Genomic DNA, 113572 nt, shown 5'->3' on the forward strand with positions numbered 1-113572 from the left:
GCCGTCGGCGGTGCGCGACCATGGCGTCTGACCGCTGCCCTTGGTGCCAAAATCGAGCAGGCGGCCATCGACGCGATCATAGAGCTGGGCAAAGAGAAAGCCGCGCCCATCGCCGAGATCCGGATTGTAGTGGCGAAACTGATGGCCGTGATAGCGCAGCGCCATCGGCTGCTCGAAACTGCCGGGCAGCGGTTCGAAGCGGCCGAAATGGACAATCCATTCTTCATCGGTCAGATCGGCGCAGCCAACCCGCGCGGCCCAGCGCTGATTGCGATGACGGATGATGTGTTTGGGGAAATCGGCAGCAACGACGAGGTCGTAAAAATCCGGCCCCAGCGCCGCATGCGCTTTCGCGGGACGAAAATCAGGCGAAAGCGGCATGGCGGCTCAACTCTTGTTTTTATACGTCAGGCAGGCTGGAAATTCATGGCAACGCCATTGATGCAATAGCGCAGATAGGTCGGCGGCGGCCCATCGTCGAAGACATGGCCGAGATGACTGCCGCAGCGGCTGCAATGCACTTCCGTGCGCACCATGCCGTAGCTGCGATCGACCGTCGTTTCCACGGCACCTTCGATGGGATCATTGAAGCTCGGCCAGCCGGTGCCGCTTTCGAATTTCAGTTTTGAGACAAACAACGGCTGATCGCAGCCAACGCAGGTGAACGTGCCGGAGCGCTTCTCATAGTTCAGCGCGCAGCTTCCCGGCGCTTCCGTGCCGTGTTCGCGCATGATGTGATATTGCTCGGGCGTCAGAATCTCGCGCCATTCGGCATCGGTATGCGTGACCGGATATTGCTTGGCGTCCATGGGATGCTCCCAGGTTCCTTGAAAGGCTGTAGCCGCAATATAGGCATAAGCCCGCAGTTTTTCTATATTGCTTATCCCGCTGATCGGGCGCGGGCTTTATAAGGGGCCATGCCTTCGCGGGCCAATTCGTCGGCACGCTCGTTCATTTCGTCGCCGGCATGACCCTTCACCCAATGCCATTCGACATTGTGCCGTTCGGCGGCCGCATCGAGGCGCTGCCAGAGATCGACATTCTTCACCGGCTTCTTATCGGCGGTGCGCCAGCCGTTGCGCTTCCAGTTCTTGATCCAGCCCATGACGCCGCCACGCACATATTGCGAGTCGGTGTAGAGATCGATGTTGCAGGGCCGCGTTAGCGCCTCGAGCGCCATGATCGCCGCCGTCAGCTCCATGCGATTGTTGGTCGTCTCCGGCTCACCCCCCGATAATTCCTTGCGGCGCTCGCCCCATTGCAGAATAACGCCCCAGCCGCCTGGCCCCGGATTGCCGGAACAGGCACCATCGGTGAAAATCGTCACGCGTCCCGTCACTTCAGCAACCCATAGTCACGCACCGATTGCACCTGCTGATGGAAGCGCAGCTTCTTCACATATTCGAGCGGGTCTTTCGGGCGCACCAATGCGCCATCGGGCACATTGAGCCAATCGACCAAACGGGTCAGCAGGAAGCGCAGCGCCGCACCGCGCGCCAGCAGAGGCAGCGCCTGTTTCTCCGCCGCCGACAGAGGGCGCACCTTCTGATAGCCGTCAATCATCGCCATGCCCTTGGTGATGTTGAAGGACAGGTCCGGCTCGAAACACCAGGCGTTGAGACAGATCGCCAGATCGTAGGCCAACGCATCATTGCAGGCGAAATAGAAATCAATCACGCCCGACAAGTGCGGCCCGAGAAAGAAAGCATTGTCGGGAAACAGATCGGCATGGATGACACCGGAGGGCAGCGCTCGCGGCCAGGCCTGTTCGAGATGCGCCAATTCGTCTGCGATCATCACCGCAAGGCCCGGCAAGACACCATCGGCGCGCGCTTCGGCGGCTTGGAACAGCGGCGCCCAGCCGGCGACGGAGAGCGCATTCGGCCGCTTGATCTCGAAATCGCTGCCCGCGCCATGCAATTGCGCCAACACTTCGCCGATCTGCGCGCAATGCTGCACGCCCGGCCGGCGCACCGACATGCCATCGAGGAAAGTGACGATGACCGCCGGCCGGCCGGCGAGACGGCCCAGCGCAGCGCCGCGCCGATTGTGAACCGGCAGCGGACAATTGACGTCGCGTCGCGCCAGATGCTCCATCAGGCCGAGAAAGAACGGCAAATCGGCTTCGACGACACGGCGTTCATAGAGGGTGAGAATGAAAAAGCCCGCTTCGCAATGAAGCAGGTAGTTCGAATTCTCGACGCCCTCGGCAATGCCCTTGCACGACAGCAGGCCGCCAAGCTCGTAGCCCTCGAGGAAGACCGCGAGGTCCTCGTCGGATATTTCAGTATAGACGGCCATTCCTGGAGTTCCGGCAGCGGGTCGCGCCGTTTTGCCGTGCGCGTGTGCCCGTGTTAGCCACGTGGGCCTGCCAGGTCAAACAGATGTCCCAAAGATAGTTGGAATGCTGGGTTTATCGGCCGCTTTCGCTGGAATTGCTTCCTGGACCTTCTCTTGGGCCGTCTCTTGGGCCTGGGCTTTTTTCACCATTGGCGCCTCGGCCGCCCAGACGGCGCGCAATGCCATGCAGCGCGACCTTACCGCCACCCTCGGCACGGCCGGCGCCACTTACGTCCGCTTTCTCTTCAGCCTGCCGTTCATCCTCGCCCTCTTCCTGTTCGAGACCGTCATTCTCGGCATGAAGCCGCCGGCGATGTCGACGCCGAGCCTCGCCTGGCTCTTGGGTGGCGCACTGGCACAGATGCTGGCGACAGGCCTGATGCTCGCCGGCATGACCATGCGCTCCTTCGTCGTGGTCACGGCCTATACGAAGACCGAACCGATCATTCTGGCGATTTTCGGCGCCGTGTTTCTTGGCGATCATCTCTCGCCCGCGGCTATCGCCGCCGTATTGATCGCCACGGCCGGCGTCATGCTCATGTCTTGGCCAAAGCGCGCGGCTGGCGCGAAGGCCGATCCAAAGGAATGGCAATCGGCGGCGCTGGGCCTCACCGGCGGAGCGTTCTTCGCCTTGTCGGCGACCTGCTATCGCGGCGGCCTGATCGGACTTGAAGGATCGAGCGTCGTCATCATCGCCACCACGGCGCTGCTGGCGGCGCAGCTCATGCAATGCGCCTTGATCGTCGTCTATCTGGCGCTGTTCGACCGCGCGCTTTTGAAAGCGATTGCCGTCAACTGGCGCAAGTCGCTCTTCGCCGGCGCCATGGGCGCGCTCGCCTCGCAATTGTGGCTGATGGCGTTCACTCTCACCTCGGCGGCGGCCGTGCGCACCCTGGCTCTGGTGGAGGTGCTGATGGCGCAAGTCGTCACCCGCCGCCTGTTTCGACAGGGCACGTCAGGGCGCGAATATATTGGCATGGCGCTGATCGTGAGCGGTATCGTTCTGCTGCTGCACGGCTGAGCGGGGATCATCTGACGCGACTTGCAAACGCGTCTGCGGCAAAGACTGGGGATATTCCGCGCGCAGGAATTTGATCAGCTCCTCGCGCACTTCGCAGCGCAGATCGAAGGTCCGCGCCGAAGTCGAAGCGCTGACGAGAATACGCACTTCCATGGTCGCCTGTTTGAAATCGGTGATCTGCACATTGACCACCTTGCCGTCCCAGAGCGGCGAGTTGCGAGCGATCGCTTCGACCTTGCGGCGCAGTTCATCGATCGGCACCATATAGTCGAGATAGATCATCACGTTGCCGATGAGCGCGGCGCCTTCACGCGTCCAGTTCTGAAACGGCTTTTCGATGAAATAACTCAGTGGCAGCACCAGCCGTCGCCAATCCCAGATGCGCACCACCACATAGGTGGAGGTGATTTCCTCGACATTGCCCCACTCGCCTTCGACCAGCAGCGCATCATCGATACGAATAGGCTGGGTGATGGCCAGCTGGATGCCGGCGAAGAGATTCTTCAACACCGGCTGCAAGGCCAGACCGATGACGACGCCGGCCACGCCGGCCGAGGCCAACAGACTGAGGCCATATTGCCATACGCGCTCGAAGGTCATCAGACAGGCGGCGATGGCGATGACGATAATCAGCAGATTGACGACCCGGCGCAGAATGTTCGACTGCGTGACATGCTTGCGCGCCAGCAGATTGTCTTCCGCATCGAGCTTGAAACGACGCAGATAGACCACCGTCCAGATATGCACGGCGATCTGCGCCATCCAGGCGATCAGGATGATTAGCGCGATGGTAAGGCAACGCTCCAGAACCTGCGCCAGTCCCGGCGAGAGCGGCAAGACGGCCTGCCCGATCGCCAAAGCCACCATGATGGCGAACAGACGCGAGGGACCGTAGGTGCGCGAGACCAGCGAGCGCCAGAACAGATCGCGATCGGCGACCATGCGGGTCAGGCGCTGAAAGACGAAACGATGGACGACGATGGCCAGGACGGCGAACAGCGCCAGCCCGACCAGATCAACCAGCCAGACAGGAAAGATGGCTATCACGAGTTCGGCTTGCGCCAGCAATTCAGCAAGAGACATCGGTCCAAGGCTTCACGCGTTGTCTCCCCCAGGGGACAACCGCTTACCTCGACCCAAGTTCCATCCGCTTCATCTAATTGGCGATTTGGACTTAGACGCGTTGACGCAGCTCGCGCGGCGGCGGGAAATGGACACCTTCCTGGGCCGTCACCACGGTTTCCACGGCAACGTCGAAGTGGGCGCGGAAGCCATCGAGGATTTCCTCGACCAGCACTTCCGGCGCCGAGGCGCCCGCCGAAATGCCGACCCGCTTCACCCCTTGCAGCATCGTCCAATCGATATCGGCGGCGCGCTCGACCAGAAGCGCGATCGGGCAGCCGGATCGTTCGGCGACCTCGCGCAGGCGCAGCGAATTGGACGAATTCGGCGCGCCGACGACGATCATGGCATCGACCTGCGCGGCAACAGCCTTCACCGCATCCTGCCGGTTGGTGGTGGCGTAGCAGATGTCTTCCTTATGCGGGCCGACGATGTCGGGGAAACGGCGCGTCAGCGCCTCGACGATCTCGCGGGTATCGTCCACCGACAGAGTGGTCTGCGTCGCCCAGGCCAGATTTTTCTCATCGAGCGGCGTCAGTTTCTCGACATCATCAACCGTCTCGACGAGTACGACAGCACCCGCGGGCAATTGGCCCATGGTGCCTTCGACCTCGGGGTGGCCGGCATGGCCGATCAGCACGACCGTGCGGCCGCGCCGGGCATGAATCTCAGCCTCGCGATGCACTTTCGTCACCAGCGGACAGGTGGCATCGATGGTGAGGAAATTGCGTTGCCTGGCGGCGGCAGGCACGGCCTTCGGCACGCCGTGAGCGGAGAAGATGACAGGCGCCTCGGTGTCGGGGATTTCATCGAGATGATCGACGAAGATCGCGCCCTTGGCGCGCAGGCTGTCGACGACATAGCGGTTATGGACGATCTCGTGACGGACGTAGACCGGCGCGCCGTAGATCTCCAGCGCGCGCTCGACCGTGTCGATGGCGCGCACGACGCCGGCGCAGAAGCCGCGCGGCGCGCAGAGCAGGATCTGAAGTTTCGGCCGTTCGCTCATCAAACCTATCCAGAACACCTTTGCCGCGCCGTAGCCCCGGACAGCGGTGCCTATACCAAGACTAGCCGTTGCGGAACATATCCGTGATTTTTTCCATCAAACCATCGCGCACCTGGCGATAGGCCTCGAGCCGTTGCTCGCGCGATCCGTGAACGGCCGTCGGATCGATCGTCGGCCAGTATAACGCATCGATGGCCATGGTGCGAATATAGTCCAGCGCCGTGTGATGAGCCTCCGGCGACAGGCTGATAATCATGTCGAAATTGTCGTCTTCGAGATCGTCGAAGGTGCGCGGCACATGGCGGGTCATATCAATGCCGATTTCCGCCATGGCCGCCACCGCAAAAGGGTCCAGCTCGCCATGGCGTACCCCGACGGAGGCGAAAAATACCTCACGCGGGAACAGGCTGCGACCGATCGCCTCGGCCATCGGCGAGCGCACCGAATTGAACGTGCAGGCAAACAGCAGCGATTGCGGGCGTTTGCGCACGGCAAAGGGCGGGGCGGCGGGATCGCTCATCCGGCGGATCCCTTGGCTTTTCGGGCCATGGGATCAGCCCTTCCAGTGCAACGCGGTCAGCAGCGTGAACAGGCGTCGCGCCGTGTCGAAATCGCATTCCACCTTGCCGTCGAGCCGTTCGGCAAACAGATGCGCGCCATCGTTGTGCAGGCCGCGCCGGCCCATGTCGATGGCCTCGATCTGCGCCGGCGTGGCCGTGCGGATCGCCGCATAATAGCTTTCGCAGATGGCGAAATAGTCGCGCAGGATGCGGCGGAACGGCGTCAGCGAAATGATATGGGTGACGATGTTCTGGCCATCGTGGCTGCGCACGTCGAGCGCCAGCTTCTTGTCGTGAATAGCGATATGCAGTGCATAGGGGCCGTCATCACGGCCCGGCAGAGCGAAATTGCTGTCCTCGATCAGATCATAGATCGCGATCATGCGCTCGTGCTCCTGATCGGCATTGCCTCGGCCGATGGAGGCCTCGTCAAGCGTTACAGTAAGCAGGCGGCGCGCATTCTCAGCGGTCATAGATCATCCAAGGTTGAGGCGGATGGCGACCGAGCGCGCATGCGCATCGAGCCCCTCCGCCTTGCCCAGAGCAATGGCCGGCGGCCCCAGCACGCGCAGGCTTTCAGCACTGCACCTGAGGAGCGAAGTCCGCTTCATGAAATCAAGCACGCCAAGCCCGGACGAGAAGCGCGCCGAACGCGCCGTCGGCAGAACGTGATTGGAGCCGCCGACATAATCGCCGATGGCCTCGGGCGTGTGCCCGCCGATGAAGATGGCGCCGGCGTTGCGCACCTTGGCGGCCAGGGCATCGGCATCCACCGCCATGATCTCGAGATGTTCGGGTGCCAGACGGTCAGCGATGCGAATCGCATTCACCAGCTTGTCGCATAGGATGACGGCGCCGAAATCGCGCCAGCTCGCGCCGGCGATGTCGCGACGCGGCAATGTCGTCAGTTGCCGCTCGACGGCTGCTATCACCGCATCGGCGAGGCCAGCGTCGTCGGTGATGAGAAGCGATTGCGCCGCCACGTCATGTTCGGCCTGGGCCAAAAGATCGGCGGCGATCCAATCGGGATTGGCGGTGCGATCGGCGAGCACGAGCACTTCGGAGGGGCCGGCGATCATATCGATGCCGACCTTGCCGAAAACGCGGCGCTTGGCCGCCGCGACGAAGGCATTGCCGGGACCGACGATCTTGGCGACGGGCGCGATGGTCTGCGTGCCATAGGCCAGCGCCGCCACGGCCTGGGCACCTCCGACACGATAGATCTCATCGACACCGGCGATATCGGCGGCGGCCAGCACCAGCGGATTGACGACACCGTCGGGCGTCGGCACCACCATGACGATGCGCGGCACGCCGGCCACTTTCGCCGGCACCGCGTTCATCAGCACGGAAGACGGATAGCTCGCCGTGCCGCCGGGCACGTAAAGGCCAACCGCTTCCACCGCGCTCCAGCGCCAGCCGAGCTCGACACCTTCCTCATCGTTGAAGTGCACATCGGATGGTCGCTGCCGCTGATGAAAGGAGAGGATGCGGCGATGGGCGAAATGCAGCGCGTCCACCGCCGCCTTGTCGCTGGCGGCGACCGCCGCGTCGATCTCCTGACGCGATATGCGCAGACCAAGCGCCCCGAGATCGACACGATCGAATTTCCGCGACAAATCCACCAAAGCGGCATCACCGCGCGCGATGACGTCTTCAATGATGGTCCGCGCCGCATTGTCGACGTCCTCGGACACTTCACGCTTCATGGCGAGCAGCGCCGTGAATTCGCGCTCGAATTCAGCATCGCGCATATCCAGCCGCACAGGCATACGATTACTCCTCGTGGCACGCAGTTCCAGCGCGCTCAGTCGTCAAATTTATTTATCGGTTTCGCCGAGCGGATGCCCGGGCACGGCCCGCGCCGACCAGCGCTCGCCCAGATCGCGCAATTGCGCATCGATACATTCGACATGCAAGCGCACCGCCGCTCCGCCGGAGAAGACCAGCTCGACCACCCCACCCGGCGCCTCTTCTTGCGAGAAGGTGATGCCGAGCAGATTGAGCGTGGTCTCGCGGTTCTTCGGATCGAAGCCGGACAAAGCCGCCTTCTGCACACTGTCGAAATGCAGGCCGGCGCGCGTGCGCTCGGCCTTGCCGGAGCAGGCGGCGGCCAGCCAATCGAACCGGCAGCCGACCATGGCGAAGCGACGCTGCGCCGGCAGATAAGCCATATCGGCGACGCGGAAAATAGCGTCCTGCATGGCAGCCGACAGCACTTCCACGTCCTCGCCGTCGACAGCGAACAGGCGGAGCGGTTCGGCAGATGTTTTCGTCGGCGCGTTCATCGGTTCATATCCACGTCATGGATCGGCACGGCTTGCACCGCGCCTATCGGGCCAGGCTGCTAGCCCGGATCGCTCAGGCGTTCGATCATCGCACCGCAGCCACTCAGCTTGTGCTCAAGCCGCTCGAAGCCACGATCGAGATGATAGACGCGATGGACGGTTGTTTCACCTTCGGCCGCCAAGGCGCCGATGACAAGGGACACCGAGGCGCGCAGGTCGGTCGCCATCACCGGGGCACCCTTGAGCTTGGGCACGCCCTCGACAATCGCCGTGTCGCCATCGAGCCGGATCTTGGCGCCGAGACGGGCCAATTCCTGCACGTGCATGAAGCGGTTCTCGAAAATCGTCTCCGTCACCCGCGCCGTGCCGGACGAACGGGTCATCAGGGCCATGAATTGGGCCTGCAAATCGGTCGGGAAGCCGGGGAAGGGATCGGTGGTCACATCGACGGGCGCGATACCGGCGCCATTGCGCTGGATGCGGATGCCGTGATTGTTCGAGGTGACGGTGGCGCCGGCTTGCGCCAGGTGGTCGAGCGCCGATTGCAGGAGATCGGGGCGAACGTTTTCCAGAAACACATCGCCGCCGGCCATGGCCACCGCCATGGCGAAGGTGCCCGCCTCGATGCGATCAGGCAGAACCGCGTGCTGCGCGCCACCGAGCGAACCGACGCCGGAGACTTCCAGCTCGGACGTGCCGATGCCCTTGATGCGCGCGCCCATTTTGACCAGGCAATTAGCGAGATCGGTCACCTCAGGCTCGCAAGCCGCGTTGCGGATCAGCGAGTCGCCATGGGCGAGCACCGCGCCCATCAACGCCGTGTGCGTGCCACCGACCGTGACCTTGGGGAAGTTGATCTCGCCGCCGCGCAGGCCCTTCGGCGCCTTGGCGACCACATAGCCGCTGTCGATGTCGATCTGCGCGCCGAGCTTTTCCATGGCCAGCAGCAGGAAATCGACCGGGCGCGTGCCGATGGCGCAACCGCCCGGCAGCGACACCCGCGCCTCACCCATGCGGGCAACCAGCGGTGCCAGCACCCAGAAGCTGGCACGCATGCGCGAGACCAGATCATAAGGCGCCGTCGTGTCGACGATGTCGCCGGCGGTGAAACGAATGGTCTGGCCGGCATGGGCGCTGTCGCCATTGCGCTTGCCGTCGATCATGTGATCGACGCCGTGATTGCCGAGGATGCGGATCAGCATGCGCACGTCAGCCAGACGCGGCACGTTCTCCAGCACCAAGGTTTCCTTGGTCAACAAAGAGGCGATCATGAGCGGCAGTGCCGCGTTCTTTGCCCCCGAAATTGGAATTGTCCCGTTAAGTTTTTGTCCGCCGACGATACGAATCCGGTCCATCTGCACTCTCAATAAGTGGCGTCATCTATGGCATCGCCAGGGACGCCTGTTGCGCCCTTTCTAACATGATTCCGGCCGGATCGAGGCCCCAATCACCAAGGGAGGTTACTGCTCTTCCGGGGCGCCCCCAGCCTTGCGGCCACGGGACTGGTCCTTGCGGCGCTTGAGATTGTCGCGCAGCGCTTGGGCGCGGCGGCGCTGGCGGGCCTCGGCGGCCACGGCCTTGCTGTTGGGCTCGGGCGTTTTGGCGGCGGAATCGGCCGTTTCGCCCTCGGATTTGGTGTCGGAAACCATGGGAAATGACATATAAACCCGTCGATCGGCGGGCAAGAGTGTCGTCAAGAGTGCCGTTTGGAAGGAATAACCCATGTCGCGGCGCCGGGCCGATGTCCTTCTGGTCGAAAAGGGCCATTTCGAGAGCCGGGCCCGGGCGCGCGCCGCCATCGAGGCCGGGCTCGTCTTCGCCAACGGCAAACAGGTGCGCCGGCCGGCCGAGGATGTCGCCGAGGATGCCGAAATCCAGGCCAGCGCCCCGCATCCCTGGGTGTCGCGCGGCGGACTGAAGCTGGTGGCCGCCCTCGATGCCTTCGGTTTCGACCCGAAAGGCCGCGTTTGCCTGGATATCGGCGCCTCGACCGGCGGTTTCACCGAGGTTTTGCTGGATCGCGGCGCCATCCGCGTCCATGCGGTCGATGTCGGCCATGGCCAGCTCCACGCCCGCCTGCAGAACGATCCCCGGGTCGTCTCCCGCGAGGGTACCGACGCCCGGCAGCTGACGGCGGCGGATTTTCCGGACGGGGCGCCCGAGCTGATCGTCAGCGACGTCAGCTTTATCTCCCTCAGCCTGGTCCTGCCACCGGTGCTGGCCCTGGCGGCGCCCCAGGCGCGGCTTGCCGCTCTCATCAAGCCGCAATTCGAAGCCGGGCCGGCCAAAGTGAACAAAGGGGTGGTGCGCGACCGCCAAGTCCATGAGGCCGTCTGCGCCAAAATCCGGGCGCTGGTGGAAGACCTCGGCTGGCGCTGCCTCGGTCTCGTGCCCTCCCCCATCGAAGGTGGCGACGGCAATCGCGAATTCCTGATCGGTGCGGCGCGCGGCTAGAGCTTTTTCACTCGGGACCCGTTAGACAGCACCATGTTCCGCACCAGCACCCTCACCATCGAACGGCTCGGCCAGCGCGGCGAAGGCATCGCCGTGAACGATAACGCGCAGGTCTTCGTGCCCTTCACCGTTCCCGGCGACGTGGTCGAAGCGGAACTTGAGGGCAGCCAGGGCCGGCTCGTGCGCGTGATCGAACCGTCGCCCGAGCGCATTGAAGCCTTCTGCACCTATTTTACCGCCTGCGGCGGCTGCGCCGTGCAGACGCTGGCGCCTGCGCCTTATGCGCAATGGAAAGCCGATCTCGTCAGCGCGGCGCTGATGCATCAGCGCGTCGACGCAATGGTCGCCCCACTCGTCGATGCCCATGGCGACGGACGGCGACGCGTTACCTTTCACGCCCGCATCAAACGCGATGCGCTGGAGCGCGCGACCATCGAAGTCGGCTTCATGCGCGCGCGGGCCCATGACATCGTCGATATCGATGCCTGTCCGATCCTGACGCCGGCGCTTGCCAGTGCGCCACGGGTGGCGCGGCGCATCGCGCAATTGTTGGCGCAAACCGGCAAGCCGCTCGACATTCTGCTGACCACGAGCCTCGAAGGGCTCGATGTCGACATTCGCGGCGTCGGCAAGCTCGCGCCGGCGCTGCGGCAGCAAATGGTCGAACTGGCACAGACGATCGATCTCGCGCGGCTTTCCAACCATGGCGAAGTGATCGTCGAGAACCGGCCGCCACGTTTGCAAATGGGTCGCGCCCTGGTGACGCCGCCGCCTGGCGCCTTTCTGCAAGCCACCGAGGCCGGCGAAACCGCACTGAGCGATCTCGTCAGGCAGGCCGTCGGCAAGAGCGAGCATGTCGCCGATCTCTTCGCCGGTGTCGGCACATTCAGTCTGCGTCTGGCCGAGAAGGCACGCGTGCTGGCCGTGGAAAGCGATGCGGCCATGGTCAATGCTTTGACGCGCGCCGCGCATACGGCAACCGGCCTCAAGGCGGTGACGGCGCAAACGCGCGATCTCTTCCGCCGGCCGCTGCCGCCTGCGGAATTGAAGGATTTCGACGCGGTCGTGTTCGACCCGCCGCGCGCCGGCGCTGAGGCACAGGCCAAAGCACTGGCGCAATCGGACGTGCCCGTCGTCGTCGCCGTCTCCTGCAATGCCCAGACGTTCGCGCGCGATGCCAGTCTCCTCATCGCCGGCGGCTACGACATCGGCGCGGTGACGCCGGTCGATCAGTTCCGGCACTCGGCGCATGTCGAAGTCGTCGCCGCTTTCAGCAAGCGGGCCGCACGCGGCACCAAGCGCAAACGCAGTCTGCTGGGTTAGACGCGCGAGCGGTGCGACAAGCCGAAGCCGTGGTGTCATCCCGGACACGCGCAGCGTGATCCGGAAACCAGGGGCAACAGGCACGATGTAGCCGATCGAGCGGCTACACGAAAAAAGCAGCAATGACACTGTGGCCCCTGGTTCCCGGGTCGCCTGCGGCGCCCGGGATGACACGGAGGCTTCGGCGACACGACAAAAAGGCGGCCACAGCTCAGGCGCGCAAACGCCGCCAGACGACCAGACCGAAGACAATGACCAAGGTTGCTGCCAAGCCGAACCAGGTGAAGGCATAGGACAGATGATCGTTGCGGATGTTGACGGTGGTGGCGCCGCCACGCAGCACCGCGCCTTTGGGATCAGGATCGGCATCGAGCGAAAACGGCGCCGCATCGGCCACATCCAGGGCCTTGGCGATCGAGGGCGGATCGCGCGTATACCAAGTGCGGCGGGACGGCTCGTCTGATGGCGTGAACATGTTGCGATCTTCCGGCCAGCGCAGCACGCCCGAAAAAGTGACGCTGCCGGTCACCTGATCGGCCGCCCGTTGCGCGGGATCGCGCAGACGCTCGGGCACGAAACCGCGATTGACGAAGAGCGTGCCGCCACCGTCCAGACGCAACGGCGTCATCACGTAAAAGCCCGCTTCGCCCAAACCCGCGCCAGCGGTGCGAAACACGAAGGCTTCCTTGGCGTGATCGAACACGCCGCTCACCGTGACATGGCGATATTCGTCGGCGGCTTGCGATAGCGACGGCCAGGACGAGGCTGGCGGCAAGGGTTGTGCCGGCGCCTTGAGCCGCTCGTCGATCTGGGCGAGCAGCCCTTCCTTCCACGTCAGCCGGTGCAATTGCCACACGCCCAGCGACACGAGGACGGCGAAAACCGCCGTGGCGAACAACGCCGGCAAAAGCAGCGGACGGGCGCGCGCGGCCCAGCCGGCACTCATTGGTCGAAGCGCCCCTGCTCGGCCTTGTTGCGATATTGCAGAGCGATGAGCAGGCCTTTCAGCGGCCGCAGCATGCCGAGGCAGACGATGATCGTCAGCGGCAGGAAGATCACCATGTGAACCCAGAACGGCGGCTCGTAATTGAGTTCCGTCCACAGCGCCGCACCCAACACCAGGAAGCCGGCGAACAAGGTGACGAAGACGGCAGGGCCATCGCCGGAGTCGGCGAATTTATAATCGAGCCCGCAGACATCGCATTTCGGTGCCAGATTGATGAAGCCGTTGAACAAGCGCCCTTGCCCGCAGCGCGGGCACCGGCCGGCCAGGCCCGTCGCATAGGGCGATTGCGGCGCATGGTAGTTGTTGTTGAAATCCATCTCGACCCCGAAACAAAAAAGGGCGGCTTGTCGCCGCCCTTTATAGCAGGTCTGACGCGGCCGTCAGTGCGTCGCGATCGGAGCGCCGTGATTGCCCCAGACGTAGATGCAGCAGAACAGGAACAGCCACACCACGTCGACGAAGTGCCAGTACCAAGCGGCGAATTCGAAGCCGAGATGCTGCGTCGGCGTAAAGTGGCCGGCATAGGTGCGCACCAGACAGACGATCAAGAAGATCGTGCCGACCAGCACGTGGAAGCCGTGGAAGCCGGTCGCCATGAAGAAGGTGGCGCCGTAGATCGAATCCTTGAAGCCGAACGGCGCGTGGGCATATTCATAAGCCTGCACGCAGGTGAAGATGGCGCCGAGGATGATCGTCAGCCACAGGCCCTTCTTCAGACCGTCGCGATCGCCGTGCAGCAGCGCATGATGCGCCCAAGTGACGGTGGTGCCCGAGGTCAGCAGGATCAGCGTATTCAAGAGCGGCAGGTGCCACGGATCGAACACTTCGACGCCCTTCGGCGGCCAGATACCGCCGAGGAATTCGGCGCGCGCCACCTGATGCACTTCGTTGGGGAAGAGGCTGGCGTCGAAGAAGGCCCAGAACCACGCCACGAAGAACATCACCTCGGAGGCGATGAACATGATCATGCCGTAGCGATGGTGAATCTGCACGACGCGGGTGTGATAGCCCCCCTGCGCTTCGCGCGTCACGTCAGCCCACCAAGCGGCCATGACATAGAGAATGCCGATGAAACCGGCACCGGCGATGTAGGGCCCGAGCTTCAGGCCGAACATCATCATGCCCTTCATCCACATGATCGCGCCGACCGCGGCCAGGAAGGCCGAGATCGAGCCCATGAGAGGCCATGGGCTCGGGTCGACGAGGTGATAATCGTGGTTCGGTTTGGCGTGGCCGTCAGCCATGAGCGTCCTCGTTTGGTCCTAGAAGATCTTGCTAAAGATTGGCCTTATCCGCTTCCTTCGCCGCAGCAACGGGCGATTTCTGGCGGACGGGCATGAATGTGTATGACAGCGTGAGACTTTGCACCTGTCGCATCGTCTCTTCGTTTTCGAGTGCCGGATCGAGATAGAACACGACGGGCATGTCCATGGTCTCGCCGGGGCCGAGCGTCTGTTCGGTGAAGCAGAAGCAGGAAATCTTGTTGAAGAAGCCGCCGACCTGATCGGGCGCGACATTGTAGGTCGCGATGCCGGTCACCGGCTTATCGGACTTATTGACCACTTTGTAGAAAACGGTGGCGGTCTCGCCCGTGCGCAGCCGCATCTGGCCGATCTCGGGCTCGAAGGTCCAGGGAATGCCGCCGCCGACATTGGCGTCGAAGCGCACGGTCAAGGTGCGTTCGCCGACGCCGGTCGCCGGGCCTTTCGCGATGATCGGCGTGCCGCCGAAGCCGGTGGTGCGGCAGAACATTTCATAAAGCGGCACGGCGGCGAAGGACATGCCGAGCATGAACAGTGAGGTGCCAGCGACAGCGATCGCGATCCGGCGATGCGCCCGCGCCTGCGGCGTCTTGGTGGTCACTTGGTCGTCCGGAAGTTCGCTCATCGCTTTTCCTATAACGGCCGATCAAACATGCCCGCGCCAAGCTTGGCCCAGGTAATGACATAGAAGAGCAAGGCAAAGAAGCCGATGGTCAGGCCCAGCGCCAGGTTGCGCGCACGGCGGCGCTTCTGCTGCTCCGGGGTGAGCCGGATGCCGGTGGACTTGTCGTTCTCTGTCGGATGATCAGCCATGGCGGTCACTCAGAAGCCCCACCGCACGAGCACATTCTCGACGACGACGACAGCGAAGAGAATGAACAGATAGAGGATCGAGAAGCCGAAGAGCTGCTTGGCGGCCCGATCGGCCACGGCGCCGGTGCGCACCAGCCAGACCCGAATGGCCAAAGCCAGCATGGCGAGGCCGCAGACAGCGGAGACGACACCATAAACCGGCGAAGTAAAGCCGAGAACCCAAGGCGAAACGCCAAGCGGCACCAGCAGGATCGTATAGATCAGGATTTCGAGACGAGTGCGATCCGGCCCTTTGACATTGGGCATCATCGGCACGCCGGCGGCGGCATAGTCTTGCGACTTGACCAGCGCCAGCGCCCAGAAATGCGGCGGCGTCCACATGAAGATGATGGCGAAAAGCACGACGCTCGACAGGCCGATGCTACCGGTGGCGGCGGCATAAGCGACCACCGGCGGGAAGGCGCCAGCGGCACCGCCGATGACGATGTTCTGCGGCGTCGAGCGCTTCAGCCACATCGAATAAACGACGGCATAGAAGAAGATGGTGAAAGCCAGCAGGCCGGCGGCAAGCCAATTGGTGGCGATGCCAAGCAGCATGACCGAAAACACCGAGAGGAACAGACCGAAGGCCAGAGCCTCGCCCGGCTGCACGCGGCCTGACGGAATCGGCCGCGTCTTCGTGCGGCTCATCACCGCGTCGATGTCCGCGTCGTACCACATGTTCAACGCGCCGGAGGCGCCAGCGCCGATGGCGATGGCAAGAAGCGCGGTGAAGCCGAGCACCGGATTGATCTTGACCGGTGCGATCAACAGGCCGGCGAGCGCGGTGAAGATGACCAGCGACATAACGCGCGGCTTAAGCAGCTCGAAATAGTCGCCCGGACCCGCCAGCGAAACGAGCGCAGGATCAAAGCCTTTCTGGTCGCTGACGAGACTCATTCGGTCTACCTGCACCCAACCTGTTTACTTCAATGCGGCCGTGGGGCCGGCTCAGTGATCTGAGCCGGTGATACGCGGCAGCGTCTCATACTGATGGAACGGCGGCGGCGACGGCAGCGTCCATTCCAGCGTGGTGGCGCCTTCGCCCCACGGATTGGCACCAGCTGGAACCTTACGCGCGAAGGCGCTCCAGATGATGTAGAGGAACAGCAGCACGCTGAGGCCCGAGATGTAAGAGCCGTAGGACGAGATTTCGTTCCACAGCAAGAACGCATCCGGGTAATCGACGTAACGACGCGGCATGCCGGCGAGGCCGAGGAAGTGCTGCGGGAAGAACGTCAGGTTGACGCCGATGAACATCATCCAGAAGTGAATCTTGCCGAGCGTCTCGTTGTACATGTAGCCCGACATTTTCGGGAACCAGTAGTAGAACGCGGCGAAGATGGAGAACACGGCACCGAGCGACAGCACGTAGTGGAAGTGCGCGACGACGTAATAGGTTTCGTGCAACTGGCGGTCGATACCGGCATTGGCCAACACAACGCCGGTGACGCCACCGACCGTGAACAGGAAGATGAAGCCGATCGCCCAGATCATCGGCAGGCGGAAGGTGATGGAACCGCCCCACATGGTGGCGATCCATGAGAAGATCTTCACGCCCGTCGGAACCGCGATGACCATGGTCGCAAACACGAAGTAGCGCTGCGTGTTGAGCGACAGGCCGACGGTGTACATGTGGTGCGCCCACACGACGAAGCCGACGAAACCGATGGCGACCATCGCATAGGCCATGCCGAGGTAGCCGAAGATCGGCTTCTTCGAGAAGGTCGAGACGATGTGGCTGACGATGCCGAAGCCCGGCAGAATCAGGATGTACACTTCCGGGTGACCGAAGAACCAGAACAGATGCTGGAACAGGATCGGGTCACCGCCGCCTTCCGGATTGAAGAAGGTGGTGCCGAAGTTACGATCGGTCAGCAGCATGGTGATGCCGCCAGCCAGAACCGGCAGGGACAGAACCAGCAGGAAGGCGGTGATCAGCACCGACCAGGCGAACAGCGGCATGCGATGCAGGGTCATGCCCGGCGCGCGCATGTTGAAGATCGTGGTGATGAAGTTGATCGCGCCCAGGATCGAGGAAGCGCCGGCGATGTGCAGCGACAGGATGACGAAATCCATCGCCGGACCGGGGTGACCGGCGTTCGCCGACAACGGCGGATACATGACCCAGCCACCGCCGAAACCATGCATGCCGGGCGGACCGTCAACGAACATCGAGATCAGGAGCAGCGAGAACGACGCCGGCAGCAGCCAGAACGAGATGTTGTTCATCCGCGGGAAGGCCATGTCGGGCGCGCCGATCATCAGCGGCACGAACCAGTTGCCGAAACCGCCGATCAAGGCCGGCATGACCATGAAGAAGATCATGATGACGCCGTGGCCGGTGATGAACACGTTGTAAAGATGCTTGGCGTGATCGAGCGAACCGTCGCCGCTCAGCGCCTTCGAAATCCACGGGAAGATGTGGACGCCGGTGCCGGCGAGTTCGGCGCGCATGGCGATCGAGAGCGCTGTGCCGATGAGGCCCGCGAAGATCGCGAAGATAATGTAGAGCGTGCCGATGTCTTTGTGATTGGTCGAGTACAACCAGCGGCGCCAGCCAGTCGGCAGCGGATGCGCGTCGCCATGATGATCGTCGTGGGTGGCTGCGTGAGATGCCATGTTCGTATTCCTTGAAAACCTTCGACTACATCAAGACGGTTGCGTTCAGTTGTTGCTCTCGGTCGCCGCGAGGCGGACCGGAGTTTCAACCGCCGCGAATTTCTTCTGACCTTCAAGGAGCCAGGCCTTGTAGGCTTCTTCGCTGACGACACGGAAGACGATCGGCATGTAGGCGTGGTCCTTGCCGCAGAGCTTGGAACACTGGCCGTAGTAGATGCCTTCCTTCTCGGCCTTGAACCAAGTCTCGTTCAAACGACCGGGCACGGCGTCGATACGCACGCCGAAGGCGGGAACGACGAAGGAATGGATGATGCCGACCACATCGGCGGTGACCTGCATGCGGACGACCTTGTTGACCGGAACGACCGCTTCGTTGTCGACGTCCAGGAGACGCAGCTTGCCGGGGGCGAGCGTGTCCTGATCGAGCAGGCGCGACTGGAACTCGAAACCGCCGCCTTCATCCTTCGGGTAGGAATAGGTCCAGGCCCAAGAGGCATTGCCGGTGACCTTCACGGTCAGGTCGGCATCGGGAATGATGAGCTGGTGATTGAGCAGGCGGAAGGAGGGAATGGCGATGCCGAGCAGGATGAGCACGGGCACGACCGTCCAAGCCACTTCCAGGAGCGCGTGGTGCGTCGTCTTCGAAGGCACCGGATTGGCGCGGGCGTTGAACTTGAGCACGATGTAGATCAGCAGCGCCAGAACGAACAGGCAGATCACGGTGATGATCGGCAGCAGGATGGCGTTGTGGAAGAAGTCGATCTCGTGACCGATCACGGTCACCGATTCCGGCAGGCTGATCTGGCCGGGGCGCGGCGCGCCGACCATGCCTTGCGCCAGCGCCGGCCAAGCGGCGGTCGCTGCCCCGATTGCCGCCAAAGATCCTGCAACTGACCGGAGCATACCCGCGCGGAAAATCTTAGTTGTCATGAAAGTCGCCGCTCCCGTCAAAACGAATGACGATTTACAGCCTGTTAGTCGAGCCGGCAAACCGCCAGCGGCCCATCAGGCAAACCCCTGGAGCCAAACGATTGCCACGGCTCCTTTGGATCGGTTCCAACCACAATCCGCCAGCGAGCGCAACACGGCGTTCCGTCGCGATCCGTGCGGCATAAGGGCGCGTAAATTTGCCGCTGTTTCGCATCGATTTCGCGACCGGCCGCGCAAGCGCCGAGATTGCCTTCCACAGCCGCCTTCCGTAATTGCCTTGGACGACACGGCCTTCGATAATTGCCGGCAACGTGATTCGGCCGCTTTTCTGTGTTCAGCCGGTCCCAGAAAGCCTGCGCCTGGAGACTTCATGACTATCGCAACGCCTACTCGCTTGGTTCGGATCGCGCTCGGCGCGCTTGCCTTGATGTTCATCGGTACTCAGGCCATGGCGCAGCCGGTGGTGCGCGGCAAGCATGGCGACTGGGAGATGCGCTGCGAGACACCGACCGGCGCCAGCCGCGAACAATGCGCGTTGATTCAATCGGTTGCGGCTGAAGACAAGCCCAATATGAACCTCGTCGTCATCGTCTTGAAGACGGCGGACGGCAAGTCCCGGCTGCTGCGCGTGATCGCGCCGCTCGGCGTGCTGCTGCCGGCGGGCCTGGGTCTCAACATCGACCAGGCCGACAAGGGCCGCGCCGGCTTCGTGCGCTGCATCCCCTCGGGCTGCATCGCCGAGGTGGTGATGGACGACAAGTTGTTGGAAGAATTGCGCAATGGCAAAACAGCGACGTTCATCGTCTTCGAGACGCCCGAACAAGGGACCGGCATCCCGTTAACCCTAACAGGGTTTAAAGACGGCTACGAAAAGCTGCCGTAAGGCTGCGTTGAAAATCTCGTATCCTATTGAATGATAGAACATTTTTTCGACGAGGCAGGTTTTCGGCGCAAGCTTCGCCGCCCCGCCGGAACCTCGGTCACCGGGTAGCCAGTGGCCCGATATTAAGATAATTCTCCCCGCAATCGCGTCCGGCTGGTGTGAAATCCGGCCTTATCGGTCAAGAGTCACGGAGTAGAGACATGCGTCAGGCAACCACGGCGGCCCGGACTTTTCGGTTTTCGCTGGCCCTGGCAGCCATGGGCGTGCTCTCCGGCTGCGCCGGCGGCGGCAGCGGCGACCCGGCCGACTCGATCGGTAACGTTCTCGCCCGCGGCGCCTTCGGCGGCGTCAAGGAACAGCCGGTCGATCCGCGCCCGCCAAGCGAGGCCGATGTGGTTTGCCCGACCGTCGACGTGCGCGAGGGCGGCGCCGCCTATCGCGTCTATGCCGGTGGCCAATCGAACGAATCGCTACGCTATCAATATTCGCTAGGCGACGTCGTACGCGACTGCCGCGTGATCAACGGACAGATCCTCATCAAGGTCGGCGTCGAGGGCAAAGTGCTACTCGGCCCCGCCGGCCAGCCGTCGAATTTCTCCGTGCCGGTTTATGTCGGCGTGCGCGCCGAAAACGGCGAAAAGATCGTCACCAGCAAGCTTTATAATGCTTCGGTCTCGATCCCGTCGGGCCAGAGCCAAGGTGCGTTCACGGTGGTCACCGACGAACTGGCCGTGCCCTATCTGCGTGACGGCGCCAACGAGGATTATCTGATTTTCGTCGGCTTCGAGAACCCCGGCCGCGGCGCGCCGCGCCCGCGCACTGCCCGCCGCCATCGCTAAGGCGCCATAAGCAAAGTTGCGTTTCTCCCGAAACGCAATTTGCTCTAATCGTGGGCCATCGCCCGCGACATTTGTGAATTTGCAAAAATTTCTGCCCACCGCGAATTGACAGGCGGTCGCGGTCGGCTACCCTGGCCGCCGTCAGATCAAGACCCTCCGCGGAAGAGACCGGATCGGCGCAAGCCGCTTCGGCGCCGAAGGCGCAACCGCCCCGGAAACGCTCAGGCCAAAGGACCGCGAGGGGGATGACACTCTGGAAAGCGACTCGCCTTACAAAGCGGGTCCACCGACGGGCGTAACCGGCTGTCGCATTTGCGACGCGGGAAATCTCTCAGGTCACCGGACAGAGGGGGCGCAGGATCAAGGTCAAGGCGACCGGGTCGTGCGTCGTACTCCTGTTTGAGGTGTTTCCGGGCATGTCCACTGACGTCAGGCACACGCCGCTTCACGGTCTCCATCAGGCGCTCGGCGCCCGCATGGCGGCGTTCGCCGGCTATGACATGCCGATTCAATATCCCACCGGCATTCTCACCGAACATAATTGGACGCGCAGCAGCGCTGGCCTGTTCGACGTGTCGCACATGGGCCAGGCTTTTCTCGCCGGGCCCGATCACGCCACGACGGCGGCGGCGCTCGAAACATTGTGTCCCGCCGACGTGCAGGGCCTGACACCCGGCCGGCAGCGCTACTCGCAATTCCTCAATGCGGACGGCGGCATCCTCGACGATTTCATGGTGGCGCGTCCGCTCGGCGCCGATGGCACGCTCGCGCTCGTCGTCAATGCCGGGCGCAAGGACGACGACTACGCTCATCTCGAATCGGCGCTGCCGAAATCCGTGCGGCTGGTGAAGCGCGACGATCGTGCCTTGCTGGCGCTGCAAGGCCCGCTCGCGGCGGACGTGGTGACAAGCCTCGGCGGCGCCATCGCCGACATGGCCTTCATGAGCGTGCAGCCGATCACGCTCGGTGGCATTGCCTGCGAGGCCTCGCGCTCCGGTTATACGGGCGAGGATGGTTTTGAAATTTCCGTGCCGGCGGAGCGCGCCGCCGATCTGTGGACGCTGCTCAGCACCGATGCGCGCGTGAAACCGATCGGCCTTGGCGCGCGCGATTCGCTGCGGCTTGAAGCCGGTCTTTGCCTTTATGGCCACGACATCGATGAGACCACGTCGCCGATCGAGGCAGCGCTGACCTGGTCGATCGCCAAGCGGCGGCGCGAACAAGGCGGCTTTCCTGGCGCCGCGCGCATTCAACGCGAGATCGCAGAAGGGCCGCGCCGCAAGCGCGTTGGCCTCACGCTCGAGGGCCGCCAGCCGGTGCGCGAAGGCGCCGAGATCAATACGCAAGGCAGCGCCACCGGGATCGTCACCTCGGGCACATTCTCACCAAGCCTCAATCGCCCCATCGCCATGGGCTATGTCGGCGCCGGCCAGGCCGCCAACGGCACGGCGCTCGACATCGTCGTGCGCGGCAAGGCGCTGCCGGCGCAGACCGCCGCCATGCCTTTCGTTCCCCATCGCTACAAACGCTGATCCGAAACACCGCCTTCTGAGGAGCCAATCGTGAGCACCACCTATTACACGCAAGACCACGAATATATTCGCGTCGACGGCAATGTCGGCACCGTCGGCATCACCGACCATGCGCAGCAGCAATTGGGCGACATCGTCTTCGTCGAACTGCCGGCCTCCGGCAAGATCGTCGCCAAGGGCGAGCAGGCGGCCGTCGTCGAAAGCGTCAAGGCGGCGAGCGAAGTCTATGCGCCGGTCAGCGGCGAAGTGATCGAAACCAACGGCGAGCTGGAAAGCGAGCCCGCGAAGGTCAACGAAGATGCCGCCGGCAAAGGCTGGTTCCTCAAACTGCGCATCAAGGACGCGGGTGAACTGTCCGGCCTGATGGACGAAGCGGCCTATGCCGCCTTTGTCAAAACCCTCGATTGATCAGGGGATTTTCTTCCATGCGCTTTCTGCCGCTGACCCCAGATAACCGCGCCGAAATGCTGCTGCGTATCGGCGCAACCGGCATCGACGATCTCTACGGCGACGTGCCGCGCGACAAACTGCTCGCCAAGGCGCCCAATTTGCCGCGTCACGCTTCCGAAATCGAAGTCGAGCGGACTTTGGGACGGATGGCCGAGCGCAACATCGACGCACGGTCCGCACCGTTCTTCGTCGGCTGCGGCGCCTACAAGCATCACATTCCCGCCAGCGTCGATCATCTGATCCAACGCTCGGAATTCTTGACCAGCTACACGCCCTATCAGCCGGAGATCGCCCAGGGCACCCTGCAAATGCTGTTCGAATTCCAGACGCAGGTGGCCTCTCTCACCGCCATGGAGGTCGCTAATGCCTCCATGTATGACGGCTCGACCGGCACCGCCGAAGCGGTGCTGATGGCGCACCGGCTGACCAAGCGCAAACGCACCGTGCTCTCCGGCGGCCTGCACCCGCACTATGGCGAAGTGGTGCGGACGATTTCGCGCATGGCCTCCGACGACGTGGTGAGCCTGCCGGCCGATCCGACGGCGAGCGAAAACATTCTCGACCAGATCGACAGCAGCACCTCTTGCGTCGTCGTGCAATCGCCGGATGTGTTCGGCAACCTGCGGGATCTCCGACCGATCGCGGCGAAATGCCAGGCGCAAGGTGCGCTGCTGATCGCCGTCTTCACGGAAGTGGTGTCGTTGGGCCTCGTCGAAGCGCCTGGAGCCATGGGTGCCGACATCGTCGTGGGTGAAGGGCAATCGATCGGCAATGGCCTCAATTTCGGCGGCCCTTATGTCGGCTTGTTCGCCACGCGGCAGAAATATGTGCGGCAGATGCCGGGCCGTCTTGCCGGCGAGACGCGCGATGCGGAAGGGCGGCGCGGTTTCGTGCTGACGCTCTCAACCCGCGAACAGCATATCCGCCGTGAGAAAGCAACCTCCAACATCTGCACCAATTCGGGCCTGTGCGCGCTCGCCTTCTCCATCCACATGAGCCTGCTCGGACAGGCCGGCTTGCAGAAGCTCGCGCGCGTCAACCATGCCAATGCGGTGAAACTGGCCGATCTCCTGGCGCGCGTTCCCAATGTCAGCGTGCTCAACGAGACCTTCTTCAACGAATTCACCATCCGCATCAAAGGCAGCGCCGCGCGTGTCATCGAGGACCTGGCGGAGCGCGGCGTTTTGGGCGGCGTACCGTTCTCGCGGCTCGCGCCGGGCGCCGGCCATGACGATCTGATCGTCGTCGCTTCCACCGAAATGAACACCCAAGCCGACCGAACAGCCTATGCGGCCGCGCTGAAAGGATTGATGTGATGCTGAACACGCAGGGACGCCCCACTCACGCTGGCGATATCGGTGTGACCGGCCGCAACACGTTCACGCGCAACCGCGCCTTGCAGATGGAAGAGGCGCTGATCTTCGAGACTGGCCATCTCGAAACCACCGGCCTCGACATCGAGGAGCCCGACGCGTTCACGCCGCGTCTCGGCGCGCATGCGCGCAAGAGCGACATTGGTTTGCCCGGCCTCAGCGAGCCGGAAACCTTGCGCCACTACGTGCGCCTGTCGCAGAAAAACTATGCCATCGATGCCGGCCTCTATCCGCTCGGCTCATGCACGATGAAGCATAATCCGCGCATCAATGAGAAACTGGCGCGACTGCCGGGCCTTGGCGACATTCATCCGCTGCAGCCGCAATCGACGGTGCAAGGCGCGCTCGAACTGATCGAGACCCTGGCCCATTGGCTGATGACCTTGACCGGCATGCCGGCGGTCGCCATGTCGCCGAAAGCCGGCGCGCATGGCGAGGCCTGCGGCATGATGGCGATCAAAGCCGCCATTGAAGCGCGCGGCGAAGGCGCGACACGCAAGATCGTGCTGGTGCCCGACAGTGCCCATGGCACCAATCCGGCGACCGCTGCATTGATCGGCTATCAGGTGCGGGCCATTCCCGCACGCGCCGACGGCACGGTGAGCGCGCAAGCGGTGCGCGATGCGCTGGGTCCCGACGTCGCCGCCATCATGTTGACCAATCCCAACACGTGCGGCCTGTTCGAGAAGGAAATCGTCGAGATCGCCGCGGCCGTGCATGAAGCCGGCGCCTACTTCTATTGCGACGGCGCCAATTTCAACGCCATCGTCGGCAAGGTGCGGCCCGGCGATCTCGGCGTCGATGCCATGCACATCAATCTGCACAAGACCTTCTCCACGCCGCATGGCGGCGGCGGCCCAGGTGCCGGCCCGGTGGTGCTGTCGGCCGCGCTGGCGCCGTTCGCGCCGGTGCCGTTCATCCGCAAGGAAGGCGATGCGTTGCGGCTGGTCGAGGATGCCGAGGGCACGCAGAGCTTTGGCCGCATGACCGCCTTCCATGGCCAGATGGGCATGTTCGTGCGCGCGTTGTCCTATGCCCTGTCGCATGGGTCCGACGGTTTGCGGCAGGCCTCGGAAGATGCGGTGCTGAACGCCAATTACATTCGCGCCTGCCTCGCCGACCTGATGTCGCAGCCGTTTGGCGATCGCTTCTGCATGCATGAAGCCTTGTTCGACGACCGCTGGCTGAAGGATACGGGCATTACCACGCTCGATTTCGCCAAGGCGATGATCGACGAGGGCTACCATCCGATGACGATGTATTTCCCGCTCGTCGTGCACGGTGCCATGCTGATCGAACCGACCGAATCGGAATCGAAGGCTTCGCTCGATCTGTTCATCATGACCATGCGCGATCTCGCCCAGAGCGCGCGCAATGGCGAAGCCGAACGCTTCTCCGGCGCGCCTTATCTGGCACCCCGCCGCCGCCTCGACGAAACATTGGCGGCACGCCAGCCGATCCTGCGCTGGCAACCGCCGGCGGCGGTGGCGGAAGCGGCGGAGTAAGCGAAACCATTTCAAATCTCAGCGCGTTGATGGCTCAGGGCAGATCATATCTGCCCTGAGAAGGCTTGCCTTACTCTGACCTTCATGACGGGACAAACAGGGTGGCAAGCCGATTCAGCGCTGGATGTCATGCTGAATTTAAAAGGGAAACAGCGTCGCCCGCGCAAGGCGACCGATCATCGGAATAACCGGCATGTCGCGCTCCCGCAAAATTCTGTCCATTCTCGGCGCTCTGGTGGTTGTTGGCGGCGTTGTCGGCACAGCCGTTTACTATTTCACCCGCGGCGTCGCCGACACGGCCACCGAATTCTTTACGGCCATCGCGGCATCGGGACCGGAGGCCGCTTACCGCAAGACATCGTCGGCGTTTCAGCAGGCGATGAGCGAGCGCGATTTCATCGCCTTCGTCGAACGGGCCGGGCTCAATCGCTTCAAGAGCGCGTCCTGGCCCAGCCGCGAAATCCAGAGCGGCAAGGGCACGCTCAACGGCACGATCGTTCTCAACGAAGACGTATCCCTGCCGGCGAAAGTCGAGCTGACCAAGAATGCCGAAGGCACATGGCAGGTGTTCAACTTCACCCTGCAACTGCCCGGCGCCCACGCCGACAGCCCGCAGCCACAGAAGATCACCTCCACGACACAGCCCGGCGATGAAGTCGGCGCGCGCTTGGGCGATCGATCCTGGACGGCGCTCGGCAGTTCCATCATTGCTTTGAAACTCGGCTCCGCCATTCTCGTCAACACCGCGCCGATCGTCGATCCGCAGAGCCATGATGTCGATCTGACGACCTTGCGCCTCCAGTTCGATGCCGATGCCTCGGGCACGCAGGCGCTCGGCCGCAGTTGCCAGCAGAACGCGCCCTGTCTCGAGCTGAACACCGGCGACAGCCATTACAAGATCGACGACAACGCCACTTTGGCCATCACCAAGCGGGACGACAGGCGGATCGAAGGCGTGTTCTCTGCCCGTATGGTGTCGCTGGAAGGCAAGATCGCCGTCGAGAACGGCCATTTCAGCGTGACAGTGAAACAGTAAGTTTAGTCCATCGCCGCCCAGCCGAATTTCAGCAGCGGCAGGGTCGCCTTGCCGAACTCGGCCGCTGCCGCCACCAGTTTCGGCCCATCGAGAATGAGCTTGTCGGTGATCGGCTTGCGGATGATGAAATTGCGGGCGCGCAACGCTGGCCAAAGTTTTTCGTCGGCATCCTGAAAGTCGCGCGGGTTGCGCTTCAAGGCTTCGTTGGTCGAGAGCACGAGGCCCGCCTCCTTCAGCTTGCTCTCGATGGTGAGCCAGGCGGCGCGTTTGGCGACGATGGCCTTGCGCATAGCGAGAAGCTGCGGCGGCTCGGGATGATAGAAACCGGCGGCGAGGAAACAGCCTTCCGGCGAAATATGCGTGTAGAGCAGGCCGGGCGAGCCCTTGCCGCCCGTGCGCGTCACCACGCAGCCGGCATTGGTCTTGTAGGGCTGTTTGTTCTTTGAAAAACGGACATCGCGGTTGAGGCGAAAGGTGGCCTTCTTCGGATCGCCCTTGAGCGGCAGTTTCTGCGTGGCGCAGGCCACGGAGAGCGCCGCGACATAAGCCTCCAGTGGCTCCTTCACCGCGCTGACATAAAGCGCGCGATTCTCCTCGAACCATTCGCGCGTCTGATGGAAACCGAGCGCCTTGAGGAATTTCAGTGTTTCGGGCACGAAGCCGGGAAAGGCCGGCGTGGCAGCTTTAGGCATGGATTATTTGTCTTCCGGTTCGAAACGCAGCGCCACACCGTTCATGCAATAGCGATCTCCCGTCGGGCGTGGGCCATCGGGAAAGACATGGCCGAGATGACCGCCGCAGCGCGCGCAATGCACTTCGACGCGCGTCATGAAATGGCTGTTGTCGGTCGAGGTTTCGACCGCGCCGGCAAGCGGCTGATAGAAACTCGGCCAGCCGGTGCCAGATTCGAATTTCGTTTCCGAACTGAAGAGATCGCCACCACACCCGGCGCAATGGAAAACGCCCTTGCGCTTTTCCGCGTTCAACGGGCTGGTGCCGGCGCGCTCGGTGCCGTGCTGGCGCAGCACCTGAAAGGCCTGCGGCGACAGTTCGGCGCGCCATTCGGCGTCGCTCTTGGCGACGGGAAAGGTCTTCTCTTCCGCAGGCGTGGATTTGCTGAACAGACCCATGACCTCGCTCCTTCAACGGTTCGTCAAAACAAAGAACCTTGATCCTTCTTCACCGGCGGCGCCCGGCTGGGCTTCGCTGGCCTCGGCGGCGCCTCGCCCTCGGCTTGCGCGCTCACATGACCATCCGCCAATTCGATGTCGAGCACGGCGCCCGGCCCCACCGTCGCAACGGAGCGCACCGGCGTGCCCGAGGCATCGCGCACCAGAGCAAAGCCACGTGCCAGAACGTTGCGGTAGCTGAAGGACGACAGCAGTTGCGACAGGGACCGCAATTGCTCCTGCCGGCGCGGCACGACGGTGCGGGCGCATTGCGCCAGCCGCCGGTCGAAATCCTCGATGCGGCGGCGCTGCGCCTCGATACGCTCGACCGCATTGTGCAGGCGATAGCGCATGGCAGCGCGCAGGCGATCACTCTTGACGCGCAAATCACTGGCGCGACGTTCGGTGAACAGGCCGGGCCGCGCCAAAGCGACATGACGATGGACGAGCGCATCGAACTGCGCCCGACGGCGCGCCAATTCCGCCTGAGGCGAATGTTTGGCCAATAGGCCAGCGAGCCGCCCAAGGCGCAGATGGCGCGCGTTGAGCGCCTGATGCAGGCGCGTCGGCAGGATTTCGGCCGCACGGTCGAGGCGCTGGCGCGGCAGCGCCAGGAGATCCTCGGCATTGGGCAGAGCCCGCGCCAGGCTGCGCAAATCGCTGCGGCGACGCTCGAAATAGCGCGCGCGGGCGCCGAACATACGCCCTTCGAGCGAGGCGATCTGCGCCATGAGGTCGCTGCGCACGGGCACGCACATTTCCGCCGCCGCGGTCGGCGTTGGCGCGCGCCGGTCGGCGACGTGGTCGATCAAGGTCCAGTCGGTCTCGTGGCCAACGGCTGAGACGAGCGGGATCATGCTGCCGGCAGCGGCACGCACGACGATCTCTTCGTTGAAGCCCCACAAATCTTCGAGCGAGCCGCCACCGCGCGCGACGATGATGACATCGGGACGCGGCAGCGCGCCCCCTTCCGGCAGCGCGTTGAAGCCCTCGATGGCGGCGGCGACTTCGGCGGCGCTGGTCTCGCCCTGCACGCGCACCGGCCAGACCAGAACGCGCGTCGGAAAGCGATCGGCGAGACGATGCAGGATGTCGCGGATGACCGCGCCGGTCGGCGAGGTGACGACGCCGATGACCTGCGGCAGGAAGGGCAGCAATTGCTTGCGCGCTTCGTCGAACAGGCCTTCGGCGGCGAGGCGCTTGCGCCGCTCCTCGAGCTGCGCCAGCAGCGCGCCGACACCGGCCGGTTCTATCGATTCGACGACGATCTGATAGGCGGATTTGCCGGGCCAGGTGGTGATCTTGCCGGTGGCGATCACTTCCATGCCCTCTTCCGGCTTTACCCGAAGACGGCCGTAGGTGCCCTTCCAGATGACGGCATCGATGCGCGCGCCCTCATCCTTCAGCGAAAAATAGCAATGGCCGGAGGAATGCGGTCCGCGCCAGCCCGACACCTCGCCGCGCACTTTCACATAGCCGAATCGGTCCTCGATGGTGCGCTTGAGCGCGCCGGAAAGCTCCGAAACCGTGAGTTCGGCGGCGTTGCTGGGGGCGGGTGTCTTTGCTTGCGATTCTGCGCGTGCGGCCATGGCCCTGAATATGGGAGATTCGCCTTGCCAGCAAAAGGCAGGAGACGCCTATTGAACAGCCTTCTCCAGGCCGTCCAAGATCATTCGCCAACCGGCCTGGGTCCGGTCCTGATAATCCGGCAAAACGCCCTCATGGGTCAGAATCAGTACGCAACCTGTGCCTTGCGGCTTGATTTCGACCGTCACCCGGGTGAATTCGGGCGAGAATTGCGGCACGCCGAAGCTGAAAACGAGCCGGCTGGGACGCTCGATCTCGAGATATTCGCCGGTGTGCTCGACATCCGTGCCATCGCGCCGGTCGACGAAGAGGAAGCGGCCGCCGACCCGCGCGTCGATTTCCGCCTTCACCATCTGGCCGGTGGGCGTGGCGAAGAGGAACTTCGCCGCCTTCGCCGGATCGAGCCAGGCATCGAACACCCGTTCGGGCGAAGCGGAGAAGGTGTGATGCACCTGAATCGTGTTTCGTTCACCGTGCATGGGGTTGTTCCTCGGTTTTGACGGCATCCTCTGCCTGGTCCTCGGCTTGCAGCAACGCGTCGAGCGCTTGCAGGCGGGCCGCCCAGACGGGCTTTTGATCGGCGATCCAGCGGCCAAGGGCTTCGAGGGGGCGCGGATCGAGCGAGAGAATGTGCTCGCGCCCGACGCGGCGGCGGTGAATCAGCCGGGCGTTTTCCAGCACGCGGATGTGTTTCGACACCGCATTGAGCGACATCGCATAGGGTTTGGCGATTTCGGTGACCCTCAGATCGCCGCCGCCCAGCCGCTGAACGATGGCACGCCGGGTGGGATCGGCTAGGGCCGCGAGGGTGGCGTCAAAAGCGGTTTCGGTCTGGATCATGGCTCATATTCAACCTAATGGTTGAATATTGCGGCGACTTGTTTTCGCTGTCAAGTTCATAACCTGCCAATCAATCTTGCCAGCGCGGGGCGCGTGTGTCACAAGGCGCGCGCTTTCGCGTTTGCGGCCCTGCGCCGCCGCCAGCAGGCTGCCGTAGCTCAGTGGTAGAGCACTCCCTTGGTAAGGGAGAGGTCGAGAGTTCGATCCTCTCTGGCAGCACCATTTGTCCTGTGATTTCAAAGCGGCCGATGGTGCGATCAGGCGCTTGATCGCGCGAAGTGCTGCCGCACCATGTCGCGCGCTCGTGCCCAAAGGGACGGCGATCCGCCTTCGATGGCCGGGCCATAGCGTTCGTAGACCTGCTGCTCGGAGACATTGCTCTCCGTCCAGGTGCCGCCGCCGGTCAATGTGTTGAGCATCAGGGGCTGCAGCCGGTCCAGGGATTTGGCGAATTTGGCTTCGGGCGTCGCCGCGGCCTCAAACTCCTGCCAGAGACCGAGCAGATGGATGGCCTGCCCCTCGGGCAGGAGACCGAACAGGCGTCTGGCCGCCGCGGCTTCCGCCAGCTCAAGCGCTGCTTTGTCATGGCCGCCATGAATCGGCGCGTCGCCGACATCGATTTCGACGATGTCGTGGATGAGCAGCATGGCGATGATCTTGCTCTTATCCAGATCATCGGGCGCGAGGATCAGAGCGAACATCGCCAGATGCCAGGAATGCTCGGCCGAATTCTCGCGGCGGCTGCGATCGGCAATGAGAGATTGGCGCACGACCGATTTGAGCGCGTCGATCTCGGTGAGAAACGCCAGTTGCTGGGTCAGGTCATCTTGCATGGTTGTGCGTGTACCACCGTTTAGGAACGCATCAATCTCGTCGCGATCTGCCAGGTGTTTCCCCAGCGATCCTGCACCATGGCGCGGCGATCGCCGTAAGGCGTATCCGACAACGGCTCGATCGTCTCGGCGCCCGCCGCGATCGCCCGACGATAGGTCTCATCGGCATCGGGAACGTAAAGATAGAGGAAGGCCGAGAGCTGTGCGCGAATGCCGCCACCGTCGCTGATCATGAGGCGTGAATCACCGATCGTGATCTCAGCGGGCCGGCCTGTGGGAACATCGTCCCGCGCATCAAACGCCTGCTTGAGAAAATCGACCAAGCCTTGAACATCGGGCGTGAAGAGCCGGGGCGTGATAGTGGCCCAGCCGTCGGGCTTGTAGCTCATACGGTCGCTCCCGAAATCGACGCATCCCATGGATGATCATACATCGGTTGGCGGTCAGAATATGTCCGCACGGTTTAGCCATTATCCTGGGAGAGGCCGACCTCGCGCACGAGCGCCTTAAATTCCGGCTCGCCGTGCAATCCCAGCAGCGCCGGTTCCAGGCGAAGACCGAGGATGTCGGGTTCGTTGCGCTGGAACGAGACCTGCAAATAGGCCAGCGCGCCTGTTCGATCGCCGGTCATGGCGGCGGCGAGCGCCAGTTTGAAAGCCGCGACCTTGCCCTGCGCATAACCATCCTTATGCAGCGCATGATAGGTGGCGAGCATGGCTGGCCCGCCGCCTTGATCGAGCGCTGCCTGCGCGGCCTCGGCGATGGCGAGACGGAAGGGATTGTTTTCGATCTGCGCGGCGGCGCGATATTCGCGCAGGAAATCCTGATAGTGGCCGGCGGCCAGATAGAGGGTCGCGAGATATTCGGGCGGCGACAGCAAGCGCGGCTCGCTCTCGCGCAGCGGCCGCAGGATCGCCACGGCCTCCTCCGTTTTGCCGGCGTGAAACAGAATCAGCGCCTTGTTGGCGCGGATCAGCGCCGACTGCGGCCGCAATTGTTGCGCCAGATCGATCTCGCGCAACGCGGTGGCGAAGTCGCGATCCTGCATCGCGCACAAAGCATACCAGTGATGCGCATCGGCATTGTTGGGATCGAGCGCGACGGCTTTGGCGAACAGTTGAAAGGCGCGCTTGAAATCACGCGACCAATAGAACGTATTGAAGGCCAATGCCGCATGGCCAGCACTGCTGGTGGGATCGAGCTCGATCGCCCGTTCGGCCGCCGCCTTGGCGCGCGGATAACCGGCGCCGGGCGCGATCAAAGTATATTGGCTGACGACGTTATAGACATCGGCAAGGCCGGCATGGGCCTCGACGGAGAGAGGATTCTTGGCGATCGCCTGCTGGTAGAGATCAATGGCCCGACGCATGGCGTCCCCGGTCCGCTTTTCGATATTGAACCTGGCTTCGAGAACCAGCGGATCGGCGGGTGCGACGGTCGGACCGCGTCTTTGCGCCGATGCGAACCATATCGACGCGGCGGACAGCACACCGACCAGCACAGCGGCTAAAAGCCAAAGCCGACGCGAGGAGCCTGTCGCGGAGCGCGGCGCTGCAAGGGCGACCGGTGGGACGGGAGCGTCGTCCTGGATCGATGTGACGGCTCGCGGCGCAACATCCAAAGCCGCTTCGCGCGTCAGCCAGGCATCGAGCTCGCTCACATAGGCGAAGACGGCGCTGCGGCCGTCTCCGGGCGTGCGATGGACGGGCAGGCCGCGCCCCTGGGCCCAGCGTTTGACCGTGCGCTCATCCTTGCTGAAATGACGCGCGATCTGTTTCCAGCCGGTGATCAGCCCCTGCGCGCCGCGTGAATGATTCGCCTCTAACACCGCGCTGATTCCCTTTCACCCGATCGACCGGCCGTGTCGGCCCGCGAAATCCGCGTCTTTGGCCCCGCTTTGTCCCGTCATGCCCCTTCATATCCTCTGATCGAACGGCAGGCGCGGCGATAATTTGGACCAATCACATGTCGCAGGAAAGAAGCGGACCCGCTTTTTCGCGACGCGGTTTGGGTGTCGATCATCACGGACAGGAAGAGACATGAACGGCATGGCGGCGATACACGCCCCGCGACGGACGATGCGGTTGATGAGGGCGGCGGCGCGCCGCCGATGCCGGCATCTGATGTCCTGACCCACGCCCATGGCGATCAAGCCCGACAAACCACTGGCCCTGACCCGGCGCGAACACGATTGCCTGGCGCTCGTCGCGCAGGGGCTTTCCGACAACGGCATCGCCGCACGGCTGGCCATCAAGCCGGTCACGGTTCATGCCCATATCGAAAGCGCCAAGCGCAAGCTTGGCGCGCGGACCCGCGCCCATGCGGTGGCGCTGGCCTTCCTGGCGCAGGTGCCCTTCGCGCAGGAGCCCCCGTGAGACCCGGGCGCGGCTGGGCGTCCGCACAAAAGGAAGGGACCTCCCCGAGCCATCGGAGAGGTCCTGTTGGCGGAGAGCGATTTACTCGGCGGCGTGTGCCGGCGTGATCTCGTCGGCCAGATGGTAGCTGGACAGCATCTGCTCCAGCAGCCCATCGGCAGTGGTCCAATCGTAGGATCGCAGACAGTGGTTTTTCACCACGAAGCTCGCCCCCGCATAGAACATTTCATATTGCGTGTGGCGCGAGGCGAATTCCGATCCAACCGCATCCCAGGCGAGCTTGTAGAATTTGACCTTTTCATCGGCGGTCGCCGCGGGAGATTGTTGCGTTTTGCCGATGAGCGCCGCCAGAGCCGGATTTTCATAATCGCGCACCGACGACGGCAGCATGATCATGGCGCCGCCGGCCAGTTCACGCAGGGTGGTGACGAATTTCCCGTAAAGCTGCTGCGCCATGGTTTGGGCCGCGTAAAGCGTGTGGCGATCGGGAACGAAGTAAGGGCCGTGGAAGCGGCCCTTGGCTTCCATGGCGGCGATGAAGGCATCGATCATCGTCGCTTCCGCGGTGAGCTGCCCGAGGATTTCCTTGACCTGCGGGAAACCGGCGATGCCGTTCATTTCGGTGATGCGATGGGCGATGCCGAGCAGGAATTTCAGCTTCACCGACAGACGGATCTGCGCCTGGTAGTTTTGATAGACATGGGCCGGCGTCGCCTGGAACTGATTGGACGTCATGGCGGTATCGCCGGCGATGAAGACGCGGTCCCACGGCACTTTCACATCGTCGAAATAGAGCACCGCGTCGTTCTCGTCGAAGCGGCTGGCTAGCGGATTGTCGAACACCGAGGGCGCCGCCGCTTCGTAGGATTTACGCGACAGAATCTTCAAGCCTTTGGTGTTCATCGGAATGGCGAAGGACAATGCATAGGCTTCATCGCCCTTCTGCAGCGGCTGAATGCAACTGACGAACACTTCGTTGGCCATGATGCCGCCCGTCGCCAGCATTTTGGCACCGCGCACGGTGATCCCTTCGGCGTCCTGATCGACCAGGCCGGCGCTTAGAAACGGATCCTGCTGCTGCGATGCGCTCTTGGAGCGATCGGCCTGCGGATTGATGATCACATAGGTCAGATAGAGATCGTTGTCGCGCGCATAGCGATAGTAATCGGCGAGTGCCTTGGCGCGTTTCGGATCATAGGCTTCGAAGAGGCCGAGGCCCATATACATGCCGGAAATGCAGGAGGCGACGTGATCGGGTGCGCGGCCAAGGAAACCCGCATGCAGCTTGGTCCAGGCTTCGAGGCTCGCCCGGCGCGTCTTCAATTCCTCGTAGCTCGTCGGTAATTGCCAGATGCGGTTGGCAACCGTGCCGGTCTCGGTCTCGAACGTCATCAGATCGCGATTTTCCGGCGCGCTCTGAAAATCGAACATGCGCCCGACGGACGCGACGGAACGGCGATAGGCTGGATGGCTGGTGACGTCCTTGACGAGGCCGCCATCGATGAAAACCTGCCGACCATCCTGCAAGCTGGCGATATGCTGTTTTCCGGTCTTGATCATGGGACAATTCCTTCAGGTCGGAGCGAATTCACAGTGTCGCGGATTCGTTTGCGGCAAGAGCGCGATAGGCACCCTGGAAAAAGATAAGAGGATCGCCGGCGTGGGCCGCGCTGAAGCGCAAGACGCGGGCGAGAAAGATTTCATGATCGCCGCCATCATGCACAGCATGAGGCACGCATTCGAGATGCGCGATCGCATCCTTGAGCAGCGGCGCGCCGGCCGCCGTGATGTGATGCTCGACATCTTCCCACTTGTCGCCGAGGGCGCGCGAGAATTTGGCGGATATCGCCTGCTGATGACGGCCGAGCACATTGATGCCGAATGCTTTCGCCCGGCGCATCGCAGGCAGCGAATGCGCCGATTTCGCCACCGAGAACAAAACCAGCGGCGGATCGAGGGAGACGGAATTGAACGAGCTCATGGTCATGCCCACGAGTGCGTCCCTGGGCTCTTCACGCGAAGCGGACGCTTCTTCGCTCGACAACGTTACCGGCGCCGTTGCGGTGACGACGGCGACACCGGTGGCGAACTGCCCCAATATCTTGCGGAAAGCACGAGACTCGAAATCGGCGATCAGTTCTGCGCTCATGCATCCCTCGCTTCTATCGCCGCGTGGCCCGAAGCCTTGGCATATAGCTTTATAACAAAGCTAATATAGAAAGCAATTTCCGGCAAGCGCTATTTGGCGGGCGATCCAAAAGACGGCGTTAAACCCGCGAACAGGCCTAGAGCCATTCCTTGATGGCCGCTTCGTCAGCCAGGAAAGCACCCGGCGGCGTATCAACCTCTGCAAACTGCACGCGCCGATACCGTTCCTTGTGTTCGAACGGAACCGTCGCATCGATACCGAGCTTGGCGCGAATGCCGTTCCGGCTGATGCGCACATATTCATGGCCCCGCGCATCCGGAACGATGATCAAATCCTGGGAGGCCTCCATGCGCGTCGCCAATGCATATTCGACATCCTGCGGATCGCGGATGTTAATGTCGTCATCGACGACGATCACCATGTCGAGATCCTTGAGCGCGCCGAAGGCGGCGAGAATCGCATTGCGTTGGAAGCCATCGTGTTGCGACGACTGCTTGTTGACCTGCACGACCGCATGGAAGCGATGCAGCCCGCCAGCCGTCATCTCCGCATCGACGACGATCGGAACGGCAGCGCGCAGAACCTTCAACAGACTGGCCTCGAGCACGTATTTGCGCAGCATGATGGTTTCACGGCCATAGCCGTTGATGGCGTGATAGATCGGCTTGTCGCGATGGGTGACGGCGCTGAGCTTCAGGACCGGCGCCTTGGCCGCCGGCGCGGCAAAACCGACGAACTCACCGAACGGGCCTTCCAGCTCGCCATCTTCAGCGAGAATTTCGCCTTCCAGCACATATTCCGCTTCAGCGGGCACGATCAGATCCTGCGTCAAGGCCTTGGCGACCGTCAGCGGACGCCCGGAAAGGCCGCCCGCGACAGCCAATTCATCGGCGCTTTCGGGCATTTGCGATCCCATCGTGGCGGCGGTGAAATGCAGCGCGAGATCGGCGCCGATGCAAACGGCCACCGGCAGAGATTGGCCACGCGCCTGCGCCCGTTCATAGGCAAGCCGAAGATGGCGGCCGAAATCGAGCTTGATGCCCAACCGATCGGGACCAAGCAATTGCAGGCGATGATAGGAGGCGTTGTAAACGCCGGTCTCGGGATCGCGCACGATGACAATGCCGGCGGTGATGTAACGCCCGGCATCCTTCGGCGCATGCATCAAGGCCGGCAAGATTTTTTCGACATCGATATCGGCCGTGATCTGCACCGTCTGCACCGGTGCGTTCGTGACGAGCCGTGGTGCTTGCGGATCGGCGAGCGCGCGGCCGATCATCTCGCGAATGCCGTTGAAATCGGTGTCGAACGCCGCTTCGCAATTTTCCTTCGAGCCGAGCAGATTGCCGATGATCGGCGTGTCGTAGCCTTTGACGCGCGAGAAGAGCAGCGCTTCCTGGCCGTCGAGCTTCTTCATGAAGGCGGCGAGTTGCAGATGCGTATCCGCCACCCCCTGATAGCTATGGATGCGCCCGCGCGCCGCCATACGGCCGAGCGCAGCGCGAAAGCTGGTGTCCAACGCATTCAAAATCGGCATTGTTTCCTCGAACCGTTTGACATCAACCGGCGGCCTGTTGCGACCGCCGAAGCTTTATCTAAAAAAGATAGCTATGTATGAAAGCTAGTCAAGCGGAATTCAAATCGCTGTCGGCGAGCATTCGACTGGCGTGCCGGAAGAAGGCGTCGGCGTGCACCTGCCTTGCATCAGATTGCCTTGCATCAAAGAGGATCGTTTCGCGGCCTGTCCGCCAGGGACGGAGCGTTATCCGGCTTTCGCCGGCGCCTTGAGCTGATCCTCGACATATTCTGCCAGGGACAGGGCCGCATCGGCATCGGCCACCAGCCCGGCCATCAACCGATGCAGGGTCAGGAACTCATCTTTTTTCAGAGATTTGAAAAGCGCATCGTTGACCGGCCGCTGAAAGGCGGCGAGCGCGGCGAGACGGCGTTCGCCTTCGGCGCTCGGCCGCAGCACGACACGCCGCCGGTCGACGGGGTGCGGGGCTTTCTCCGCCAAGCCGAGCTTGACCAGCTTGTTGACCTCGATCGTCACGAAGGCGCCGCTGAAATACAACCAATTGGCGATCTGCGCGATGCCGGCATTCTCCGAAGCCAAACGCGAAATCGCTATCAACACCATGTATTGGGTGGGCGACAGGCCAATGTGAGCGCCAAAACGCGTGCGCGCGACCTGCAAGCGGCTGGAGAACGCAAAGATCGAATGGAGGAGATCGCGAAACCGCGTGTCCGTTCCATCTTCCAGCAATTCCGGCCGTTCGACGGTCAACCGCGATCCCGCCGTCCTCATGTCACTCGACACTGTCGCGTCTCCACTCTTGCTTTCGACTGCGCAATTCTTGCGCCGTCGACGCCCAAAATAGCTTGATAAGAAAGTTATATACGAGGGATTCGCAAAAAACAGATCGCGGATCAAGAAACGCACCAAAATCGGCCGCGGATCGCTCGATATTAGATCACACGAGCTTAATTTATCATCTTGACTAGCTTTATATCAAAGCTAATTTAATTAGCAAAGAACGAGCGCAAGGCTTTGCTGCGCAAGAAGAGGGGCAACACCATGAAACGCGTCTTCACCGCCATCTGTCTCTTCGCATCCGCCTTTGCCCTGTCTGAACCGGCTTCCGCCCAACCAATTTGGCCGAACAAACCGATCAAGCTCATCGTCCCTTATGCCGCCGGCGGCTACACCGACATCGTCGGCCGCATCACCGCGCGCTATCTCGAAAAAGAATTCGGCTATCCCGCCATCATTGAAAACCGCGCCGGCGCAGGCGGGATCGTCGGAACCGACGTGGTGTCCAAGTCGGATCCGGATGGTTACACGCTCTGCGTTTGCAGCATCGGCGCCATTTCCGTCGCGCCCGTCGTGCAGGCCGTTCAATACGATCCCCTCAAGGATCTCACGCCGATCGCCATGGTGAGCACCATTACCCAGATGGTGATCGTCAAGAATGCGCTGCCGGTGCATTCCATGAAGGATCTTGTCGCCTATGCGAAGGCCAATCCGGACAAGCTGAGCTACGCCTCCAGCGGCGCCGGCGGACTGATGTATTTTTCCGCCGAACTGTTCCAGATGCGCACCGGCACGAAGCTGGTGCATGTGCCGTTCCGTGGTGGCGCGCCCGCGACCATGGCCGTCGTGAGTGGCGACGTCGATCTGACCTTCACCAATTTGACCGATGCGCTGCCGCAGGTTCAGGGCAATACGGTGCGCAGTTTGGCGGTGACGTCGCTGGAGCGCAGCCCCTTCGCCCCCGATGTGCCGACGATCGCCGAAACGGTGCAGCCGGGCTTCAATGTCGCGACCTGGAACGCCATCATGGGACCGCGCAACATGCCGGATGCGATCACGCAGCGCATTGCCGCCGTGCTGGACAAGATGGGCACCGACAGCGAAGTGAAAAGCGGCATGGAAAAGGTCGGCGCCACACTTATTTACGTCGGGCCGAACGACTTCCGCAAAGCCATCATTCAGGAAATCGAACAGTGGCGCGCTCTTTTGAAAGAAGACACGCCGAAATAGCGCCGCGTCGCGGTTCACATCCTCGTTCAATCAAGATTGCGTTTCGACAGAGACGCAATCTTTGCATCACGACCAGGAGGCATTCGCGTTCGACCATCCAGCTCTGCCTTAACCTTGCCAAAATGTCGCCTATTGCAGCGCAAGATTTAACTTGTGCATCGCAAAAAGCCGTGTCAGCCTACATGACACTCCGGTGACGGAGCGACATTGCAACTTGCAGATGGAGGTTGATCGTGAAAGCCGGTCAGATAGTCCAGCTCAAGGCTGCCGTACGGGCAGCGCAGCACATGGCCATTCCGCCAGATGCGGAAGGCACAGTGCTCTGCTGCTACCGCCTTCTGCAACGCTACCCACGCCATCCCGACCGCGTCGACGTCGAGTTCAAAGGCTATGGCGTGTTGTGGGGCGAAGCCTCGGATCTCTTCGAGATCAAAACCCAGGACGCGGCTGGCGAAAACATCTGCAAGAACGCCTGATCGATATCCATAGCGCGTCTGCTTTTGATGATTCCATCAAAAGCAGACGCGTCAAAACAGGAGACTTAAGCAAATCACGTTTCTATCGAAACGTGATTTGCTTTAACCGAGGGCCGCGAAGGCCGGCGCATAGTCGATCCGCCCTTCACGCACGGGTAGCCCTGCGCCGAATGCCCGCGCCATCAGATGCGGCCCGGCATAGGGCGAAAGGAAGCCGCGCGCCAGCGCCGCCTCGAAACCGAAACGGCCATAGTAAGCCGGATCACCGAGAACGAAGACGGCCTGCCACGGCCCCGCCGCCGCGCGCTGCAGGCCGGCCTCCACCAAGGCGCTGCCGATGCCCTGCCCCTGCGCCCGCGGCAGCACCGCCAGAGGCGCCAATCCCAAGGCTTCGAACGGCGCCGACATCGGCGAGAACAAGACATGACCGACGATGCTCTCAGCTTCGATCGCCAGCAGCGAAATCACGCTGTCGCCATCGGCGCGCAGTTGATCGACCAAGCGCGCCTCCTGCGATTGCCGGAAAGCAATCGTGTGCAACGCGCGAATGGCATCGGCATCGCCTGCCTGCTCATCTCGAATCTGCATCATCTTTCTCGCTTATGCTTGCGCCTGAGCTTCTCGTTCCTGTTCGTTCTTCAACTCACTCGCGCAAAGAGGCCATTAACGACGGCAATAATTGTGGTCGACAATTGTCGTCGTTGTGTTGCTAAGCGAGCTTTCGAGATGTCCTTATTCTACCGAGCGAATTTCGCAAAGAGCCAGTTCGCCATGTGCGACAGGCATAAATTGCTATGGTCCTGGTAAATACACATTAACGAGACACGTCTTATGGACTGAACAACAGTCTGTCCTCCGGACGCCGCAATGCCATCCCACGTTCAAGATCTCGTTTCTGCCTCTCAGGACCATCGTCCCTTTCGTGCAGTCAGAATCCTTGCGGTGCTGGCTGGGCTTGGGCTGCTGGCATTCTTCTCCCATGTCCTGATCGATTCACGCCATGACACGTTGCGCTTTGCCGCGCAGGCCGATGCGACGCTGACGCGCGCCATCGCGCAAGACATCGGCATAGCTTTCGAAGGCTACGATCTGTCGCTGAAGGGCGCGCGCCTCGCGCTCACCGAGCCCGATTTCTCCAGCGCCGGCGACGTCATTCGCCAGCTCGCGCTGTTCGACCACTCGACCAACGCCCGCTATTTGAACCGCGTGGCAATCGTCAACGCCGACGGCAGGATCGTCGCCGATTCCTTTCGCAGCAATCCGCTGCCCGCCGACAATCTCGCGGGCGAAGAGTTCTTCACCGTTCAGCGCGATGCCACGGACGATTCCCTGTTCGTCAGCAAACCGTTGCAGTTGCGCCTCGACAGTGGCGAATGGTCCCTGGTGCTCAGCCGCCGTATCAGCCGTCCCGATGGCACCTTCGGCGGCATCGTCATGTGCAGCATCAACCTGAACTATTTTCAGGCGATGTTCCTCAATCTCGATATCGGCGAGCAAAGCCGCTTTTCCATTTTAGGCACCGACGGCACGATCTTCACGCGGCAGCCGTTCCGCCTGACCGACATCGGCAAACAGATCGGCCCCAACGAACTCTTCAAACATTATCCGGCCAAACTCTCCGGCAGTTTCGAGAGCGTCTCGGCGCGCGATGAGACCGAACGCATTCTGACCTATGCGCGGATCGCCAATCTGCCGCTGATCGTCGTGGTCAGTTCGTCCAAGGCGCTTATTTTGGCCGGCTGGCATCAGAAGGCCATTGTCATGACCACGGTTCTCGTCCTGCTGCTCGTCGCTTTGGCAGCGGCGGGTTTGCTGCTGTCGCGGGAGTTTCGCCTGCGCCGCCGGGTCGAGATGAAAATGGCGGCGCTGGCCACGCGCATGGCCCATATGGCGACGCGCGACAGCCTGACCGCCCTGGCCAACCGCCGCTCCTTCGACGACACCGCCGCCAAGGAATGGAAGCGCGCCGTGCGCAATCAATCGTCCTTCTCTTTGCTGCTGATCGATGTCGACCACTTCAAGAGCTACAATGACGAACATGGCCATCTGCGCGGCGACGATGCGTTGATCTCGGTCGCCGCCTGCATCCGCAAGAATCTGAAACGGCCGGCCGACTTCGCCGCGCGCTATGGCGGCGAGGAATTCGTCGTGCTGCTGCCGGAGACCGATCAAGCCGGCGCGCATGTCCTGGCCGAAACGATCCGCTGTTCGATCGAGATCGCGCATCTCGCCAGCGGCGCACCGAGAGCCGTGACCGCCAGTATCGGCGTGACGACGATCGTGCCGACATCGCGCCTGCTCTTCGCCGATGCCTTCGCGGCGGCGGACAGCGCGCTTTATTGCGCCAAACGGCTCGGCCGCAATCGCATCGAATATCGCGATTGCCAGGAGCCCGCCGCGGTCAAGCAGGCCTCGGCCGCTTAACACAAATTGTAGAACGCCGCACCGTCATCGCGAGGCGCGAGGCGACGAAGCAATGCAAGGTCGGGAATCGAATCCCTTTCCCAGATTGCTTCGCTACGCCCACGACAACGATTATCCGTCACCACAGCCTATATATTCTCAGCCGCGATGACGGCTCGGCGGCCGGGGCAGGCCGAGATTTTCGCGCAGGGTCGCGCCCTCATATTCCTTGCGGAACAGACCACGCTTCTGCAATTCGGGGATCACCATGTTGCAGAAGTCGTCGTGCTGGCCGGAAATGTAAGGCGGCATGACGCAGAAGCCGTCACAGGCGTTGGCGGCGAACCATTCTTCCATATAGTCGGCGACTTTCTTGACGCTGCCATGGATGGAGTTCTTGCCGCGCGCGCCGGCGCAGCGTTCGCCAAGCTGGCGAATGGTGAGGTTCTCAGCGCGTGCCATGGCCATGATGCTCTCGAAATGGCCGCGGCTGGCATTGGTCAGCGGCAGATCGGGCAGCGGCTCGTCGAGCGGGTAAGGCGTGAGATCGGCGCCGCCCAGCATGGTCGAGAGAATCTCGCGGCCCACGATGGGATGGATGAGCGATTGCAGCGTGTTGAAATCCTCCGCCGCCTTGTCGTCGCTCTCGGCAACGACGACGCTGATTCCCGGCAGAACCTTCAGATGGTCGGGATCGCGATTGTAGGCCTTCATGCGGCCCTTGACGTCGTCGTAATAGGCCTTGGCGGCCGGGATGTTGAGATGCGGCGAAAAGATCGCCTCGGCATATTGGGCAGCAAGCTCGCGGCCTTCGTCGGAGGCACCGGCCTGCACCATCACCGGATAGCCCTGCGGCGGACGCGGCACGTTGAGCGGACCGCGCACTTTGAAATGCTCGCCCTTGTGATTGAGGTGATGCATGCGATCGGGTTCGAAGAACAGACCGCTTTTGGTGTCGCGGATGAAGGCGTCGTCATCCCAGCTATCCCACAGCCCCTGCACCACTTCGGCGAATTCGCGCGCCCGCGAATAGCGTTCCGAATGTTCCTTGACGCCATCGCGACCGAAATTGGCGGCCTCGGCCGGCTGGCCAGACGTCACCAGGTTCCAGCCGGAGCGGCCGTGGCTGATATGATCGAGGGACGCGAACTTGCGGGCGAGGTTATAGGGCTCGTTATAGGTGGTGGAGGCGGTGGCGGTGAGACCGATGTTTTTCGTCACCATGGCCAGCGCCGACAGCAAAGTGATCGGTTCGAAATGGGCGACGAATTGCACCGAGCGCGAAATGGCTTCGATGTCGGCATCGCGCGTCGCGTTGCCGTCGGCGAGGAAGATCATGTCGAACTTGGCCCGCTCGGCCGTGCGAGCGATCTCGACATAATGTTCGATGTTCTGATGCGCATCGCGCTGTGCGCGGGGATGACGCCATGACGCCACATGATGCCCGGTGGGATTGAAATAGGCAGCGAGCTTCATCTGCTTGGTCATCGGTTTCCCTCAATGTTCTTTCGCGACGCGTTCGGCGCCGGGTGCCAGGTAGCACCTGCCAGGACACGGATAGAAATCGCGATGCGCCTCTTTGGCAATAGGCCTTGTCACGGCGCGCTGACGCCTTGCCGAAATTGCAACGTTTTGCGTCGCAATAAGCGGAACTTGCCTGTTCTATGTCAGCCATACGATGCTCACCGGCCGGTATCTTGCCGGTGACTATGCAAGTCGTTTCGTTTCGCGCGCCACAATATGTGGCACTAAGTGATTACAAAATGCCTGCCTTGCAAGGCTAGCGCTGACTTAACGATTTTCGCCTCATCCGTTTCATTTGCCTTCGGCGATGGTGGTGGCGCGATCGGCGATGGCCTTCGGCGTGGCGATGATCTTGTTGACATAGGCGCTCATCTCCTCGCCCCACATGGGCAGGATTTCGGCGCCGCGTTTTTCGGAATCCTCGCGATAGGCCTTGTCTTCGAGCATGGCGGCGAAGGCCTTGCGGATGATGTCGTAGGCCTGCTGATTCATGTCGGGCGGTCCGGCAAAGCCGCGCCCCACCGTCGAGATCGACGTCATGAAAGTGAGGATGTCGCGCACCTCCTGATCCTGCGCCAGTTCGACGACGGCCGGTACATCGGGAAACAGCGGATGCCGGAAGTCGGCATATTGCACGACCACGCGGACCTTCTTCTGATCGAGCCAGTCCTTCAACTGTTCCTTGAACAGAATGGCCGGCGAAACCGTGGCCTGCGTTTCTCCCCGCTCCATCGACAGACGCGTTTCGTTGGTGCCAGGATAGCCGCTGATGATTTTCCACTTCATGCCGAGCAGCGCATTCATGGCGCGCGCCACATCATTGTGGACGCCGCCCACGCCGACCGCCGCCGTCAGAACTTCCGTGGTTTTGAGATCGGCGATGGTTTTGACCGGCGCGCTGTGCCAGACCATATGCACGGGCACGTTCGGTGCGACGCGCACGATATATTTGAACTTGCTGGCGTCATAGCGCACGCCACTCAGATGACGCGCCTGATTGGTCGCCACTTCCTGCGCCAGAACGCCGATGGCCGTGCCATCCTTCGGCGCCACGCTGGCAAGATAGTTGAGCGAGGAAATGCCGGCGCCGCCCGGCATGAGGCTGATCACCACAGCGGGATTACCAGGAATGAAGCGGCCCAGATGCTGGCTCGCCAGCACGCCATACAAGCCATAGCCGGTATCGACCGTGCTCGATGGCAGAATGATGCGAATCTGCTTGCCGGCGAAATAGTCCTGCGCCACGGCGGGGCCATTCAAAATGGCCAGGCTCGCGGTGGCCATGATGCCATAAATACTTTTGTTGCAGCCAAAACGCATGTTTCCCCTCCCAGGATACGTGCAGCCAGCGCTCAAGCGGGCATGTGATCGGCGCGAAAAGCCGAGAAAGCGCGCGGCTCGGCCGCGGCCCGGTCATCCACTTCGATGTCGAGAACGACCTCTCCCTCGGAGGTCACTTCCAGAATACGAGCCGCACCGCGCATGCCGACGTGGGTGGCGGCTGGCTTGCCGTCCTTGTCGAAGCACAATCCGCCGAAGGTGATCAGCGTATTGCCGGTCTTGGGCAGACGCCGCGCGCCGCCCTGATAGCAGCCGAACAAAGCCGGCGCGCGCTCTTCACCATATTGCCAGATCTGCCGCACGGTGCGGTTTTTCTCATTGATCTCGAATTCGACGGCGCGGCTGAAATTTTGCGTTGGATCGAGCGGCATTTCGAAGGCACCGGCGCGAAAATTGCCGTTGTCGAAACACAGAATGCGGCCCGGCCCGGTGATCGAGCAGTCATGCTGGTGAAACTGCCAGCGCACGGAGGCGTCCGGCTGCAAAAGATATTGCCGCCAGGGATCGCGCCACTCGCTGGGATTGCCGAGGATCCAGCGCAAGCGCCCGTCCTGCCGGCCGAATTTGACGATGCAATCCTGATGGCGCAGCGACACGACGATGCTGTCGTCCTGCGGATCATAGGCAACCGCATTGGCATGGGACCAATCGTTGGTCGCGGGAAAGCCCAGATGATGCCAGTAGTTGTCGAAACTGCCGTGGGTGATGCGATCGGGATCGATCAGATCGAAGATATGATAGGCGCGCACCAGACGCCCTTCGCGCGTCACCTCTTTCACCACGTCGCCGACGACGGAGGCTTTTTGGCGAGGCGCCGCGCGATCGGCGCTGTCGGACGGCCAATTGTCGAAAGAACGGACCTCGGCATCGAGAAGGAGGAAGTTGCCGTTCGGCATCACATTGACGGTGTGATGGGTGTGGTTCACCGGCAGTTCGGTGCTGCGCAACGGCGGCGGCTTGTCGATCCATTTATCACGTGAGTGCCAAGCGGCGTGGATCGAGCCGTCGGGATTCACCTCATAGATGATGCCCTGCATCGACTGGGAGAACAGGATTTTGCCGCTGGGCAGGCAGCGCACATCCTGGGACGTGCCATCGAAGCGCCGCTCCAGCACGATGTCGCCGTCGGGGCCAACGCCGATCAGCCACCCCACCGTGGTGCGCGGGCCAGCGCCGCCGCCGGGCCGGGTGGTGAAATAGACGGTGCCCGGCTCGCGCCGCTGGGCATCGGACGTGCGAACCGTGATCGGCAAGGTGCCGGTTCGCGTCCACATGGTCTCCAGCATCATGTCCTCCCCGCCCTCCTCAAGCGTTCCTCTTGGTGCTTTGAGACGACGATTGATTTTTGGCGCTATCGGATCAACGGAAAAGCGGTATCGTGCCACTAGATGGCACGCTTGGCCGGGCCGAGCCGGGGAGGAAATGGGGAATGGAGGCGCTTCCGCAGACCCGGGCGGTGCATCGGGCGCTCGACGTGCTGGAATTTCTGGCCACCAACGGCCCTTGCGAACTGCACCGTCTGCACAAGGGCACGGGCCTGTCGAAAAGCACCCTGCGCCGGTTACTGGCCACCCTGATGGAGCGGCGTTTCATCCGCCTGGGGCTGAGCGACGGCCTTTACCGGTCTAACATCGCCGCTTCCAACAGCTCCCATGCCGAGATGATCGTGCGCATCGGCGCCCTGGTGGAAGCCGCCCGGCCGCACATGCTGGCGCTGACGCGAGACACCGAATGGCCGGTCGACCTGCATATCTATGCCAGCGGCCGCATGCGCATCCTGGAATCAACTTACGGGCAAAGCCCGTTTCCTTCCTCGAACATGCTGAAACCCGATACGGAACTCAGCGTTTTCGCGGCAGCTTCCGGGCTCGCCTATCTGGCAGCGCTCAGCGAAGCGCAACTGACCGCTTTGATCGACACGCTCAAAGGCGAGAAATCGGTATCGCTGGAACGGTTCGGCCTGACCTTGCCGGTGTTGATCAGCGATCTCGTCAACATCCGCAGCGCCGGCTTTGCAACACGGCGCCAGTCGCGCACCAGTGCCGGTGACCGCAACGCCATCGCGGTCGCGCTCTATGATGGCCGCCAGCCGATCGGCGCGCTGGCGATCAGTTGGAAGCGCCCCTTGATGAATGCCTCGACCTTTGCCGCACGGCATCACGACCGCCTGAAACAGGCGGCCAACGCCATATCGGCTTCCCTGCAGGGCGGCGAAATCGATCGGCCGGGCACCGAGGACTATGCCTGGGACTATTCATAGCCTTTTCGGCAATGGCGGAGCGGGCAAAAACTGCTCTAGGTCAAAGAAGCGGGGGTTCCCTTCTGGTTCAAGCGGGCACGAAAGGCCGCAGTCTTGATTTCCGGGAGGACTTCGGCCGATCTTTCACAACCGGTCATGGATATGTAAAAGAATGCATACACAAGTCGCGATCATCGGCGCCGGACCCGCCGGGCTCTTCCTGTCGCATCTGCTGAAGGAAAAAGGCATCGAGAGCGTCATCCTCGAAGGCCGCAGCCGCGACTATGTGGAAGGGCGCGTGCGCGCCGGCGTGCTGGAAGCCGGCACCATCGACACGATGGAGCGGCTTGGCCTCGCCGAGCGCATGCACCGCGAGGGCATGGTCGACAACGGCCTCGACATTCGCTTCAACGGCCGCACCATTCATTTCGATCTGCCGGCCATGACCGGCCGCAGCGTCATGATCTACGGCCAGCAGGAAGTGGTGAAGGATCTGATCGCGGCGCGCGTCAATGCCAATGACCCGCTGATCTTCGAAGCGCCGGTCAACCGCATCGAGGGCATCGAAGGCGACAAGGTGACGGTGCATTACGAGCACGCCGGCACGGCCAAGACGCTGACCTGCGACTATGTCGCCGGCTGCGACGGCTTTCACGGCGTCGGCCGTGCGAGCATGCCGAAGGACGTGTTGAAGACCTTTCAGCACGTCTATGATTTCGCCTGGTTCGGCATTCTGGCGCGGGCGCGTCCGCTGCATGAGATGACCTATTCCAACCACGATCGCGGCTTCGCGCTGTGCAGCCGCCGCTCGCTTTCAGTGTCGCGCCTCTACCTCCAAGTGCCGGCCGACGAGAAGATCGAGAACTGGTCGGACGATCGCTTCTGGAGCGAGTTGCATACGCGCATGTACGACACCGGCAACGAGATCGTCGAAGGCGAAGTCTTCCAGCGCGACCTGGCGCAATTGCGCGCCTTCGTCGCCGAGCCGATGCGCCACGGCCGCTTGTTCATCGCCGGCGATGCCGCCCATATCGTGCCGCCGACCGGCGCCAAAGGCCTGAACGCGGCCGTCGCCGACGTGCGCGTTCTCGCCAAAGCCCTGGGCGAATTCTATCGCAACGGCTCGACTGCCGGGATCGATACCTATTCGCGCGAATGCGTCGAACGGGTGTGGCGCGTCGTGCGCTATTCGACCCATATGTCGGCGCTGCTGCATCGTTTCGATCACACACCCATGGATCGCAACCTGCAATTGGCCGACCTCGAAACGCTCTCGAGGTCGCGGGCGGCTCAGACCGCTATCGCCGAGCAATATGTCGCTCTAAACTCTGTGAAAGACTGAGCAAGAAGCAACGGCAGCGGAGGAAGGCGTGACGGATACACCGCTCTTTCACGACACGATGGCGGAAATGACCGCGACGGCGATTGCGGCCGCCGCGGAACGTGGCGCCATCGCTCTGCTGCCGATCGGCGTCATCGAATGCCATGGGCCACATCTGCCTGTCGGCACCGACGCCTTCATCGCTTTGGAACTTGCCCGCTTGACACGGCGCTACGCCGCCGGGATGGGGCGCGAATGCATCATCGCCCCGCCCTACTATTGGGGCATCAACGGCATTCTCGTCGACTTCCCCGGCAGTTTCCGCATTCGCCCCGAGACGGCGGCGGCGCTCCTGCGCGACGTCATCGAATCCCTGAACGCCAATGGCTTTCGCGAGGTGCTGCTGATCAGCCACCATGGCGATCGCATCCATAACGAAATGATCCGCGACGTGCTGAACGATCAGCATGCGCGTGGCAACGCGGGCGCGCGCTGGCTCTACACACCGTTTCGCTGGCGCATGTTCGAGCGGCTGGGCCTTACCGGCAAGGAGCCGATCTGGGTGCCATGGGAGCCGATCCCAGCGCTGGAAGATTTCAAGCTGACCGGGCTGCTTGGTGTTCATGCCGACGAATACGAGACCGCCGCCATCGTGCGCTATTTTCCCGAGACGGTGGATTATGCGGCGCTGAAGACCGTCGAGCCGACGCGCCTCACCCTGGCCGATCTGCAGGAGTGGCGCACCGGCGGCGAAGCGGCGCGGCGCTTGACGCCGGGCGGCTATTTCGGCGCGCCCAATCCGGTCGATCCGGACCTGTGGCGGCACTATGACGAGACGGCGAAGGTGATGGCGGCGGCGATCGCCGACTGATCGTACAAACTGGCGCCTTTTTCGCTTTACGCCTATTCTCGCGCGATAGCATGCGAGCGAGTCCGACATGAGCGACATCAAGGCGGTCATCCGTCATCTGCCGAAATGCGAATTGCACATTCACATCGAAGGCAGCCTCGAACCTGAATTGATGTTCGCGCTGGCGCGGCGCAACGGCATTACCCTGCCTTATGACTCGGTGGACGCATTGCGGCGCGCCTATCAGTTCAGCCAATTGCAGGATTTTCTCGACATCTATTACCAGGGCATGTCGGTGCTCATCACCGAGCAGGATTTCTTCGATCTCGCCTGGGCCTATCTGCAACGGGCGCAAGCCGACAACGTCAAACACGTGGAAATGTTCTTCGACCCGCAAGGGCACACCAGCCGCGGCGTCGCCTTCGAGACCGTGGTGGCGGGCCTCTATCGCGCCTGCCGTCAGGCGAAGGAGAGTTTCGGCATCGATGCGACGATGATCATGTGCTTCCTGCGCCATCTCGACGAAGCCGATGCGGAGCGCACGCTCGATCAGGCTTTGGCGCATCGCGACAAGATCGTCGGCGTCGGCCTTGATTCCTCCGAGCGCGGTCATCCGCCGAGCAAATTCAAGAATGTCTTCCGACGGGCCGGCGAAGCAGGCTTTCATCTCTTCGCCCATGCGGGCGAGGAAGGGCCGGCCGATTATGTCTGGGAGGCGATCGACGTGCTCGGTGTCGAACGGGTCGATCATGGCGTGCGGTCGCTGGAAGATCCTGTTCTGGTCAGGCGATTGGCGCGCGACCGCATCCCGCTGACGGTCTGCCCGCTTTCCAATCTCAAGCTCGGTGTGGTCTCGAAGCTCGCGGACCATCCGCTGCAGCGGATGCTCGACAGCGATCTCGTCGTCACGGTCAATTCCGACGATCCGGCCTATTTCGGCGGCTATGTGGGAGAGAATTACACCGCTATCCAATCGGCGCTCAATCTATCGGAGGCCGAAGTGAGAGCGGTGGCGCGCAATGGTTTTAACGCCGCCCTGATGGACGATGACGAGCGCGCAAAGGCGCTCGCCGTTTTCGATACGCCACCGAAGAAGGCGTGAAAAAGCGCCCGTTAGTGGGCGCTGTTCTTCACCTTCAATTCGTCGAGCGCGCCGACATCGGCCGCATCGTTGTCGGTGAAGCGATCGCCGAAATCGAACATGTCGTCGTGCTGGAAGCCGTCGATGCTCTGCACTTCCCACCAGTTGTGGTCGAGATCTTCCAGATAGAATGAATAGACGCCGTGTTGCAGGTTCGGCTTCATCACCTGTTTGATCTTATAGGCTTCCTGGTATTTCAGCGCGTTCTGATAGGCCTCGTCGACCTTTTCGCGGCTCTCGACGTCGATGCCCCAGTGATTGAGCACATTCAGCGGATGCACATTGTCACCGACTTCGACGCAGACGATGTGGAATTTCAGGCCACAGCGGATGACCATGGCCGGCAAAGCGTGGCGCACGCATTCCAGGCCGAGAAATTCCTCATAGAACTTGCGGCTGTCCTTCATGTTCCGGCATTCGAGCGTGCCGTGCGACATGACATAGGGTTTGATGATCGACTTGCGCTCCTGCGCCGGCTCGACAATGCCGTCAACGATCATCTCGCGCGTGATGCTCATGGTGTTCTCCCTCCTCGTTGATCACCTTGGCCTTCCCACCTCGACCTTGTTCCCTGCTCTTTGTCGTATAGCACGTAAAAGCAGTTGCAGGCATTCTCGGCCATTGGCAGAGTAGCATTCTACACCAGGGAGGGCAATTATGCGCTACGCCACCGTCAAGACGAGTCACGGCCTTCGCCCCGCCGTTCTCATCGATGACGAAATTCTCGATATCGATGCGGCACAGACATTGCTCGCGCCCGATGTTGCGGCGCCACAAAGCCTGTTGGAAATCTTCCAGCTCGGCAGCGAAGGCCACAGTCTGGTCCGCAATCTGCTGCAATCCGTCGGGCCGAAGGCGGCGCAATTGCGCTCGGCCGGCGTGCTGAAACCCTATGCCAGCGCCAAACTCGCCGCGCCGCTGCCCAATCCCGGCATGGTGCTGTCGATTGGCGCCAATTATCACGAACATCTCAAAGAGATGAACACGCCGGCGCCGGAAACGCCGATGTGTTTCTACAAGAGCGTCGCTAGCATCATCGGATCGGGCGACAAGATCATTCCGCCCAAGAGCAATCCCGACATGCTCGATTGGGAAGGCGAATTCAGTGTGGTGATCGGCACCACCTGCCATGACGTCAGCGAGGACGAGGCGCTGAAATATGTCGGCGGCTATACGATCGTCAACGATGTGTCGGCGCGCGACTGGGTGACGCCGGCGCTTAAAGCCCAGGGCATGATCAATACGATCGTCGCCTGGGAGCACAATATTCTCGGCAAGCTGTTTCCGACCTTCTGCCCGATGGGCCCGGTCATCGTCACGGCAGATGAAATTGCCGATCCGCACAATCTCAATCTGGTGACACGGCTGAACGGCCAGGTCGTCCAGTCGACCAATACGTCGGACCTCGTTTTCAACGTGGCGCAGATCATCTCCTATTACTCGCGCTTCCTGATCCTGCGGCCGGGCGATGTCATCACCACCGGCTCGCCAAGCGGTGTCGGCTTTGGCCGCAATCCGCAGCTGTTCATGAAACCGGGCGATGTGATCGAAGTCGAAGTCCAGAACATCGGCGTGCTGCGCAACACCATTGCCTGACCAGCCTTGCGCCTGACTAGCCTTGCGCGGAAGGAGGGGCGGCCATGCGCCACCCCACTTCCCGCTTGGCCGCTCTTGCCCCGCCGCCCGATATGGTTTTTGTGGGCCGCGCGCCCGAATCTGGCCGCGCTCGGGGGTAATGACATGGATTTCGGCTCTTTGCCCTCGATCTGGCTGCTGCTTCTGGCTTTCCCAGCCGTCACTGCCGCCTATACGATCTTCGCCATGGCCGGCTTCGGCGCCGTCTTCATCTCGGCCCCGGCCCTGGCGCAGGTGATGCCCGTGGCGACCATCGTGCCGGTACTGGCTCTGGTCGATTGCGCTGCCGCCGTCATCAACGGCTTGAAGCTCGGCCGCAAGGTCGCCTTCGACGAAATGAAATGGCTGATCCCGCTGATGGTCTGCGGCAGCCTCGTCGGCATCAAGGCGCTGCTCGTCATCCCCGCCAAACCGATGATGTATGCGCTCGGGGTCTTCGTCATCGGCTATGCGCTTTATTCGCTTTTCATTCCGCCACGACAAGGCGAGATCAGCCGCAAGTGGATCGTGCCCTTCGGCTTTTTCGGCGGCATTTTCAGCGGCATGTTCGGCAGCGGCGGCTTCGTCTATGCGATGTATCTGACCCGTCGCCTGTTCGACCGCGATGCGATCCGCGCCACCCAGGCGGCGCTGATCAGCTTCAGCTCCTTCACCCGCGTCGTCATCTTCGCCATCGCCGGCATCTATGCCGATCTGCATACGCTGACATTGGCCATCGCCTGTCTGCCGGCGATGTTTTTAGGCACCTGGCTTGGCCACCGCATCACCGTGTCGATGTCGCGCGAACAGTTCCTGCGGGCGATCTATTGCCTGCTGCTCATCTCCGGCAGCGCGCTGTTGATGCGTGCGTGGTTCACCGTCGGCTGACCTCGCAAAAGCGCCGCCTCCTCGATTGACATTAGTTACACTCTATAGTGTACTTTTGTTCAGCCCTGGGAGGGAGCGCAATGACCATTCAGCGTGATCTTTTTGTCGAGATGAGCGACGGCGTAAAGCTCGCCGTCCGCCTGCATTTGCCCGCCGGAGACGGGCCGTTTCCAACGCTGTTCGGCGTTTCGCCCTATCGTTTCGACAATGACGATTTGCCCGATACCAAGCGCTTCCTGTGGCGCGAGACCGGACCGATCCATTGGTATCTCGAACAGGGCTATGCCTATGTGCGGCTCGACGTGCGCGGATCCGGCCGCTCCGGCGGCGACTATGGTTTCTTCAACGCGCGCGAGCGGCGCGATCTCTATGAGGTGATCGAATGGATCGCCGCCCAGCCGTGGAGCAGCGGCAAGGTCGGCGGCATTGGTGAATCCTACTACGGCACGTCGCAATGGTTCATGGCGGCGGAGAAGCCGCCGCATCTCACCTGTATCGCGCCCTATGACGGGCACATCGACCTCTATAACGGCTGGGCCTATACGGGCGGCATCCCGAGCGAATTCATGTCGCTGTGGTGGAACAACACTGTGCGGCCGATCAATCGCAATCCGGCACAGGGCGAGAGCCGCCACATTCCCTTCGACCTGTCCTATCAGATCGGCCTGCACCAGACCTATGACGACTTCTGGAAGGAGCGCGAGCTTTATTCCAAACTCCCCGACGTCACCATTCCGGTCTATTCCATCGGCGTATGGGCCAAGATGGATCTGCATCTGGGCGGCAATATCGCCGGCTGGGATCTGGTGAAGGGGCCGAAATGGCTGATGATCACCGGCGCGCCCAATGCCTTCGAGGCTTGCGCCGAGTTTGAGACGCCGGCCTTTCACGAGCGCGTGCTGCTGCCCTTCTACGATCGCTATCTGAAGGGGATCGAGAACGGTTTCGAAAACAAGCCGGCGGTTGAAACCTTCGTGCGTGGCCAGGGCACGTTGCGCGCCTCGACCGCCTGGCCGCCGAGCGATGTCAGCGAACGCGTGTTCTATCTCGGCGACCAGCGCAGCGGCACCGTCGAATCCCTGAACGACGGCAGTCTCGATCCGACCCCGCCGGCGCAGAACGGCGAGACCGGTTACGATTATCCACGCGCCAATTGGGCCATCGGCGTCGCCACCCTCGACGCTAAGGGACCCGATCCGCTGCGCGAAATTCTCACCTTCACGTCGCCGCCGCTGGAGCGCGACATCGAGATCGCTGGCCCCTGCGAAATGGTGGTGCATCTGTCGTCGACCGCCAAGGACGCTGATCTGATCGTTCGCCTGAGCGATGCGCCGGATGGTGGCCGCGCCAATGTCATCACCAAGGGCTGGCTGCGCGCCTCGCATCGGCAGCTTGTGGCGGAACGAAGCCGGCCGCGCGCGCCGGCGCTCGACCACAGCCAGGAAGTGCCGATCCCGGCCGATGAAATCATCGAATGCCGCGTGCCGCTGATGCATGCGGGCTATCTGGTAAAGGCTGGATCGCGGCTGCGGCTCGAGATCGCCAATGGCGACTCCCTGCTCACCGACCCGATCTTTTCGCATGCCTATACGCCCGACCGGGTCGGCCGCGACACGATCCATCATTCGCCCCAGCATCCGACGCGGTTGCTGCTGTCGGTTCTCGAATAGACATTCAGGATTGAAGAAATAAAGGCCGGCACCATGTGCCGGCCTTTATTTTTACGTCATTGCGAGGAGCGTGGCGACGAAGCAATCCAGGGCGAGCGGTATAATCTCAACAAATGCCTGAGGCGCAGCCCATTACATCCACGGCTATACCTGCGGCCCCTGGTTTGCTTCGCTGCGCTCGCAATGACGGGGTTGCGAGCGCAGCGACTTAGCTTCAGTGCTTGCCGCGCTGATAGCGATACGGTCCCATCATCGAGAACAGAACGATGCAGATGAGGCAGATTCCGGCGATGACATTCATCATCAGCGAATAGCTGCCGGTCGCCTGACGGCTCGCGCCGGCGATATAGATCGCCGAAGCGCTGGAGAATTGGAACACGGCGAAGATGGCGCCGTAGATTTTGCCGAGCGATTTGCGGCCGTGGTAGCGCGGAATGATGTAGCTCAACACATCGAATTCCGCGCCGACGATCAGACCGGCCAGCACCGTGCCGATGATCGCCATGGTGAGGCTCGGTCCCTGCGCATAGAGCAGAGCCGTGATCAGGCCGCCGGTGAGGAAGATCGCCATGACGATCGACGCCTTGACGTGATCGAGCAGCCAACCGGTGCCGAGCCGCGCGGCGATCAAAGCGATGCCGAAGGCCGAGGGAATGGCGGTGGCGGTGGCCGGCGATATGCCGGCATCGATGAAGATGCGGACCTGATGGACGATCATCGTGCCGCTGAAGATGCCGAGCAGGAAGAAAGCCCCGAGCGCGACCAGGAACGGCCGCGTCTGGGCGGCTTCCCAGAAGTCCTGTCCCTCGCCGATCGCCACCGCACCGTCACGGGCCGGTTCCGCCAGAAAGAAATAGACCACCGGCCAGACCAGCAGAGCGAGAATGCCGAGCCCGACGAAGGCCTCGCGCCAGCCATAGGCGCTGATCAGCGCGCCGACGATCAAAGGCGTCAGGGCCGCGCCGACGCCGATGCCGGCATTGGCGACACCAAGTGCCAGGCCGAGGTTCTTGTCGAACCAGCCGGCGGTGGCCCGCAGATAGGCGATCGGCCAGCAGCCGAGCCCGCAGATCGAAATCACCACCCAGGCGGCATAAAACACGGTGAGATTGTTGGGCAGGAAATACATCGCGGCGAGCGAGGCCGCGAATATCGGAATGCTGATCAGCAGCAGCGGACGGCTGCCGTATTTATCGACCAGCGCACCCTGGATCGGCGACAGGATCATGATCATGATCGAAATGATCGACGCGCCGATGGCGATATCGGGAATGCGCCAACCGAACTCTTGCTGGAGCGGCGCCATGAAAGCGGCGAAGGCCAGCACCGTCAGCGAGCTGGCGCCGAAGGACAGGCCGAATGTCGATGCTAACGTTGTGGACCAACCGGCGTTGCCGCTGCCGGTTTTGACGGCATGCGCCGTCATTGACTGCTGAATCTGAGTCATCTCTCCCTCCCTCAGCCAATGCCCCTCCGCATCGGCTCCCTCAAAAGAATACTAGTCAGTGTAGTTTTACTGTCAACGGTACCGCGATGCGAACCGATTCAGCTCTGCCGCGTTGAGGTTAAGCGCGCGTTCGATGCGTCAACGCAGCGACGCGACAGGCACGACGATGAGGGAGGCTTCAGCGTGACAGACGACATGTCAGGACGACTGCGACGTGACATCTCTTGCGGTCTTATCTTGCGGCCTTAACGAAAAATTTTCCCTGCCGCTCATCTGTGCAGAAGTCAGTGCGTAAGAGATGTGCAGCGATTGACTTTTACAACCTGGAGCTTCAGTGCAGAGACCCTGTTCGCGTAGGACAAGTCTCTCGGTCCAAGGTTCTCCAACGGCAGAATCTTTTGGTCCCCTCGATAGAGTTTGCTGGGTTAGCTTAACTGGTAAAGCCACCGGTCGTTTCTGGTGAGATGATAGGTTCAAGTCCCTTCACCCAGCTCCACTCTTCTTGACTTAGTGCGTTACGACTTCCGGTTTTTTCTTATTTTTCCTACCTTTAGCATGACCGGCCGTTGACGCTTCTCTTTCGTTAACGTTAATGTAGTGTTAACAAAGGCGTTCCGTCTGTGGGGTCGTAGTCGCGCTATGTCGTATGAAACACCGCTATCAGCACCTGAATCCGCGCCTGATGTTGCCGATCGGGGCGTAACCCATCCGCAGCCGCCGCGTCCTGCAGCGCCTGTTCGCAACAACCGTTTCTTTCCGCGCAAGATCACGGCCGAGCTCGTGCTGAAAGCGTTCAACACGCGTGCCTTCAAGCGCGAGAAGCCGGACAATCCGGATCTCATGCTCAACATCATCGACGATGCGTTGAAGGCCAATGCGCCGGTGCCCTTCGTCTTCTATTGGGGCAAGGGCCCGCGCCCGTTCTTTGGCGCGCCGGAACTGCAATGCCTCGATTATATCGACGCGATGATGGAGCGCATCCGCCAGCTCTATCCAACCGGCGTCGACGTCACCTTGATCTTCACCGACACCCATGCGGCGCTCAACGGCCACAAGCGCGAAGCCATCTATTCCTATTACGCGGAACTGACGGCTCATGCGGCGACGAAGGGTTTCAAGACCGAACTGCTCAGCGCCCTGATCGACAAGATCGACCTGCCGCTGCAAGCCGACGCGGCGCAAGCCCAGGTGCCGAGCTACCTGATGGCCACCTTGCGCGGCTGCGCCGCCAAATGGTTCCGCGGCGAAGGCACGGTCGAAGAGGGCGCCACCCGCTATTACCGGGCCAATATGATCGAGCGGAAAGTGGTCGAGCTGATCTACCCGCGCGCCATTTTCGTCAGCTTCAACGGCAGTGAAATGCGCGACATTTTCCCCGAGCACCTGCCCGTCTTCTATATGTTCTCGATCCACCACGGCATCAGCGACAAGCCCTGGTTTCTTCCTTCCGAGCCCATCCCCGCGACAGGACAAGGCGGCATCGTGATGGGCTGAGGCCACAGGTGAAAGGGCAGGTTATGGCCGACTATAGGGTGATGTCGGCTGGAGATACCGCACTGGTTGTCGATTTCGGCAACCGCATCGAACAACGCATCAGTGAACGGGTTGTCGCTCTCGGCCAGAGTTTGAGCGAACAGAAGATTCTCGGCATTTCCGAAATCGTACCGACGATCCGCTCGCTCATCATCTACTATGAACCGCTGGTTGCTTCTTCGGGCACATTGCAAGCTTTGATCGACGACACGATGGCGAGCCTGCCGATCGTCGAAAGTTCGGGCCGGCAGTGGCAAGTGCCGGTCTGCTACGATCCCGAACTGGCGCCTGACCTGACCTATGTCGCGGAAGCCTGCAGCATGCCGCCGGCCGAAGTGGTGGAGCTGCACAGCAGCATCAAATATCACGTCTATATGCTCGGCTTTCTGCCTGGTCTCGCCTATCTCGGCGACCTGCCCGACACCCTGGCGCTGCCGCGCCGCGAGAGCCCCCGCCTCAAAGTGGCCGCCGGTTCCGTCGGCATCGGCGGCAAGATGACCTGCATCTATCCGATGGAAACGCCTTGTGGCTGGCATCTCATCGGCCAATCGCCCGCCGCACTGTGGGCGCAAAACGGACATGCCGACGCGGTGCTCTCCGCCGGCGACAAAGTGCAATTGCAACCGGTCTCGCTGCGCGAATTCGAGCACTTGCGCGCCAACGGCAGCACGCCCATTCCCCTTTTGTCATGACGGCGACGCTGGCCATACTGGAGCCTGGCCTTCAGACCACCATCCAGGATCTGGGCCGGCCAGGGTTTCAACATCTCGGTGTCGCCGTCGGCGGCGCGCTCGACCCCTTGAGTTTCCGCGCCGCCAATATCCTCGTCGGCAATGCGCCCGATGTCGGCGCGCTCGAGGTGGCCTATATCGGCCCGAAAATTCGCGTCGAAGCCGACAGCGTACGCTTCGCCTGCGTCGGTGCCCATGTCTCCGTCGAAATCTTTCCCGATGAAACCGCCCGCACCGGCACGGCCGTTGGCACCCAGCGCAGTTTCACCGCCCGGCGCGGCGACATCCTGCGCATCGGCGTCTTGCAGGATTCCGCCGTCACCTATGTGGCGGTGGAAGGCGGCTTCGCGCTGCAACCGGTCTTCGGCAGCGTCTCGACTTATATTCGCGGCGGCATGGGCGGCTGGCATGGCCGCGCGCTCGTGGCCGGCGATCAACTGCCGCTGCACCGGCAGGCCGCCAGCGATCGCGGCGAATATGAACTCCACAATCTGGATCTCAGTCTGCCGCCGCGTTTTCGCGTCATCGTCGGGCCACAGTCGGACTATTTCTCGGAAGCGGGACTGCGCCAACTGTTCTCGGGCCAATATACGGTGCGGCCCGATTCAAACCGCATGGGCATGCGTTTGTCCGGCCCGAAGCTGGAACACGCGCAGGGCTTCAACATCATCTCCGACGCGATCGCGCCGGGTTCCATTCAAGTTCCCGGCGATGGCCAGCCGATCATCCTGATGGCCGACCGACAGACGACCGGCGGCTATCCGAAGATTGCCACGGTGATCTCAGCCGATATTCCAGCCCTGGGCCGGGTGCGGCTGGGATCGAGCATTGCTTTCGAGGAAGTTACCCTTGAAGAAGCCAGTCGCTTGCGCCGCTTGTTCCTCGAGGAGATCGATTCTATTCCCCGTCGTCTCACGCCTTACACGGTTGGCGACATGACCAGCCGGCTGTTCGGCGCGAACCTGATCAGCGGCGTCGTCGACGCCTCGCTTCCCGCATAGTTGCCCCCATGAACGACACCGCCGCGCAAACCTCTTCCCTACCGGGCCAAGCCGAACCGGCGCCGACCGCCGCGGTCGCCCGCAACGAAGGCAATGTGCCGCTCGGCATCATCTGCATGATCCTGGCGACGGTGGCCTTTGCCGCCACCCACGCGGTCAGCAAATGGCTCATCGCCAATTATCCCATCGGCCAGGTGATGTTCTCGCGGTCGCTGGTCGGCCTCGTGGTCGCCGGCGCCATTCTGCTGCCGATCCATGGGTTCGGCGTCTATGGCACGAAGCAGCCGCAGAACCACATCATGCGCGGCCTCTCGCAATCGCTGTCGCAGACCTTTTCGGTGCTGGCCTTCGGCCTGATGCCGCTTGCCGGCGCCATCGCCATCAATTTCTCGGCGCCCCTCTGGTCGGCTCTGGTCGCCATCGTCTTTCTGAAAGAGAAAGCCGGGCTGGTGCGCTGGCTGGTGCTGCTGTGCGGCTTCACCGGCGTGCTGATCGTCACCAATCCGGGCGCCGACACGCTGACGCTCGGCGCCATCTTCGCTTTGCTCAATGCGATCATGCTCGGCACCGTGACGGTCGCCGTGCGCGGCATGGCGTCGACGGAATCGCCGCAGACCCTGCTGATCTGGCAATTGACCACGGTGACGTTCTTTCACGCCTTCCTGTTGTTCTTCGGCGTCAAATGGGCGCCGCCGCAGGATCTGGCTCTCTTCGCGCTCGGCGGCATCACCAATCTGATCGGCCAATATTTCTGGACCAAGGCACTGGTGCTGGCGCCGGCGACGGCCGTCTCGCCGTTCTTCTATTTCATGCTCGTGTGGGCGACGGTGATCGGCTACCTGGTGTGGGGCGAAGTGCCGACGAGCGGCCTGCTGGCAGGCTCGGCCATCGTTATCGCCTCCGGCCTGTTCCTGCTCTGGCATGAAGCCCGGCGGCGCCGGCGCGCGAAGGCGACGGCTTGAGACAAACCCTCAGGCGGGAATGTAACGCTTGTCGTTCCATTCCTCGATGACGGCGGGCACGTCGCTGACGGGCACCGGACGGCCAGGCAAATAGCCCTGGACGGCGCCGCAGCCCAGCCCCTGCAACAATTGCAGTTGCGCCGAGGTTTCGATGCCTTCGGCGACCGTCTTGATGCCGAGACCGTCGGCCAGGAGAACAACCGCCTGGACGATGACATTGCTGGAACTGTCGCGGCCGAGATCGGCGACAAAACTGCGATCGATCTTGACGATGTCGAAGGGGAAGTTGCGCAGATAGGACAGGGACGAATAGCCGGTGCCGAAATCATCGAGCGCCAGTTTGACGCCGATCTCCTTGAGCCGCCGCAAGGTCGAGATGGTCTTGTCCGTCTCGTCGAGCAGAACCCGTTCGGTGATTTCAAGGGTCAGCCGGTGCGGCTCGAGATTGGTCTCGAGCAGGATGCGGCTGATGGTCTGCGCCACGTGCGGGCTGACGATCTGCACCGGCGACAGATTGACGGAAACACTGAGTTCCGCCGGCCAGGTCTTGGCGACCCGGCAAGCCTCGGCCAAAGCCCATTCGCCGAGCGGCAGAATCAAACCGCAATCTTCTGCGACGGAGATGAAGGTGGACGGAGCGATCACGCCCTTGGTCGGATGCCGCCAGCGCGCCAAAGCCTCGAAAGCGACGATCGCATTGCGCTTGAGATCGATGATCGGCTGGTAGAACAGCTCCAGCTCATTGTTTTCAAGCGCATGACGCAGATCGATCTCGATCTGATGACGGTCGTTGACGTCATCATGCATGCTTCTTTCATAGAACCGGTAGGCGCCGCGGCCGGAGACTTTCACCGCATAGAGCGCAAGGTCGGCGGCGACCAAGAGATCGTCATCGGTCTTGCCGTCGCGCGGTCCGATGGCGATGCCGATGCTGACGCTGGTCGAGATAAGATGGCGATCGACCTGGAATGGCTGCGTCATCACGTCGATGAGCCGCGCCGCCAGCTTCTGGATTTCATCCTGGTTCTCAAAGGAACTGATCAGGATGGCGAATTCATCGCCGCCGAGACGCGAGAGCAGATCGGAACGGCGCAAGGTCGACTTCAGCCGCTGCGCCACTTCGATCAGCAGCCGGTCGCCGATGCGATGGCCGAGCGTATCGTTGACGACCTTGAAACGGTCCATGTCGAGGAAGAGGACGGCGAAATCCGCCTGCCGCTCTTCCGGGATACCGGACATGCGGCGCTGACGGGTCAATTCGTCGATCTTGGACCCGAAGACGCGGCGGTTCGCCAGTTTGGTCAGCGGGTCTTCCGACGCCAGCCGGGCGATATGGGCCTCGGCTTCCCGGCGCACCGTAATGTCGGTGAAGGTCTGGACCACGCCGCCGTCGGGCAGCCGGGTCTTGCGGACTTCGATATAGGTGCCATCCGGACGCTTGTAGTCCTGGATTTTCGGTTCGGTCGTCGGTGCGTCGGCTTTGTTGTCCGTGCTGTCGAGCGCCAGGCTGAAATTGCCGTTGTTGGCGCCAAACTGCGCCAGTTCGAGGAAGGGAGGCGGTTTCTCCACCATATCCTTCGGCAATTGCAGCAGTTCACCGCAGCGCCGGTTGATGATCGGCACCTGGAGATCCTTGGTGACGAGCATGATGCCCTGGCTGATATGTTCCAGGGTGAGCTGCAACTGCTCGGCCTTCTGCTGCGCCCGCTCCTCCGCCCGCAAGATCTGTTCGAGCGCGATCAGGGTGAGGAGCGTCAGGCAGGAGACGATCCAGACGTTCTGCTTGAGATTGGACCAGGACGATTCGTAGATCGCGCTGGTCTTGGTCGCGACCGCAACCCAAAGCGGGTAGCCGCGCACCGGATGGACGGTGATGAACTGCGCATCTTCCGGCGAGGTGCCCTCATCCTCGAACGTCGTATCCTTGCCCGCCTCGATGGCGCTGTAGAGTTTGGTGCCCTTCAGACTCTGCCCGAGCGACAGACGATCGGCGGCACCGCCGCTCGAGCGCACGACGCCGTCGCTGCCGATCAGGGCCACGGCCGTCGCCGCGCCCAGATCGATCTTGTCGTAGAAACTGGCGAAATGCTCCGGCGACATGGAGGCCACCACGACGCCGGCGAAGGACCCGTCCTTGTTGGAGAAGCGGCGGGTGAATTGCACCGACCATTTGCCGCTGGCCCGGCCGATCACTGGTTTACTGATGAACAGCTTGTCTTCGTTGCTGTCCAGATGGGCGCGGAAATGTTCGCGGTCCTTGACGCTGATCACGCCGCTCGGCTGCGCCGTCGCATTCGAGCCGCGGCTGATGCCGTCCGCATCGATGATAGCCATCTGGACGATGATCTCGCTGAGAACATCGGTGGTCATCACGATGGTCTGATAGTCTTTATAGTCTTTCGCCGCTTCGACGCTGCGCCGGAGATAGAGCAGGGATTTATCGATCTCGCCGATGGACCGCAGCACGTTCTCTTCGAACAGCATGGCGTAGTTCTGGTTGCGCCGTTCGTAATCGAGCAGGTCCTGCTTGGTGTCCTCGCGATAGATCGCGGCAACGGCCACCCACAAGAGCGCAATGATGATCATCCCCAGAATCGCGGATGTCCGGCGCTGCAAGATCAATTTCGGTAGATGAGCGATATGCAGCTGCATGCGATATGCGCCTTGATTTCCTTAGAGTAATTTGGCGTGCCGTTGTTGCAATAGACTTAAACTCCCGACTTTTATGATCGCTGGTTAAGCGAACGTTAACATCCCCCGACGTCCACAGCCCACGTGTGCAGCATAAATGACATTTGGCCGGTGCGGTATTTTTGTCACCAAAACCCATCAACTTCATTAATGATATGAATATAAGCGAACGAAGCGTCCGGCTGATCGCCAAACTCGATCAAACACGCAAAAGCCGCCCCCGGCAGGACCGGCGGCGGCTCATGACTTCATCAGAAGCGGTTTATTGCGCCGAAATGTGGGCTTCAGCGACGATTTTGGCGTTGATGGCCGCGTCCTCGCGCATGAGCTTGGCCAGATCCTCCGGCGAACCGGTCTTAATCTCGAAGGTCTGGGCCGCCAGGCTCGCCTCGACCTTCGGCTCGCGCAGGATTTTGGCGATTTCCTTGTTCAGGCGCTGCACCCGCTCCGGCGGCGTGCCGCCCGTGGTCAAGACCGCGAACCAGGAGGTCACCGGCGGCATGTTCTTGACGCCGGCTTCCGCCAGGGTCGGGGTCGCGGGCAGGAATTTGGTCCGCGACGCATCCGTCAGCGCGATGGGAACGAGCTGTTTGGTTTCGAAAAATGGCAAAACCGCATTCAAGGGCGCCATCATCACCAGTATCTGCCCGGAGACGAGATCGGTGACCGCCGGCTGCGTGCCGCGATAGGGCACGTGAACCAGATTGAGGCCGGTGGCGCGCGCCAGCAGTTCGCCGGCAAGATGCGGCGGCGAGGCGATGCCCGGCGAATTATAGCTGGCGCCGTCCTTCAAGGTTTTCACCTTGGCGGCGAAAGAGGCGTAGTCGGTTGCGGCGAAAGAGGGATGAACCGTCAGGACCGTGGGCGTTTCGCCCAGTTTGATGACCGGCGCCAGGTCCTTGAACACGTCGAAGGGCATGTCCTTGCGCATGGCCGGTAGCGTGACCAGCGTGTTGGAGGCGATCAGCAGGTTGCGGCCGTCCTTGGAAGCCTTGGCGACGAAATCGGCGCCGATCGCGCCGGAGGCGCCCGGTCGATTTTCGACGACAATGCTCTCGCCCAGCACCGGGCCCAGATCATTGGCGACGGCGCGGGCCAGAACGTCGAGCGTACCGCCGGCCGGGAAAGGCACGACGAAACGCATTTGCGCGCTTTCCTGAGCCAGAACGACAGGTGCGGCCATGGACGCGGCCGACGCCAGCAAAAATCCCCGTACCAGCGCGCGGCATGCCACGGTCCAGCGGTTTCTCATCTCCATATCCCCTTCGTTCTCGACCTTCGTGTTCTTGGCCTTCATGCTTTCCGCTTTGGCGTTCTTGGCCTTGGCAGATTGGGCTCGCCAGCCTCTTTAGATGTTGTATAACTAACATATGCCGGAAGCATTGATGTTGGAAAGCTAATTATTTTCGCAATTGATGCCTGCCTTAAGGGCATATGTGATCGAATTCGGGCTTGCATCGCCACCTAGATCCATTATAGATTTAGATTAGCTATCCAACATTTCGATCGATAGCCAGATCGCGGCGCGTCCCTTCAAGAAGAGGTATCTCCGTCATGACCGGATATGTTCGACGCCCTCTTCGCGCCGCCACGACGCGTCCACGCCTGCCGACACCCCCCACGCCGTCCCTCGATACGGCATCGAAAGCCGGCCTCATTCGTCAGAAAAGCGCTGCACCGGAAGCGGATTCGCTGCTGCCAACCAAGGCGGAGACACGGCCGGCCACCGTGCCGCCATTCATGGTCGAACAATCCGCCGCAAGCCTCGGCCCCCTCACGCGCCATCTGCGGCGCATCGCCTTCGACACCTATGAGGCCCTGGCCGGCAATCTCGGCATCAGCCCGGTGGGCAGCCTGCTGTTGCGCATTCTCGCCACCGGCCCTTGCGACAGCGACAAGCTGCGCGAGCTGGCGGCGCTCGACACGGTCAGTTTCGCCAAGGAGATCGGCCTGCTGCAACGCTCGGGCCTCACCGCCATCACCGCGCCGTCTGCCGACCGGCGGCGGCGCATCTATGCATTGACCAAGGATGGCCGCGCCGTACTCACGCGCGTGCGCCGCGTCATCGCTACGGTCGAACGCTCGTTCCTGGCCGGACTCAGCGAGCGCGAAAAGCCGCTCTTCACCCGCATCTTCACCAAACTGGTGCTGGCCCATTCCGCCAACGGCACGATCCGGCAGAATCCGGCCGTCATGGATCTGCTCGATGGCAAGCTCGATCCCGTGGCGCTGCTGCGTCGCGCGCGACAGATTTCCGTCGATCTGTTCACGCTCGAATGCGGCACGCTCAACATCACGCCGATCGAATCCGGCGCGCTCAATCTGATCGGCGCGTTCGAAACGATCGCGACCAAGGACCTACCGAAACTGCTCGACGTCAATCGCGGTTCGGCCTTCGCCGTCGTCGCCAAACTGCTGGCCATGGACTTCCTGTCGCCGGAGGATCACGCGCAACGGCGGCTGGCGCTCACGCCTTCAGGCAAGACCTTCCAGAAGGATCTCGCGATCCGCGTGCGGCGCGTCAACACACGCATGCTCAGCGTTCTCACGCGCAACGAGCAGACCCATCTGATCCGCCTGATGCAGAGCATTTATCAACACAGCAAATCCGCATGACGCGGCGATGAAACAGCAGAAAAGACGTTAGGAGAAATACATATGAGTGGAACCGCCCATCTTCCCCAGATCGCCAAGATCGCCTCCCGTGGCGTCGGCGCCAGCTATGAAACGATCACCGCCACGCCTTCGAGCCCGCATATCGGCGCCGAGATCACAGACATCGATCTCACCCAGCCGCTCAGCAACAAGCAGGTGGAAGAACTGCACGACGCTTTCGCCCGCTATCAGGTGATTTTCTTCCGCGATCAGCGCATCAGCTTCGAGGATCAGATCCGCCTGGCCGGCTATTTCGGTCCGCTCGGCAAACATGTCGGCGCCTCGACGATCAGCAAGAAGACCGACAACGATCTGGTGCGCAAGTTCCACTACGACGAAACCTCGAAGCAGATTTCCGGCGAGAATTTTCACTCGGATCAATCCTGCGCCGTGGTGCCGCCGCTGGGCAGCATGCTCTACAATCATACGGTACCGCCGGACGGCGGCGGCGACACCATGTTCGCCAGCATGTATGCGGCCTATGAAGCGCTGTCACCGCAGATGAAGGTCTATCTCAAGGGCCTCACCGCCACCCACGATGGCACGCGCGTCTTCGGCCCCGGCACGCCGGTCACCGTCCATCCAGTGATCATCCGTCATCCGGTGACGGGCCGTGAAGTGATCTACGTCAACACCGACTTCACGTCGCATATCAACGAATTGCCGCGTCTCGAGGGCGACCGGATCCTGCAGTTCCTGGTCGATCACTGCAACAAGCCAGAATGGACCTGCCGCTTCCGCTGGCGGCCGCATTCGATCGCCTTCTGGGACAATCGCTGCACCCACCACAAGGCGATCTGGGACTATTGGCCGAACGTGCGCTCGGGATTCCGCGTGCAGATCGAAGGCACCGCGCCGCCGGTTGCCGCCTGAGCCGCAAGCGTTGGCGGGCGCGTTGCACGCAAAATATTGCGGCGCAACGCGCCTTAACCATGAGCAGATACCTGTCAAGCGGAATCTCTGTGGAATCTATGTCGCAATGCAGGATTTATCGCCTCCATCGCAGCATTTATCCGTCAATCACGAGAGGTCCCCAGTTGCACAAATCAAGCGATCGACGTAGCTAGAAGCCGTGCCTTTATTCCATTTATTCCCACTATGGAGGGAAACTGTGCAAATGCGTTTTAAAGCTGCGATCGCCGGCATCCTGTTCGCGATCCCCCTCGCTGGTTGCCAGACGACGCAGGAATCCGCTGCCAGCGCGCAGATGACCTGCGACGCCCAGGGCCTGCGCCCCGGCAGCGAGCGTTATCGCCGCTGCGTCGCCGCGACCTATCAGACCAACCGCGCGCAGTCGCAGGACGCCGCCAATGCCGCGACCGCGGCCGTGGCCGCTGGCGTGATCGGTGGCGCGGTGCTCGGCGCCGCTGCGAGCCGTCCGTACGGTTACCGCTGCGGCTACTACGGCTGCTGGTAGTCAGAACAATTTGGAGGGCGGGCCCGCCCGCCCTCCGCTTCTTTGCTGCATACATCGGTCGCCCCCGACCGCTTTGCCTGAACGACGCACCGCGCGTTGATTGAAGACAGGCATCAGGCTCAGGCCATTTCCCATATTTGATGGCATAGCCGCGACGCGACACGCGTAGCCCTATCGCATTCGTGGTTTGCGCTCTCCCGGCGCATCCGCCAGACTCGGCGCGAAAAATGGGATGATGCCAACATGAATGATTCGCCTCCGCGCAATGGCTCGCACTCCACGCTTCTCGCCGTCGAGGACACCGACTTTCTGCTTCGCGACGAACTGCGCGCCATCCGCTTCGCACTCGAATACAGCAAGGCCGAATTGTCCCTGCGTGACTGGGGCATTCGCTCGACCATCATCGTCTTCGGCAGCGCGCGCATTCCCTCGCCCGAACAGGCTGCGGCCATGGCCGAGAAAGCGCAGAGCAACGTCGAGAAACAGCTCGCCGAGATCATGCAGCGGCGCGCCGAATTTTACCGGATCGCCCGCGAATTCGCCGCTATCGCCTCCGAGCGCGGTGGCGCGCTCGCGCCGCGCAATCGCTGGCGCGACAATGTCATCGCCACGGGCGGTGGTCCGGGCATCATGGAAGCCGCCAATCGCGGCGCCGTCGATGCCGGCGCGCCGACGGTGGGGTTCAACATCACCCTGCCGCATGAGCAGATGCCCAATCCCTACATCACGCCGGAACTCAGTTTCCGCTTCCACTATTTCGCGATGCGCAAGATGCATCTGGCGATGCGGGCCAATGCGCTCGCGGTCTTTCCCGGCGGCTTCGGCACGTTGGACGAATTGTTCGAGGTGCTGACCTTGCAGCAGACCCGGAAGGCACCGCATGCGCCCATCGTGCTGTTTGGCGAAAGCTATTGGCGCAAAATCATCAATTTCGACGCGCTGATCGAGGAAGGCATGATCGCGCCGGAAGATCTGAAACTGATCGAATTCGCCGAGACCGCCGAGGACGGATGGGCTTCGCTCGTGCGGCGCGGCCTGCATATTCCCGGCGTCGATCATCCCAATTGAGGGTGGGTGATGGGCATGCGAACGGACACGGCTTCAAAGGTTATCCACGCCGCGCCGCATGCCCTCTATCAGGCGTTCGTGACCGCCGACGCCTTGAAGACATGGCTGCCGCCCCAAGGCATGAGCTGCGAAATCCAAACGTTCGAGCCGCGTGCCGGCGGCGCCTATCGCATGGTTCTGCGCTATGAGAGCCTGGGCCATGCAACGCCCGGCAAGACATCCGAGAATACCGATGTGGTGCAAGGGCGATTTCTCGAACTGATCCCCGACAGGAAGATCGTTTGGCAAGCCGAGTTTGCATCCGACGATCCAGTCTTTGCCGGCACCATGACCATGACGTGGCGCTTCGACGCCGTGCCCGAAGGGACGCACGTGACCATTCTCTGCGAGAACGTGCCAGATGGCATCCGGCGCGAAGATCACGACGAAGGGCTGAGATCGACACTCGAAAATCTCGCACGCTTCGTCGAATAGAGCGTCACCGCTTCGGCACGCCAACCGCCTCGGGCCAGGCGCCATTGTCGCAGAGTTCAAACACCAAAGCCTGAATCTCCTGCATGACCTGCTGCTTCAACGATTCGCTCTTGGCGGAACGGTCGGCGATGAGAAACAGATCGGCGAAAACAGGCGGATTGTCGATGACGCGGCGGCTGAGTTCGCCCTGCATGACCTCATCGTCGACGGAGGCATGCGACAGGATGGTATAGCCCTGGCCCTGGCGCACCATGGCCTTGGTGAGCGCCACGCTATCGACCTCGGTGCGCATGACCAGGCGCACGCCAAGCCGCGCAGCGGCTTCTTCGAGAACGCGGCGATTGTTGTGCGGCAGGCTCGGCATGATCAACGGCAGGCCAGCGATGTCGCGCAAACGGATCGGCTCGTTCACCGCCGTCACCGCACGCGCATCGGGCGGCCCGACGAGGACGGCGCGCTCACGCAGCAGCGGCACATTCTCCAAGCCATCGATGGGCGTCGCATTATAGGCGAGACCGAGATCGATCCGCTTCTCGATCACCCATTCGTGGATGAGCGAACTGACGCCGTCGCGCAGATGCAAAGTGACATGGGGATGCGCCTGCGCCATCCGCTGCGCCAAGCGTGGCCCGATGCGCAAAGCGGCAGCCGGCGGCATGCCGATGGAAATCTTGCCGCGCAGCGCCGGCCGATCCTGGTTCGCCTCGTGCTTGATCAGACCCATGAGGTGCTCGATCTCCTCGGCGCGCTGCAACACGGCCGCGCCGACCGGCGTCAACCGCACGCCCCGACCATGGCGGACGAGCAGCTCCTGCCCCAGCTCCTCCTCGATTTCGCGGATGCGCCGGCTCAGGGCGGGCTGGGCGATGCGCAATTCCTCGGCGGCGCGGGTGAAGCTGCCGAGCCGCGCCGTAACGGCGAAATAGCGCAATTTCCGGGAATCCATCGCTCCTGCCCATCCAGCATGAAAGCCTAGAAGATATGCCAAAACGGCATGATATAGCATCGCAAGACGGTTTTTGTCCTCTCCGGCCCGGGCTGAGAAAGTCGCGCGCGAGCCGGCGCCCAAGCCTGGCTCTGGGGAGGGGAACGTCATGCATTTTTTGGTTCGCGGTCTGGTGCTCGCCGCCTGGGCGGGCGGCGCAACGGTCGCTTCGGCGCAAACATTTCCGAACAAGCCCGTTCGCTTCATCGCGCCCTTCGCGGCCGGCGGTCCGGCCGACACGATCGCCCGCGTGGTCGCGGAAAAGATGCAGGCCAATATCGGGCAGCCGGTGGTGATCGATAATCGGGCCGGTGCCGGGGGCGCGGTCGGCACGCGCGCCGTCGCCCAGGCCGACCCGGACGGCTATACGATCGGCATCAGCACAGCGGGGGCGCTCGCCATCAGCGTCAGCATGCAGGAGGCGATCGGCTATGACCCGCGCAAGGATCTGCGGGCGCTGACCTTGGCCGCCAGCGTGCCGGAGCTGCTGGTGGTCGGCACCGCGGTGCCGACCAAGACGCTGCCCGAGCTGATCGCGCTGGCCAAGGCCAAACCCAATACACTCAACTTCGCTTCTTCCGGCCCCGGCAGCATGCCGCATCTCGCCGGCGAACTGTTGAAGCAATACGGCAAGATCGAAATGACCCATGTGCCCTATCGTGGCGCGGCACCGGCGGTGAACGATCTGCTCAGCGGCCAGGTCGATCTGATGTTCATGGATATCGCCGTGCTGCTGCCGCATGTGCAGGCCGGCACGATGCGGGCGGTGGCGATCGGCAGCGCGAAACGCTCGCCGAGCTTGCCTGATCTGCCGACGACGGCGGAACTCGGCCTGCCGCAAGTGGTCGCCGACAATTGGTATGGCATCGTCGCGCCGCCGGCGACGCCGCAGCCGATCGTCGACCGCCTGCACGCCATTCTCGTCGAAGCGCTCAATGCGCCCGAGACGAAGGAGAAGCTCGGGCTGCAAGGCGCCATCGTCGTCGCCAACAAGCCGGACGAATTCGCCGCCTATATCCGCAGCGAAATCGACAAATGGGCCGAGGTGGTGAAAACAGCCGGCGTGAAAGCCAATTGATATGAGCGTTCAGGAAAGACAGGGGCAGCAAACACGCGGGCGACTTACCGGCAAGGTCGCGTTCATCACCGGAGCGGGCTGCGTCGGTTCCGGCTGGGGCAATGGCCGGGCGGCCGCCGTGCTGTTCGCCCGCGAAGGCGCTGCGGTGTTCGCGCTCGATCTCAAGGCCGAGACGATGGTCGAGACCGTGGCGCGCGTGGAAGATGAAGGCGGCACGATCGCCACGCATCTCTGCGATGCCACCGACAGCACGCAGATCGAAGCGGCGGTGCAGGCTTGCCGCGAACGCTTCGGCACGATCGACATCCTGGTCAACAATATCGGCGGCTCGGCGCCCGGCGGCGCCGTGGCGCTGAGCGAAGAACGCTGGCGCGCGCAGCTTGATTTCAACCTGACCAGCGTCTTCCTCACTTGCAAACATGTGATCCCGCTGATGGAAGCGGCCGGCGGCGGCGCCATCGTCAACACGGCCTCGACGTCAGGCCTGCGTTGGACCGGCTCGGCGCAGGTGGCCTATGCCTCGACGAAAGCCGCCATCATCCAGTTCTCCCGGGTGACGGCGGTGGAATATGCGCCCAAGCGCATCCGCGTGAACACGGTGGTGCCCGGCCAGATGCACACGCCAATGGTCGAGACGCGCTTGGCGAAACAGCGCACCGGCGGCGACATAGAGACATTGCTGGCGGCACGCCAAGCGCGCATTCCCCTCGGCTTCATGGGCGACGGACGCGACACGGCCTATGCCGCCCTCTTCCTCGCCAGCGATGAAGCACGCTTCATCACCGGCACTGAAATCATTGTCGATGGCGGCATGACCGCCCGTTGCGATTGAAGGACCTGTTGTGACTCTGATTGCCGATGGCCCGCCGCCGCTTCTCCATCCCCGCAAGCCCAATATCGCCCTTCCCGCTCAGGCCTGCGACAGCCATTGCCATATCTTCGGGCCGTTCGCGCGCTTCGCTTTGCCAGAGACGCGCAGCTTCACGCCCAATGAAGCGCCGGAGAGTGCGTTGCGGCAGTTGCACGATCATCTCGGCTTTTCGCGCGCGGTCATCGTGCAGAGCCAGGGGCACGGCTTCGATCACAGAGCGGTGCTGCAAGCCCTGCGCGACGGCGCCGGGCGCTATCGCGGCGTGGCGCTGATCCGCCGCACCGACAGCGACGAGACATTAGCCCAGTATGATGCGGCCGGCTTTTGCGGCGTGCGCTTCAGCTTCCTTGCCCATCTTGGCGGCGCACCGGATTTGGCTGCGGTGCGCGAGGTGATCGCCCGCGTCAAACCCTTCGGCTGGCATATCGCCATCCATGTCGCCGGGCATGACATCGTCCAATATGCGCCTTTCATCGGCGAAATCGACGCCACCGTGGTGATCGACCATATGGGGCGCCCGCCCCTGGCCGAAGGGCCGGAAGGGCCAGCGATTCAGGCGCTGCGCAAGCTCCTCGATCGCGGTCATGTCTGGGTGAAGATCAGCGGCGCCGATCGCCTGTCGATCAAGGGACCGCCCTATCGCGATGCCCTTGCGATCCCGGCATGCCTGGTGCGCCATGCACCCGAGCGCGTCGTCTGGGGCAGCGACTGGCCGCATGTCAATCTGCATGGGCCTATGCCTGACGATGGCGATCTCGTCGACCTTTTGGGCGAGATCGCGCCGGACGAGAAAACCCGTCAGCGCATTCTCGTCGACAATCCGACGAAGCTGTTCGGCTTCGCGTGAGCCTATTGAACCGGCAGATGCGCCTCCTGCACCACTTTGGCCGATTCCACGCGGTCCTGAGTTAGGAAAGCTTCGAACTCGGCCGTGCTGCCATTGGCAGGCTGCAAGCCGCGATCGAACAGATGGCGCTTGCGGAAGGCCGGATCGTTCATGATCTCGTTCACGGCCGCATTGATCTGCGCGACCAGCGCATCGGGTAACTGGCCCGGCCCGACAAGGCCGAGATAATTGCGCACCAAAGCGCCTTTGTAGCCGGCCTCGATCATGGTCGGAACATCGGGATATTGCGGCAGACGTTGCGGCGTATCGATGACGAGCGGATAGATCTGTCCGTCATCGATCAGGCTGGAAAAATTAGCAGCGCCCGTAAACACGAAATGGATCGACCCGCTCATCAGATTGCTCAGCGCGTCGCTGCCGCCGCGAAACGGCACGCCGACGATATCGAGCCCATATTGGCGGTTGAAATATTCCATGAACAGACGGCTCGGCGGCGCCGGCGCCATATAGGCCAGGGTTTTGGGCCGTTGCCGCGCGGCGGCGGCGACGTCTTCAAGGGTGCGCGCCTTCAGGCTCGACGTCACAACCAGCATTTGCGGATTGAAGAACAGATTGACGATCGGCTTCAGGCCGTTGCGGATGTCGAAGCCGAGATCGCGAAACAGAAACTCCGGATAGACGAGATTGTCGCCGGAGAGCGAGCAGAGTGTATAACCATCCGGCGCCGCATCGGCGCAGGCCCGCGCGGCTGTGATGAAATTGCCGCCCGGCCGGGGCTCGATGACGATAGCCTGGCCCCATTTGCGGGTGAGTTCCTCGCCAAGCGCACGCACGAAAATATCGAACGTTCCACCGACGCCGACACCGGAGATGAGGCGGATCGGCTTGTTCGGATAGGTCTGTGCGAGAACTGGCGATATAACGCCGGTCGCGACCAGAGCGAACAAAGCGATCCGTCCGAAAGCGTTTATCGTTTTGACAACAGACATGGTCCCTCCCCGACCGGCCTCTTCTTCTCAACGCGGCAAAACGGCGTTTCGTTATGCGGGCTCCGACTGTTTGGCGTGCAGCTTGGCGAGTTCGGCCTCGCTCAACTTCAAGAGTTTGGCCGCATTGCGCCAGAAAACCTTCTCTTCCTGGTCTTGCGGCAGATGCATGTCCTTGACCATCTGAATGGCGCGCGGCTTCAGCACCGTCAGCGGGGGCGCATCGCTGCCATAGATGAAATGATCGGGCCCCACCGTGTCGAGAACCATGCGCGCCGCCGGCATGTGATAGGTCACCGAGTCGAAATACATTTTCTTCAAATAATATCCCGGTTCGTGCTTGATCTTCATGGGCGCATAGGAGCCGAGGAAATAGGCCTCGTCCTGCAGCTCGTAAGCATAGTTCATGCGGCCGATGACCTCGCAGATGCCGCCGCCACCATGCGAGCCGACAAGTTTCAGGCGCGGGAAGTCCTCCAGAATGCCGCGCACGATCAGCCTGGAGATAGCGAGGCAGAGATCGGCCGGGCGGCCGATGCTGGAAGCCAGCCGATATTCGCCGACGAATTCCTCGCCGATGCCGGCATGCGGCGGATGGATGAAGACGGGCACGTCGAGATCTTCAGCCAGCTCCCAGAACGGCCGCGCCGCATCATTGTCGGGATAGATACCCTTGTGATTGGAGTGGATGAAAAAGCCGCGCAGACCAAGCTGGCGAATGGCGCGTTCGGCTTCTTTGACCATCGCCGGACCGGCGGCGGGCAGGATCGTGGCAAAGCCCAGCACTTCGCCGGCATGTTTGGCTTGCAGCTCGGCTGCGTAATCGGACCAGCGCTGGACGGCTTTCAATTCATCCGCATCGCTCTTGTAGCGAATGTAATGCGCGGCATTGCTGATCACGCTGAGCGCCACGCCGGAGCGGCGATGCGCGTCCATGACATTGTCGATTGTCATCGGGCAGCGGCCATCCCACGCCGGTCCAAGATTCTTGCCTTCCCAGGCGCGGCTGTCGGCGGCGGCTTCTTCGGGCGGATAAACGTGGGTGTGCCACTCGATGATCATCGGCGTTTCCTCTTCAGATGGCGCGATGAAGCACGTCCTCCGGCTATCCGCCAAATACAGATTTTTTGCCCCTCCATAGCAAAATGATATGGTGGCCAGAATGAACCTGACGCAGCTCAGATATTTCGTCGCCATCGCGCGCAATCGCAGCTTCAGTCGGGCCGCGGTGGAGCTGCACGTGGCGCAGCCGGCGCTGACGCGCCACATCCGCCTGCTGGAAGACGAGCTCGACGGCACGCTTTTCGTGCGCCACCAGAAAGGCGTCGAACTGACCGAATTCGGCAAGCTGCTGCTGGAGCGGGCCGAATTGCAGATCCGCAGTTTCGATCAGATGCAGGAAGACATTCAGGCGCGCTCGCTGATCCCTTCGGGACGGCTGCGCATCGGCTGCCCGCCGGCTTTGACGGGCCGCCTCCTCTCGGACCCGGTGCGCTCCTTCTTGAAACTCTATCCCAGGATCAGCATCGAGGTGCGAGAGGGCATCAGCGATCAATTGGCACGCGACGTGTTTACCGACACACTCGATATCGCCATCGCCAGCCTGATCAGCGCACCGGCGCATCTGCTGGCGGAGCGCCTTTTCAAAGAGGAAATCTGGATTTTCACCTCGCAGAACGCCTATCTGCCGAGCCGTATCACGCCAAAATTTCTGTCGTCGGTGCCGCTGCTCGCCGCACGGCGCAGCAATGTCATCCGCGATCTGCTTGATGGCTATGCCTCGCAGGCCGGTATCGCGCTGACGCCGGTCGTCGAGACCGATTCGACGCAGTTGAACGAAGATCTGATCGAGGCCGGCATCGGCTATGCCATCGCGCCGAAATTCAGCCTGATCGGCAAGACCCATCGGCTGCAATTGAAAGGCCGGCCTATTCCCGGCCTCTTCGTCAATCGCTGCCTCATCCGTCGCAAGGACCGGCCGGAAAGCCGCGCTGCGCGCGAATTTTCAACCCTGGTGAAAACCACGGTGAAGGAAGCGCCGTGGACGGAGACGGTATAGCAATTAGCGTCAAAGCGCTCCGAAGCCGCCATCAACGGGTAGAACGACGCCGGTGATCGCCGCCGCATCCTTCGAACACAGAAAGGCCGCGGCATGCGCGATCTCCTGCGGCGCGATCACCTGGCCCAGGGGCGCCGCCTTGCCGACCGTATCGCTGCCACCCTGGCGCTGGCGCAGTTCGGTACCGGCGCCCTTCATGGGAACGGCCATGAAGCCCGGCGCGATGCAATTGACCCGGATGCCCTTGGGTCCATAGGCGACAGCAAAAGTGCGGGTCAGCGATTCAACGCCCGCCTTGCTCGCCTGATAGGCATAGGCATTCTTGGCGCGGCCCATGAACGCCGTGACGCTGCTGATGAGGAGCACTGAGGTATCGCGCCCCAAATGCGAGCCCGCCAGATCGCAGAGATAGGCGACGCCGTTCAGATTGATATCGAGGACCTTGGCGACCGCGGCCGGATCGGCGGCGCCGGCCGGCGTTTCCATGAGAATGCCATGGGCGGCGATGACGCAGCGCAGCGTGCCAAGCGTCTCCGCATGGGCAAACAAGGCCTTCAAGCTTGCCGGATCGGTGACATCGCATGCGAAGAAGGACTGGCCGGCCGCCACCGGCTTGGCGTCAAGATCGGCCGCCACCACATGCAAGCCGCGCGACTGCAATGCGGCGGCAATCGCCGCGCCGATGGCGCCTGTCCCGCCGGTTACAACGGCGACATCCGCCTTGGCCTGCGTCATGAAGTTTCCTCCGTAGCCTTTTCATGAAGATCGAAAGCGAGACCCGTACGGGCATCGCCCGTGATCTTGGCGCGGAACAATTCGATGGTGCCGGGCCAATGGGTGAAGACGGCGCCATCGCCGCCGGCGCGATACCAGGACGAACAATTGCCCAGCACCAGCACGCTGTCGCTCGCCCGCCGTTGAATGTCCCGATTGTAGGCGTCGTATGTCGCGTCCGACACTTCGACGGTGCGGGCGCCGCTCTTGGCCATGGAGCCGATGGCGTCGACGATCAAAGTGACCTGACCTTCGATGAAGTCCGTCGCCGAGGCGCCGCTGACATTCGGCCCGTTGATGAGAAAGAGATTGGGGAAGCCTTTGACGAGGGTGCCGTAATAGGCTTGCGGCAGTTCGCGCCAGAACGCTTCGAGTGTACGGCCGCCGCGCCCGGCAATCTCAAGCCCGCCCAGCATATGCGCCGTGTCGAAACCTGTCGCCCAGATGATGGCATCGACCAGATAAGCGTTGCCTTCCATGTCGACAATGCTGTCCTCGGTGAGGGCGGAGACGCCGCTGCCAATAACTTCGACATTCGGGCGGCGCAGCGCCGGATAGTAATCGTTGCTGAACAGCGGCCGTTTACAGCCGAAGCGATAGTTGGGCGTGAGGATGTCGCGCAGGCTGGGATCGTGGATTTCCTTGTCGAAATGCTTGCGCCATTCGCCTTCCTGCTGGGCGAGCAATGCGCTGTTCATGGGAAAGCGCGCTTCGGCTATTTTCTCGAACAGGTGGAACCATTCCTCGCGGCGCTCGTTCTGACGCGCGGCGAATTCCGGGCTTTCGCGATCCGCTTCAGCAAAGAACAGGTCGGGCCGCGGCAACACATAAGACGGCGTGCGCACGAAGATATAGGCTTTCTCAGCGTGCCCGGCGGCATAGGGCGTCACCTGGATCGCCGTGGCGCCACCGCCGACAACGGCAACGGATTTGCCTTCCAGGCTTATCTTGTCCGACCATGCGGTCGTGTGCAGCATTTCGCCTTTGAACAGATCCTTGCCCGGCACGTTGGGCACGACGGGCCGCGACAGAAGCCCGCCGGCCCAGACTACGAAGCGGCTGGTATAGGCGCGGCCGTCCTTGGTCTCGATGGCCCAGAGGGCCTTGTCGTCATCCCAGATGGCGCAGGCGACCTCGGTGCGGAATTCGATCGATGGGCGCACGTCGTAATGATCGGCGAATTCGTTGAGATAGGCCCAGATCTCGTTACCGGGCGCGAAATTCGTCGACCAGTTGCGGCCGAGAAAGAAGGAAATGGCGTAAAGATCGATCGGCGTGTCGCAGGCCACGTTGGGATAGCGATTGGCGCGCCAGACGCCGCCGAGATCGTCGGCGCGCTCGAACACGACGATGCGATCGATACCGGCCTGTTTCAGCTTCGCGGCGGTGATGAGGCCGCCAAGGCCGGCGCCGATAATCGCCACATCATAGCTGCGTGATGCATCGGGCTTGCTTGCAGTATTCATGGCTCTGCCCCTGTCGCTCAAAGCACCGGATCGGTCGGACGGCGGCTGGTGCCATGCACCATCTGCTGCCGCAGCTCATGGCCATCGAGATAGGCAACCTCGCCCTTGATGAGACCGTCCTCGAAATAGATCCACACCGTCATCGGCAGGCACAATGTCTTGCCTGACGTCGGCATGCCGAAGAACGTGCCCGTCGGCGTGCCATAGAAATAGCCGTTGCCCACCATGAGATCGTCCGACACCACCCAGCGGTGCGGAAAGAAACCTTGCCCCTGAAAGGTCGTCAGGCGCACACGATAGAACTCGCGCATGGCTTCGTAGCCACGCACTTCGAGGCCCGTCGCATACATGATCTGAAACGGATCGTTGCGCGTCATGGTCTCCATCGTGGCATCGAGATCCCCCGACCATTCGGCGCTGGTGTGGGCGAGCATCATCTGCCAATTGTGCCGCGCCGCAGCACCACCCGCCCAATGGATCTCCTCCGAATAGTCGAAGGGCGCGGCGCGTTCGGCGATCTGCGACGCATCGAGGCTGAGCATGTTTCTCTCCCTTTATCCCGCCAACGCCTTGAGCCGTGCGGCGGGATGCCTGACTGTGCCGGCTGGCCGATAGCGTTGCAAATTTATGTTCATGTTGATTATTATTTCCGGCGTGAATATGAGGCAGACCCATGCGCAACATGAACATGCTCGACCTCAACCTGTTGCGGGTGTTCGAAGCTTTGATGCGCGAGCAGAATGTCTCGCTGGCGGCCGAGCGGCTCAACCTCACCCAACCGGCGGTTTCCAATGCCCTCAACCGCTTGCGAGCGGTGTTCGAAGACCAGCTTTTCGTGCGCACGCGCAACGGCATGGAACCGACGCCTGTGGCCTTGGCCCTCTATGACCCGATCGAACATGGGCTGGCATCGATCCGCTCGGCGCTGTCGGAAGGCCTTGTCTTCGATCCAGCGATATCGCAGCGCAATTTCACCATCATCACCACCGACGTCGGCGAACTCACCTATGTGGCGCAGCTTCTGCGCCACTTGCGACAGGAAGCGCCGCATATCGATCTCGAAGTGATGGAGGCTTCGCGCGAGGAATATGAAAAGCTGCTCGACAGCGGCAAAGCCGACTTCGCCCTCGGCCGCTTCAAGATCAGCGATTCCTTTCGCTGCGAATTGATCGGGTCCTGCATCTATGTGGCGGTGATGTGCAGCACTTATGCGCGCAAGCACGGCATCAAACAGGGCAGCACCATTCCCTACGACACTTTCCTTGATTTCGCCCATGTCGATGTGATGCCCAGAGGCGCAACGGCCAATCCGATCGCGCCGGCACTGGGCCGCGATGCCGCACGCCGCCGGATCGCGCTCACCATTCCGCATACGTCGGTGCTCTCCGGCTTGCTGCCGGACACCGAACTGGTGGCGACGGTGCCGCAACCGGCGGTGACAAGCCTGTGCCGCAGCGGCGCGCTGACCTGGGCCTATCTGTCGTTTGAAACCGAGATCACGCAATTGTTCATGGGCTGGCACAAGCGCCAGGACAGCGACAAAGGCCATATCTGGATTCGCGACAAGCTGCGAGCGATCAATGTAAATGGATAGCCGATCGTCCATGGACGATCGGCGCACGAAATCCATTGTCGCAATCCATCGCTATTGCAGGCGCCCGCGCGAAGTCTCGCGCAGCGACAGCACCGTTGCCGTGGTGAACAGAGCGATGGCGACGACATAATAAGCCGGAGCCGTGGACGAGCCCGTCTTGTCGATCAGGATCGTCGAGATGAACGGCGCGAAGCCGCCGAACACCGTCACCGCGATCGCCGAGGATATGCCGACCATGGTGGCGCGCTGTTCGGTCGGAAACAGTTCCGAAATGATGGCGGGGCCGACACCGGCGATCATCGCCGTGAAGACCGACATGACGATCTGCAAGAGAACGATGGTCTGAAACCCCGGCGCGCTGGCGATAATGCCATAGAAGGGAATGGGCAGCAGGATGAATGCCGCGGCGCCCATGCCGAACACCGGGCGGCGACCCAGCCGATCGGAGATCGCGCCGAAGACCGGGATCAGGAACACGCCGATCATGGTGCTGATCGATGTCGACCATAGCGCCTCGCGGGCGGAAAGACCGCCATAGCGCTGCGTGTAAGTGGTCATATAGACCATCACAGCGAAACTGGTGACCGACCACAAAGCCACGACGCCCACCGATTGGAAGGCGGCGAAAAGGGACGAGCCTTGGCTCGCCGCCGCTTGCGGCGCAGCGCCTTTATGGGAGTTCTTAAACTTCGGCGTCTCTTCCACATTGCGGCGCATGTAGAGCGCGACGACGGCGAGCAGACCGCCGAGCAGGAAGGGGATGCGCCAACCCCACTCTTCCATCTGCGCCGGCGTCAGAACGGAGGAAATCGTCGCCACCGTCGCCACACCCAGCAACAGGCCGCCATAGGTGCCGACCTGATGAAAGCTGGCGAACAGGCCGCGCTTGGACTCCGGCGCCCATTCGATGAGATAGGCGGCGGCGCCACCAAACTCCGCGCCCGCCGACAGGCCCTGCGCTAGACGCGCCAGCAGAATGATGGCCGGCGCAGCAAGGCCGATGGTGGCATAGGTCGGCGAAATGCCGATCAGAACGGACGCGCCCGCCATCAAGAACATCGCGAACAGCAAGACGAATCGCCGGCCCTTTACGTCAGCCATACGACCGAAGATGACCGCGCCGAGCGGGCGCGCGACGAAGCCCGCGCCGAAGGCGGCGAAGGTGGCGAGCAGAGCCGCCGTTTCATGGGTCGCGGGAAAGAAGTTCTTGGCGATATAGGCGACGAGGAAGCCATAGACGACGAAGTCATACCATTCGAGAATATTGCCGAGACTGGCGATGGCCACCGAGCGCCGTGCCTTGGATGGCACAGGCGTCGATTGATAGTGGACCGAAACCTGATCTTGAGCGCTCACCGGCGTCCCCCCTCTGTCTTCCTCGCCTGCCGGCTGTTGCCGCATGTTCGAGACGGCGCCCTGCCACGCCGTTGACAGATTGGTGCCGTCGCCGGGCACGACAGGCAAATTCAGATTTCGGATAGATCAAATCGGTGGCGTGAATTTTGGTGCCGTGTCCCTGGCCGGCATTCATGAGCGCGACGGAGCCCGCGCCCCTCCTGCGAAGCAATGACAAATGACCCTTTGGCGCGTTGACTCAGAGAATTTGATGTAACTATATAACATATCATTCTTGAGGCAGCCGGGGCAAAAATGGCTAGGGAAAAGCGGGTAGAATCAAACAAGATCAATGAAATAGGCGTGCTTTCGGCAGTCTTCGTCCAAATCTTCACCGTCGGCGATGCGGTCGCGCAGACTCGCGATGACACGGTTCTTCTCGACCCCATCACGGTGACGGGAACGGGGCCTGCCAGCGCATCGGGGCAGCCGTTCTTCGTTCAGCAGCAACGCTTCCTGCGCCGCCCCGGCGCGGAAGCCGTCGTGTCCGTCGCCGACCAAAACACCGGCAAGAAAGCCGATCTCGGCGACGTTCTGGTGCGCACGCCCGGCGTCTTCATGAGCGACAACGGCAATTTCATTTCGATCCGCGGCAGCGATATTTCGACGGATGGTTCGCGCAACGGTCGCGGCATCCGCGCTTTCATCGACGGCTTCCCGTTGGGACGGACCGAAGCAGGCTTCACCAATCCACTGATCGATCTTCTGGCCACCGACTATATCGAGCTCTATCGCGGCGGAAACAGTCTGCGTTATGGCGCGATCGCCACGGGCGGCGCGATGAACTTCGTCTCCAAGACCGGCCGCGCGGTGCCGGGACAAGCCATCGGCGTGATGGGCGGCAGTTTCGGCACGCTGCAAACCCAGTTCGAGACCGGCGGCAGCAAGGACAATCTGGATTGGTATCTGCAAGGCAATGTGTTCAAGACCGATGGCTACCGGCAGCATACGCATGAAGGAAACTACCGGTTCAGCGGCAATGTCGGCTGGCGCCCGAGCGAAGATGTGGACTCACGCACCTTCTTCGCCATGGGCCGCACAGACCGCGATCTCGCCGAACCCATTCCGCTCAGTCAATTACGCCAGAATCGGCGCATCGCGCCGGCCAATTCCTATCTCTTCAACGAGCGGCTGAATTTCACCTATCAGCGCATCGCCAATCGCACGACCATTCGGCGTGGCGACACCAACTATGAATTCGGCGCGCATTTCCTCAACACGGCGCTCGATCATCTACCATCACCTTTCGCCGGAATCATCGACTACAAATGGCAGGAAGGTGGTCTTTCCGGGCGCGTCGAACACAAGACCGATCTCGCTGGCTTGCCGACCGAGTTCGTTGGCGGCGTGCGTGTCGGCTATACGAGCGGCGCTTTCGATCGCTATCGCCACGCTAATGCCGGAACGACCAAGGCGCGGCAGATCTACGATTGGTCCTTCTCCTCCTGGCTTGTCGAAAGCTATGGCGAAGCGGCCGTCGAAGTCCTGCCGAAGGTGCGCGTGTTCACCGGCTTGCAGGGCGTGTTTACGACGCGCACGCTGCGCGACGACTATCGCGGTGGCGCGGTGGCGGCGCTCGGGCCGACGTCGCCCGGTGGCCCGCAACCGGGCCGCGTTGCCGGCCTGCTCAACTACGACCGCTCCTATCAGGCGGCCAATCCGAAGATCGGCCTCAACTGGGAATATCGGCCCGATCATTTCCTCTTCGCCAATGTCTCGCGCAGTTTCGAAGTGCCCGGCGGCGCCGATCTCAGCAATGTCCTGGAAGCGCAGGGGCGAACGGGTATCGCCCTGCCGCCGGTGCAACCGCAGTCCGCCTGGACTTGGGAGGCCGGCATTCGCGGCGGCTGGGAGCGCTTCAAATATGACATCACCGCCTATCACATGCGTCTGCGCAATGAGATCCTGACGCGTTGCGCCAGCGAGATCGCGGCCGCCTGCACGACGACGATCGCCTTCAACGCCGATCGTACCGTTCACAACGGATTGGAAATCGGGCTCAAGACGATTCCCTTCGTCGATCTGTTGCAGCCCGACGATCGCGTGTTCGCCAACCTGGTGTGGAACTTTTCCGACTTCCGCTTCGACAACGACCGGCGCTTCGGCAACAACCGGCTGCCCGTCATTCCACGGCACACGCTGTTTGGCGAAGTCGGCTATGAACATCCGCTTGGCTATTACGCTTCGGTCAACCTGCGCCATCAAAGCGCACGGCTCTCCACCTTCGACGGCTCAGGCGGACCGGCTTTTCTCATCCCCGCCTATAGCTTGCTCGGCGCCAAGATCGGCTGGCGATCGCCCGATAAAATGTGGTCCTTCTATATCGAAGGCCGCAATCTGACGAATGTTGCCTATGTGTCCGAATTCTCGGCCACGCCGAGCGTGCCGGTGACCCAACAGGGACCGGCGCTGGTGCGCAGCACGTCGCCGCAGGTGCGCCCGGGCGAAGGCCGCGCCATCTATGCCGGCATGACGGTGAGGTTCTGACATGCAACCTCTCGCCGCATGCCAGCGAATGCTGGGCTTCTGCCTGGCTGTCGTCCTCAGCGCCGTGCCCCTTTGCGCGCAGGAGAAGCCGCCCGCGCGCATCCGCGTGCTGACGGTCGATTTCGTCCTGCCCGGCAAGTTCGAACGTCTGAACGCGCTCGCCCAATCGGCGGGCCAGACATTCGATCATGCCTATGTCGAAACGGCGCCGTCCGCGCCGGCCGCCCTGATGGAGGGCGCCGATCTGGTCATTCTCGATACGCCCCGCCCGATGGACATGGCGAAACTGCAAACGCGACTGGCGGGCGAGCTGAAGACGACGCGCGTGCCATGGCTGCGCGTCGGCGGCGGGCCGCCGATCTTCGGCAACCTTGCGCCCGAACATGCGCGGGCGCTGATCACCTATTATACCAGCGGCGGCGAGGCCAATCTCAGAAACTTCTTCGCCTATGCGGCGGCCATGCTGCGGGGTGGCGACGTCTCGACGATCCCCGCGCCGCGACCGCTGCCGGCCACCGGTTTCTATCACCCGAAGGCGCCAGGTCCGTTCGCGACCGTGGACGACTATCTGCGCTGGCTCGACGACAACGGCCCGCGCAACGCGCCGCGCATCGGTATCGCCATCCATGCCGGATCGATCGCCGCCATGGAAACGAAAGTCGTCGATGCAATGGCCGAAGCGGCCACGGCGCGTGGCCTGGCGCCCATCGTCTTCTGGTTCGATGCCGCCGATCCGACGGGCCTGGAGAAAGTGCTGAAGCCAGCGCAGGCAACGGCGCTCATCATCGCTACGCATCTGCAGAACAGCCCGGCCCGCGCGGCCGAATTCGCCAGGCTCAACATGCCCGTCATGCAGGCGGTCTCCCATCGCGATGGGTCCATCGCCGACTGGCGAAGCAAGCAGCAGGGCATGGCCATGCCGCTCGTGGCTCCCTTCCTGGCCGTTCCCGAAACCTGGGGCGTCAGCGATCCGGTCGTCACCGACGCGGTCGAAAACGGCGAACCGACGCCGATCCCGGAACAGATCGATCTGCTGATGGCGAAAGCGGCGCGTCTGGCGGCGCTCAAAACACGGGCGAATGCCGACAAACGGCTCGCGCTGATGTTTTGGAACTATCCGCCCGGCGAGAAAAACCTTTCCGCCTCGAATCTCAATCTGCCGCGCAGTCTGGCGCAACTGACGGTGGCCCTGGCGGCGGCGGGCTATCGCGTGCCGGCCACGTCCGAACAGACCCTGATCGAAGCGGCGCAGAGCATGCTGGGCGCCGTCTATCATCGCGAGCGCTTGCAGGGCTTGCTGGCCAAGGATCTCGCCGAGCGCTTTTCCCTCGCGGCCTATCAAGCCTGGTTCGACCGCCTGCCGGCCGAGCGCAAGACAGAAATCACCGAGGCCTGGGGGCCCCCGGAGCGGTATGAGGGCTTGATCGAGGAGAATGGCGAGCGCTTCTTCATCATTCCGCGTTTGCGCCTCGGCCATCTCGTCATCCTGCCGCAACTGCCGCGCAGCGGCGAACCCGGCCGCGACTATCACGATGGCAAAAAGCCGCCGGGACATGGGTATCTCGCGGCCTATCGCTTCCTGCAGGACAGCAACATCGATGCCCTGATCCACTTCGGCACCCATGGGACGCAGGAATGGACACCCGGCAAGGATCGCGGCTTGGCGGCGAGCGATTATCCGATGCTCGCAGTCGGCGACATCCCCGTCTTCTATCCCTACATTCAGGACAATATCGCCGAGGCCATTCAAGCGAAGCGGCGCGGCCGCGCGGTGACGATCAGCCATCAGACGCCGCCATTCGCGCCGGCAGGCCTGTTCGACGAACTGCGGGACATGCACGCCAAGGTGCATGAATATGTGCAGCTGGACGACGGCGCCGTGCGTGAGCGGACGCAAGCCGAACTCCGCCGACTCGCCGTCGCCACCAACATGCATCGGGACATGGGCTGGAGCGAAGTGGCGATTGACAAGGATTTTCCGGCCTTTCTCTCAGCCCTGCACGATCATCTGCATGCTTTGGCCGCCCATGCCATGCCACTTGGATTGCACACGTTCGGCACGCCCGCGGCAGCGGAACACCGTCTGTCGACGGTGATGCAGCAGCTTGGCGAGCCCTTCTACAAACGGGTCGGCGCCGAGCCGGATGAATTCTTCGCGCGCGATTTCAGCACGCTGAAGGAGACAGAACCCTATAGGTTCCTGACGCGTTTCCTGCGTGATGGCAACGATCCCTCAACCATCGCGGACAACGAGCTGCGCGCCCTGATCGAACGCGCTGTCGCGCTCGACCGACATCTCGCCGAACCCGGCGAGATCGAAGCCTTGTTGCAAGGCCTGTCGGGCGGCTTCGTGCAACCCGGTGCCGGCGGCGATCCGATCCGCAATCCGGATGTGGCGAGCGGACGCAATCTCTTCGCGTTCGAAGCCGACAAAGTGCCGACGCAAGCGGCCTTCGAAGCCGGCGCCAAGGCCTATGAACAGCTTGTCGAGGCCTATCGCGCGGAACATGCGGGCGAGCGGCCCCAAAAACTCGCCTTCAGCCTGTGGGCCGGCGAGACGACCCGCCATCTCGGCATCGTCGAAAGCCAGATCCTGCATGCCTTAGGCTTGAAGCCCCTGTGGAACAGCGGCGGCAAGCTCACCAGTCTTATGATCGTGCCACGCGAACAGCTCGGCCGGGCCCGCGTCGATGTCGTTCTTCAAGTCACGAGCGTCTATCGCGATCAATTCGATGTCTTCATGCGCATGCTGTCGGGCGCCATCGATCAGCTTGCTGTTCTCGATGAGCCCGACAATGCGGTCTTCCACAACAGCCGCCGCATCGGCGACAATCTCCTGGCGCAGGGCAAAAGCGAGCCGGAAGCGAGGCGCTTGGCCGCTCTGCGCATCTTCAGCAACGAGCCCGGTGACTATGGCACGGGCCTGCCGAACATGACGCTGAAATCGACCGGCTGGGAGAATGAAAAGCCTTTGGCCGAGGCCTTTCTGGCGCGCACCCAATATGCCTATGGCGCGGCGGACTGGGGCACGACGGCAGCGGGCGTCAATCTGTTCGCCGAACAGCTCAAGGGCGTGCAAGCGGCGGTGTTGTCGCGCTCGTCCAGATTGCATGGCGTGCTGTCGACCGATCACCCGTTTGAATATCTCGGCGGCCTGTCGCTGGCGGTGCGTCATCTGGGTGGCGCCAGCCCCTCGCTCTATATCGCCGATCTGCGCCAGACGGAGAGCCGCGTCACGCCGGTGGCGCGTTTCCTATCCGATGAAATCCGCGCGCGCTATGTCAATCCGCATTGGATCGGCGGCATGCAGAAGGAAGGCTATGCCGGCACGCTGGAGTTGTTGAACGCGGTCAACAATTTCTGGGGCTGGCAGGTCACCGATCCGACGCAGGTGCGCGCCGATCAGTGGCAGGAATTCCACGAGACCTATGTGATGGACAAGCGCCGGCTGGGGCTTAACGCATGGTTCGCCGCGACCAATCCCACCGCGCAGACACAGATCATCGAGCGCATGGTCGAGGCGGTTCGCAAGGGCTATTGGGACGCCGCGCCGCAAACCCGACGCGAACTCAGCGAGCGCCTGCAGCAGCTTGCCGTGCAGCACAATGCGGCCATCAGCGAGCCGGTGACGCGGGACTATCTGGCTTCGGCAGCGTCGGGCTTTGGCACCGACGCTCCGGCATCATCCGATACCACTCCATCGACTGAGGCCGCCGCGGGCGAACAGGTTCGCGGCCAGACTCTGGAGAAAGTCTCTCCCACGGGTGGAACGCAAACCAGCTTCGTCTTCTACGCCACCCTCTTTCTCGTTTTGACCGTTCTAGCCGGCGCGCTGATGCAAACCATCGCACAGGCCAGAACCCGTTCCACGGCAGATCATCCATGAATGCGCTCGAACACAGCCTCTTTGAAGTTTCAAAACTGTTTCTGATGCCGGTCCTCGTTCTGATCGCACTCTCGCTTGTCTTTTCGCTGGCGATGCTCGGCGCATTCCTGGCCGAATCCCTGTTGCGGATGCGGGGCAGCTATCGTTCCCGTCTCGTGCATCATGCTGAGGTGAGCGGCGCGGCCAGCGCCGATCTCGAACTGTGGATCATGCGGCAGCTCGAATGGCTGCGCATCGTCGCGCGCTGCGCGCCGATGCTGGGACTGGTGGCGACGATGATTCCGATGGGGCCGGCGCTGTTGGCGCTGACGACCAACGACAGCCGTTCGATCAGCGAGAATCTCGTCGTCGCCTTCTCGGCCGTCATCCTGGCGCTCGTCAGCGCGGCGATCGCCTTCTTCGTGCTCTCGATCAGGCGGCGATGGTTTCTGCAAGAACTACGAACCATCGAACGTCAGCGAGGCAACTGATGCGTTTCCTCACCGAAGACGATTCGGACGATCCTTTGCTCTCGGTCGTCAATCTCATCGACCTGTTTCTCGTCGTCATCGCCATTCTGCTGGTCATCGTCATGACCAATCCGCTGAATCCCTTTTCAGCCAAGAAGGTGGTGGTGGTCGAAAATCCCGGCGAGGCGAACATGACCATGATCGTCAAGGATGGTCAGGAGCTGACGAAATATACGACCAGCGGCGAAATCGGCGAGGGCCGTGGCGTGCGCGCCGGCATCACCTACCGGCTGCCGGACGGACGTATGATCTACGTGCCCGAAGGCCAATAGCCTCGGCGCAGGGCACAATCAAAGATTGTTCGGCGGTTTAGTTTGGTGGAGCCAGACGGAATCGAACCGACGACCTCTTCAATGCCATTGAAGCGCTCTCCCAACTGAGCTATGGCCCCACGCCGCAAACCGGCCTACCGGCGGTTGCGAAAGACACGATCCATTGGGACGGACCGGGCGCTGGCGCCACCCTCCCGGGCGGCGCGGCGCGTGTATAGGTCAGCTTCACAAGTGTTGCAAGCCGACGACGGAGAAAATTCTCAGCTTTCTTCGTCGTTCTCGATATCGCCGTCGATCAGGCCGGAAACATCGTCGTTATCTTCCTCTTCTTCCTCGAGGAAAGTCTCGTCGTCGTCGCCGCCGCTATCGTCGTCTTCGATCTCGATATCGTCGTCCGTGCCGCCCGTAGCCTTGGCCTCGGCCGCATCGGCATCCTCCAGGGACACCAATTCGACATTGGCCGTATCCTGCTCGGCCTCGTCATCGGCCTCGACCCGGCGGGCCGGTGCGGCGCGCGTCGGCACGGCCGCCACGGCCTGGAAGACGGTGCCGCATTTCGGGCAGACGATCGGGTCGCGGTTCAGATCGAAAAACTTCGTGCCGCAGCTTTGGCACTGGCGTTTGCCGCCAAGTTCCGGTTTCGCCACTTGTCAAAACCTCTTGCAATTCTAGGGGGAACCGCCACGCCGCGGGCGGAACACCGAAATAAATTCAGGACGCTCCCGTTAGTGGGCTGTCGCGCCCCTGTCAAATGGGAAGTTAGCGGCTGGCCGGAATAATGACAGGGCCTGTTCGCACATGGTAGGAGCGCCCCGCGCGGATCGTTCCGTGCCCTTAGATTCCCACAAGTTATCCGCATTTTCGAGGATCCGATGGCCGCCGCCTCCCACGCCCATGCCGCCCCTGTCCCGCTGACGGCCGCCGCCGCCGGCCCCCTGCGCGGGCGTCTGCGTGCCCCTGGCGACAAGTCGATTTCCCATCGCGCCTTGATCCTGGGTCTCCTGGCGGTCGGAAAGACGACCATCGAAGGCCTTCTCGAGGGCGACGACGTGCTGCGCACCGCCGCCGCCTGCCGGGCGCTGGGCGCCAAGGTGGAGCGGACCGGCCCCGGCCGCTGGAGCGTCGACGGGGCGGGCCTCGGCACCCTACAGACGCCGCCCGACGTGCTCGATTTCGGCAATGCCGGCACCGGCACACGGCTGATGATGGGGGTGGTGGCCGGCCATCCGATCGAGGCGACCTTCGACGGCGACGCCTCCCTGCGCAAACGGCCGATGCGCCGCATTCTCGACCCGCTGGCGCTGATGGGTGCGCAGGTGGTGACTGAGAGCGAGGGCGGGCGCTGCCCGGTGGTCCTGCGCGGCACCGGCGATCCGGCGCCGCTCGACTACCGCACCCCAGTCCCTTCGGCCCAGCTCAAGTCTGCCATCCTGCTGGCAGGACTCAACTCCCCCGGCCGCACCACGGTGATCGAGACCGAGGCCTCGCGTGACCATACGGAGAAAATGCTGGCCTATTTCGGCGCCGACATCGCCTCCGAGCCCGATGGCGAGCACGGCCGCAAGATCGTCCTCAACGGCCGGCCGGAGCTGAAGGCGCGCGACGTGATCGTGCCGGCCGATCCCTCCTCCGCCGCCTTCGCCTTGACGGCCGCCCTGCTGGTGCCGGGCTCCGACGTGACCATCGAGGGCATGATGATGAACCCGCTGCGCATCGGCCTGCTCACCACCTTGCAGGAGATGGACGCGCGCATCGACGTGCTGAATCCGCGCATCGAAGGCGGCGAGGACGTGGCGGACCTGCGGGTGCGCACGTCGCAGCTCAAGGGCGTCGACGTGCCGGCGGCACGCGCGCCGGCGATGATCGACGAATATCCGATCCTGGCGGTGGCGGCGGCTTTCGCACAAGGCGAGACACGCATGCGTGGCCTCGCCGAACTGCGCGTGAAGGAATCCGATCGCCTGGCGGCGGTCGCCGACGGCCTCATCGCCGCCGGCGTCACCTGCCGCATCGAGGGCGATGATCTCATCGTCACCGGCGGGCAAAACGGTCCTGGCATTGTGCGCGGCGGCGGCACCGTGAAGACGCATCTCGATCACCGCATCGCCATGAGCTTCCTGGTGATGGGTTTGGCGTCGCAGCAGCCGATGACCATCGACGATGCGGCGATGATCGCCACGAGCTTCCCGACCTTCCAGCCGGAGATGGAGCGCCTCGGCGCGAAGTTCAGCGGTTAGTTTGCTGGCTGTGCAAATAGGCTCTGCCTGACGTCGCAGACACGCCTATAAAATCCTCTGGGCGCCATTTGAATTCCTAAGGAGACCATGCTTCCTTTGTTCGATCGGGCAATGTGGAGCATGTAAATGAAGAGAAAAGCACCTCCAAAAACACCCTCGTCATTAGGGCTAGAAGTTGAAGCCGCTTTGGCCGAACATTACGCGCGACTAGGTAAAAGCATTAAATATCGTGTCGCTTTCCGAACTCCGCGCGGTACTCCCTTTGCTGCTGAACGCGTCACCAAGGGCGAGATCAACATGTGGGTTCCTGAACAGGATCAAGTAAGACTCCAAGCAGAGGCCGCAGGTCTTTCCATTGAGCGTAGTATCCCGTGGCCGGATGGCAGATCCGGAAATTACGGCCGCCTTAGCTCCTTGAAGAGCGTTCCAGGTTTATTTGAGGAAACTTTGCTCATGATTAAAGTCTCAAGCGCGAGCCAAGCTCTCAAAGTTGCGGAGGCACTTGTTTGACCTTCGTAAGTTTCCGCCTTTGCTAGACACAAGGATTCCTGGAAAAGCGGAAACTTGCTAAAGCATGCATCTGTACATAACAGCTTTACCTACTTCGACCGCTCCCGCTCGATCAGCGCCAGCACCGACGCCAGACGGTCCTTCACCGGCTTGGGCGCATCGATGATGTCGGCGACGACTTTCTGCACTTCCTCGCCCGACACCGGATTGATGTCGAGGTTCATCTTCTGCGCCTCTTCGAGGAAGGCCGGCAGTTTCATCGTCGCCTCGAAAGCGGCGCGCAAAGCCTTGACCCGCTCCGCCGGCACCTGCGGCGAGGTGAAGAAGGGCCGGCCGATCACCGTCGGCGCCGACAACAGGCGCATGGCCTGACGATCGATGTCGTTGGTGGCGAGATCCATCATCAGCGGCACGTCGGGCAGATCGGAGGCCTTCTTCAAGCCGACCTGCACGAGAAGATTGATCTTCTTGTCGCGAATCCAGTCGGGCCGCGTCGCCTTCCATGAGGCCCAGGAGTTGGAGCCGCGCCCGGCGACCTCGCCCTTTTCCATGGCGAGATTGACCTCGTTGCCGCCGGGATAGCCCAAGATGATTTTGAACTTGGTGCCGACCATGGTGTTGAGCACCTGCGGATATTGCGCCGAGGTGTTGTAGCCGGTGGCGCCCATGGTCGATTCGACCTTGCGGGCATCCTCGATGGTCTTGATCGGCGAGGTGTACCAGGTGGAGACGACATTGTTCTCGACGATCGGATTGCCAATGTAGATCAGCTCGCGGCTGTCGAATTTGACGCCGCTGTCGCCGAGCGCCTGTTCGAGCGCGATCGACTGATCGGCGATGCCCAGCGCCGTGCCGTCCTTGGGGGCGACGCCGTGGATATAGGCGGCGGCGATGCGGCTGCCGGCGCCGGTCATGTTCTTGGGCACAAGCTTGGGCTTGCCGGGGATCTGATCGCCGAGATAGCGGGCGAGCAGCCTTGCATAGGCGTCATAGCCGCCGCCGACCGTGAAGCCGATGATCAGGTCGATATTGTTCTTGGAGCGGTAGAACTGTTCGACCGCATCCTGGGCCCGCGCGGGGCTGCCAGCGGCGGCGAAGGCCGCCAAAAGCCCAACGGCGGTCCATCCAAACCGTTTTGCAAACCGTTTTCCAAACGAAATCCGAGGCAATTCATTGCGACTCACGGGGCGTTCCCTTTCCCTGGCGGCCTTGTCTCGGCCTGTTTCCAGACCCAGACATAGCGTCAGGCGGCGCCCCTTGAAAGCCAGCCGGACCGCTGCAGCGGCGGTTGGCGACCTTTTTCCCGCCCTTGACCGTCCCCACCTTATGACTGATAGCTCTAGGAACTGTCTTCAAATGGCCAAGCCCGCGTCTCGTTTGAGAGCCTTGGACGATACAGAGGTCATAGAATGAGCGAGACGTTGGCGTGGCTGTCTTCGATCGAAGAAGTGGTCGAGGACGCCAAGGCCGGGAAAATGTTCATCCTGGTCGACGACGAGGGGCGTGAGAACGAGGGCGACCTCGTCATTCCCGCCGAGATGGCCACCGCCGAGGCGGTCAATTTCATGGCCAAGCACGGCCGCGGGCTGATCTGCCTGTCGATGACCCAGGACCGGGTGGAAGAACTCGGCCTGCATCTGATGTCGCAGAAGAACCAGACGCTGCACCACACGGCCTTTACCGTGTCGATCGAGGCGCGCGAAGGCGTCACCACCGGCATTTCGGCCGCCGACCGCGCCCAGACCATCGCGGTTGCCATCGACCCGAAGAAAGGCCGCCGCGACATCGTCACCCCGGGCCATGTTTTCCCGCTCGTCGCCAAGGAAGGCGGCGTGCTGGTGCGTGCCGGCCACACCGAAGCCGCTGTCGACATTTCACGTCTGGCGGGCCTCAACCCAGCCGGCGTCATCTGCGAGATCATGAACGACGATGGCACGATGGCGCGCATGCCCGACCTCGTGCAGTTCGCGCAATTGCATGGGCTGAAGATCGCCACGATCGCCGATCTCATCGCCTATCGCCGGCGCAACGAGCGCCTGATCAACATGATCTCGGAATCGAAGATCAACAGCCGCTACGGCGGCGAGTTCAAGATCCGCGTCTATTCCAACTCGGTCGAATATGCCGAGCACATCGCGCTGATCCGCGGCGACATCTCCGGCGACGAGCCGGTGCTGGTGCGCATGCATCAGGCGAGCATCCTCTCCGACAGCCTGGGCGACATTGGTCCGCCGGAAATGGTCGGTGGCACGTTGCGCGCGCGCAGCGGCGAACTGGCCGGTTCGATGCGCATGATCGCCGAAGCCGATCGCGGCGTCGTCATCTTCATTCGCGAGACGGCGCCGACCTTCATCAGCCGTGCGCTGAAAGAGCGCGAGGGCCAGGCGCGAGGGCCGGTGTCGGAACTGCGCCAATATGGCCTGGGCGCGCAGATCCTGCTCGATCTCGGGTTGAAGAACATCATCCTGCTCTCCAACACCCAGCATAATATCGTCGGTCTCGACGGCTATGGCTTGACAGTGGTCGGCCAGTTGCCGATCAAGGAGAGCACCAACAAAGGGTGATCCGGCAACGGACATCCCGCGAAGGTTCAACGAGCCGGCGACAACAGCCGGCCGCTCAATTCATTAGGGAAGCCGGACCATAACCGGCGCGGAAACGCGAAGAGGACGCTGGATGACAATCGCGACGACAGACCGTCGTAGGATTGAGCTCGCCGGTATTGATATCGAGCTGGCTCTGCATGGCCAAGGCCGACCGCTGCTGCTTCTCTCAAGCGAAGAGCAGCTTGAACAGGATTTGCCCCTCATTACCGATCTCGCCCGACGCCATCAGGTGATCGTGCCCTCGGCGCCGGGGTTCGGGCGTTCGGATCGACCGGACTGGATCAGCAATCCTGACGACATCGCCTATCTCTATCTGGAACTTCTCGACAAGCTGGATTTGAGCGGCATCGCCGCCGTCGGCTTTTCGCTCGGCGGCTGGATCGCCACTGAGATGGCGACCAAGAGCCCCACGGCCTTTTCCAAGCTGGCACTCGTCAGCGCCTATGGCATCAAATTCGGCGGGCCCTACGACGTCGACATTCAGGACATATGGACGTCGCATCCCGACAAGGTGACAGCGTGGAAATGGCACGATGCCAACAAGGGCAAGCGCGATTTCCTCAGCATGGACGACGAGGCACTGGGCGTCGTCGCGCGCAATACCGAGAGTTTCGCGCGCTTCTGCTGGGATCCCTACATGCACAATCCCAAGCTGAAACGGCGGCTGCATCGCATCAAGGCCCCGACCCTGGTGATCTGGGGCGAGAACGACGGCCTGACGTCACCGGTCTATGGCAAGGCCTACGCGGATCTTATTCCCGGCGCGAGGTTCGAAAGCATCGCCGCCGCCGGCCACTATCCGCATGTCGAACAGCCGGACGCCTTCGGCAAAATCCTTCACCCATTCCTCGACTGAACAGCGCCGCGAGAAAGGTCCGTCCTTATGTACGCCTGGCACTTCACCGAAATGCCCTATCCGCATCTGCCGCCGCTCGAGACCTTGAGCACCATGCGTGTCTCGCTGGCGAGCAAGCATTACGATCCCCGCCTCGGCGCCGATCTCTACAACCGCTATTTCGACGAATATATGATCGCCGACGATCTCGGCCTCAATCTGCTGCTCAACGAACATCATCAGACCGCCACGTGTATCGATGTGGCGGCGCCTTTGTCGGCGGCGATCCTGGCGCGGCAAACGCGCAAGGGACGCATCTGCATTCTCGGCAATCCGATCGCCAATCGCGGCGACCCGATCCGCATCGCCGAGGAGATGGCGATGATCGATTGCATTTCACGCGGCCGGCTCGATGTCGGTTTCGTGCGCGGCGTGCCGTATGAAATCTTCGCCGCCAACACCAATCCGACCCAGACGGTCGAACGGCTGTGGGAAGGCATCGATCTTGTTGCGAAAGCCTGGACCTCGACCGAAGGCCCGTTCAACTTCGAAGGGCGCTTCACCCATAAGCGCGCCATCAATCTGTGGCCGCGCCCCTATCAAACACCGCATCCGGCGATCTGGCTCACCGGATCGAGCGATCTCGACAATATCAAGCGCGCCGCCGCGCGCGGCTTCGTCTTCGCCACCTTCTTGCAGCCGCATGCCAAGGTGAAGTGGATGTTCGACGGCTATCGCTCGGCCTTCCGCGACACGGGCCTGCCTGGCGGAGGTGGCACCGCCTATATGCCTTTGGTTTTCACCGCCGACAGCGATGCGGAAGCGGAAGCCGGTGCCAAGGAACTGACTTGGTATCTCGATGCGAAGTCAGAGCCGCAATACCGCAATCCGCCGGGCTATGTGACGGTGGATTTCAACGTGCAGGCTTTGAAGGGGGCCTTCTCCGGCCGTTCCGAAGCGATGCGCAAACAGTCGATCGAATTCCTCAAGGATCAAGGCGTGCTGATCTACGGCAAGCCCGATGATGTCGCCCAGCAAATCAAGCGGCTCTACGATCTCGTCGGCGGTTTCGATCATCTTTTGATGATGCAGCAGGCCGGCTACATGAGCCATGAGCGCACGGTGAAGAGCATGACGCTCTTCGCCAAAGAAGTTTATCCGCAGATTATCGACCTACCGCGCACCAAACCGCTTAATATTGCGGCGGCCGAATGAAGTCCGGCCAATATGTCACCGTCGATGGCGCGCGCACCCACTATTACGAAGCGGGCGTGCAGCATCGCGGCGTAAGAGCCAGCGTTCTCCTGTTGCATTCGGGCGAATTCGGCGGCTGCGCCGAATTTTCCTGGGAGCACAATATCGAGGCGCTGGCGAGCCGATATCATGTGCTGGCGCCTGACCATCTGGGCTTCGGGCGCACCGACAAGCTTTTCGATTTCGAGAACATGATGGCGCGCCGCATCCGCCATATCCAGCGCTTCATCGAGATCATGGGCACGGGGCCGGTGCATGTGATGGGCAGTTCGATGTCGGGCGGCCTCTGCCTGATGGTGGCGGCACGCGAGACGCCCGACTGGCCGCTCCTCTCCGTCACCTGTTGTTCGGGCGGCGGTGTTGCACCCGACAACGAAGCGCGGAAAGTGCTGAACTCCTACGACGGCAGCAAGGAACACATGCGCCGCATCATCGAGGTGATGTTCGTCGATCCGAAATGGGCCGCCGATGACGCCTATATCGATCGTCGCGTCGCCATGGCCAATGCAACCGGCGCGTGGGAGGCCATCGCCGCGGCCCGCTTCAAGGCGCCGTTTCACCAGCGAAGCGGCGTTTCTCCGGAACGCGATGCGCTCGATTACGCGCGCATCAGCATCCCTGTGTTGGTCTTCGCGGGGCGCCGCGATCCGCTGCGCAACCCTGGCTATACGGATGATTTCGTGCCGAAAATGCCCCGCGCCGAGCTGCATTTCTTTGAAAACGCCGCTCATATGGGTAATATTGAGTATTCGCACGACTTCAATGCCCGGACGTTGAAATTTCTCGCGCAACAAGAAGGAGCGTGCTAAGGGCGCCGGGAACAAAAACTACGGAATTGTGACCGGTGACCGAACAGTCTGCTCCTTTCGATGTCCGCCTGACCGCCATCCGTTATGCGGCGCAAGATACCAATCTCTACGAGTTCCGCCGCCTCGATGGCGCGCCGATGCCGCCTATCGCGCCGGGCGCTCATATCGACATCCATCTGCCCAACGGCATGATGCGGCAGTATTCGCTGACGACGGCCGAAGGCGATCCGAACGCCTATGTGGTCGGCATCAAGAAGGACCGGGCCAGCCGCGGCGGTTCGAAGTTCATTCACGATCAGCTCAAGGTCGGCACCGTCCTGCAACTGGGCGGCCCGCGCAACAACTTCCCGCTCGATGAGAAAGCTTCTCATACGGTGCTGCTGGCCGGCGGCATCGGCATCACGCCGATCTGGTGCATGGCGCAACGCCTGCAGAAGCTCGGCGCGTCGTGGGAAATGCACTATTCCTGCCGCGAGCGGCCGGAGGTGGCTTTCATCGACGAATTGTCGAAACTGCCGAACGTGAAGCTGCACATCGATGCGGAATCGAACGGCAAGTTCCTCGATATTCCAGGCATCGTCGCGGCGGCCCCAGCCGGCGCGCATTTCTACTGCTGCGGCCCGATCCCCATGCTCAACGCCTATGAAGAGGCGACCAAGAGCCTGCCGGAAGGCCATATGCACATCGAATATTTCACCGCCAAGGAAGCTGCGGCCCTCGACGGTGGCTATAAGGTGCGCCTGGAGCGTTCCGGCCAGGAATTCACCGTGCCGCCGGGCAAGACCCTGCTGCACGTGCTGCGCGACGCCGGCGTTGACGTCAGCTATTCCTGCGAGGAAGGCGTGTGCGGCTCGTGCGAGACCGTGGTGATCTCGGGCACGCCCGACCATCGCGACAACATCCTCACCGAGGCCGAGCGCAAGGCCAGCAAGACCATGATGATCTGCTGCTCGGGGTCGAAGAGCGACCTGCTGGTTCTGGATTTGTAACATCCGCCTCGCTGTCATTCCCGACGGCCGCAGAGCGGCCGGGCGGGAATCCAGAGCAAATGGCAGATTGTTCGGTCAAAATGGCCGAACACAGTAATTTTTCCGGCAAATGTGAAGCGTCGGCTCTGGATTCCCGCTCGCGGCTTAGCCGCGTCGGGAATGACACCAAGAGTGTCGCAAAGCCGCCAAGCGCCGCGCGTGACGGCCCGCGCCGTTTGCTTTAGAAAGCCTCCAAATTATTCGAAAGAACAGGGCCTCCACGCCATGACCTATCAATATGCGCCGATGTTTCCGCTGGCCAAGGACCAGACACCCTACCGCAAGATTTCCTCGGAAGGCGTGAAGGTCGAAAAGCTCGGCGACCGGGAAATCCTCACCGTCAGCCGCGAGGCGATGCGCCTGCTCGCCGAACAGGCGATGATCGACATTAACCATCTGCTGCGCCCGGGCCATCTGGCCCAGCTCGCCAAAATCCTCGACGATCCGGAGGCGACCTCGAACGACCGTTTCGTCGCCTATGACCTGTTGAAGAACGCCAATATCGCCGCCGGCGGCGTGCTGCCGATGTGCCAGGACACCGGCACCGCCATCGTCATGGGCAAGAAGGGCCGGCTGGTGTGGACCGAGGGCGAGGACGAAAGCGCTTTGGCCGAAGGCATCCGCGATGCCTATGAGAAGAAGAACCTGCGCTATTCGCAGGTGGCGCCGCTCTCGATGTTCGAGGAGAAGAACACCAAGACCAATCTGCCGGCGCAGATCGATATCTACGCCGAGGGCGAGAGCGAATATAAGTTCCTGTTCATGGCCAAGGGCGGCGGCTCGGCCAACAAGACCTTCCTGTTCCAGCAGACGCCGTCCGTGCTGACGCACGACCGGCTGGTGGCTTTCCTCAAGGAAAAGATCCTGACATTAGGCACCGCTGCCTGCCCGCCCTATCATCTCGCCATCGTCATCGGCGGCACGTCGGCGGAATTGAACCTCAAGACCGTGAAGCTCGCCTCCACCCGCTATCTCGACGGCCTGCCGACGAGCGGCGGCGAAGACGGCCATGCCTTCCGCGATCTCGCCCTGGAAGAAGAGATTCACAAGCTGACGCAGAGCCTCGGCGTCGGCGCGCAGTTCGGCGGCAAATATTTCTGCCATGACGTGCGCGTTATCCGCCTGCCGCGCCACGGCGCCTCGCTGCCGATCGGCATGGGCGTGTCCTGCTCGGCCGACCGCCAGGCCACCGGCAAGATCACCAAGGACGGCGTGTTCCTCGAACAGCTCGAACACGATCCGGCGAAGTTCATGCCGCATGTGGACGAAACGAGCCTCGGCGGCGACGTCGTGAAGATCGACCTCAACCAGCCGATGGCTGAGATTCTGGCGACGCTCAACAAATATCCGATCAAGACGCGCCTCTCGTTGAGCGGACCGATGATCGTGGCGCGCGACATGGCGCATGCCAAGCTGCGCGAGCTGCTCGATGCCGGCCAGCCGCTGCCCGACTATTTCAAGAACCATCCGATCTATTACGCCGGCCCGGCCAAGACGCCGGAAGGCATGCCGTCGGGTTCCTTCGGACCGACGACGGCGGGCCGCATGGATTCCTTCGTCGATCAGTTCCAGGCGGCCGGTGGCTCGATGGTGATGCTGGCCAAGGGCAACCGCTCGGCGGCGGTGCGCGACGCCTGCAAAAAGCACGGCGGTTTCTATCTCGGCTCGATCGGCGGCCCGGCGGCGCGGCTGGCGCAGGATTGCATCAAGAAGGTCGAAACCGTCGCCTATCCGGAACTCGGCATGGAAGCGATCTGGCGCATCGAAGTCGAAGATTTCCCGGCCTTCATCGTCGTCGACAACAAGGGCAACGACTTTTTCAAGGAGCTCAATCTGAGCTGAACGGTCGCAGCCTATAGCGCCACAAGACAAAAGCCGCTGCGATGCAGCGGCTTTTTTGATTCGACCACACGCTCTGGATCCCGGATCACGCTGCGCGTGTCCGGGATGACACCAAGAGCCGCACCTAAACCCGCATCGGCATCAGCACGTAGAGCGCCGAGGCACCATCGCGATCCTGGATCACCGTCGGCGAGCCGGGGTCGGCCAGTTTGAACAGCGCCGTGTCGCTGTCGAGCTGCGAGGTGATGTCGAGCAGATAGCGGGCGTTGAAGCCGATATCGATCGCCGGGGCGTCGTAATCGACTTCCAGCTCTTCGACCGCGGAACCGGAATCCGGATTGGTGACCGACAATGTGAGCTTGCCGTCGGTGATGGCAAGCTTCACGGCGCGGCCGCGTTCCGACGAAATGGTCGACACGCGGTCGACGGCCTGGGCGAAGGAGCCGCGCTCGACGGTGAGGCGCTTGTCGTTGTTGGTCGGGATGACGCGTGCGTAATCGGGGAAGGTGCCGTCGATCAGTTTCGAGGTCAGCACCACATTGCCGAAGGTGAAGCGCGCCTTGGTGGTCGACATTTCGATGCCGATCTCACTTTCGCTGTCTTCAATCAGTTTCTGCACTTCGGTCACGGCCTTGCGCGGAATGATCACGCCGGGCATGCCGGGCGAGCCCTGCGGCGCCGGCATTTCGACGCGCGCCAGACGATGGCCGTCGGTCGCCACCGCGCGCAGCATGGTATGGCCGCCGGAATCTGTGGTGTGCATGAAAATGCCGTTGAGATAGTAGCGCGTCTCTTCGGTCGAGATGGCGAACTGGGTCTTCTCGATCAGCTTCTTCAGATCGCCGGCCGGCAGAACGAATTTATGGCTAAGATCGCCGGCGTTGAGATCGGGGAAATCGGTCTCCGGCAGCGATTGCAGGGTGAAGCGCGAACGGCCCGAGCGCAAAAGCAACTGGCCGCCTTCGCCGGACTGTTCCAGCGACACCTGGGCGCCGTCGGGCAATTTGCGGACGATGTCGTAGAGGGTGTGGGCCGGCAAGGTCGTGGCACCTGCCTGGCCAACGTCGGCGGCCACGGTTTCCGTGATCTCGAGGTCGAGATCGGTGGCTTTCAGCAGCAGGGAACGGCCGGCCGCCTGCAGCAACACATTGGACAGAATAGGAATCGTGTTGCGCCGCTCGACGACCCTGTGTACATGCCCCAGCGATTTCAGAAGCGCTGCGCGCTCCAGCGTGACCTTCATGGCCGGACCCAATCCCTGATATTCAGCCCAAACAGCTTGTCCCAAAGGGCTGAAATTGTCGCCGTTTGCAAGAGCTGGCGCAAGCGCGCGCGCCGACGGTGTGGATAGCGCGTTGGACTGTCAACAGGTTTCGCTGCGTTGCGGCAGAAGCTTCAATGCTTTACCGGGGCTTAATCCGGACGCCGTAATTTCTCATTGCCGCCGTTTTCCTCGGTCGATCTGCCGTCGATGGACTTAAGGCAGACAGCCGGCGGGGCGGGCGTGGAGTGCAATGCGCGGTATTTTTGGCAGGAAAGAGCCGGTTTTTGACTCGCCGAAGCGGCGATCAGGCGAATTGCGCGCCGATCCCGCCGATCGGCCGGTGCGGCCTGGCCGCAAAAAGCCGGCTGCGGCGGCTGAACCGCGCGGCCGCGCGAAACGCAAAAAGGGCTTTCTCAGCCGTCTGATCGGCGGCAGCGGCGGTGGTGGCGGCAATAGCGCGCCGGCGCCCAAGAAGGGCCGCCGCAAGCGCCGCTCGGCCTTCGGTACGCTCGTCTATCTCGGGCTCATTCTGGGCATCTGGGGCAGCGTCGGCCTCGCCGGGATCATCGCCTATCACGCGGCGCAACTGCCGCCGATCGACCAGCTCGCCGTGCCCAAGCGGCCGCCCAATATCGCCATCCTCAGTGAGGACGGCGTTCTGCTCGCCAATCGCGGCGACACCGGCGGCCCGGCGGTACATCTGCGCGACCTGCCGCCCTATGTGCCCAAAGCTTTCGTCGCCATCGAGGACCGCCGTTTCTACAATCACTGGGGCATCGACATCCTGGGCATTTCGCGCGCGCTCATGCGCAATGCCACCGGCAGCAACAGTATGCAGGGCGGCTCGACGCTGACCCAGCAGCTCGCCAAGAATCTGTTCCTGACCCAGGAACGGACCATGTCGCGCAAGATCCAGGAAGCGATCCTGTCGCTCTGGCTCGAACAGAAATATTCGAAGAACCAGATTCTCGAACTGTATCTGAACCGTGTCTATTTCGGCTCCGGCTCCTATGGCATCGAGGCGGCAGCGCAGAAATATTTCGGCCATGGCGCCCGCCAGCTCACGCTGTCCGAATCCGCCATGCTCGCCGGTTTGATGGTGGCACCGACGCGTCTGGCGCCGAACCGCAACCCGAGCGGTGCGACCGAGCGCGCCGCCAAGGTGATCAACGCCATGGCGCAGGAAAACATGATCACCGACGCGATGGCGAAGATCGCGCTGGCCAAGCCCGCCACGGTGACGCGCGAAGGCGGCGCGGCCTCGATCAATTACGCCGCCGACTTCGTGATGGATATTCTCGACGATACGGTGGGCGCGATCGATCAGGACATCGTCGTCACCACGACGTTGAGTTCGGTGATGCAGTCTTCGGCCGAACGGGCGCTGACCGAAGAGATCAACAAGCTCGGCGGACGCTATGGCGTGTCGCAAGGCGCCGTCGTGTCGATCGATCCGAACGGGCAGATCCGCGCTTTGGTCGGCGGACGTAATTATGCCGACAGCCAGTTCAACCGCGCCGTGGCGGCGAAGCGCCAACCGGGCTCGGCCTTCAAACCCTTCGTCTATCTGACGGCGCTCGAGCGCGGGCTTTCACCCGACAGCGTGCGCGATGACGCGCCGATCAATATCAAAGGCTGGCGGCCGTCGAATTCGTCGCGCGAATATTTTGGACCGGTGACGCTGACGCAAGCGCTCGCTCTGTCGCTGAACACGGTGGCCGTGCGCCTCACGCAGGAAGTGGGGCCGAAAGCCGTTGTCGCGACGGCGCAACGTCTCGGCATCGTCTCTGATTTGCAACCGAATGCCTCGATCGCGCTTGGCACATCGGAAGTAACGCCGCTGGAACTGGTGGCCGCTTACGCGCCCTTCGCCAATGGCGGCATTCGCATCCAGCCGCATGTGATCACGCGCGTGAAAACCGCTTCCGGCAAGCTGCTTTATCAACGCAAGGGCGCCAGCTTCGGGCGCATCATCGATCCGCGTTACGTGGCGATGATGAACGCGATGATGCAGGAAACCCTGCTCACCGGCACGGCGCGCAAGGCGGAGCTGAAAGGCTGGCAGGCGGCCGGCAAGACCGGCACGAGCCAGGATTATCGCGACGCCTGGTTCGTCGGCTACACCAGCAATCTCGTCACCGGCGTGTGGCTCGGCAACGACGACAATTCGCCGACCAAGAAAACCTCCGGCGGCAATCTGCCCGTCGACATCTGGAGCCGCTTCATGCGCGAAGCGCTGAAGGATGCGGTGCCGCAGCCTCTGCCTTCCGGCTCATGGCGCGATTCCGTGCCGCCGCCTGGGGCGCCCCCGGGTGTCATTCCGCAAGGCATGATCCCGCAGGCGAGCGTGCCGCAGGGCGCGATACCGCAAGGCTCGATCCCGGTGGCCTCGCAAGCGCCACTGCCACCAGCTTCGATCCCGCAGACCGGCGGCCTCATTCCGCCCGCGCCGATTGGTCCTAGCGGCAATGGGCCGATGACCATCAATCAAGCGGGACAAAACGCAGCGCGCAACGGCAACGGAAATGTTGGGAATGCAAACGGTAATGGAAGCGTGAGCCGGCCGCCGTCGATCCGGCGTGATAACGGCAATCCACTGATTCCGCCGGCGCCCATCGGCAATGACCGCACGGGGTCGATCGCGCCACCGCGAGAGCCAGGCATTCTGGAGAGATTGTTCGGCGGCTGAGGCTCAGCCGCCGCGCATGTTGCCTAGAGCAAATCACGTTTCGGTAGAAACGTGATTTTGCTTAGATTCTCTTATTTGGACGCGTCTTCATGGCGCTCGACTAAGTCGAGCTGTGAAACGCTATAAAAGCTTATTCGATTAGTGCAGGCTGACCGTCTGCAGCGAATGCTCCCAGGCATTGGCGATCGCCGCATCCTTGGAATCGGTCAGGATGATCGGCGTGCCGTCGGCCGACAGCAGGGCGAAGAGATCGAGGCCCGGCTGAATGTCGCCGATCTGCGGAAACAGGCGTTGTGCGTCTTCCGATTTGATCGGGCGCACGTAAGCGATCATGCCACCACCGAGATGAGCAAACTGCTCCGGCGTCAGGGACACGCTCGCATTGGGAATGGTGTCATGTTCGGTCATTTTTACGCTCCTTACTCTGGCGTCCCGTCTGGGCCCGCCTTGCTTCGGCGCTGACATGTCAGTCCCGCGCCGCAATGTTGATCTTCTGCACGATCCGTTCCGGCTGCGGCCGGGCGAGATCGACGGACAGAAGACCGTTCTTCAAATCCGCTCCCAAAACCTGCATGCCTTCCGCGAGGAGAAAGGCGCGCTGGAACTGGCGGGCGGCGATGCCGCGATGCAGGTAGACCCGTTCCTTGTCTTCGGTCTGCCGGCCGCGAATGACGAGCTGCTGCTCTTCCAGCGTCACTTCAAGCTGGTCTTGGGTAAACCCGGCAACGGCCAAAGTGATCCGCAGGCGTTCCGGATAATTCTCGGTCTTGGCGAGGCGCTCGATATTGTAGGGCGGATAGCCATCGGCCGCCGTGCGTGAAACCCGGTCCAGGGCCCGCTCGATATCGTCGAAGCCGAGAAGAAAGGGGGAATTCAGTGTGGGTAACCTGGACATCGTTAACTTCCTGAAGCCCTACTGGCGCCTCGTCGGGGACCCATTCAGGCGTCCCGGTATTCTTTTGCCGTAACCCCTAAGGGGATCACCTGCTGAATATGGGCATGGTTTCGCCGTGATCAAGATGAAATCCAGCGGGGCGCTTCTTCTTCCAGAATGAATCGGTGAAAATCGAAACCGGTCTCCAAAGTTGGCTTAATCACTGCAAAATAAGGGGAAATATCGAAGTCCCGGGGCGTGAACAGGGAATGGTGCTGGATGTGCAGGATTTCCCGGTTGCGCTCGGCGCGGGGCGACTGTTCGCCGGCTTTCGCGGCGGCAGCCTCCGCCGCGCCGATCGACGGCAATATGGGATAGCCGATCGAATAATAGGCCTGGGCGATCAAAGTCGAGCAGATGGCGCGGGTCGGCTCGCCGGCACCAAAGGCCAGCAGGCGACGGCGCAGCCGCGTCGGCACTGGCGGGATCGGCATGAAATAGCGAAACAAATCAAAGAAGTTGCTCAAATCATAAGCATAGCCAATGCGCGAGCGGCCGAATTCGCAGACCTGCTCGACGTCGCTCATGCTGACCCCGACCGGCCGGCAGATCCGCGTATGGGCATTGGCATATTTCGACACCGGGATCGAAATGACGCCCAGGTCCATGTCGGCCTCGATCATGGCATGGGGCTCTCCATCGGGCTCGGTGCGGCCTTGAATCGGGCCGACATAGAGACAGGCATGGGACCAGGTCGACTGGGTGAGATATTTGATCGCCGTAGCGACGCGCGTATTGCCCTCCACTAGAACCACGTCGCCCGGCCGCAGGGTGCGCGCGAAAGCATCCGGATTGCCGGTTGCCAACGGCATGAAGCCTTTCGCTGGTTGGGTGAGATAACTGGCAACCCAACGCCCGATCTTCTCGAGCATGGTCGAATTCCTGATTCTGGTTTCACGCTGCTGATTCAGCGCTGTGCATTGAACGTTTCCCACCCCGCTTTGCGCCGATCGACTGAGCGAAGCATAGTGAGGCCGCCCTATAATTAGGGAGCGAAGACGGCCGGCGCCATCCCTTCTTCTACTTGGGCAGTTATTTTGGAAATGATCAGGATGAAGTGATCGAGCGAGGAGGCAGATGTGGTCCGCAAGGTGATTTCGGCGCAAGAGGCGGACGAGATCGCGGCCGCTATCGCAGCGGCCATCGACACGGTGCCGCCGGAACGGCAGGTGCTGTTTCTCGTGCGACTGACGTTGACGCTGGCGCAGCTCGTCGGTGATAAAGCCAGCATCATTGAGGCGATCCGCCTGGCGCGCCGGCAGGAATAAAGCGTTTAGCCGTTTGATGAATGCATCAAACGCCACAAAGACGCGTCACAACACATCCCAAGCACATTGAGAGGGAGCCGGCCCACCCTGCTCTTCTGTTGATTTTTTTACAACAATGGCTGCCGCATGTCAGAACCCAGTTCGTTCACCGCCCTGATCCATATGTCGGCGGATGCCTATAGCCGGCTGATGCGCGGCAAGACGCTCACGCCGCTGGCGGAGGCGATCGCTGGGATCGTTGTCGATCGGTCGAAGGATATCGTCGTCTTCACATATTTGAAGAAAGAGCAGGCGCTCTTCGCGCATGTCTATTTCTATTATCCCTTGGATCTCGATGCAATCATCGCGCATCCCGGCGTTGCGGCGATCCTGCGCGTCGCAGACGTCAAGGATACGGACATCGCCGATCGTGCTGTCATTTCGCACGATGCCAATAATTTTACGCAGAGCGAGCCGAGCGCCGGTTTTCGGCTCGAACGCGGCAGTTTCCATCGCGACGATGCTTTCGATGCCGGTGATATCGCGGCTTTCGACAAGCGCATCGACAAACAGTTCTTCAAATTCGCTGAAGACCTGGACCCCGGCAGCGCGCAATGGCTCGACAATCGCCGCATCATCGACACGGGCCTGCGCCGCAAGGTCGAGCGTTCGCTCGACGTGCGTCGCGCCGAGATCGCCAAGGAGCGCGTTCCGCAGGCGACGCCGCTTGAGCCGGTGCGCTTATGCAACGGCTATCACTACAACGGTCATTTCATGCTCGCGACCGACGGTGGCCTGCGGCCCCTGCCGCAGCTCGATCCGATGAGCTTTCGCCAGACCAATTACGGCGGCGCCGATGCCGACCACGTGGTCTTCGGCAAACAGGTGCTGCGCACCGATCCCTCGCATTTCAAAATGCTGAGCAAGTCGGAAACGCATTTTTATGTCGGGGCCGACAATGTGTTCGATGGCGAGGGCAACGCCATTGCAGGCGCCGATCCCAAGACGTTCAAGCTCGTCCACTATGCCTTCGCCCGCGACAAGACGCGCTGGTACACGTTCAAGGGCCAGCCGCTCGACGATGTGGGCGACAAAGCCCGTGTGGACGAGACGCTTTTCTATTCGAAAGACTGCCTCCTTATCGGGACGGGTGCGATCTATCTCGGTGCCGTTAAATTGCCACTCGACGCACCCTCCTGCCGCTTGGCGAAGGCGCAGCGGTTGCGTGAAGATCCCTGCTACGGCGGGCTTTTATGGTTCGCCGATGACGAGGGCGACTGCATCGTTTCGATGCGCAGCCGCTATGGCGAGACGGAGCCCGATCTCACCATCAAGCGTACGACGAGCGCGGAGCAGACTCCAGAAACGATTTGGACTGAAGAGACCGCCCGCTGGGAAAGCTTCGTGGCGGCTGCCGTAACCGCCTTGGATCGGCTAAGACAAAAGAACCGCGAAGACATCAATGATGACGAGGCGCGGCGCGCTTTCATCGCCTTCTTCGAAGCCTGGTGCGCCGATCATTTCGAGGCGACGTGGAGCGACAATCCTTTCAATGGCGTCCTCTGGGATGGCCTTGGCGCTTACCTTGATGCGCTCACCGACCTGGGGATGCACGAGAAGGTTCTCGAAATCACCGCGAAGATCAAATCGGCAGCCTGGTCCTTTCCGGAGACCTATGCGCGGGCCGCCCATGCCTATGTGGCGCTGGGCCGGATGGACGACGCGGTGGCGGAGATCCGGCGCGCCGTCATCTACAGCGTTTATGGCGTCGGCAACCTGTTCGACCGGCCGCAGTTCGCCACTCTCGTTCAGCGCCCCGACATGATTCAGATACGGGCCTATTACGATTATCTGGAGAGCGTGGCGCGCTATCGCCCTTTGACGACGAGCCTGGGGCAACTGTTTCTCGATGCGCCGCAGCCGGCGCAAACGGCGATCGGCCAACAGATTTTCAAGCGCAATTTCTATATTCCCGCCGCAAGCCTGCGGGCGCAGTTGTGGGCCAATGATGCAACGGCCATTGCCGCCTACGAACAAGTTCTGGCCGCCTTCATCAATCGCTGCATGACCGACGAACAAATCAGCCGGATCGCCACCTATGCCGCGCGCAAAAGCTATCCGGCCTGGGGCGATCTGCCGGGCCTGCATCCCGCCGCCCATCTCCTCGCCGCCACGGCGCTGTTCGAGGAAGGCTTCTTCTGGATCGACATGGGCACCGACAAACTGCCGCGTGAAGAGTTCTCCTGGGCGATGACGGCGCTGCCGCGCGCGAAGGCGGCGGCCGCGGAGGGGCGTTGGGCCGGCGACGCGTTCTGGCTCAAGATCAGCGCCGATCCCACTTACGCGCCGCTACTAGGTTTGGCCTAGGCCACAACAAGCTGAAGTGTGCCTTTCGTTTGCATCCTCTGGACGCCGCCGACCAACGACGACGCACGAACCAACGTGACGAAAAGTTTCCGCGGTGATACGACAATCGCGGGGCACGATGTAAGTGCGGCGGCAGTGCGAGCTGAAGCCGGCTTTTGGAGGGGGCATTATGGCGACATGGGCGCGAACTTGGGCGATTGTCGCAGCCGCGGTATTTTTTCTGCTCGGCAGTTTCGCAGTAAGCATTGCCGTTAGCGATATCCAGTGGATTATCGTCATCTGCTGTTATGGATTTGTCGCACTCATTGCCGCCATCTCGTTATACGGCGAAGCCTTGTTGGATAGAGTTGCAATCGCTGGTGTCGCCACACCAAGCGCTGGCTCGGCCGTAATGACTGCACGCGACGAGATATCCAAGGAAAACCCACCCGATCCCGATCGAACAGTCGATGAACTTTGGAAGAATGCCGATGGGACGTACGTCGTGCTTCTAAAGAGCGGAGCGGCCATCGCTTTCCTTGATAAGGCCTATCGAACGTTTGATTCGATGGCCTCTTGGCGCGCACTCACCAAGAACGAACGTGCCATTTTGCAGGGCGTCAATGCAGAACAGGCACAAGAGTTTTTTGCCACGATCGGCGCGGAATATGGGCTAGCACCAGCCAAATAGATTCGCGAATCGACTCGCACCGGTACGTCAGAGTTACCTCGCTGATTCAGCTTATAGCGCGCTCGGCAGCACGCGATCCGGCGGCTTGTGGCCATCCAGAAACGCCTTCACGTTAATGATGACCTTCTCGCCCATTTCGACACGGCCTTCATAGGTGGCCGAACCCATATGCGGTAGCAAGGTCACCTTGCCGGCCTTGGCTAACCGTACGAGCTTGGGTGCCACGGCAGGGGCATGTTCGAAGACATCGAGACCGGCACCGGCGAGCGCATTGGTCTCCAGCATGCCGATCAAAGCCTTTTCGTCGATGATTTCGCCGCGCGCCGTATTCACCAGAATGGCCGACGGCTTCATCAGCTTGAGGCGGCGTGCCGACAGCAGATGGAAGGTCGCCGGCGTGTGCGGGCAATTGACCGAGACGATGTCCATGCGCGCCAGCATCTGGTCGAGCGAATCCCACCAGGTGGCTTCGAGCGCGGTTTCCAGCGCCGGGGCGACGCGGCGGCGGTTGTGATAGTGCACCGAGAGGCCGAAGGCGCGCGCCCGCTTGGCGAGCGCCTGGCCGATGCGGCCCATGCCGACGATGCCGAGCCTTTTGCCGTTGATGCGGTGGCCGAGCATCCAGGTCGGCGACCAGCCGGCCCAGCCGCCCGCCGGAATGGTGTTGGCGCCTTCGACGATGCGCCGGGCGACCGCTAGGATCAGCGCCATGGTCATGTCGGCGGTATCGTCGGTGAGCACCCCCGGCGTATTGGTGACCGTGATGCCGCGTTTTGCCGCAGCCACCACGTCGATATTGTCGACGCCATTGCCAAAGTTGGCGATCAGCTTGAGACGCGGACCGGCCGCCTCGATCATGGCCGCATCAATGCGATCGGTAATGGTGGGGACCAGCACGTCGGCTGAGCGCAGCGCCTCGGCAAAAGCCTCTAGCGCCATGGGCCCTTCGCCCAGATTGAGCTGCGCGTCGAACAATTCGCGCATGCGCGTTTCAACGCTGTCCGGCAGTTTCCGCGTCACAACCACGAGAGCTTTCCGGCCGGCCATAAATACGCTTCTCCGAAGCTGCCGCCACCTAACCATAATGTCAGGTGACATTGTCGATTCACCGAGATTTAACCGTAACAGGTGCAGATGAAAATCGCTCAATATCGTCCGGTCGTGGAAACCATGATTCCCCTGAACGGACCGTCAGGTGGAAAGGAGTGTCCGGCGTGAATTCAGGTGGGTCTGACGGACACGGCCTCAAAAACAAAACCAAGCTCGCTTCGGCCGGTATCGTTAAGGTCTCGCTGCTCGCCGCCGCCATCCTGGCCACCGGCCTGATGACCGGCGTCACGCTGACCAGTGCCTTCGCGCAGCAGGTCGGCTCGGTCACCGGCCTGCCCCTGCCCCGCTATGTCAGCTTGAAGTCGGACCGCGTCAATTTGCGCGAAGGCCCGTCGAAGGAGCACCGCACGGTGTGGCTGTTCCAGCGCGCCGGCCTGCCGGTCGAAATCACCGCGGAATTCGACACCTGGCGCAAAATCCGTGATTCGGAGGGATCGGAAGGCTGGGTGCTGCACTCGCTGCTGTCGGGGCGGCGCACCGTCATCATTTCACCCTGGCGAAAAGGCGCGGAACAGCCGCTCTACAGCCGGGCGGCCGACACCGCCGACGTGGTGGCCAACCTGCAAACCGGCGTGATTTCCAACGTCAGACGGTGCGATCGCGGCTGGTGCCGCATCTACGGCGCCGGCTATGACGGCTATATGCAGCAAAAACTGCTGTGGGGCGTCTATCCGGACGAGAAGGTCGAATAATCGGCCGGACTCATTGACGCGCAGGGCCAAAATCTCGAAATAGCAGCGAATTGCGGTGATTTGGACCGCCGCTCCTCCACCGGCGGCGGTTTTCACCCTTGGCCGGCCTGTGATAGGAAGGCGCGCGCTTGCCCGTCCGGGCCCCCATGCGTGATCGAGAAAGAGAAGGCGAAGATGAGCGAACGCCGCTCCAGTTTTGAATATGAGGACCTGCTGGCCTGCGGGCGCGGAGAATTGTTCGGCCCCGGCAATGCGCAATTGCCCCTGCCGCCCATGCTCATGTTCGATCGGATCGCGGAAATCACCGAAACCGGCGGCGCCAATGGTAAGGGGCTGATCCGGGCGGAGTTCGACATCAAGCCGGACCATTGGTTTTTCGGCTGTCATTTCAAGGGTGATCCGGTCATGCCGGGCTGCCTCGGCCTCGACGCCCTGTGGCAGCTCGTCGGCTTTTACCTTGGCTGGCTGGGCGCCCCCGGCCGTGGCCGGGCGCTTGGCGTCGGCGAGGTGAAATTCTCCGACCAGGTTCTGCCCAGCGTCAAAAAAGTCATCTATGGCATCGACTTCAAGCGCGTCTTCCGCGGCAAGCTGGTGCTCGGCATCGCCGACGGCTGGCTCGAAGCCGATGGCCGCAAGATCTACGAAGCCAGCGACCTGCGCGTCGGGCTGTTCCAGTCCAACGCCGCACCCGCGACGTAGAAAAATTGACGCGTCTTTGCGGCGCCTGACTTTGTTTGACTTGGTCACACCGCAAGACGCTTTGTAAGAACAATATCCAGGCCCCGCGGGTCTGGCCGGAGAAGCGGCATGAGACGGGTAGTGGTCACCGGGATGGGTATCGTTTCCTCGATTGGAAACAATACGCAGGAGGTGCTGGCATCGTTGCGCGACGCGCGGCCGGGCATCGTCCGTGCCGACAAATATGCCGAGCTTGGCTTTCGCTGCCAGGTTCACGGCGCGCCGACCTTGAAGCCTGAAGAGGTGGTCGACCGCCGCGCCATGCGTTTCCACGCCGGCGGCACGGGCTGGAATCACGTCGCGATGGATCAAGCCATCGCCGATTCCGGCCTCGAGGAAAAAGATATCGTCAACGAGCGCACCGGCATCATCATGGGCTCCGGCGGTCCGTCCGCCCGCACCATCGTCGAAGCCGCCGATACGACGCGCAGCAAGGGGCCGAAACGCGTCGGCCCGTTCGCCGTGCCGAAGGCGATGTCGTCGACGGCCTCCGCGACACTCGCCACCTGGTTCAAGATCAAGGGCGTGAACTATTCGATCTCGTCGGCCTGCGCCACCTCGGCCCATTGCATCGGCAATGCGGCGGAGATGATCCAGTACGGCAAGCAGGACGTGATGTTTGCCGGCGGCTGCGAAGAGCTGGATTGGACCTTGTCCGTCCTGTTCGATGCCATGGGCGCCATGTCGTCGAATTTCAACGACACGCCGGCCGTGGCCTCGCGCGCTTACGACAAGAATCGCGACGGCTTCGTCATCGCCGGCGGCGCCGGCGTGCTGGTGCTCGAGGAATACGAACACGCCAAGGCGCGCGGCGCGAAAATCTATTGCGAGCTCGTCGGCTATGGTCTGAGCTCCGACGGCTACGATATGGTCGCGCCGTCAGGCGAAGGCGCGGAGCGCTGCATGCGCATGGCGCTGTCGACCGTGAAGACGCCGATCGCCTATATCAATCCGCACGCCACTTCGACGCCGATCGGCGACCTCAAGGAAATCGAGGCGCTGCGCAGCGTTTTTGGCACCGGCGACAAATGCCCGCCGATTTCGGCGACGAAATCCCTGTCGGGCCATTCGCTCGGCGCCGCCGGCGTGCAGGAAGCGATCTATTCGATCCTGATGATGCAGAACGGCTTCATCGCCGAAAGCGCCAACATCAAGGAACTCGATCCGGATTTCGCCGACATGCCGATCGCGCGGGCGCGAAAGGACAATGTGCATCTCGGCGCCGTATTGTCGAATTCGTTCGGTTTCGGTGGCACCAATGCCGCCCTGATCTTCAAACACATGGACGCCTGACGATCCAACGTCAGCCGCATTACGAGAAAGACTAAAGCGATGCCAGCGGAGCTGATGCAGGGCAAACGTGGTCTTATCATGGGTGTCGCCAACGACCACTCCATCGCCTGGGGTATCGCGCGCATGCTTGCCGCCCATGGTGCTGAACTGGCCTTCACCTATCAGGGCGAATCACTTGGCCGGCGCGTCACGCCGCTCGCCAAGAGCGTCGGCGCGACGATCGTCGAGCCGTGCGATGTCGAGGATATCGCCTCGGTCGACGCCCTGTTCGACAAGATCAAGACCAATTGGGGTTCGTTGGACTTCGTCGTCCACGCCATCGGCTTTTCCGACAAGAACGAGCTGAAGGGCCGCTATATCGACGCCACGACGCGCGAAAATTTTTCGCGCACCATGGTGATCTCCTGCTTCTCCTTCACCGAGATCGCGCAGCGCGCAGCGCCTTTGATGACCAATGGTGGTTCGCTGCTGACCCTGACCTTCGAGGGCGCGACGCGTGTCATGCCCAACTACAACGTCATGGGCATCGCCAAGGCGGGGCTGGAAGCCAGCGTGCGCTATCTCGCCTCCGACCTCGGCCGGCAGGGCATTCGCGTCAACGCGATTTCGGCCGGCCCGATGCGCACGCTCGCCGGCTCGGGCATCAGCGAAGCGCGCTCGATGTTCACCTATCAGACGATCCATTCGCCGCTGCACCGCAGCCTATCGCTCGACGATGTCGGCGGCGCGGGCCTGTATCTCCTGTCGTCGCTGTCGAGCGGCGTCACCGGCGAAATTCACTTCGTCGATGCCGGCTACAACATCATCTCGATGCCGCGCCCGGAAGACCTGCGCGGCGACGACAGCCAGGATCAGGCGGCGGAGTAACTGCGGTTACGCACCTAAAGCGGTTCACAATTCGGCGGAATCGCTGAATGCTGCAACGTCATTGCGAGGAGCGTAGCGACGAAGCAACCCAGGGGCGCGTGGTAGAGCCAACAAATGCCTGTGACGCAGGTACATTTGTGCCTATGGTTCTCCGCCTTGACTCCTGGATTGCTTCGCTGCGCTCGCAATGACGGTTATTCCGCACCCGCTTCGCGTCCGGGATGACACCGAGGTGCGTGGTACAAATTAAAATCGGACCGAGCGCCGGCGGCCGCTGAGGCCCGAGACGGCCAGATAGAGAATGCGCTTCTGCTCGACCCGCGAACGCGCCAGGCTGTCGAGAATGAGACCGCAGGTCATCATCAAGCCCGACAACAACATCAGGCCGGTGCAGAGGATCGCCGTCGGCAGACGCGGCACCAGGCCAGTCTCGAGCCAGGTCTCGGCGAGCGGCACGGCGAGGACGACCGCCAGTAGCGCCAGCGCGCCCGCCAACAGGCCATAGAAGAACGCCGGCCGCGTCTCTTTAAGGAGATAGACGAAGGTGCGCAGGATTTTCAGGCCGTCGCGCACCGAGCGCAGTTTCGATGCCGAGCCTTCCGGCCGCGCGCCATAGGGCGTGGCGATCTCGGCGCACGGCAGTTTGAGCTGACTGGCATGAACGGCCAGTTCGGTCTCGATCTCGAAGCCCGAGGACAAGGCCGGAAAGCTTTTCACGAAGCGGCGTGAGAAGGCGCGATAGCCCGAGAAGATGTCGCCATAGTCGGCGCCGAACAGCGAGCGATAAAGAAAATTGAACAGGCGATTGCCGGTGGCATGACCGGAGCGGTACGCCTGCGACATGATGTTGGCGCGCGCACCGACCGCCATGTCGATACGTTGCTCGACGATCTTGGCGATCAGTGCCGGTGCCGAGCCGGCATCATAGGTGCCGTCGCCATCGACCATCAGATACACATCGGCATCGACGTCGGCGAACATGCGGCGCACGACGTTGCCCTTGCCGGGACGCGGCTCGAAC

The 113572-nt window shown here is 62.1% G+C and carries 110 protein-coding genes, 3 tRNA genes and 1 riboswitch (2 of these 114 running past the window's edge); of the genes, 57 read left to right on the top strand and 56 right to left on the bottom strand.

Annotated features, from left to right (window positions below):
• From OIM99_RS05460 to OIM99_RS05475, 4 genes are all read right to left on the bottom strand, one after another.
• Positions 1-381, bottom strand: the 5' portion of a protein-coding gene (locus OIM99_RS05460; protein ID WP_311849314.1) for a protein adenylyltransferase SelO family protein. 1041 nt of this gene lie to the left of the window's left edge; only the first 381 of its 1422 coding nucleotides appear in the window; the start codon lies at positions 379-381; its stop codon lies off the left edge, out of view.
• A 26-nt stretch (positions 382-407) separates the two neighbouring features.
• Entirely contained in the window at positions 408-809 is a 402-nt protein-coding gene (gene msrB / locus OIM99_RS05465; RefSeq protein ID WP_311849315.1) for a peptide-methionine (R)-S-oxide reductase MsrB, read from the bottom strand.
• Between the two features lie 71 nt (positions 810-880).
• Positions 881-1339 (bottom strand): ribonuclease HI, encoded by a 459-nt coding sequence (gene rnhA / locus OIM99_RS05470; protein WP_311849316.1) that lies wholly within the window; start codon positions 1337-1339, stop codon positions 881-883.
• Positions 1336-2301 (bottom strand): homoserine kinase, encoded by a 966-nt coding sequence (locus tag OIM99_RS05475; RefSeq protein WP_311849317.1) that lies wholly within the window; start codon positions 2299-2301, stop codon positions 1336-1338. The genes rnhA and OIM99_RS05475 overlap by 4 nt, the downstream gene beginning before the upstream one ends.
• Before the next feature lie 103 nt (positions 2302-2404).
• Here OIM99_RS05475 and OIM99_RS05480 point away from each other — a divergent pair, with 103 nt between their 5' ends.
• Positions 2405-3361 carry a DMT family transporter gene (locus OIM99_RS05480; protein ID WP_311849318.1) on the top strand — a complete coding sequence of 319 codons (957 nt, stop codon included), beginning with the start codon at positions 2405-2407 and terminating at the stop codon, positions 3359-3361.
• Here OIM99_RS05480 and OIM99_RS05485 read toward each other — a convergent pair.
• The 8 genes from OIM99_RS05485 to OIM99_RS05520 all read right to left on the bottom strand — a co-directional run bounded on the left by OIM99_RS05485 (position 3296) and on the right by OIM99_RS05520 (position 10001).
• Positions 3296-4444 (bottom strand): mechanosensitive ion channel family protein, encoded by a 1149-nt coding sequence (locus OIM99_RS05485; RefSeq protein WP_311849319.1) that lies wholly within the window; start codon positions 4442-4444, stop codon positions 3296-3298. The genes OIM99_RS05480 and OIM99_RS05485 overlap by 66 nt on opposite strands.
• 91 nt (positions 4445-4535) lie before the next feature.
• Entirely contained in the window at positions 4536-5492 is a 957-nt protein-coding gene (ispH, locus tag OIM99_RS05490) for a 4-hydroxy-3-methylbut-2-enyl diphosphate reductase (RefSeq protein WP_311849320.1), read from the bottom strand.
• A 61-nt stretch (positions 5493-5553) separates the two neighbouring features.
• The gene (locus tag OIM99_RS05495; protein ID WP_311849321.1) at positions 5554-6012 is read right to left on the bottom strand and encodes a low molecular weight phosphatase family protein; all 459 of its coding nucleotides are present in this window, start codon (positions 6010-6012) and stop codon (positions 5554-5556) included.
• A 33-nt stretch (positions 6013-6045) separates the two neighbouring features.
• The gene (locus tag OIM99_RS05500; protein ID WP_311849322.1) at positions 6046-6525 is read right to left on the bottom strand and encodes a UPF0262 family protein; all 480 of its coding nucleotides are present in this window, start codon (positions 6523-6525) and stop codon (positions 6046-6048) included.
• 3 nt (positions 6526-6528) lie between these two features.
• Positions 6529-7824: a histidinol dehydrogenase gene (hisD, locus tag OIM99_RS05505; RefSeq protein ID WP_311849323.1), complete on the bottom strand. Its 1296-nt coding sequence runs from the start codon at positions 7822-7824 to the stop codon at positions 6529-6531.
• A gap of 48 nt (positions 7825-7872) precedes the next feature.
• On the bottom strand, positions 7873-8340 hold the full coding sequence (locus tag OIM99_RS05510; protein WP_311849324.1) for a DUF2948 family protein: 468 nt from the start codon (positions 8338-8340) through the stop codon (positions 7873-7875).
• Between the two features lie 59 nt (positions 8341-8399).
• Complete coding sequence (gene murA / locus OIM99_RS05515; protein WP_311849325.1) at positions 8400-9695, bottom strand: UDP-N-acetylglucosamine 1-carboxyvinyltransferase; 1296 nt, start codon at positions 9693-9695, stop codon at positions 8400-8402.
• Positions 9696-9800: 105 nt separating this feature from the next.
• The gene (locus OIM99_RS05520) at positions 9801-10001 is read right to left on the bottom strand and encodes a hypothetical protein (RefSeq protein ID WP_311849326.1); all 201 of its coding nucleotides are present in this window, start codon (positions 9999-10001) and stop codon (positions 9801-9803) included.
• Between the two features lie 61 nt (positions 10002-10062).
• On the opposite strand from OIM99_RS05520, the gene OIM99_RS05525 reads away from it, so the two are divergent.
• Both OIM99_RS05525 and OIM99_RS05530 read left to right on the top strand, forming a co-directional pair.
• Positions 10063-10794 (top strand): TlyA family RNA methyltransferase, encoded by a 732-nt coding sequence (locus OIM99_RS05525; protein ID WP_311849327.1) that lies wholly within the window; start codon positions 10063-10065, stop codon positions 10792-10794.
• 33 nt (positions 10795-10827) lie between these two features.
• Positions 10828-12117 carry a class I SAM-dependent RNA methyltransferase gene (locus tag OIM99_RS05530; RefSeq protein ID WP_311849328.1) on the top strand — a complete coding sequence of 430 codons (1290 nt, stop codon included), beginning with the start codon at positions 10828-10830 and terminating at the stop codon, positions 12115-12117.
• A 211-nt stretch (positions 12118-12328) separates the two neighbouring features.
• Here OIM99_RS05530 and OIM99_RS05535 read toward each other — a convergent pair whose 3' ends face one another.
• The 8 genes from OIM99_RS05535 to coxB form a co-directional block, all read right to left on the bottom strand.
• Entirely contained in the window at positions 12329-13063 is a 735-nt protein-coding gene (locus OIM99_RS05535) for an SURF1 family protein (protein ID WP_311849329.1), read from the bottom strand.
• Positions 13060-13440, bottom strand: coding sequence for a DUF983 domain-containing protein (locus OIM99_RS05540; RefSeq protein ID WP_311849330.1), 381 nt, complete (start codon positions 13438-13440; stop codon positions 13060-13062). Before OIM99_RS05540 ends, OIM99_RS05535 begins: the two co-directional genes overlap by 4 nt.
• A gap of 63 nt (positions 13441-13503) precedes the next feature.
• Positions 13504-14367: a cytochrome c oxidase subunit 3 gene (locus OIM99_RS05545; protein ID WP_311849331.1), complete on the bottom strand. Its 864-nt coding sequence runs from the start codon at positions 14365-14367 to the stop codon at positions 13504-13506.
• A gap of 31 nt (positions 14368-14398) precedes the next feature.
• Positions 14399-15010, bottom strand: coding sequence for a cytochrome c oxidase assembly protein (locus tag OIM99_RS05550; RefSeq protein ID WP_311849332.1), 612 nt, complete (start codon positions 15008-15010; stop codon positions 14399-14401).
• A gap of 8 nt (positions 15011-15018) precedes the next feature.
• The gene (locus OIM99_RS05555; protein WP_311849333.1) at positions 15019-15198 is read right to left on the bottom strand and encodes a hypothetical protein; all 180 of its coding nucleotides are present in this window, start codon (positions 15196-15198) and stop codon (positions 15019-15021) included.
• Positions 15199-15207: 9 nt separating this feature from the next.
• Positions 15208-16137 carry a heme o synthase gene (locus OIM99_RS05560; RefSeq protein WP_311849334.1) on the bottom strand — a complete coding sequence of 310 codons (930 nt, stop codon included), beginning with the start codon at positions 16135-16137 and terminating at the stop codon, positions 15208-15210.
• 51 nt (positions 16138-16188) lie between these two features.
• Positions 16189-17859, bottom strand: a complete 1671-nt coding sequence (gene ctaD, locus OIM99_RS05565) for a cytochrome c oxidase subunit I (protein WP_311849335.1) — start codon at positions 17857-17859, stop codon at positions 16189-16191.
• 45 nt (positions 17860-17904) lie between these two features.
• Positions 17905-18789 (bottom strand): cytochrome c oxidase subunit II, encoded by an 885-nt coding sequence (gene coxB, locus OIM99_RS05570; RefSeq protein ID WP_409371474.1) that lies wholly within the window; start codon positions 18787-18789, stop codon positions 17905-17907.
• A gap of 370 nt (positions 18790-19159) precedes the next feature.
• Between coxB and OIM99_RS05575 the strand changes: the two genes are divergently transcribed.
• The 7 genes from OIM99_RS05575 to OIM99_RS05605 all read left to right on the top strand — a co-directional run bounded on the left by OIM99_RS05575 (position 19160) and on the right by OIM99_RS05605 (position 26407).
• On the top strand, positions 19160-19672 hold the full coding sequence (locus OIM99_RS05575) for an invasion associated locus B family protein (RefSeq protein ID WP_409371502.1): 513 nt from the start codon (positions 19160-19162) through the stop codon (positions 19670-19672).
• A 200-nt stretch (positions 19673-19872) separates the two neighbouring features.
• Positions 19873-20511: a hypothetical protein gene (locus tag OIM99_RS05580; RefSeq protein ID WP_311849336.1), complete on the top strand. Its 639-nt coding sequence runs from the start codon at positions 19873-19875 to the stop codon at positions 20509-20511.
• Positions 20512-20660: 149 nt separating this feature from the next.
• A riboswitch (glycine riboswitch) is annotated at positions 20661-20758 on the top strand.
• A gap of 169 nt (positions 20759-20927) precedes the next feature.
• Complete coding sequence (gene gcvT / locus OIM99_RS05585) at positions 20928-22043, top strand: glycine cleavage system aminomethyltransferase GcvT (protein ID WP_311849337.1); 1116 nt, start codon at positions 20928-20930, stop codon at positions 22041-22043.
• Between the two features lie 30 nt (positions 22044-22073).
• Positions 22074-22451, top strand: a complete 378-nt coding sequence (gene gcvH, locus OIM99_RS05590) for a glycine cleavage system protein GcvH (protein ID WP_311849338.1) — start codon at positions 22074-22076, stop codon at positions 22449-22451.
• Between the two features lie 17 nt (positions 22452-22468).
• The gene (gcvPA, locus tag OIM99_RS05595; RefSeq protein ID WP_311849339.1) at positions 22469-23809 is read left to right on the top strand and encodes an aminomethyl-transferring glycine dehydrogenase subunit GcvPA; all 1341 of its coding nucleotides are present in this window, start codon (positions 22469-22471) and stop codon (positions 23807-23809) included.
• Entirely contained in the window at positions 23809-25371 is a 1563-nt protein-coding gene (gene gcvPB / locus OIM99_RS05600) for an aminomethyl-transferring glycine dehydrogenase subunit GcvPB (protein ID WP_311849341.1), read from the top strand. Before gcvPA ends, gcvPB begins: the two co-directional genes overlap by 1 nt.
• Positions 25372-25564: 193 nt before the next feature.
• On the top strand, positions 25565-26407 hold the full coding sequence (locus tag OIM99_RS05605; RefSeq protein WP_311849342.1) for a hypothetical protein: 843 nt from the start codon (positions 25565-25567) through the stop codon (positions 26405-26407).
• A 2-nt stretch (positions 26408-26409) separates the two neighbouring features.
• Here the strand turns inward: OIM99_RS05605 and OIM99_RS05610 are convergent, their stop codons facing one another.
• Genes OIM99_RS05610 through OIM99_RS05630 form a run of 5 tightly spaced genes read right to left on the bottom strand, consistent with a single transcriptional unit; the run spans position 26410 to position 30003 of the window.
• A complete protein-coding gene (locus OIM99_RS05610) occupies positions 26410-27099 on the bottom strand; it encodes a DUF2461 domain-containing protein (protein WP_311849343.1) in 690 nt (229 codons plus the stop codon).
• Between the two features lie 3 nt (positions 27100-27102).
• A complete protein-coding gene (gene msrB / locus OIM99_RS05615; RefSeq protein WP_311849344.1) occupies positions 27103-27537 on the bottom strand; it encodes a peptide-methionine (R)-S-oxide reductase MsrB in 435 nt (144 codons plus the stop codon).
• Positions 27538-27560: 23 nt separating this feature from the next.
• Positions 27561-29165, bottom strand: a complete 1605-nt coding sequence (xseA, locus tag OIM99_RS05620; protein WP_311849345.1) for an exodeoxyribonuclease VII large subunit — start codon at positions 29163-29165, stop codon at positions 27561-27563.
• 48 nt (positions 29166-29213) lie between these two features.
• Positions 29214-29642, bottom strand: a complete 429-nt coding sequence (locus tag OIM99_RS05625) for an SRPBCC family protein (protein WP_311849346.1) — start codon at positions 29640-29642, stop codon at positions 29214-29216.
• On the bottom strand, positions 29632-30003 hold the full coding sequence (locus OIM99_RS05630) for a metalloregulator ArsR/SmtB family transcription factor (protein WP_311849347.1): 372 nt from the start codon (positions 30001-30003) through the stop codon (positions 29632-29634). Before OIM99_RS05630 ends, OIM99_RS05625 begins: the two co-directional genes overlap by 11 nt.
• Positions 30004-30150: 147 nt before the next feature.
• On the opposite strand from OIM99_RS05630, the gene OIM99_RS05635 reads away from it, so the two are divergent.
• A tRNA-Thr gene (locus OIM99_RS05635) sits at positions 30151-30225 on the top strand.
• Between the two features lie 35 nt (positions 30226-30260).
• On the opposite strand, the gene OIM99_RS05640 is transcribed toward OIM99_RS05635, so the two are convergent.
• The 3 genes from OIM99_RS05640 to OIM99_RS05650 all read right to left on the bottom strand — a co-directional run bounded on the left by OIM99_RS05640 (position 30261) and on the right by OIM99_RS05650 (position 32664).
• Positions 30261-30836: an HD domain-containing protein gene (locus OIM99_RS05640; protein WP_311849348.1), complete on the bottom strand. Its 576-nt coding sequence runs from the start codon at positions 30834-30836 to the stop codon at positions 30261-30263.
• Positions 30837-30856: 20 nt separating this feature from the next.
• Positions 30857-31225 (bottom strand): VOC family protein, encoded by a 369-nt coding sequence (locus OIM99_RS05645; RefSeq protein WP_311849349.1) that lies wholly within the window; start codon positions 31223-31225, stop codon positions 30857-30859.
• 74 nt (positions 31226-31299) lie between these two features.
• Complete coding sequence (locus OIM99_RS05650) at positions 31300-32664, bottom strand: tetratricopeptide repeat protein (RefSeq protein WP_311849350.1); 1365 nt, start codon at positions 32662-32664, stop codon at positions 31300-31302.
• A 313-nt stretch (positions 32665-32977) separates the two neighbouring features.
• Here OIM99_RS05650 and OIM99_RS05655 point away from each other — a divergent pair, with 313 nt between their 5' ends.
• The gene (locus OIM99_RS05655; protein WP_311849351.1) at positions 32978-33211 is read left to right on the top strand and encodes a helix-turn-helix transcriptional regulator; all 234 of its coding nucleotides are present in this window, start codon (positions 32978-32980) and stop codon (positions 33209-33211) included.
• Positions 33212-33292: 81 nt separating this feature from the next.
• Here the strand turns inward: OIM99_RS05655 and OIM99_RS05660 are convergent, their stop codons facing one another.
• From OIM99_RS05660 to OIM99_RS05675, 4 genes are all read right to left on the bottom strand, one after another.
• Positions 33293-34771, bottom strand: a complete 1479-nt coding sequence (locus OIM99_RS05660; protein WP_311849352.1) for a 4-hydroxyphenylacetate 3-hydroxylase N-terminal domain-containing protein — start codon at positions 34769-34771, stop codon at positions 33293-33295.
• A gap of 28 nt (positions 34772-34799) precedes the next feature.
• On the bottom strand, positions 34800-35360 hold the full coding sequence (locus OIM99_RS05665) for a flavin reductase family protein (protein ID WP_311849353.1): 561 nt from the start codon (positions 35358-35360) through the stop codon (positions 34800-34802).
• Between the two features lie 136 nt (positions 35361-35496).
• The gene (locus OIM99_RS05670) at positions 35497-36897 is read right to left on the bottom strand and encodes a UbiD family decarboxylase (protein WP_311849354.1); all 1401 of its coding nucleotides are present in this window, start codon (positions 36895-36897) and stop codon (positions 35497-35499) included.
• 225 nt (positions 36898-37122) lie between these two features.
• The gene (locus OIM99_RS05675; protein WP_311849355.1) at positions 37123-37680 is read right to left on the bottom strand and encodes a MarR family winged helix-turn-helix transcriptional regulator; all 558 of its coding nucleotides are present in this window, start codon (positions 37678-37680) and stop codon (positions 37123-37125) included.
• Between the two features lie 258 nt (positions 37681-37938).
• Here OIM99_RS05675 and OIM99_RS05680 point away from each other — a divergent pair, with 258 nt between their 5' ends.
• Positions 37939-38904: a tripartite tricarboxylate transporter substrate binding protein gene (locus OIM99_RS05680; RefSeq protein WP_311849356.1), complete on the top strand. Its 966-nt coding sequence runs from the start codon at positions 37939-37941 to the stop codon at positions 38902-38904.
• A gap of 233 nt (positions 38905-39137) precedes the next feature.
• A complete protein-coding gene (locus OIM99_RS05685; protein ID WP_311849357.1) occupies positions 39138-39380 on the top strand; it encodes a hypothetical protein in 243 nt (80 codons plus the stop codon).
• Between the two features lie 102 nt (positions 39381-39482).
• On the opposite strand, the gene OIM99_RS05690 is transcribed toward OIM99_RS05685, so the two are convergent.
• Positions 39483-39968 carry an N-acetyltransferase gene (locus OIM99_RS05690; protein ID WP_311849358.1) on the bottom strand — a complete coding sequence of 162 codons (486 nt, stop codon included), beginning with the start codon at positions 39966-39968 and terminating at the stop codon, positions 39483-39485.
• A gap of 354 nt (positions 39969-40322) precedes the next feature.
• Between OIM99_RS05690 and OIM99_RS05695 the strand changes: the two genes are divergently transcribed.
• The gene (locus OIM99_RS05695; protein ID WP_311849359.1) at positions 40323-41804 is read left to right on the top strand and encodes a GGDEF domain-containing protein; all 1482 of its coding nucleotides are present in this window, start codon (positions 40323-40325) and stop codon (positions 41802-41804) included.
• A 138-nt stretch (positions 41805-41942) separates the two neighbouring features.
• Here the strand turns inward: OIM99_RS05695 and OIM99_RS05700 are convergent, their stop codons facing one another.
• The 3 genes from OIM99_RS05700 to OIM99_RS05710 form a co-directional block, all read right to left on the bottom strand.
• Complete coding sequence (locus tag OIM99_RS05700) at positions 41943-43271, bottom strand: LLM class flavin-dependent oxidoreductase (protein WP_311849360.1); 1329 nt, start codon at positions 43269-43271, stop codon at positions 41943-41945.
• Between the two features lie 327 nt (positions 43272-43598).
• The gene (locus OIM99_RS05705) at positions 43599-44627 is read right to left on the bottom strand and encodes a tripartite tricarboxylate transporter substrate-binding protein (protein WP_311849361.1); all 1029 of its coding nucleotides are present in this window, start codon (positions 44625-44627) and stop codon (positions 43599-43601) included.
• Positions 44628-44659: 32 nt separating this feature from the next.
• On the bottom strand, positions 44660-45934 hold the full coding sequence (locus OIM99_RS05710; protein WP_311849362.1) for an aryl-sulfate sulfotransferase: 1275 nt from the start codon (positions 45932-45934) through the stop codon (positions 44660-44662).
• 143 nt (positions 45935-46077) lie between these two features.
• Between OIM99_RS05710 and OIM99_RS05715 the strand changes: the two genes are divergently transcribed.
• The 4 genes from OIM99_RS05715 to OIM99_RS05730 all read left to right on the top strand — a co-directional run bounded on the left by OIM99_RS05715 (position 46078) and on the right by OIM99_RS05730 (position 50160).
• Positions 46078-46908 carry a helix-turn-helix domain-containing protein gene (locus OIM99_RS05715; protein ID WP_311849363.1) on the top strand — a complete coding sequence of 277 codons (831 nt, stop codon included), beginning with the start codon at positions 46078-46080 and terminating at the stop codon, positions 46906-46908.
• Positions 46909-47059: 151 nt separating this feature from the next.
• Positions 47060-48229, top strand: coding sequence for a 4-hydroxybenzoate 3-monooxygenase (locus OIM99_RS05720; protein ID WP_311849364.1), 1170 nt, complete (start codon positions 47060-47062; stop codon positions 48227-48229).
• A 28-nt stretch (positions 48230-48257) separates the two neighbouring features.
• The gene (locus OIM99_RS05725) at positions 48258-49079 is read left to right on the top strand and encodes a creatininase family protein (RefSeq protein ID WP_311849365.1); all 822 of its coding nucleotides are present in this window, start codon (positions 48258-48260) and stop codon (positions 49077-49079) included.
• 67 nt (positions 49080-49146) lie between these two features.
• Positions 49147-50160 carry an adenosine deaminase gene (locus tag OIM99_RS05730; protein ID WP_311849366.1) on the top strand — a complete coding sequence of 338 codons (1014 nt, stop codon included), beginning with the start codon at positions 49147-49149 and terminating at the stop codon, positions 50158-50160.
• 11 nt (positions 50161-50171) lie between these two features.
• Here OIM99_RS05730 and OIM99_RS05735 read toward each other — a convergent pair whose 3' ends face one another.
• On the bottom strand, positions 50172-50717 hold the full coding sequence (locus OIM99_RS05735; RefSeq protein ID WP_311849367.1) for a VOC family protein: 546 nt from the start codon (positions 50715-50717) through the stop codon (positions 50172-50174).
• A 139-nt stretch (positions 50718-50856) separates the two neighbouring features.
• On the opposite strand from OIM99_RS05735, the gene OIM99_RS05740 reads away from it, so the two are divergent.
• The 3 genes from OIM99_RS05740 to OIM99_RS05750 all read left to right on the top strand — a co-directional run bounded on the left by OIM99_RS05740 (position 50857) and on the right by OIM99_RS05750 (position 54371).
• The gene (locus OIM99_RS05740; protein ID WP_311849368.1) at positions 50857-51795 is read left to right on the top strand and encodes a fumarylacetoacetate hydrolase family protein; all 939 of its coding nucleotides are present in this window, start codon (positions 50857-50859) and stop codon (positions 51793-51795) included.
• A gap of 144 nt (positions 51796-51939) precedes the next feature.
• Positions 51940-52701, top strand: a complete 762-nt coding sequence (locus OIM99_RS05745) for a sulfite exporter TauE/SafE family protein (RefSeq protein WP_311849369.1) — start codon at positions 51940-51942, stop codon at positions 52699-52701.
• A gap of 80 nt (positions 52702-52781) precedes the next feature.
• Positions 52782-54371 (top strand): CocE/NonD family hydrolase, encoded by a 1590-nt coding sequence (locus tag OIM99_RS05750; RefSeq protein WP_311849370.1) that lies wholly within the window; start codon positions 52782-52784, stop codon positions 54369-54371.
• Positions 54372-54585: 214 nt separating this feature from the next.
• On the opposite strand, the gene OIM99_RS05755 is transcribed toward OIM99_RS05750, so the two are convergent.
• Positions 54586-55818, bottom strand: a complete 1233-nt coding sequence (locus OIM99_RS05755; RefSeq protein WP_311849371.1) for an MFS transporter — start codon at positions 55816-55818, stop codon at positions 54586-54588.
• Positions 55819-56237: 419 nt separating this feature from the next.
• Here OIM99_RS05755 and OIM99_RS05760 point away from each other — a divergent pair.
• From OIM99_RS05760 to OIM99_RS05780, 5 genes are all read left to right on the top strand, one after another.
• Positions 56238-56314, top strand: a tRNA-OTHER gene (locus OIM99_RS05760).
• Positions 56315-56457: 143 nt separating this feature from the next.
• Positions 56458-57312: a hypothetical protein gene (locus OIM99_RS05765; RefSeq protein WP_311849372.1), complete on the top strand. Its 855-nt coding sequence runs from the start codon at positions 56458-56460 to the stop codon at positions 57310-57312.
• A gap of 8 nt (positions 57313-57320) precedes the next feature.
• The gene (gene pxpB, locus OIM99_RS05770; protein ID WP_311849373.1) at positions 57321-58043 is read left to right on the top strand and encodes a 5-oxoprolinase subunit PxpB; all 723 of its coding nucleotides are present in this window, start codon (positions 57321-57323) and stop codon (positions 58041-58043) included.
• A complete protein-coding gene (locus tag OIM99_RS05775) occupies positions 58040-59083 on the top strand; it encodes a biotin-dependent carboxyltransferase family protein (RefSeq protein WP_311849374.1) in 1044 nt (347 codons plus the stop codon). Before pxpB ends, OIM99_RS05775 begins: the two co-directional genes overlap by 4 nt.
• Before the next feature lie 8 nt (positions 59084-59091).
• Positions 59092-60045, top strand: coding sequence for a DMT family transporter (locus tag OIM99_RS05780; protein ID WP_311849375.1), 954 nt, complete (start codon positions 59092-59094; stop codon positions 60043-60045).
• 9 nt (positions 60046-60054) lie between these two features.
• Here the strand turns inward: OIM99_RS05780 and OIM99_RS05785 are convergent, their stop codons facing one another.
• Entirely contained in the window at positions 60055-62697 is a 2643-nt protein-coding gene (locus tag OIM99_RS05785) for an EAL domain-containing protein (RefSeq protein WP_311849376.1), read from the bottom strand.
• A gap of 301 nt (positions 62698-62998) precedes the next feature.
• Positions 62999-64033, bottom strand: a complete 1035-nt coding sequence (locus OIM99_RS05790; RefSeq protein ID WP_311849377.1) for a tripartite tricarboxylate transporter substrate-binding protein — start codon at positions 64031-64033, stop codon at positions 62999-63001.
• Between the two features lie 257 nt (positions 64034-64290).
• Between OIM99_RS05790 and OIM99_RS05795 the strand changes: the two genes are divergently transcribed.
• From OIM99_RS05795 to OIM99_RS05815, 5 genes are all read left to right on the top strand, one after another.
• The gene (locus OIM99_RS05795; RefSeq protein ID WP_311849378.1) at positions 64291-65352 is read left to right on the top strand and encodes a hypothetical protein; all 1062 of its coding nucleotides are present in this window, start codon (positions 64291-64293) and stop codon (positions 65350-65352) included.
• Positions 65353-65394: 42 nt separating this feature from the next.
• The gene (locus OIM99_RS05800; RefSeq protein WP_311849379.1) at positions 65395-66264 is read left to right on the top strand and encodes a TauD/TfdA family dioxygenase; all 870 of its coding nucleotides are present in this window, start codon (positions 65395-65397) and stop codon (positions 66262-66264) included.
• A gap of 244 nt (positions 66265-66508) precedes the next feature.
• Positions 66509-66808, top strand: coding sequence for a hypothetical protein (locus tag OIM99_RS05805; RefSeq protein ID WP_311849380.1), 300 nt, complete (start codon positions 66509-66511; stop codon positions 66806-66808).
• Positions 66809-67051: 243 nt separating this feature from the next.
• Positions 67052-67876, top strand: a complete 825-nt coding sequence (locus tag OIM99_RS05810; protein WP_311849381.1) for a TIGR00730 family Rossman fold protein — start codon at positions 67052-67054, stop codon at positions 67874-67876.
• Between the two features lie 15 nt (positions 67877-67891).
• Positions 67892-68350 carry an SRPBCC family protein gene (locus OIM99_RS05815; protein WP_311849382.1) on the top strand — a complete coding sequence of 153 codons (459 nt, stop codon included), beginning with the start codon at positions 67892-67894 and terminating at the stop codon, positions 68348-68350.
• Between the two features lie 4 nt (positions 68351-68354).
• Here OIM99_RS05815 and OIM99_RS05820 read toward each other — a convergent pair whose 3' ends face one another.
• Entirely contained in the window at positions 68355-69296 is a 942-nt protein-coding gene (locus tag OIM99_RS05820; RefSeq protein ID WP_311849383.1) for a LysR family transcriptional regulator, read from the bottom strand.
• Positions 69297-69444: 148 nt separating this feature from the next.
• Between OIM99_RS05820 and OIM99_RS05825 the strand changes: the two genes are divergently transcribed.
• From OIM99_RS05825 to OIM99_RS05835, 3 genes are read left to right on the top strand one after another with little or no spacing between them, the layout of a single operon-like run.
• Positions 69445-70413, top strand: coding sequence for a tripartite tricarboxylate transporter substrate binding protein (locus tag OIM99_RS05825; protein ID WP_311849384.1), 969 nt, complete (start codon positions 69445-69447; stop codon positions 70411-70413).
• A gap of 1 nt (position 70414) precedes the next feature.
• On the top strand, positions 70415-71245 hold the full coding sequence (locus OIM99_RS05830; protein WP_311849385.1) for an SDR family oxidoreductase: 831 nt from the start codon (positions 70415-70417) through the stop codon (positions 71243-71245).
• A 10-nt stretch (positions 71246-71255) separates the two neighbouring features.
• Positions 71256-72131 (top strand): amidohydrolase family protein, encoded by an 876-nt coding sequence (locus OIM99_RS05835; protein WP_311849386.1) that lies wholly within the window; start codon positions 71256-71258, stop codon positions 72129-72131.
• A gap of 2 nt (positions 72132-72133) precedes the next feature.
• Here the strand turns inward: OIM99_RS05835 and OIM99_RS05840 are convergent, their stop codons facing one another.
• The gene (locus tag OIM99_RS05840) at positions 72134-73120 is read right to left on the bottom strand and encodes a tripartite tricarboxylate transporter substrate binding protein (RefSeq protein WP_311849387.1); all 987 of its coding nucleotides are present in this window, start codon (positions 73118-73120) and stop codon (positions 72134-72136) included.
• A 51-nt stretch (positions 73121-73171) separates the two neighbouring features.
• Positions 73172-74179, bottom strand: a complete 1008-nt coding sequence (locus OIM99_RS05845; protein WP_311849388.1) for an amidohydrolase family protein — start codon at positions 74177-74179, stop codon at positions 73172-73174.
• A gap of 100 nt (positions 74180-74279) precedes the next feature.
• On the opposite strand from OIM99_RS05845, the gene OIM99_RS05850 reads away from it, so the two are divergent.
• Complete coding sequence (locus tag OIM99_RS05850; protein ID WP_311849389.1) at positions 74280-75176, top strand: LysR family transcriptional regulator; 897 nt, start codon at positions 74280-74282, stop codon at positions 75174-75176.
• Between the two features lie 9 nt (positions 75177-75185).
• Here OIM99_RS05850 and OIM99_RS05855 read toward each other — a convergent pair whose 3' ends face one another.
• Genes OIM99_RS05855 through OIM99_RS05865 form a run of 3 tightly spaced genes read right to left on the bottom strand, consistent with a single transcriptional unit; the run spans position 75186 to position 77958 of the window.
• Complete coding sequence (locus OIM99_RS05855; protein WP_311849390.1) at positions 75186-75911, bottom strand: SDR family oxidoreductase; 726 nt, start codon at positions 75909-75911, stop codon at positions 75186-75188.
• Positions 75908-77416, bottom strand: coding sequence for an NAD(P)/FAD-dependent oxidoreductase (locus OIM99_RS05860; protein ID WP_311849391.1), 1509 nt, complete (start codon positions 77414-77416; stop codon positions 75908-75910). The genes OIM99_RS05855 and OIM99_RS05860 overlap by 4 nt, the downstream gene beginning before the upstream one ends.
• Positions 77417-77433: 17 nt before the next feature.
• A complete protein-coding gene (locus OIM99_RS05865; RefSeq protein ID WP_311849392.1) occupies positions 77434-77958 on the bottom strand; it encodes an ester cyclase in 525 nt (174 codons plus the stop codon).
• Positions 77959-78089: 131 nt separating this feature from the next.
• Between OIM99_RS05865 and OIM99_RS05870 the strand changes: the two genes are divergently transcribed.
• Positions 78090-79010: a LysR family transcriptional regulator gene (locus tag OIM99_RS05870; RefSeq protein WP_311849393.1), complete on the top strand. Its 921-nt coding sequence runs from the start codon at positions 78090-78092 to the stop codon at positions 79008-79010.
• 51 nt (positions 79011-79061) lie between these two features.
• Here the strand turns inward: OIM99_RS05870 and OIM99_RS05875 are convergent, their stop codons facing one another.
• Entirely contained in the window at positions 79062-80366 is a 1305-nt protein-coding gene (locus OIM99_RS05875) for an MFS transporter (protein ID WP_311849394.1), read from the bottom strand.
• A gap of 342 nt (positions 80367-80708) precedes the next feature.
• Between OIM99_RS05875 and OIM99_RS05880 the strand changes: the two genes are divergently transcribed.
• From OIM99_RS05880 to OIM99_RS05895, 4 genes are read left to right on the top strand one after another with little or no spacing between them, the layout of a single operon-like run.
• Positions 80709-82892, top strand: coding sequence for a TonB-dependent receptor domain-containing protein (locus tag OIM99_RS05880; protein WP_311849395.1), 2184 nt, complete (start codon positions 80709-80711; stop codon positions 82890-82892).
• Position 82893: 1 nt separating this feature from the next.
• Entirely contained in the window at positions 82894-86778 is a 3885-nt protein-coding gene (gene cobN, locus OIM99_RS05885) for a cobaltochelatase subunit CobN (RefSeq protein WP_311849396.1), read from the top strand.
• Positions 86775-87248: a MotA/TolQ/ExbB proton channel family protein gene (locus tag OIM99_RS05890; RefSeq protein WP_311849397.1), complete on the top strand. Its 474-nt coding sequence runs from the start codon at positions 86775-86777 to the stop codon at positions 87246-87248. Before cobN ends, OIM99_RS05890 begins: the two co-directional genes overlap by 4 nt.
• Entirely contained in the window at positions 87248-87559 is a 312-nt protein-coding gene (locus OIM99_RS05895) for a DUF2149 domain-containing protein (RefSeq protein WP_311849398.1), read from the top strand. The genes OIM99_RS05890 and OIM99_RS05895 overlap by 1 nt, the downstream gene beginning before the upstream one ends.
• Positions 87560-87602: 43 nt before the next feature.
• On the opposite strand, the gene OIM99_RS05900 is transcribed toward OIM99_RS05895, so the two are convergent.
• Positions 87603-87678 (bottom strand) — tRNA-Ala (locus OIM99_RS05900).
• Between the two features lie 141 nt (positions 87679-87819).
• A complete protein-coding gene (locus OIM99_RS05905) occupies positions 87820-88206 on the bottom strand; it encodes a TIGR02300 family protein (RefSeq protein WP_311849399.1) in 387 nt (128 codons plus the stop codon).
• Between the two features lie 225 nt (positions 88207-88431).
• Here OIM99_RS05905 and aroA point away from each other — a divergent pair, with 225 nt between their 5' ends.
• Both aroA and OIM99_RS05915 read left to right on the top strand, forming a co-directional pair.
• Complete coding sequence (gene aroA / locus OIM99_RS05910; protein WP_311849400.1) at positions 88432-89796, top strand: 3-phosphoshikimate 1-carboxyvinyltransferase; 1365 nt, start codon at positions 88432-88434, stop codon at positions 89794-89796.
• Between the two features lie 126 nt (positions 89797-89922).
• Positions 89923-90306, top strand: a complete 384-nt coding sequence (locus OIM99_RS05915; RefSeq protein WP_311849401.1) for a hypothetical protein — start codon at positions 89923-89925, stop codon at positions 90304-90306.
• Between the two features lie 89 nt (positions 90307-90395).
• Here OIM99_RS05915 and OIM99_RS05920 read toward each other — a convergent pair whose 3' ends face one another.
• Positions 90396-91490: a tripartite tricarboxylate transporter substrate-binding protein gene (locus OIM99_RS05920; protein WP_311849402.1), complete on the bottom strand. Its 1095-nt coding sequence runs from the start codon at positions 91488-91490 to the stop codon at positions 90396-90398.
• A gap of 225 nt (positions 91491-91715) precedes the next feature.
• Between OIM99_RS05920 and ribB the strand changes: the two genes are divergently transcribed.
• From ribB to OIM99_RS05950, 6 genes are all read left to right on the top strand, one after another.
• A complete protein-coding gene (gene ribB / locus OIM99_RS05925; protein ID WP_311849403.1) occupies positions 91716-92870 on the top strand; it encodes a 3,4-dihydroxy-2-butanone-4-phosphate synthase in 1155 nt (384 codons plus the stop codon).
• Positions 92871-92982: 112 nt separating this feature from the next.
• Positions 92983-93768, top strand: coding sequence for an alpha/beta fold hydrolase (locus OIM99_RS05930; protein ID WP_311849404.1), 786 nt, complete (start codon positions 92983-92985; stop codon positions 93766-93768).
• 27 nt (positions 93769-93795) lie between these two features.
• Entirely contained in the window at positions 93796-94962 is a 1167-nt protein-coding gene (locus OIM99_RS05935) for an LLM class flavin-dependent oxidoreductase (protein WP_311849405.1), read from the top strand.
• Positions 94959-95810: an alpha/beta fold hydrolase gene (locus OIM99_RS05940; protein WP_311849406.1), complete on the top strand. Its 852-nt coding sequence runs from the start codon at positions 94959-94961 to the stop codon at positions 95808-95810. Before OIM99_RS05935 ends, OIM99_RS05940 begins: the two co-directional genes overlap by 4 nt.
• Before the next feature lie 35 nt (positions 95811-95845).
• Positions 95846-96799 carry a PDR/VanB family oxidoreductase gene (locus OIM99_RS05945; protein WP_311849407.1) on the top strand — a complete coding sequence of 318 codons (954 nt, stop codon included), beginning with the start codon at positions 95846-95848 and terminating at the stop codon, positions 96797-96799.
• Positions 96800-97063: 264 nt separating this feature from the next.
• Entirely contained in the window at positions 97064-98680 is a 1617-nt protein-coding gene (locus OIM99_RS05950; RefSeq protein ID WP_311849408.1) for a fumarate hydratase, read from the top strand.
• 124 nt (positions 98681-98804) lie between these two features.
• Here OIM99_RS05950 and dnaN read toward each other — a convergent pair whose 3' ends face one another.
• A complete protein-coding gene (gene dnaN / locus OIM99_RS05955; protein ID WP_311849409.1) occupies positions 98805-99923 on the bottom strand; it encodes a DNA polymerase III subunit beta in 1119 nt (372 codons plus the stop codon).
• 271 nt (positions 99924-100194) lie between these two features.
• On the opposite strand from dnaN, the gene OIM99_RS05960 reads away from it, so the two are divergent.
• Positions 100195-102633 carry a PBP1A family penicillin-binding protein gene (locus OIM99_RS05960; protein ID WP_311849410.1) on the top strand — a complete coding sequence of 813 codons (2439 nt, stop codon included), beginning with the start codon at positions 100195-100197 and terminating at the stop codon, positions 102631-102633.
• Between the two features lie 138 nt (positions 102634-102771).
• On the opposite strand, the gene OIM99_RS05965 is transcribed toward OIM99_RS05960, so the two are convergent.
• The 3 genes from OIM99_RS05965 to OIM99_RS05975 all read right to left on the bottom strand — a co-directional run bounded on the left by OIM99_RS05965 (position 102772) and on the right by OIM99_RS05975 (position 104439).
• On the bottom strand, positions 102772-103041 hold the full coding sequence (locus OIM99_RS05965; RefSeq protein ID WP_311849411.1) for a DUF1150 domain-containing protein: 270 nt from the start codon (positions 103039-103041) through the stop codon (positions 102772-102774).
• Positions 103042-103099: 58 nt separating this feature from the next.
• The gene (locus OIM99_RS05970) at positions 103100-103528 is read right to left on the bottom strand and encodes an Hsp20 family protein (protein ID WP_311849412.1); all 429 of its coding nucleotides are present in this window, start codon (positions 103526-103528) and stop codon (positions 103100-103102) included.
• A 119-nt stretch (positions 103529-103647) separates the two neighbouring features.
• On the bottom strand, positions 103648-104439 hold the full coding sequence (locus OIM99_RS05975) for a lipo-like protein (RefSeq protein ID WP_311849413.1): 792 nt from the start codon (positions 104437-104439) through the stop codon (positions 103648-103650).
• 207 nt (positions 104440-104646) lie between these two features.
• On the opposite strand from OIM99_RS05975, the gene OIM99_RS05980 reads away from it, so the two are divergent.
• The 3 genes from OIM99_RS05980 (at position 104647) to OIM99_RS05990 (ending at position 107851) form a co-directional block, all read left to right on the top strand.
• Complete coding sequence (locus OIM99_RS05980; protein WP_311849414.1) at positions 104647-104835, top strand: hypothetical protein; 189 nt, start codon at positions 104647-104649, stop codon at positions 104833-104835.
• Between the two features lie 126 nt (positions 104836-104961).
• Positions 104962-107181, top strand: coding sequence for a DKNYY domain-containing protein (locus tag OIM99_RS05985; protein ID WP_311849415.1), 2220 nt, complete (start codon positions 104962-104964; stop codon positions 107179-107181).
• A 169-nt stretch (positions 107182-107350) separates the two neighbouring features.
• The gene (locus OIM99_RS05990) at positions 107351-107851 is read left to right on the top strand and encodes a hypothetical protein (protein ID WP_311849416.1); all 501 of its coding nucleotides are present in this window, start codon (positions 107351-107353) and stop codon (positions 107849-107851) included.
• A gap of 51 nt (positions 107852-107902) precedes the next feature.
• On the opposite strand, the gene OIM99_RS05995 is transcribed toward OIM99_RS05990, so the two are convergent.
• Positions 107903-108898 (bottom strand): D-glycerate dehydrogenase, encoded by a 996-nt coding sequence (locus OIM99_RS05995; RefSeq protein WP_311849417.1) that lies wholly within the window; start codon positions 108896-108898, stop codon positions 107903-107905.
• 278 nt (positions 108899-109176) lie between these two features.
• Between OIM99_RS05995 and OIM99_RS06000 the strand changes: the two genes are divergently transcribed.
• The 4 genes from OIM99_RS06000 (at position 109177) to fabI (ending at position 112551) form a co-directional block, all read left to right on the top strand.
• Positions 109177-109653, top strand: a complete 477-nt coding sequence (locus OIM99_RS06000) for an SH3 domain-containing protein (protein ID WP_311850358.1) — start codon at positions 109177-109179, stop codon at positions 109651-109653.
• 174 nt (positions 109654-109827) lie between these two features.
• The gene (fabA, locus tag OIM99_RS06005) at positions 109828-110352 is read left to right on the top strand and encodes a 3-hydroxyacyl-[acyl-carrier-protein] dehydratase FabA (protein ID WP_311849418.1); all 525 of its coding nucleotides are present in this window, start codon (positions 109828-109830) and stop codon (positions 110350-110352) included.
• 108 nt (positions 110353-110460) lie between these two features.
• Entirely contained in the window at positions 110461-111684 is a 1224-nt protein-coding gene (fabB, locus tag OIM99_RS06010) for a beta-ketoacyl-ACP synthase I (RefSeq protein WP_311849419.1), read from the top strand.
• A gap of 54 nt (positions 111685-111738) precedes the next feature.
• Positions 111739-112551, top strand: coding sequence for an enoyl-ACP reductase FabI (gene fabI / locus OIM99_RS06015; RefSeq protein ID WP_311849420.1), 813 nt, complete (start codon positions 111739-111741; stop codon positions 112549-112551).
• Positions 112552-112797: 246 nt separating this feature from the next.
• On the opposite strand, the gene OIM99_RS06020 is transcribed toward fabI, so the two are convergent.
• A protein-coding gene (locus OIM99_RS06020) for a glycosyltransferase (protein WP_311849421.1) crosses the window boundary here: on the bottom strand, positions 112798-113572 show its 3' portion. It continues 284 nt past the right edge of the window; 775 of the gene's 1059 nt are visible here — the last part of the coding sequence; the start codon falls outside the window, past its right edge; it ends in the stop codon at positions 112798-112800.

Source organism: Methylocella sp. CPCC 101449 (assembly GCF_031921685.1).
Taxonomy (GTDB): Bacteria; Pseudomonadota; Alphaproteobacteria; order Rhizobiales; family Beijerinckiaceae; genus Terripilifer.

Coding starts and splice junctions, on each gene's coding strand:
- msrB (WP_311849315.1), bottom strand. CDS start 809: ATGGACGCCAAGCAATATCCGGTCACGCATACCGATGCCGAATGGCGC.
- OIM99_RS05935 (WP_311849405.1), top strand. CDS start 93,796: ATGTACGCCTGGCACTTCACCGAAATGCCCTATCCGCATCTGCCGCCG.
- OIM99_RS05790 (WP_311849377.1), bottom strand. CDS start 64,033: ATGAAGGCCAAGAACACGAAGGTCGAGAACGAAGGGGATATGGAGATG.
- OIM99_RS05710 (WP_311849362.1), bottom strand. CDS start 45,934: ATGCTGGAGACCATGTGGACGCGAACCGGCACCTTGCCGATCACGGTT.
- OIM99_RS05540 (WP_311849330.1), bottom strand. CDS start 13,440: ATGGATTTCAACAACAACTACCATGCGCCGCAATCGCCCTATGCGACG.
- OIM99_RS05800 (WP_311849379.1), top strand. CDS start 65,395: ATGAGTGGAACCGCCCATCTTCCCCAGATCGCCAAGATCGCCTCCCGT.
- OIM99_RS05775 (WP_311849374.1), top strand. CDS start 58,040: ATGACGGCGACGCTGGCCATACTGGAGCCTGGCCTTCAGACCACCATC.
- OIM99_RS05825 (WP_311849384.1), top strand. CDS start 69,445: ATGCATTTTTTGGTTCGCGGTCTGGTGCTCGCCGCCTGGGCGGGCGGC.
- OIM99_RS05525 (WP_311849327.1), top strand. CDS start 10,063: ATGTCGCGGCGCCGGGCCGATGTCCTTCTGGTCGAAAAGGGCCATTTC.
- fabI (WP_311849420.1), top strand. CDS start 111,739: ATGCAGGGCAAACGTGGTCTTATCATGGGTGTCGCCAACGACCACTCC.
- OIM99_RS05740 (WP_311849368.1), top strand. CDS start 50,857: ATGCGCTACGCCACCGTCAAGACGAGTCACGGCCTTCGCCCCGCCGTT.
- OIM99_RS05995 (WP_311849417.1), bottom strand. CDS start 108,898: ATGGCCGGCCGGAAAGCTCTCGTGGTTGTGACGCGGAAACTGCCGGAC.
- coxB (WP_409371474.1), bottom strand. CDS start 18,789: ATGACAACTAAGATTTTCCGCGCGGGTATGCTCCGGTCAGTTGCAGGA.
- OIM99_RS05940 (WP_311849406.1), top strand. CDS start 94,959: ATGAAGTCCGGCCAATATGTCACCGTCGATGGCGCGCGCACCCACTAT.
- OIM99_RS05795 (WP_311849378.1), top strand. CDS start 64,291: ATGACCGGATATGTTCGACGCCCTCTTCGCGCCGCCACGACGCGTCCA.
- OIM99_RS05625 (WP_311849346.1), bottom strand. CDS start 29,642: ATGCACGGTGAACGAAACACGATTCAGGTGCATCACACCTTCTCCGCT.
- OIM99_RS05715 (WP_311849363.1), top strand. CDS start 46,078: ATGGAGGCGCTTCCGCAGACCCGGGCGGTGCATCGGGCGCTCGACGTG.
- OIM99_RS05580 (WP_311849336.1), top strand. CDS start 19,873: ATGCGTCAGGCAACCACGGCGGCCCGGACTTTTCGGTTTTCGCTGGCC.
- OIM99_RS05640 (WP_311849348.1), bottom strand. CDS start 30,836: ATGCAAGATGACCTGACCCAGCAACTGGCGTTTCTCACCGAGATCGAC.
- OIM99_RS05975 (WP_311849413.1), bottom strand. CDS start 104,439: ATGCTCGAGAAGATCGGGCGTTGGGTTGCCAGTTATCTCACCCAACCA.
- OIM99_RS05670 (WP_311849354.1), bottom strand. CDS start 36,897: ATGCCGATTTTGAATGCGTTGGACACCAGCTTTCGCGCTGCGCTCGGC.
- hisD (WP_311849323.1), bottom strand. CDS start 7,824: ATGCCTGTGCGGCTGGATATGCGCGATGCTGAATTCGAGCGCGAATTC.
- OIM99_RS05870 (WP_311849393.1), top strand. CDS start 78,090: ATGCGCAACATGAACATGCTCGACCTCAACCTGTTGCGGGTGTTCGAA.
- OIM99_RS05530 (WP_311849328.1), top strand. CDS start 10,828: ATGTTCCGCACCAGCACCCTCACCATCGAACGGCTCGGCCAGCGCGGC.
- OIM99_RS05765 (WP_311849372.1), top strand. CDS start 56,458: ATGTCGTATGAAACACCGCTATCAGCACCTGAATCCGCGCCTGATGTT.
- OIM99_RS05745 (WP_311849369.1), top strand. CDS start 51,940: ATGGATTTCGGCTCTTTGCCCTCGATCTGGCTGCTGCTTCTGGCTTTC.
- cobN (WP_311849396.1), top strand. CDS start 82,894: ATGCAACCTCTCGCCGCATGCCAGCGAATGCTGGGCTTCTGCCTGGCT.
- OIM99_RS05575 (WP_409371502.1), top strand. CDS start 19,160: ATGACTATCGCAACGCCTACTCGCTTGGTTCGGATCGCGCTCGGCGCG.
- OIM99_RS06000 (WP_311850358.1), top strand. CDS start 109,177: ATGACCGGCGTCACGCTGACCAGTGCCTTCGCGCAGCAGGTCGGCTCG.
- OIM99_RS05930 (WP_311849404.1), top strand. CDS start 92,983: ATGACAATCGCGACGACAGACCGTCGTAGGATTGAGCTCGCCGGTATT.
- OIM99_RS05780 (WP_311849375.1), top strand. CDS start 59,092: ATGAACGACACCGCCGCGCAAACCTCTTCCCTACCGGGCCAAGCCGAA.
- murA (WP_311849325.1), bottom strand. CDS start 9,695: ATGGACCGGATTCGTATCGTCGGCGGACAAAAACTTAACGGGACAATT.
- OIM99_RS05485 (WP_311849319.1), bottom strand. CDS start 4,444: ATGTCTCTTGCTGAATTGCTGGCGCAAGCCGAACTCGTGATAGCCATC.
- xseA (WP_311849345.1), bottom strand. CDS start 29,165: ATGGCCGCACGCGCAGAATCGCAAGCAAAGACACCCGCCCCCAGCAAC.
- OIM99_RS05660 (WP_311849352.1), bottom strand. CDS start 34,771: ATGATCAAGACCGGAAAACAGCATATCGCCAGCTTGCAGGATGGTCGG.
- gcvT (WP_311849337.1), top strand. CDS start 20,928: ATGTCCACTGACGTCAGGCACACGCCGCTTCACGGTCTCCATCAGGCG.
- OIM99_RS05810 (WP_311849381.1), top strand. CDS start 67,052: ATGAATGATTCGCCTCCGCGCAATGGCTCGCACTCCACGCTTCTCGCC.
- OIM99_RS05985 (WP_311849415.1), top strand. CDS start 104,962: ATGTCAGAACCCAGTTCGTTCACCGCCCTGATCCATATGTCGGCGGAT.
- OIM99_RS05830 (WP_311849385.1), top strand. CDS start 70,415: ATGAGCGTTCAGGAAAGACAGGGGCAGCAAACACGCGGGCGACTTACC.
- dnaN (WP_311849409.1), bottom strand. CDS start 99,923: ATGAAGGTCACGCTGGAGCGCGCAGCGCTTCTGAAATCGCTGGGGCAT.
- OIM99_RS05550 (WP_311849332.1), bottom strand. CDS start 15,010: ATGAGCGAACTTCCGGACGACCAAGTGACCACCAAGACGCCGCAGGCG.
- OIM99_RS05510 (WP_311849324.1), bottom strand. CDS start 8,340: ATGAACGCGCCGACGAAAACATCTGCCGAACCGCTCCGCCTGTTCGCT.
- OIM99_RS05750 (WP_311849370.1), top strand. CDS start 52,782: ATGACCATTCAGCGTGATCTTTTTGTCGAGATGAGCGACGGCGTAAAG.
- ispH (WP_311849320.1), bottom strand. CDS start 5,492: ATGAGCGAACGGCCGAAACTTCAGATCCTGCTCTGCGCGCCGCGCGGC.
- OIM99_RS05705 (WP_311849361.1), bottom strand. CDS start 44,627: ATGCGTTTTGGCTGCAACAAAAGTATTTATGGCATCATGGCCACCGCG.
- OIM99_RS05645 (WP_311849349.1), bottom strand. CDS start 31,225: ATGAGCTACAAGCCCGACGGCTGGGCCACTATCACGCCCCGGCTCTTC.
- OIM99_RS05805 (WP_311849380.1), top strand. CDS start 66,509: ATGCGTTTTAAAGCTGCGATCGCCGGCATCCTGTTCGCGATCCCCCTC.
- fabA (WP_311849418.1), top strand. CDS start 109,828: ATGAGCGAACGCCGCTCCAGTTTTGAATATGAGGACCTGCTGGCCTGC.
- OIM99_RS05535 (WP_311849329.1), bottom strand. CDS start 13,063: ATGAGTGCCGGCTGGGCCGCGCGCGCCCGTCCGCTGCTTTTGCCGGCG.
- fabB (WP_311849419.1), top strand. CDS start 110,461: ATGAGACGGGTAGTGGTCACCGGGATGGGTATCGTTTCCTCGATTGGA.
- OIM99_RS05480 (WP_311849318.1), top strand. CDS start 2,405: ATGCTGGGTTTATCGGCCGCTTTCGCTGGAATTGCTTCCTGGACCTTC.
- OIM99_RS05845 (WP_311849388.1), bottom strand. CDS start 74,179: ATGATCATCGAGTGGCACACCCACGTTTATCCGCCCGAAGAAGCCGCC.
- OIM99_RS05680 (WP_311849356.1), top strand. CDS start 37,939: ATGAAACGCGTCTTCACCGCCATCTGTCTCTTCGCATCCGCCTTTGCC.
- OIM99_RS05755 (WP_311849371.1), bottom strand. CDS start 55,818: ATGACTCAGATTCAGCAGTCAATGACGGCGCATGCCGTCAAAACCGGC.
- OIM99_RS05495 (WP_311849321.1), bottom strand. CDS start 6,012: ATGAGCGATCCCGCCGCCCCGCCCTTTGCCGTGCGCAAACGCCCGCAA.
- aroA (WP_311849400.1), top strand. CDS start 88,432: ATGGCCGCCGCCTCCCACGCCCATGCCGCCCCTGTCCCGCTGACGGCC.
- OIM99_RS05970 (WP_311849412.1), bottom strand. CDS start 103,528: ATGTCCAGGTTACCCACACTGAATTCCCCCTTTCTTCTCGGCTTCGAC.
- OIM99_RS05720 (WP_311849364.1), top strand. CDS start 47,060: ATGCATACACAAGTCGCGATCATCGGCGCCGGACCCGCCGGGCTCTTC.
- OIM99_RS05555 (WP_311849333.1), bottom strand. CDS start 15,198: ATGGCTGATCATCCGACAGAGAACGACAAGTCCACCGGCATCCGGCTC.
- OIM99_RS05850 (WP_311849389.1), top strand. CDS start 74,280: ATGAACCTGACGCAGCTCAGATATTTCGTCGCCATCGCGCGCAATCGC.
- OIM99_RS05560 (WP_311849334.1), bottom strand. CDS start 16,137: ATGAGTCTCGTCAGCGACCAGAAAGGCTTTGATCCTGCGCTCGTTTCG.
- OIM99_RS05840 (WP_311849387.1), bottom strand. CDS start 73,120: ATGTCTGTTGTCAAAACGATAAACGCTTTCGGACGGATCGCTTTGTTC.
- OIM99_RS05610 (WP_311849343.1), bottom strand. CDS start 27,099: ATGCCTAAAGCTGCCACGCCGGCCTTTCCCGGCTTCGTGCCCGAAACA.
- OIM99_RS05475 (WP_311849317.1), bottom strand. CDS start 2,301: ATGGCCGTCTATACTGAAATATCCGACGAGGACCTCGCGGTCTTCCTC.
- ctaD (WP_311849335.1), bottom strand. CDS start 17,859: ATGGCATCTCACGCAGCCACCCACGACGATCATCATGGCGACGCGCAT.
- OIM99_RS05915 (WP_311849401.1), top strand. CDS start 89,923: ATGAAGAGAAAAGCACCTCCAAAAACACCCTCGTCATTAGGGCTAGAA.
- OIM99_RS05895 (WP_311849398.1), top strand. CDS start 87,248: ATGCGTTTCCTCACCGAAGACGATTCGGACGATCCTTTGCTCTCGGTC.
- gcvPA (WP_311849339.1), top strand. CDS start 22,469: ATGCGCTTTCTGCCGCTGACCCCAGATAACCGCGCCGAAATGCTGCTG.
- ribB (WP_311849403.1), top strand. CDS start 91,716: ATGAGCGAGACGTTGGCGTGGCTGTCTTCGATCGAAGAAGTGGTCGAG.
- gcvPB (WP_311849341.1), top strand. CDS start 23,809: ATGCTGAACACGCAGGGACGCCCCACTCACGCTGGCGATATCGGTGTG.
- OIM99_RS05655 (WP_311849351.1), top strand. CDS start 32,978: ATGGCGATCAAGCCCGACAAACCACTGGCCCTGACCCGGCGCGAACAC.
- OIM99_RS05785 (WP_311849376.1), bottom strand. CDS start 62,697: ATGCAGCTGCATATCGCTCATCTACCGAAATTGATCTTGCAGCGCCGG.
- OIM99_RS05520 (WP_311849326.1), bottom strand. CDS start 10,001: ATGTCATTTCCCATGGTTTCCGACACCAAATCCGAGGGCGAAACGGCC.
- OIM99_RS05865 (WP_311849392.1), bottom strand. CDS start 77,958: ATGCTCAGCCTCGATGCGTCGCAGATCGCCGAACGCGCCGCGCCCTTC.
- OIM99_RS05815 (WP_311849382.1), top strand. CDS start 67,892: ATGCGAACGGACACGGCTTCAAAGGTTATCCACGCCGCGCCGCATGCC.
- OIM99_RS05890 (WP_311849397.1), top strand. CDS start 86,775: ATGAATGCGCTCGAACACAGCCTCTTTGAAGTTTCAAAACTGTTTCTG.
- OIM99_RS05960 (WP_311849410.1), top strand. CDS start 100,195: ATGCGCGGTATTTTTGGCAGGAAAGAGCCGGTTTTTGACTCGCCGAAG.
- OIM99_RS05735 (WP_311849367.1), bottom strand. CDS start 50,717: ATGAGCATCACGCGCGAGATGATCGTTGACGGCATTGTCGAGCCGGCG.
- OIM99_RS05730 (WP_311849366.1), top strand. CDS start 49,147: ATGAGCGACATCAAGGCGGTCATCCGTCATCTGCCGAAATGCGAATTG.
- msrB (WP_311849344.1), bottom strand. CDS start 27,537: ATGGGTCTGTTCAGCAAATCCACGCCTGCGGAAGAGAAGACCTTTCCC.
- OIM99_RS05820 (WP_311849383.1), bottom strand. CDS start 69,296: ATGGATTCCCGGAAATTGCGCTATTTCGCCGTTACGGCGCGGCTCGGC.
- OIM99_RS05630 (WP_311849347.1), bottom strand. CDS start 30,003: ATGATCCAGACCGAAACCGCTTTTGACGCCACCCTCGCGGCCCTAGCC.
- OIM99_RS05605 (WP_311849342.1), top strand. CDS start 25,565: ATGTCGCGCTCCCGCAAAATTCTGTCCATTCTCGGCGCTCTGGTGGTT.
- OIM99_RS05665 (WP_311849353.1), bottom strand. CDS start 35,360: ATGAGCGCAGAACTGATCGCCGATTTCGAGTCTCGTGCTTTCCGCAAG.
- OIM99_RS05855 (WP_311849390.1), bottom strand. CDS start 75,911: ATGACGCAGGCCAAGGCGGATGTCGCCGTTGTAACCGGCGGGACAGGC.
- OIM99_RS05690 (WP_311849358.1), bottom strand. CDS start 39,968: ATGCAGATTCGAGATGAGCAGGCAGGCGATGCCGATGCCATTCGCGCG.
- OIM99_RS05965 (WP_311849411.1), bottom strand. CDS start 103,041: ATGACCGAACATGACACCATTCCCAATGCGAGCGTGTCCCTGACGCCG.
- OIM99_RS05700 (WP_311849360.1), bottom strand. CDS start 43,271: ATGACCAAGCAGATGAAGCTCGCTGCCTATTTCAATCCCACCGGGCAT.
- OIM99_RS05500 (WP_311849322.1), bottom strand. CDS start 6,525: ATGACCGCTGAGAATGCGCGCCGCCTGCTTACTGTAACGCTTGACGAG.
- OIM99_RS05990 (WP_311849416.1), top strand. CDS start 107,351: ATGGCGACATGGGCGCGAACTTGGGCGATTGTCGCAGCCGCGGTATTT.
- OIM99_RS05860 (WP_311849391.1), bottom strand. CDS start 77,416: ATGAATACTGCAAGCAAGCCCGATGCATCACGCAGCTATGATGTGGCG.
- OIM99_RS05545 (WP_311849331.1), bottom strand. CDS start 14,367: ATGGCTGACGGCCACGCCAAACCGAACCACGATTATCACCTCGTCGAC.
- OIM99_RS05950 (WP_311849408.1), top strand. CDS start 97,064: ATGACCTATCAATATGCGCCGATGTTTCCGCTGGCCAAGGACCAGACA.